The organism is Actinacidiphila acididurans, assembly GCF_016918855.1.
GTDB lineage: Bacteria > Actinomycetota > Actinomycetes > Streptomycetales > Streptomycetaceae > Actinacidiphila > Actinacidiphila acididurans.
This window is the reverse complement of the sequence record NZ_JADKYB010000014.1, coordinates 173,015-288,357: the sequence shown is the minus strand read 5'-3', so window position 1 is coordinate 288,357 and position 115,343 is coordinate 173,015. Positions and strand designations below refer to the sequence as shown.

98 protein-coding genes and 1 pseudogene (2 of these 99 running past the window's edge) are annotated in these 115,343 nt (G+C 71.6%); 44 read left to right on the top strand and 55 right to left on the bottom strand.

Features of this window, described 5'->3' with window-relative positions; translation table 11 throughout:
• Together ITX44_RS25710 and ITX44_RS25705 are read left to right on the top strand one after the other, a co-directional pair.
• Window positions 1–918: the end of a serine/threonine-protein kinase gene (locus tag ITX44_RS25710; protein WP_236061526.1), read on the top strand. The gene continues 1,035 nt to the left of window position 1, outside the view; only the last 918 of its 1,953 coding nucleotides appear in the window; the start codon falls outside the window, past its left edge; the stop codon is at window positions 916–918.
• A gap of 370 nt (window positions 919–1,288) precedes the next feature.
• A complete protein-coding gene (locus tag ITX44_RS25705) occupies window positions 1,289–2,233 on the top strand; it encodes a WD40 repeat domain-containing protein (protein WP_205359742.1) in 945 nt (314 codons plus the stop codon).
• A gap of 34 nt (window positions 2,234–2,267) precedes the next feature.
• Here ITX44_RS25705 and ITX44_RS25700 read toward each other — a convergent pair whose 3' ends face one another.
• Window positions 2,268–3,113, bottom strand: a complete 846-nt coding sequence (locus tag ITX44_RS25700) for a hypothetical protein (RefSeq protein ID WP_205359741.1) — start codon at window positions 3,111–3,113, stop codon at window positions 2,268–2,270.
• Window positions 3,114–3,190: 77 nt separating this feature from the next.
• Entirely contained in the window at window positions 3,191–3,838 is a 648-nt protein-coding gene (locus tag ITX44_RS25695; RefSeq protein WP_205359740.1) for an RNA polymerase sigma factor, read from the bottom strand.
• 305 nt (window positions 3,839–4,143) lie between these two features.
• Between ITX44_RS25695 and ITX44_RS25690 the strand changes: the two genes are divergently transcribed.
• Entirely contained in the window at window positions 4,144–4,764 is a 621-nt protein-coding gene (locus ITX44_RS25690; protein ID WP_205359739.1) for a hypothetical protein, read from the top strand.
• A gap of 92 nt (window positions 4,765–4,856) precedes the next feature.
• Here ITX44_RS25690 and ITX44_RS25685 read toward each other — a convergent pair whose 3' ends face one another.
• Window positions 4,857–5,504 carry an FMN-dependent NADH-azoreductase gene (locus ITX44_RS25685; protein ID WP_205359738.1) on the bottom strand — a complete coding sequence of 216 codons (648 nt, stop codon included), beginning with the start codon at window positions 5,502–5,504 and terminating at the stop codon, window positions 4,857–4,859.
• Between the two features lie 103 nt (window positions 5,505–5,607).
• Here ITX44_RS25685 and ITX44_RS25680 point away from each other — a divergent pair, with 103 nt between their 5' ends.
• The 4 genes from ITX44_RS25680 to ITX44_RS25665 all read left to right on the top strand — a co-directional run bounded on the left by ITX44_RS25680 (window position 5,608) and on the right by ITX44_RS25665 (window position 8,736).
• A complete protein-coding gene (locus ITX44_RS25680; protein ID WP_205359737.1) occupies window positions 5,608–5,997 on the top strand; it encodes a winged helix-turn-helix transcriptional regulator in 390 nt (129 codons plus the stop codon).
• Between the two features lie 318 nt (window positions 5,998–6,315).
• Entirely contained in the window at window positions 6,316–7,146 is an 831-nt protein-coding gene (locus ITX44_RS25675) for an alpha/beta fold hydrolase (RefSeq protein WP_205359736.1), read from the top strand.
• Between the two features lie 127 nt (window positions 7,147–7,273).
• Complete coding sequence (locus ITX44_RS25670; protein ID WP_205359735.1) at window positions 7,274–7,891, top strand: TetR/AcrR family transcriptional regulator; 618 nt, start codon at window positions 7,274–7,276, stop codon at window positions 7,889–7,891.
• Window positions 7,892–8,238: 347 nt separating this feature from the next.
• Window positions 8,239–8,736, top strand: coding sequence for a lamin tail domain-containing protein (locus tag ITX44_RS25665; protein ID WP_205359734.1), 498 nt, complete (start codon window positions 8,239–8,241; stop codon window positions 8,734–8,736).
• Between the two features lie 48 nt (window positions 8,737–8,784).
• On the opposite strand, the gene ITX44_RS25660 is transcribed toward ITX44_RS25665, so the two are convergent.
• Genes ITX44_RS25660 through gvpO form a run of 8 tightly spaced genes read right to left on the bottom strand, consistent with a single transcriptional unit; the run spans window position 8,785 to window position 12,433 of the window.
• Window positions 8,785–9,069, bottom strand: coding sequence for a gas vesicle protein K (locus ITX44_RS25660; protein ID WP_205359733.1), 285 nt, complete (start codon window positions 9,067–9,069; stop codon window positions 8,785–8,787).
• Window positions 9,066–9,311, bottom strand: coding sequence for a gas vesicle protein (locus ITX44_RS25655; RefSeq protein ID WP_205359732.1), 246 nt, complete (start codon window positions 9,309–9,311; stop codon window positions 9,066–9,068). The genes ITX44_RS25660 and ITX44_RS25655 overlap by 4 nt, the downstream gene beginning before the upstream one ends.
• The gene (locus ITX44_RS25650; RefSeq protein ID WP_205359731.1) at window positions 9,308–10,177 is read right to left on the bottom strand and encodes a GvpL/GvpF family gas vesicle protein; all 870 of its coding nucleotides are present in this window, start codon (window positions 10,175–10,177) and stop codon (window positions 9,308–9,310) included. The genes ITX44_RS25655 and ITX44_RS25650 overlap by 4 nt, the downstream gene beginning before the upstream one ends.
• The gene (locus ITX44_RS25645; RefSeq protein ID WP_205359768.1) at window positions 10,174–10,563 is read right to left on the bottom strand and encodes a gas vesicle protein; all 390 of its coding nucleotides are present in this window, start codon (window positions 10,561–10,563) and stop codon (window positions 10,174–10,176) included. The genes ITX44_RS25650 and ITX44_RS25645 overlap by 4 nt, the downstream gene beginning before the upstream one ends.
• A 20-nt stretch (window positions 10,564–10,583) precedes the next feature.
• On the bottom strand, window positions 10,584–10,847 hold the full coding sequence (locus ITX44_RS25640) for a gas vesicle protein GvpG (protein ID WP_205359730.1): 264 nt from the start codon (window positions 10,845–10,847) through the stop codon (window positions 10,584–10,586).
• Window positions 10,848–10,864: 17 nt separating this feature from the next.
• A complete protein-coding gene (locus tag ITX44_RS25635) occupies window positions 10,865–11,593 on the bottom strand; it encodes a GvpL/GvpF family gas vesicle protein (RefSeq protein ID WP_205359729.1) in 729 nt (242 codons plus the stop codon).
• A gap of 3 nt (window positions 11,594–11,596) precedes the next feature.
• Window positions 11,597–12,079 carry a gas vesicle protein GvpJ gene (gene gvpJ / locus ITX44_RS25630; protein WP_205359728.1) on the bottom strand — a complete coding sequence of 161 codons (483 nt, stop codon included), beginning with the start codon at window positions 12,077–12,079 and terminating at the stop codon, window positions 11,597–11,599.
• A gap of 39 nt (window positions 12,080–12,118) precedes the next feature.
• Window positions 12,119–12,433, bottom strand: coding sequence for a gas vesicle protein GvpO (gene gvpO / locus ITX44_RS25625; protein ID WP_205359727.1), 315 nt, complete (start codon window positions 12,431–12,433; stop codon window positions 12,119–12,121).
• Between the two features lie 119 nt (window positions 12,434–12,552).
• Here gvpO and ITX44_RS25620 point away from each other — a divergent pair, with 119 nt between their 5' ends.
• Together ITX44_RS25620 and ITX44_RS25615 are read left to right on the top strand one after the other, a co-directional pair.
• Window positions 12,553–13,134, top strand: a complete 582-nt coding sequence (locus ITX44_RS25620) for a TetR/AcrR family transcriptional regulator (protein ID WP_205359726.1) — start codon at window positions 12,553–12,555, stop codon at window positions 13,132–13,134.
• Window positions 13,135–13,217: 83 nt separating this feature from the next.
• Window positions 13,218–13,982 carry an SDR family NAD(P)-dependent oxidoreductase gene (locus ITX44_RS25615; protein WP_205359725.1) on the top strand — a complete coding sequence of 255 codons (765 nt, stop codon included), beginning with the start codon at window positions 13,218–13,220 and terminating at the stop codon, window positions 13,980–13,982.
• 128 nt (window positions 13,983–14,110) lie between these two features.
• On the opposite strand, the gene ITX44_RS25610 is transcribed toward ITX44_RS25615, so the two are convergent.
• Entirely contained in the window at window positions 14,111–14,404 is a 294-nt protein-coding gene (locus ITX44_RS25610; RefSeq protein WP_205359724.1) for a hypothetical protein, read from the bottom strand.
• A gap of 13 nt (window positions 14,405–14,417) precedes the next feature.
• Here ITX44_RS25610 and ITX44_RS25605 point away from each other — a divergent pair, with 13 nt between their 5' ends.
• Window positions 14,418–15,029, top strand: a complete 612-nt coding sequence (locus tag ITX44_RS25605; protein WP_205359723.1) for a hypothetical protein — start codon at window positions 14,418–14,420, stop codon at window positions 15,027–15,029.
• An 18-nt stretch (window positions 15,030–15,047) separates the two neighbouring features.
• Here ITX44_RS25605 and ITX44_RS25600 read toward each other — a convergent pair whose 3' ends face one another.
• Window positions 15,048–16,034 carry a L,D-transpeptidase gene (locus ITX44_RS25600; protein WP_205359722.1) on the bottom strand — a complete coding sequence of 329 codons (987 nt, stop codon included), beginning with the start codon at window positions 16,032–16,034 and terminating at the stop codon, window positions 15,048–15,050.
• 131 nt (window positions 16,035–16,165) lie between these two features.
• Window positions 16,166–16,921, bottom strand: coding sequence for a TetR/AcrR family transcriptional regulator (locus tag ITX44_RS25595; RefSeq protein WP_205359721.1), 756 nt, complete (start codon window positions 16,919–16,921; stop codon window positions 16,166–16,168).
• Window positions 16,922–17,160: 239 nt separating this feature from the next.
• On the opposite strand from ITX44_RS25595, the gene ITX44_RS25590 reads away from it, so the two are divergent.
• Entirely contained in the window at window positions 17,161–17,598 is a 438-nt protein-coding gene (locus ITX44_RS25590) for a peptidase associated/transthyretin-like domain-containing protein (protein WP_205359720.1), read from the top strand.
• A 64-nt stretch (window positions 17,599–17,662) separates the two neighbouring features.
• Here the strand turns inward: ITX44_RS25590 and ITX44_RS25585 are convergent, their stop codons facing one another.
• The 5 genes from ITX44_RS25585 to ITX44_RS25565 all read right to left on the bottom strand — a co-directional run bounded on the left by ITX44_RS25585 (window position 17,663) and on the right by ITX44_RS25565 (window position 29,125).
• Window positions 17,663–19,852, bottom strand: a complete 2,190-nt coding sequence (locus ITX44_RS25585) for a DEAD/DEAH box helicase (protein WP_205359719.1) — start codon at window positions 19,850–19,852, stop codon at window positions 17,663–17,665.
• The gene (gene brxD / locus ITX44_RS25580; RefSeq protein ID WP_205359718.1) at window positions 19,852–21,171 is read right to left on the bottom strand and encodes a BREX system ATP-binding protein BrxD; all 1,320 of its coding nucleotides are present in this window, start codon (window positions 21,169–21,171) and stop codon (window positions 19,852–19,854) included. Before brxD ends, ITX44_RS25585 begins: the two co-directional genes overlap by 1 nt.
• A gap of 26 nt (window positions 21,172–21,197) precedes the next feature.
• On the bottom strand, window positions 21,198–24,149 hold the full coding sequence (gene pglZ / locus ITX44_RS25575; RefSeq protein WP_205359717.1) for a BREX-2 system phosphatase PglZ: 2,952 nt from the start codon (window positions 24,147–24,149) through the stop codon (window positions 21,198–21,200).
• Window positions 24,146–28,054, bottom strand: a complete 3,909-nt coding sequence (gene pglY, locus ITX44_RS25570) for a BREX-2 system ATPase PglY (RefSeq protein ID WP_205359716.1) — start codon at window positions 28,052–28,054, stop codon at window positions 24,146–24,148. The genes pglZ and pglY overlap by 4 nt, the downstream gene beginning before the upstream one ends.
• Before the next feature lie 306 nt (window positions 28,055–28,360).
• Window positions 28,361–29,125 carry an FG-GAP repeat domain-containing protein gene (locus tag ITX44_RS25565; protein WP_205359715.1) on the bottom strand — a complete coding sequence of 255 codons (765 nt, stop codon included), beginning with the start codon at window positions 29,123–29,125 and terminating at the stop codon, window positions 28,361–28,363.
• A 358-nt stretch (window positions 29,126–29,483) separates the two neighbouring features.
• Between ITX44_RS25565 and ITX44_RS25560 the strand changes: the two genes are divergently transcribed.
• Complete coding sequence (locus ITX44_RS25560; RefSeq protein WP_205359714.1) at window positions 29,484–32,228, top strand: LuxR C-terminal-related transcriptional regulator; 2,745 nt, start codon at window positions 29,484–29,486, stop codon at window positions 32,226–32,228.
• Between the two features lie 499 nt (window positions 32,229–32,727).
• On the opposite strand, the gene ITX44_RS25555 is transcribed toward ITX44_RS25560, so the two are convergent.
• Complete coding sequence (locus ITX44_RS25555; protein ID WP_205359713.1) at window positions 32,728–32,982, bottom strand: hypothetical protein; 255 nt, start codon at window positions 32,980–32,982, stop codon at window positions 32,728–32,730.
• A gap of 285 nt (window positions 32,983–33,267) precedes the next feature.
• On the opposite strand from ITX44_RS25555, the gene ITX44_RS25550 reads away from it, so the two are divergent.
• From ITX44_RS25550 to ITX44_RS25535, 4 genes are all read left to right on the top strand, one after another.
• On the top strand, window positions 33,268–34,110 hold the full coding sequence (locus ITX44_RS25550; RefSeq protein WP_205359767.1) for a helix-turn-helix domain-containing protein: 843 nt from the start codon (window positions 33,268–33,270) through the stop codon (window positions 34,108–34,110).
• The gene (locus tag ITX44_RS25545) at window positions 34,092–34,301 is read left to right on the top strand and encodes a DUF397 domain-containing protein (protein ID WP_205359712.1); all 210 of its coding nucleotides are present in this window, start codon (window positions 34,092–34,094) and stop codon (window positions 34,299–34,301) included. Before ITX44_RS25550 ends, ITX44_RS25545 begins: the two co-directional genes overlap by 19 nt.
• Window positions 34,302–34,381: 80 nt before the next feature.
• Window positions 34,382–34,591: a DUF397 domain-containing protein gene (locus ITX44_RS25540; protein WP_205359711.1), complete on the top strand. Its 210-nt coding sequence runs from the start codon at window positions 34,382–34,384 to the stop codon at window positions 34,589–34,591.
• 434 nt (window positions 34,592–35,025) lie between these two features.
• Window positions 35,026–35,262, top strand: coding sequence for a hypothetical protein (locus tag ITX44_RS25535; protein WP_205359710.1), 237 nt, complete (start codon window positions 35,026–35,028; stop codon window positions 35,260–35,262).
• Between the two features lie 166 nt (window positions 35,263–35,428).
• Here ITX44_RS25535 and ITX44_RS25530 read toward each other — a convergent pair whose 3' ends face one another.
• The 4 genes from ITX44_RS25530 to ITX44_RS25515 all read right to left on the bottom strand — a co-directional run bounded on the left by ITX44_RS25530 (window position 35,429) and on the right by ITX44_RS25515 (window position 45,422).
• Window positions 35,429–35,797 carry a hypothetical protein gene (locus ITX44_RS25530; RefSeq protein ID WP_205359709.1) on the bottom strand — a complete coding sequence of 123 codons (369 nt, stop codon included), beginning with the start codon at window positions 35,795–35,797 and terminating at the stop codon, window positions 35,429–35,431.
• A gap of 171 nt (window positions 35,798–35,968) precedes the next feature.
• A complete protein-coding gene (gene pglX / locus ITX44_RS25525; protein ID WP_205359708.1) occupies window positions 35,969–39,631 on the bottom strand; it encodes a BREX-2 system adenine-specific DNA-methyltransferase PglX in 3,663 nt (1,220 codons plus the stop codon).
• Window positions 39,628–44,328, bottom strand: a complete 4,701-nt coding sequence (pglW, locus tag ITX44_RS25520) for a BREX system serine/threonine kinase PglW (RefSeq protein WP_205359707.1) — start codon at window positions 44,326–44,328, stop codon at window positions 39,628–39,630. Before pglW ends, pglX begins: the two co-directional genes overlap by 4 nt.
• A 113-nt stretch (window positions 44,329–44,441) precedes the next feature.
• Entirely contained in the window at window positions 44,442–45,422 is a 981-nt protein-coding gene (locus tag ITX44_RS25515) for a DUF3152 domain-containing protein (protein ID WP_205359706.1), read from the bottom strand.
• 164 nt (window positions 45,423–45,586) lie between these two features.
• Between ITX44_RS25515 and ITX44_RS25510 the strand changes: the two genes are divergently transcribed.
• The 3 genes from ITX44_RS25510 to ITX44_RS25500 all read left to right on the top strand — a co-directional run bounded on the left by ITX44_RS25510 (window position 45,587) and on the right by ITX44_RS25500 (window position 48,482).
• Window positions 45,587–46,273: a response regulator gene (locus tag ITX44_RS25510; RefSeq protein WP_205359705.1), complete on the top strand. Its 687-nt coding sequence runs from the start codon at window positions 45,587–45,589 to the stop codon at window positions 46,271–46,273.
• Window positions 46,274–46,365: 92 nt separating this feature from the next.
• Window positions 46,366–47,871 (top strand): sensor histidine kinase, encoded by a 1,506-nt coding sequence (locus ITX44_RS25505; RefSeq protein ID WP_205359766.1) that lies wholly within the window; start codon window positions 46,366–46,368, stop codon window positions 47,869–47,871.
• Window positions 47,868–48,482 (top strand): hypothetical protein, encoded by a 615-nt coding sequence (locus tag ITX44_RS25500; RefSeq protein WP_205359704.1) that lies wholly within the window; start codon window positions 47,868–47,870, stop codon window positions 48,480–48,482. The genes ITX44_RS25505 and ITX44_RS25500 overlap by 4 nt, the downstream gene beginning before the upstream one ends.
• Window positions 48,483–48,503: 21 nt before the next feature.
• On the opposite strand, the gene ITX44_RS25495 is transcribed toward ITX44_RS25500, so the two are convergent.
• The 3 genes from ITX44_RS25495 to ITX44_RS25485 form a co-directional block, all read right to left on the bottom strand.
• Window positions 48,504–49,469, bottom strand: a complete 966-nt coding sequence (locus tag ITX44_RS25495; protein ID WP_205359703.1) for a ThiF family adenylyltransferase — start codon at window positions 49,467–49,469, stop codon at window positions 48,504–48,506.
• 12 nt (window positions 49,470–49,481) lie between these two features.
• On the bottom strand, window positions 49,482–49,679 hold the full coding sequence (locus ITX44_RS25490) for a hypothetical protein (RefSeq protein ID WP_205359702.1): 198 nt from the start codon (window positions 49,677–49,679) through the stop codon (window positions 49,482–49,484).
• A 146-nt stretch (window positions 49,680–49,825) separates the two neighbouring features.
• Window positions 49,826–50,539 carry a TetR/AcrR family transcriptional regulator gene (locus ITX44_RS25485; protein ID WP_205359701.1) on the bottom strand — a complete coding sequence of 238 codons (714 nt, stop codon included), beginning with the start codon at window positions 50,537–50,539 and terminating at the stop codon, window positions 49,826–49,828.
• Between the two features lie 146 nt (window positions 50,540–50,685).
• On the opposite strand from ITX44_RS25485, the gene ITX44_RS25480 reads away from it, so the two are divergent.
• A complete protein-coding gene (locus ITX44_RS25480; RefSeq protein WP_205359700.1) occupies window positions 50,686–51,717 on the top strand; it encodes a medium chain dehydrogenase/reductase family protein in 1,032 nt (343 codons plus the stop codon).
• Between the two features lie 21 nt (window positions 51,718–51,738).
• On the opposite strand, the gene ITX44_RS25475 is transcribed toward ITX44_RS25480, so the two are convergent.
• Entirely contained in the window at window positions 51,739–52,314 is a 576-nt protein-coding gene (locus ITX44_RS25475) for a sugar O-acetyltransferase (protein ID WP_236061585.1), read from the bottom strand.
• A 230-nt stretch (window positions 52,315–52,544) separates the two neighbouring features.
• Between ITX44_RS25475 and ITX44_RS25470 the strand changes: the two genes are divergently transcribed.
• Window positions 52,545–53,237, top strand: a complete 693-nt coding sequence (locus ITX44_RS25470; protein WP_205359698.1) for a hypothetical protein — start codon at window positions 52,545–52,547, stop codon at window positions 53,235–53,237.
• Between the two features lie 53 nt (window positions 53,238–53,290).
• On the opposite strand, the gene ITX44_RS25465 is transcribed toward ITX44_RS25470, so the two are convergent.
• From ITX44_RS25465 to ITX44_RS25445, 5 genes are all read right to left on the bottom strand, one after another.
• Window positions 53,291–54,076, bottom strand: coding sequence for a VC0807 family protein (locus ITX44_RS25465; RefSeq protein WP_205359697.1), 786 nt, complete (start codon window positions 54,074–54,076; stop codon window positions 53,291–53,293).
• On the bottom strand, window positions 54,073–54,717 hold the full coding sequence (locus ITX44_RS25460) for a TetR/AcrR family transcriptional regulator (protein ID WP_205359696.1): 645 nt from the start codon (window positions 54,715–54,717) through the stop codon (window positions 54,073–54,075). Before ITX44_RS25460 ends, ITX44_RS25465 begins: the two co-directional genes overlap by 4 nt.
• Window positions 54,718–54,775: 58 nt before the next feature.
• A complete protein-coding gene (locus ITX44_RS25455; protein WP_205359695.1) occupies window positions 54,776–55,576 on the bottom strand; it encodes a maleylpyruvate isomerase family mycothiol-dependent enzyme in 801 nt (266 codons plus the stop codon).
• A 121-nt stretch (window positions 55,577–55,697) separates the two neighbouring features.
• Complete coding sequence (locus tag ITX44_RS25450) at window positions 55,698–56,642, bottom strand: hypothetical protein (protein WP_205359694.1); 945 nt, start codon at window positions 56,640–56,642, stop codon at window positions 55,698–55,700.
• A complete protein-coding gene (locus ITX44_RS25445; RefSeq protein WP_205359693.1) occupies window positions 56,633–57,112 on the bottom strand; it encodes a thioredoxin family protein in 480 nt (159 codons plus the stop codon). The genes ITX44_RS25450 and ITX44_RS25445 overlap by 10 nt, the downstream gene beginning before the upstream one ends.
• A gap of 285 nt (window positions 57,113–57,397) precedes the next feature.
• On the opposite strand from ITX44_RS25445, the gene ITX44_RS25440 reads away from it, so the two are divergent.
• Both ITX44_RS25440 and ITX44_RS25435 read left to right on the top strand, forming a co-directional pair.
• Window positions 57,398–59,416: a tetratricopeptide repeat protein gene (locus ITX44_RS25440; RefSeq protein ID WP_205359692.1), complete on the top strand. Its 2,019-nt coding sequence runs from the start codon at window positions 57,398–57,400 to the stop codon at window positions 59,414–59,416.
• Window positions 59,417–59,514: 98 nt separating this feature from the next.
• Window positions 59,515–59,703, top strand: coding sequence for a DUF4236 domain-containing protein (locus ITX44_RS25435; RefSeq protein WP_205359691.1), 189 nt, complete (start codon window positions 59,515–59,517; stop codon window positions 59,701–59,703).
• Window positions 59,704–59,784: 81 nt separating this feature from the next.
• Here the strand turns inward: ITX44_RS25435 and ITX44_RS25430 are convergent, their stop codons facing one another.
• Together ITX44_RS25430 and ITX44_RS25425 are read right to left on the bottom strand one after the other, a co-directional pair.
• Window positions 59,785–60,156: a VOC family protein gene (locus ITX44_RS25430; protein WP_205359690.1), complete on the bottom strand. Its 372-nt coding sequence runs from the start codon at window positions 60,154–60,156 to the stop codon at window positions 59,785–59,787.
• Window positions 60,153–60,614 (bottom strand): winged helix DNA-binding protein, encoded by a 462-nt coding sequence (locus tag ITX44_RS25425; protein ID WP_205359689.1) that lies wholly within the window; start codon window positions 60,612–60,614, stop codon window positions 60,153–60,155. Before ITX44_RS25425 ends, ITX44_RS25430 begins: the two co-directional genes overlap by 4 nt.
• Window positions 60,615–60,709: 95 nt before the next feature.
• On the opposite strand from ITX44_RS25425, the gene ITX44_RS25420 reads away from it, so the two are divergent.
• Together ITX44_RS25420 and ITX44_RS25415 are read left to right on the top strand one after the other, a co-directional pair.
• On the top strand, window positions 60,710–61,342 hold the full coding sequence (locus ITX44_RS25420) for a TetR family transcriptional regulator (RefSeq protein ID WP_205359688.1): 633 nt from the start codon (window positions 60,710–60,712) through the stop codon (window positions 61,340–61,342).
• A gap of 112 nt (window positions 61,343–61,454) precedes the next feature.
• Window positions 61,455–62,150, top strand: coding sequence for a type 1 glutamine amidotransferase domain-containing protein (locus ITX44_RS25415; RefSeq protein ID WP_205359687.1), 696 nt, complete (start codon window positions 61,455–61,457; stop codon window positions 62,148–62,150).
• An 86-nt stretch (window positions 62,151–62,236) separates the two neighbouring features.
• Here ITX44_RS25415 and ITX44_RS25410 read toward each other — a convergent pair whose 3' ends face one another.
• The 7 genes from ITX44_RS25410 to ITX44_RS25380 form a co-directional block, all read right to left on the bottom strand.
• Window positions 62,237–62,482, bottom strand: a complete 246-nt coding sequence (locus tag ITX44_RS25410; protein WP_205359686.1) for a DUF397 domain-containing protein — start codon at window positions 62,480–62,482, stop codon at window positions 62,237–62,239.
• On the bottom strand, window positions 62,479–63,309 hold the full coding sequence (locus ITX44_RS25405) for a helix-turn-helix domain-containing protein (protein ID WP_205359765.1): 831 nt from the start codon (window positions 63,307–63,309) through the stop codon (window positions 62,479–62,481). The genes ITX44_RS25410 and ITX44_RS25405 overlap by 4 nt, the downstream gene beginning before the upstream one ends.
• A gap of 238 nt (window positions 63,310–63,547) precedes the next feature.
• Complete coding sequence (locus ITX44_RS25400; RefSeq protein ID WP_205359685.1) at window positions 63,548–64,147, bottom strand: cation diffusion facilitator family transporter; 600 nt, start codon at window positions 64,145–64,147, stop codon at window positions 63,548–63,550.
• Window positions 64,148–64,184: 37 nt separating this feature from the next.
• On the bottom strand, window positions 64,185–64,670 hold the full coding sequence (locus tag ITX44_RS25395; protein ID WP_205359684.1) for a hypothetical protein: 486 nt from the start codon (window positions 64,668–64,670) through the stop codon (window positions 64,185–64,187).
• A 9-nt stretch (window positions 64,671–64,679) separates the two neighbouring features.
• Window positions 64,680–65,102 carry a hypothetical protein gene (locus ITX44_RS25390; protein ID WP_205359683.1) on the bottom strand — a complete coding sequence of 141 codons (423 nt, stop codon included), beginning with the start codon at window positions 65,100–65,102 and terminating at the stop codon, window positions 64,680–64,682.
• Window positions 65,103–65,126: 24 nt separating this feature from the next.
• Window positions 65,127–66,038 carry an ADP-ribosylglycohydrolase family protein gene (locus ITX44_RS25385; RefSeq protein ID WP_205359682.1) on the bottom strand — a complete coding sequence of 304 codons (912 nt, stop codon included), beginning with the start codon at window positions 66,036–66,038 and terminating at the stop codon, window positions 65,127–65,129.
• A gap of 144 nt (window positions 66,039–66,182) precedes the next feature.
• Window positions 66,183–66,605 carry a MerR family transcriptional regulator gene (locus ITX44_RS25380; protein ID WP_205359681.1) on the bottom strand — a complete coding sequence of 141 codons (423 nt, stop codon included), beginning with the start codon at window positions 66,603–66,605 and terminating at the stop codon, window positions 66,183–66,185.
• 514 nt (window positions 66,606–67,119) lie between these two features.
• Here ITX44_RS25380 and ITX44_RS25375 point away from each other — a divergent pair.
• The 8 genes from ITX44_RS25375 to ITX44_RS25340 all read left to right on the top strand — a co-directional run bounded on the left by ITX44_RS25375 (window position 67,120) and on the right by ITX44_RS25340 (window position 83,144).
• On the top strand, window positions 67,120–71,094 hold the full coding sequence (locus ITX44_RS25375) for a GTPase (protein ID WP_205359680.1): 3,975 nt from the start codon (window positions 67,120–67,122) through the stop codon (window positions 71,092–71,094).
• Window positions 71,091–73,022 (top strand): GTPase domain-containing protein, encoded by a 1,932-nt coding sequence (locus tag ITX44_RS25370; protein WP_205359679.1) that lies wholly within the window; start codon window positions 71,091–71,093, stop codon window positions 73,020–73,022. The genes ITX44_RS25375 and ITX44_RS25370 overlap by 4 nt, the downstream gene beginning before the upstream one ends.
• Window positions 73,023–73,057: 35 nt before the next feature.
• Window positions 73,058–73,456 carry a CATRA system-associated protein gene (locus ITX44_RS25365; protein WP_205359678.1) on the top strand — a complete coding sequence of 133 codons (399 nt, stop codon included), beginning with the start codon at window positions 73,058–73,060 and terminating at the stop codon, window positions 73,454–73,456.
• A gap of 196 nt (window positions 73,457–73,652) precedes the next feature.
• Window positions 73,653–75,203, top strand: coding sequence for a CATRA conflict system CASPASE/TPR repeat-associated protein (locus tag ITX44_RS42295; protein ID WP_205359677.1), 1,551 nt, complete (start codon window positions 73,653–73,655; stop codon window positions 75,201–75,203).
• 139 nt (window positions 75,204–75,342) lie between these two features.
• A complete protein-coding gene (locus ITX44_RS42760) occupies window positions 75,343–77,730 on the top strand; it encodes a CHAT domain-containing protein (protein WP_205359676.1) in 2,388 nt (795 codons plus the stop codon).
• A 186-nt stretch (window positions 77,731–77,916) separates the two neighbouring features.
• A complete protein-coding gene (locus tag ITX44_RS25350; protein ID WP_205359675.1) occupies window positions 77,917–78,345 on the top strand; it encodes a hypothetical protein in 429 nt (142 codons plus the stop codon).
• A 253-nt stretch (window positions 78,346–78,598) separates the two neighbouring features.
• On the top strand, window positions 78,599–79,306 hold the full coding sequence (locus ITX44_RS25345) for a FadR/GntR family transcriptional regulator (protein WP_205359674.1): 708 nt from the start codon (window positions 78,599–78,601) through the stop codon (window positions 79,304–79,306).
• A 214-nt stretch (window positions 79,307–79,520) separates the two neighbouring features.
• Window positions 79,521–83,144 (top strand): hypothetical protein, encoded by a 3,624-nt coding sequence (locus ITX44_RS25340; RefSeq protein WP_205359673.1) that lies wholly within the window; start codon window positions 79,521–79,523, stop codon window positions 83,142–83,144.
• A 77-nt stretch (window positions 83,145–83,221) separates the two neighbouring features.
• Here ITX44_RS25340 and ITX44_RS25335 read toward each other — a convergent pair whose 3' ends face one another.
• Together ITX44_RS25335 and ITX44_RS25330 are read right to left on the bottom strand one after the other, a co-directional pair.
• Window positions 83,222–84,421, bottom strand: a complete 1,200-nt coding sequence (locus ITX44_RS25335; protein ID WP_205359672.1) for a cysteine desulfurase-like protein — start codon at window positions 84,419–84,421, stop codon at window positions 83,222–83,224.
• Window positions 84,422–84,532: 111 nt separating this feature from the next.
• Window positions 84,533–85,030: a DUF2000 domain-containing protein gene (locus ITX44_RS25330; protein WP_307795478.1), complete on the bottom strand. Its 498-nt coding sequence runs from the start codon at window positions 85,028–85,030 to the stop codon at window positions 84,533–84,535.
• A gap of 153 nt (window positions 85,031–85,183) precedes the next feature.
• Between ITX44_RS25330 and ITX44_RS25325 the strand changes: the two genes are divergently transcribed.
• Window positions 85,184–85,645 carry an Lrp/AsnC family transcriptional regulator gene (locus ITX44_RS25325; RefSeq protein ID WP_205359671.1) on the top strand — a complete coding sequence of 154 codons (462 nt, stop codon included), beginning with the start codon at window positions 85,184–85,186 and terminating at the stop codon, window positions 85,643–85,645.
• Window positions 85,646–85,767: 122 nt separating this feature from the next.
• Here ITX44_RS25325 and ITX44_RS25320 read toward each other — a convergent pair whose 3' ends face one another.
• The 3 genes from ITX44_RS25320 to ITX44_RS25310 all read right to left on the bottom strand — a co-directional run bounded on the left by ITX44_RS25320 (window position 85,768) and on the right by ITX44_RS25310 (window position 92,289).
• Window positions 85,768–88,953 carry a lectin gene (locus ITX44_RS25320; RefSeq protein WP_236061519.1) on the bottom strand — a complete coding sequence of 1,062 codons (3,186 nt, stop codon included), beginning with the start codon at window positions 88,951–88,953 and terminating at the stop codon, window positions 85,768–85,770.
• Between the two features lie 157 nt (window positions 88,954–89,110).
• Window positions 89,111–90,328, bottom strand: a complete 1,218-nt coding sequence (locus ITX44_RS25315) for a ricin-type beta-trefoil lectin domain protein (RefSeq protein ID WP_205359670.1) — start codon at window positions 90,326–90,328, stop codon at window positions 89,111–89,113.
• A gap of 401 nt (window positions 90,329–90,729) precedes the next feature.
• Window positions 90,730–92,289, bottom strand: coding sequence for an NsdA family TPR-like regulatory protein (locus ITX44_RS25310; RefSeq protein ID WP_205359669.1), 1,560 nt, complete (start codon window positions 92,287–92,289; stop codon window positions 90,730–90,732).
• Window positions 92,290–92,487: 198 nt separating this feature from the next.
• Between ITX44_RS25310 and ITX44_RS25305 the strand changes: the two genes are divergently transcribed.
• The 4 genes from ITX44_RS25305 (at window position 92,488) to ITX44_RS25290 (ending at window position 96,634) form a co-directional block, all read left to right on the top strand.
• Window positions 92,488–92,916, top strand: coding sequence for a hypothetical protein (locus ITX44_RS25305; protein WP_205359668.1), 429 nt, complete (start codon window positions 92,488–92,490; stop codon window positions 92,914–92,916).
• Window positions 92,906–93,355 carry an ATP-binding protein gene (locus tag ITX44_RS25300; RefSeq protein ID WP_205359667.1) on the top strand — a complete coding sequence of 150 codons (450 nt, stop codon included), beginning with the start codon at window positions 92,906–92,908 and terminating at the stop codon, window positions 93,353–93,355. Before ITX44_RS25305 ends, ITX44_RS25300 begins: the two co-directional genes overlap by 11 nt.
• Entirely contained in the window at window positions 93,352–93,597 is a 246-nt protein-coding gene (locus tag ITX44_RS25295; RefSeq protein WP_307795477.1) for a helix-turn-helix domain-containing protein, read from the top strand. The genes ITX44_RS25300 and ITX44_RS25295 overlap by 4 nt, the downstream gene beginning before the upstream one ends.
• A gap of 199 nt (window positions 93,598–93,796) precedes the next feature.
• On the top strand, window positions 93,797–96,634 hold the full coding sequence (locus ITX44_RS25290) for a galactose-binding domain-containing protein (protein WP_236061517.1): 2,838 nt from the start codon (window positions 93,797–93,799) through the stop codon (window positions 96,632–96,634).
• A 162-nt stretch (window positions 96,635–96,796) separates the two neighbouring features.
• Here the strand turns inward: ITX44_RS25290 and ITX44_RS25285 are convergent, their stop codons facing one another.
• From ITX44_RS25285 to ITX44_RS25280, 3 genes and pseudogenes are all read right to left on the bottom strand, one after another.
• On the bottom strand, window positions 96,797–97,210 hold the full coding sequence (locus tag ITX44_RS25285; RefSeq protein WP_205359666.1) for a GlcG/HbpS family heme-binding protein: 414 nt from the start codon (window positions 97,208–97,210) through the stop codon (window positions 96,797–96,799).
• 129 nt (window positions 97,211–97,339) lie between these two features.
• Window positions 97,340–97,696, bottom strand: a complete 357-nt coding sequence (locus ITX44_RS41430; protein WP_307795483.1) for a peptidoglycan-binding domain-containing protein — start codon at window positions 97,694–97,696, stop codon at window positions 97,340–97,342.
• Window positions 97,697–97,765: 69 nt separating this feature from the next.
• Window positions 97,766–98,701, bottom strand: a pseudogene (locus ITX44_RS25280) (lysozyme); the annotation flags it as partial.
• 255 nt (window positions 98,702–98,956) lie between these two features.
• On the opposite strand from ITX44_RS25280, the gene ITX44_RS25275 reads away from it, so the two are divergent.
• The 5 genes from ITX44_RS25275 (at window position 98,957) to ITX44_RS25255 (ending at window position 106,346) form a co-directional block, all read left to right on the top strand.
• Window positions 98,957–99,907, top strand: coding sequence for an ABC transporter ATP-binding protein (locus ITX44_RS25275; protein ID WP_205359664.1), 951 nt, complete (start codon window positions 98,957–98,959; stop codon window positions 99,905–99,907).
• Window positions 99,904–101,280, top strand: coding sequence for an ABC transporter permease (locus ITX44_RS25270; RefSeq protein WP_205359663.1), 1,377 nt, complete (start codon window positions 99,904–99,906; stop codon window positions 101,278–101,280). The genes ITX44_RS25275 and ITX44_RS25270 overlap by 4 nt, the downstream gene beginning before the upstream one ends.
• A gap of 7 nt (window positions 101,281–101,287) precedes the next feature.
• Window positions 101,288–104,032, top strand: a complete 2,745-nt coding sequence (locus ITX44_RS25265; RefSeq protein WP_205359662.1) for a bifunctional YncE/alkaline phosphatase family protein — start codon at window positions 101,288–101,290, stop codon at window positions 104,030–104,032.
• 255 nt (window positions 104,033–104,287) lie between these two features.
• Window positions 104,288–105,910: an FG-GAP repeat domain-containing protein gene (locus tag ITX44_RS25260; RefSeq protein ID WP_205359661.1), complete on the top strand. Its 1,623-nt coding sequence runs from the start codon at window positions 104,288–104,290 to the stop codon at window positions 105,908–105,910.
• A 184-nt stretch (window positions 105,911–106,094) separates the two neighbouring features.
• Window positions 106,095–106,346, top strand: coding sequence for a DUF6480 family protein (locus tag ITX44_RS25255; protein ID WP_205359660.1), 252 nt, complete (start codon window positions 106,095–106,097; stop codon window positions 106,344–106,346).
• Between the two features lie 15 nt (window positions 106,347–106,361).
• Here ITX44_RS25255 and ITX44_RS25250 read toward each other — a convergent pair whose 3' ends face one another.
• The 3 genes from ITX44_RS25250 to ITX44_RS25240 form a co-directional block, all read right to left on the bottom strand.
• Window positions 106,362–107,399 (bottom strand): hypothetical protein, encoded by a 1,038-nt coding sequence (locus tag ITX44_RS25250; protein ID WP_205359659.1) that lies wholly within the window; start codon window positions 107,397–107,399, stop codon window positions 106,362–106,364.
• 647 nt (window positions 107,400–108,046) lie between these two features.
• Entirely contained in the window at window positions 108,047–108,352 is a 306-nt protein-coding gene (locus tag ITX44_RS25245; protein WP_205359658.1) for a MazG nucleotide pyrophosphohydrolase domain-containing protein, read from the bottom strand.
• 178 nt (window positions 108,353–108,530) lie between these two features.
• Window positions 108,531–110,585 (bottom strand): carbohydrate binding domain-containing protein, encoded by a 2,055-nt coding sequence (locus ITX44_RS25240; RefSeq protein WP_205359657.1) that lies wholly within the window; start codon window positions 110,583–110,585, stop codon window positions 108,531–108,533.
• Between the two features lie 400 nt (window positions 110,586–110,985).
• On the opposite strand from ITX44_RS25240, the gene ITX44_RS25235 reads away from it, so the two are divergent.
• On the top strand, window positions 110,986–113,142 hold the full coding sequence (locus ITX44_RS25235; RefSeq protein ID WP_205359656.1) for a glycosyl hydrolase family 18 protein: 2,157 nt from the start codon (window positions 110,986–110,988) through the stop codon (window positions 113,140–113,142).
• A gap of 156 nt (window positions 113,143–113,298) precedes the next feature.
• On the opposite strand, the gene ITX44_RS25230 is transcribed toward ITX44_RS25235, so the two are convergent.
• Together ITX44_RS25230 and ITX44_RS25225 are read right to left on the bottom strand one after the other, a co-directional pair.
• Complete coding sequence (locus ITX44_RS25230) at window positions 113,299–114,441, bottom strand: glycosyltransferase (protein WP_307795476.1); 1,143 nt, start codon at window positions 114,439–114,441, stop codon at window positions 113,299–113,301.
• Window positions 114,438–115,343: the 3' portion of a bifunctional glycosyltransferase/CDP-glycerol:glycerophosphate glycerophosphotransferase gene (locus ITX44_RS25225; protein WP_372440991.1), read on the bottom strand. Its footprint extends 1,971 nt past the window's final position; only the last 906 of its 2,877 coding nucleotides appear in the window; the start codon falls outside the window, past its right edge — the gene reads right to left on this strand; it ends in the stop codon at window positions 114,438–114,440. Before ITX44_RS25225 ends, ITX44_RS25230 begins: the two co-directional genes overlap by 4 nt.

Sequence of the window (115,343 nt, the reverse complement as noted above, 5' to 3'; positions counted from 1 at the left end):
CTCGGCCCGAGCAGTCCCGCCGGCTCGTCCACCGCGCACGCCCCGGCGCAGTGGGCGCCCCCGGCCGTCATGCTGGGGACCTGGACCAGCGCGGAGGGCGACGGCGGCTACTCCACCATCGCGGGACAGCGCCCGAACGTCGCCAGCACTTACCTGTTCTGGGGCAACAGCTTCCCCACCTCGTTCGCCGGCCAGGCGCAGTCCGCCGGCGCGATCCCCTTCGTGGAGATCGAGCCCTGGCAGGGCGGGGGCCCCAGCGACTGCCGCTACGCCTCCCACTTTCCGGCCATGACCACGATCGGCGCGAACGGCGTGGCGATCAGCCGCTACCTGGGCGCGTTCGGCTCGGCGATCGCCTCCTTCGGGCACCCGGTCATCATCACCTTCGCCCGCGAATTCAACGTCTCCGGCCAGTACCCCTGGGCCCAGGGCGACTGCGAAGGCACCACGGCCGCGCAGTGGATCAAGGCATGGGACACAGTGCGATCCGATATCGACGCCACGGCGGGCGGCCTGGCGCACTTCATGTGGGCCCCGGGCCCGGACACCGGCGGCACGACCATCGACCCCACCCCCTACTGGCCCGGCGCGTCCCAGGTCGACATGGTTGGCGTCGGGGGCTTCCCCAATACCCGCTGGGGATCCCAGCTCGGGACATTCTCCGGCGTGTTCGGCCCGGTGTTCCACGAGATCCACACCCTGACCAGGCTGCCGATCTTCGTCGCGGAGACCAACCTGGCACCGCTGGACGGGAGCGGATACCAGTCCCTTCCGGGGTTCATCTCCGACCTGTGCTCCAACGGCGGTGACGGTGTCCTGCAATTCCAGGACACTCAGGCCCTGTCCAGCAAGCAGTGGACTGAGCTCGACAAGGCCCTGGCCAGCGACTGCGGCGCCACCACCGCAGAAGGCGACTGACCGTGTACGTGCCGAACACAGCTCTGTCGCACTTTCGGGGTAGCGAGGGCGGTGCCATAGCCTCGGAGCAACAGTGCAGGAGAGGGGTTGCCCGTGGCGGTGGGGAGGCTGTTGAAACTCAAGGCGGCAGACGACACCGTGGGCCTGCCGGCATCACGCCCAGTTCCGCCAACCCCCCCTTGGGGAGCGCGTAGATCCAGGTGCGGTCGGCCTCGTGGGAGACGGTGGCCTTGCCGGCCGGGACGGGGGACAATCGACGGTTCCATTCGCGTAATGCGTATGTACTGAGCTTCGATCAACGGCCCCGGAGTGCCCGAGCGCAACGCTGAAGCCGGAACTCCCCGAGCCCCGAGAGGAATGCTGGTCCGCCGTGCGAGTGGTGGATGTCCTGTCCATTGACACCGGATACGCGCACGCCGTGCACCCTTTGATTGCTTCCGGCGCGGACGGGGAGCCTCTCCTGTTCACCATCTGGGGGAACGGGTCGGAGATCCGCCGGTGGGACGTCAGGAGCGGTGAGGTCGTCCGGCGTTATGCGGAGGAACTCCCGGGATGCAACGACAGTGTTCTCGCCTCGCTGCCGGACGGCCGGCGCGTTCTCGCTGTGGCCACCGAGGACGGTGTGGAGCGGTGGGACGCCTTGACCGGAGAACCGCTGGGCGGGGTGTATCCGATGGGGAAGACCATCTGGGGCCTGGCGGCGGGTGCGCTGCCGGACGGCCGGACGGTACTCGTCGGCGCCGGGCACGACGGTACCGTCCACCGCTGGGATCCCGCGACGGGTGAACCTCTTGGTCCCGTGCTGCGCGGTCACAGGCCGAGCGTGTTGTCCGTGGGCCTCGTGCGTCTGCCGACTTCGCAGGCCGTGATCGTGTCCGGGGACGATTCCGGGTTCCTTCGACGCTGGGACGCGGTGACCGGTGATCCGCTCTGCGAGCCGGTGCTGGGGCATGCGTCCCAGGTCGACATCATTGTTCCTCTTGCATCGGACGGTGCGCGCCGGCTCTTCGCTTCGTGCGACTCGGCGGGTGAGATGTGCCTGTGGGACGCGGCGACGGGGGAACAAGCAGGTGGGGCCCTGACGACCGTTGCGGACGTCTACGTCATGGCGACGGCGTGTCCGGCCCGTACACCGTTGCTGTTCGCCGCGGGGGCGGATGGGCGGATCGCCGCCTGGAATGTGACCACCCGTGAGCCGGTGGACGTTTCCCTGAGCGGCGTGTCCGTTGCCCTTCTGGATCGGCCGGACGGGACCGTCGTTGTGGCAACGGGCACATCGCGAGGCGGGATTACTCTCTGCTCCTTGTCAGGATGATGGGAGTGCCGACGATCCGGGCGGCGGGCCCGGCCTACTTGGGGTCGCCGGTGAACTGCGGGTCCTTTTGTTGGTTGTAGATCTCCTTGCCGGTGGCGTTGTAGGCGTGGACGTATGGGGGGGCCATCGCGGAGAAGGGGTTGGTGGTGGACGTGCCGGTGGTGAAGGCCGCCGTGTAGAAGAACGCACCGCCCGACATGGTCGCCGGATACTGCTTCGGGTTGTCGCCGTAGCTGATGGTGATCTTGGCGACGTCCGAGGTGTAGTGGCCGGCGCCCAGGGAGAGGTATCGCCCTGCGCCGGCCGGCTCGCCGGTGGAGTCGAAGTATTCGATGGTGTGGCCGGTGCCCCACAGGCGGTTGTTGATGAACGTCGGCGGGACGGCCTGGCTGGTGCCCCGGTCGCTCTTGGTCTCGCACTGCACGTACTGGTCCGCGGGGCCGACGGCGACGACCGCGCCGTCCCAGTCCTGCGAGGCGACGGGGGTGCGGACGGCGATCACCGCGTGGTAATTCGGGGCGTCCGATCCCAGGCAGGAGGCCAGGATCTTGGCGACGGTCCCGGCGGCGATCGGGGTCGTGGCCGTGCTGGTGACGGTGAACGCGGTGGAGGTGGGGGCCACGTGGGACGAGGCCGGCGTCGAGCCGCCCGCGGCCGACGGGGAGACCCGCGTCGGGCTAGGGCTAGGGCTCGGGCTCGGTGACGTGGCAGTGCTCGTCGGGGTTCCGCCGCCGGCGGCCAGGACCGGCTTGGCGGTCCCCTCCCCGCCGAAGACGGCCACGGCCGCGACGCTCACCGCCGCGACCCCGGCGGCGACGCCCAGCGGCAGTCCCCACCTGCGCGGCAGCGAAACACGCTTGTCGTCCGGATCGATCTTCATCAGTAGGTCCTCTCGGATCCGCCGGTGGTTCGGCAGATCACGATCGGGGGGAGGCGCTGGAATACCCTGCGTGTCATTCATCGTGCGACCTCCTCCGCGGTGCCGGGATTCTTCGAACTGGACGACGTCTGAACCGTGCCCGCGCCGGTGAGGTCGGCCCCCAGCCGGCGCCGTGCCCGGTGCAGTCTGGACTTCACGGTTCCGACCGCCACCCCCAGCGCCGCCGCGGCCGCCTGCTGATCCAGGCCCGACCAAATGCACAACTCGACGACCTCGCGCTCGTGGCGCGGGAGCCGGGCCAGCGCCCGGTGGATCTGCGACATCCGGCGCGCGTCGTCGACCAGGCCGGCGACGAGGTCCGCGTGGTCGCCCACCGGCTCGTCGTGCGAGACGAGCCGGTGCAGCAGCGCCTCGGCCCGCCGCAGCCGCCGCCTGGTGTTCGACAGCAGGCGGTCGGCGATGCCGAGCAGCCACGGGAGGGCCGATTCGCGGTCCAGCACGATCTCCGACCGCCGACGCCAGGCATGAAGGAACACGGTCGCCGTCAGATCCTCGGCCTCGGACCAGTCGGCCGTCCGCCGGAACAGGTAGTTGTAGACGGTCTTCGCATGACGGTCGAAGATCCGCCCGAACGCCTCCCGGTCGCCGTCGACTGCCCGTGCCCACAACTCCCGGTCGGATATCCCTCCAACAGGTGCGGTGGGACCAGCGTCGTTCAGTTCCATGCCCTGTACGTGTCCGGCACCCGGCCGAAGGTTCCCGCTGAACTCGCTCATTGTCGACGGACGCCCTCGGTGTGATGGTTGGCCCGCCTCTCAGCCCCGCCGCCGGCGGCCGGTGCCTCCTTCGCTGACAGGCCGACGCGAGACCGTAGCCGGGCTCAGCCCGAGCCGGATCGGCGACACGCCCGCGCCGATCGGGTGACGCCGCGCGCGAACGGGTGATTCAGGTGCCCTTCCCCTTTGCCAGGTGGAATGTACATGAGTGGCATTCGTCCGGTGAAAGTACGTATGACCACTTGGGAGAGAAGATGCCGATACAAGCGAGGGCGCTCGTGCGCGGTGGCACGGTGCTGGTCACCGCCGCCGCGGCTGTCGCCGTGCTGGTCGCTCCTGCCGCAACCACCGAAGCCGAAGCCCAATCCCAAGCCCAATCCCAAGCCCAAGTCCAAGCCCAAGTACGGGCTCACGGCGGGGGGACAACCGGAGGGCGGCCGGCCGAGAGCCGGCAGATCGCGTCCTCGGTTCTGGACGCGGACGAGAACGCCGAGTTCACCTTGACCGCGATCCGGTCCACCGTCGACCCGCTGGCCGCCTCCGTACGCCTGAAGGCCTTCGTCCGGCAGCACGGCCGCCTCGTGTTGTCGGACGAGGTACGGGTCGGCGCGGTGGACGGCTGGTTCTGGTTCCCGGTCACGGGACTGGGCGCGATCTGCGAGTTCTCGACGGCGAGTACCAACCCCGCGCCCATCACCGTGAGCCTGCTGATCACTCCGGCGGTCGGCTGCTCGCTGCCTGAGCACTTCGAGCTGCGGGACGGGAAGTTCGAGGCCGACGGCAGCAGCGCGCGGGCCCCGCACGGCGGAGTGAGTGCCGGCGGTGGCGGCATGGCCGGACGGGCTGCCGGTCTGGGAGCGCCGGCCGGCGGGTAGGGGCAGCGGCGCGAGAACCTCCGGGGTGCGGAGCGGTGACAGTGGACAGTCCCACTCCGCCCGGAGGTTCTCCTCGTATCACGATGTCCGGATCAGGCAGCGCCCCTGGGCGCTGCGACAAGTTCTTGCGCCAGTCGTCGGGCCTCGGCGTGCGAGTCGGCCAGTGACGCCGTGTGGAGATCGATGAGCTCGGCCATCGCGGGAACCACGGGCGCCAGCGTCAGCTGAGGCTTGATCGCGTGGATCGCCAGGCCGAGAGTCCTGGGGCCCAGCACCGTCTCAAGGGTCGGCAGTAGATGATCCATGCCGTAATTGGGGGATCCCTGCTCGTACGATCCGCCCCGCGCCGAGACGACAACGGCCGGACGACCGGCCGCAGGCGGACCGTCCGGGAAGGCAATGGTCCGGCCCACGACGACGACCTGGTCGAGCCACGCCTTGAAGGACGACGGCATCGTGTAGTTGTACATCGGAACAGTGAAGAGATACGCGCTCGCCCCGAGGAATTCCTCGATGAGCTCATCCTGGACGAGCAGTGCCTCGGCCTCTGCCGGGGTGTGCAGGGAAGCGTCGGTGAGCCGCGCGGAGACGCCGGCAGCGGTGAGGTGCGGCACCGGGGTGGCTGCCAGATCGCGATACACGACGTCGCCCTCCCACACGTCGCGGAAGGATCGCGCCACTTGGCGCGAGATCGACTTGACGTCGAAGGTGGTGGCGTCGATGTGCAGCAGGTAGAACATGCGTCTCACTCCGGGTGGTGGCGGATCACGGCACTGCGCATCCATGCTCACGCCCATCGTCCTGATCCCCTCATCGCCAGTAACCGAGTTACTATTGGTTACCATGGACGCTCAGCCCGAACCGGCCCGGCAGCCCGAGTCGGCCCGGCCTGCTACGTCACGCAACGACATCGAGATCACTGACGCCGACTGCGCGATGTTCCAGAACGCCGTGGAACTCGTGGGCGGCAAGTGGAACGGCGCGATCCTGCTCGCGATCGGGCGCGGCGCAACGCGGTTCTCCGAAATCGGGGCGCGGATCGACGGCATCTCCTCGCGCCTGCTGGCCGCCCGGCTGCGGCTGCTCGAGCACCACGGGCTGGTGGTCCGGGACGTCATCGCGTCTCACCCCGTGCAGATCAGGTACACCCTGAGCCAGAGCGGCAGGGAACTCGTGCGCGTGCTCATCCCGCTGGTCCCCTGGGGATCGCGCTGGGGCATCACCGTCGACTGACCCGGCGAATCGACCTCACCTGGCGGCCTCAGCCGGTTTCACCCGGCGGCCTCAGCCGGTTCGGCGTCGACGTGCTCGACGTCGTGGGCGCCGGCCGGCCCTTGTACACAGGTGCCCTCCAGGCCGACGAAACCGTCGACGGCGCCTCCTCGGCGGCCTGACGGATCGCCGTATCGGCTGGCAGCCCACCTCTTCCGCCTGCGGGCGAGTTGCGCCCAACTTATGAGTGCGCACCCTCTTCGTGAGAGTGGACTTGCATGAACGGGTGGGTCGGCGTACCTTCATGCAAGTCAACTCGCACGAAGGGGAATGACTCTCATGACTACGACTGCCACTGCCACGATCACCACCCGGACCCTCACGCTGGGCAACGGACTGGAGATCACCATCGAGGAGCACGGTGACGCGATCGCGTCGGAAGGCAGGGGCCTGCTGCTCCTGCACGGTGGCGGCGGGCCGCGCACGATGGCCGGGCTCGGGACGGCGCTCTCCGAGCACGGCTACGTGGTGATCCCGACCCACCCCGGGTTCGAGGGCACGCCGAGGGTGCCGTGGCTGGACTCGGTCGCCGACCTGGCCGACGCCTACCTGGACCTGCTCGAGGAACTCGGGCTGACGCACGTGATGGTGATCGGGAACTCCGTCGGCGGCTGGATCGCCTCGGAGATGGCGCTGCGCGACATCGACAGCAGGGTCATGTCCCTGGTGCTGCTCAACGGGACCGGCATCCGCCCCGACAACGCGACCCAGATCACCGACATCCGCACCCTGCCGCCGGCCGCGTTCGGCCGGCTGGCGTTCCACAACCCGGCCTTCCGCCCCGACCCGGCCGCGTTGAGCGACGAACAGCGCGCCACGATGGCCGCCAACCAGCAGGTCCTCGCGCTCTACGCGGGCGAGCACTTCCTCTTCGCGCCGAAGCTGCGCCGGCGCCTGCACCGCGTCACCGTGCCGGTGCTGGTGGCCTGGGGCGAGGAGGACTGCGTGGTCACCCCCGAGTACGGGCGCGTCTACGCGTCGGCCTTCTCCAACGGCCACTTCCGGTCCATCCCGGAGGCCGGGCACCTTCCGCAGATAGAGCAGCTGGGTTCGGTGCTGGGCGCCATCGGGAGCTTCGTCGACGACGTCATCAAGCCCGACGGTGAATGACGGCCGTCCGCCGCGGGCCCGCGTGCCTCGTACGCACGGCCCGCGGCGGAGCCCGTCGCGGACGGAACCCGCCAGGGCCGTCCTCCGGCACCCGCGCAGGGCCCGCGGCAGAAAAAGGGTGGGACCGGTGACAGCACACAGGACGGCGGGCCGTGCCAACCAGAAGCTGCGCACCCGCACCGCGATCGTCGAGGCCGCGGCCGAACTGAGCGGCACCGGCCGCGAGGTGACCATGCCCGAGATCGCCAGGGCGGCCCTGGTCTCGGAAGCCACGGCCTACCGTTACTTCCCCGACCTCGCCGGCTTGCTGCGTGAGGCCATCGCCGGGCAACTGCCCAGTGCCGCCACGGCACTCGAAGCGGTCGCCGACTCCGGCGACCCGGTGGCACGCGTCGCCGCCGCCACCGAGTTCCTGCTGCGGCACATCCTGAGCCGGCAGGGCGTGGTCCGGGCGCTGATCGCGGCGACGATCACCAGGCCCGGTGCGCCGCCGCACGCCCGGCCCGGCCTGCGTTTCGGCCTGATCGACAACGCGCTCGCCCCCCTGGAGCGCTCCCTCGGTGCCGCCGATCCCGCCGCCCTGGCCCAGCTCAAACGCGACCTGGCGGTCGTCGTCAGCGCCGAGGCCCTCTTCGGCCTCACCGACCTGCACGGGCTCGACCCCGAGCAGGCCATCGTCAGCATCGTCCACACCGCCACGACGCTCACCCGTACGGCCCTCCAAGACCTCCCGGACCGGCCGTAGCTCCGGCGGCGGCCCGGGTTCGTTACAGGGCGCGCCGGGGTGGCCGGGGTGGTGGGGCACAGGTGTTCCGGGGGGCTCTCGGGGGCTGGGCGGTGGGGACTTCGGGGCGGGGGGCGGGGGGTTGGGGGGCCGGCCTTGGGTGGGGGCGGGCGGTGGCGCGCCCGGGGGAGGGGACGGGTGCGGCGTGCAGGCGAGGGTCACACACATGTCTGCGGTCTGTAACAGGCAGTGTCTCCGTGATCGCTTTACGTGGACGCGCGTGATGGTGGTGGTCCCCGGCGGACCTGCCGGGGGTGAGTACCACTGGTGCGGCCCGACGGCCGTGCCCTGCACGAAAGGGGACACGAGTGTCCCGTTTTGCATCCCGTCTCACCGCGACCGCCCTGGCCGCCGGAGCCCTGCTGGCCGCCGCGGCGCTTCCGGCCACGGCCGCCGACCACAGCCGGCACCACCACCCGCGGGAGCGGTCCCAAGTGGTGCACCACCCGCGGGAGCGGTCCCAAGTGGTGCTGGGCGCCGTCCATCACGACAGGTCCGTACGCGGCATCCGCAGCAACGCCTCGCTCAACAAGGAGTGGGTGACCGTCGTCAACACCGGCCGCGGGGCCGTGAACCTGTCCGGCTGGACCCTGTCGGACGAGGCGCACCACACCTACCGCTTCACCAACCGGTGGCTGGCCGGCCACACGGCCGTCCGCGTCCACACCGGCATCGGATACGACACGGCGGCCAACGTCTACCAGGACCGCCGCAACTCCGTGTGGAACGACCACCGCACCGCGACCCTGCGCGACAGCCACGGCCGCATCGTCGACACCAAGTCCTGGGACCACCGCCACCACTGACCCGACCCGACCCGACCCGCCCCCGAGTGCCACGCATCGGGGGCGGGCTCACCAGTCGGCGTCCGCCAGGAGGGGGCCGAGGGGGCCCAGGTCGAGGCCCAGGTCGGTGCGGCGGAGGCCGTGCTGTTCGCAGAGCTGGGTCATCGTCCGGTCCAGCATCATCAGGGCGGTGCCGAGGGCGTCTTCCTGGGCCTCGGTGAGGGCGCCGTCGTCGATGCGGCGGATCGCCTGGCGCTCGATGAGCTGGCGGAGGAGTTCCACCAGGGTGAGGACGAGGGAGACCAGGTCGCGGGCCGCGTGGCGGGGGTCGATGTCAAGGCGGGCGTCCGTCACAGGGGGCCTCCGTCGGCCCAGGGGGCGGGGACGCGTTCGTTGACCGACGACAGGAGGGCTTGCAGGGAGAGCCGGATCAGCGGGACCTCGGCGATGGCGATCACCAGGTCGCCGGTGATGACCACCCCTGTGGCCAGGACCCGGTCGATCAGGTCCACCAGCGGCACGCCGAGGGGCGCCCCGGCGTCCGGTCCCGACCAGGGGACGACTCCGGCGCCCACCGTCACGTCGCCGACTGTCATGTCCGCTCCCCGGCGAGTTCGGCGTCCTCGGCGTCCTCGACGTCCTCGGCGAACGAGTACGGGACCCAGGGGCCGGACAGGTCGACGTCCACGCCGGAAAGCGCGACTTCCTCGCGCATGATCCGTACGAGCGCGGCCAGTTCGGGTCCTCTCGCCTCCTCCACGAGATAGGCGGCGTTCATCACCTGGAGGCGGTCGTTCCCGGTGACCCGGGGGCCGTGCGGGCGCCGCTGCACCGAACCGGCGGCGACGCCCCGTACGGCATCGTGCACCCGGGCGGCCGCCGCCCGCGCCGCGTCCTGGCGGGAGAGCCGGTCCTGCTCCCTGCCGCGCACCCGCGAGAGGTACGCGCGTCCCGCGCCGGGGCCTGCGGGGGCCGGCTCGGGGGGCGACGGCTCGGCGGCGGGCCGGCTGTCCCGCCGCAGATGGACCTTGACGGCCCATTCGACCCGCCCCTCCGTACGGTTCAGCACGCGGTGGAACCGCTCGAGGCTTTCGGCGAGTACGGACCGGGCCCGGTGACGGTCGGTGAACAGGGTCGCGAGGGGCAGCGGGACGACCGGGCCGAGCGCTGCGGCGGCGGACACGGCCGCGTGATGCGCGCGGGCGCAGGCTTCCAACGTGCTCTGATCCGCGAGGCGTTGCTGGAGGGCCTGCTCCGTGAACTCCTCCGCGGGCACCTCCTGCACCAAGGCCGCCAGCGAGTCTCCGATCGGCAGTACGGTGAGCGGTCCACCCCGGGCATGGCCGGTGCCGGCGGGCAGCCCGGTGGGCAGCTCAGCAGGTAGTCCCGCGGCCGTACGGCTCCGGCAGATCGCGAAGACGCACAGGAGGGACGTGCTGCGGGCGGCGGCTGTCGAGGTCACGTGCGCTCCTTCTCCTTCGCGCTCCCGCCACTGCGTGACGCACCGCTGCCCGACCCGCTCTGTTCCAGCTCTTTCAGGCGTTCGCGCAACTCCTCGTTCTCCCGGGCGAGCGCGTGTTCCGCCGCACGCGACGACAGCGCGGGATCGGTCGTCCACCAGTCGATGCCCGCCTTGCGGGCGGTTTCCACCGAGGAGACGAACAGGCGCAGGCGGATCGTGAGCAGCTCGATGTCGAGGAGATCGATCTTGATGTCGCCGGCGATCACGATGCCCTTGTCGAGGATCCGTTCCAGGATCTCCGCGAGACTGGTGGTGGCGGGACCCGGGGTGTACGCGGCGGGGTTCGTTTCCGGGACGTCGAGCTGTGCCGTCCCGGAAACCGCCATCCTGACCGACGTGTTGTCCATCAGCGCATACCTCCGAGCCCGGGGCGATGGGCGTCGAGGGGCCGCTGGTCGAGCAGGTCCAGCAGGCGTTCCTCCTCCGCCGCGAAGTGCTCGGCGTCGATCTCACCGTCGTCGAAGGCCCGGTTGAGCGCGGCGAGTCGAGCGTGGACGACCGCCGGGTCGTACAGCTCCCGTTCCGCCGCGTCCAGGACGACGTCCGCCACCCAGGAGACGCCCTGCACGGGCGCGAGCGGCAGCAGCAGCAATCCCTTGAGCAGTCCCATCTCAGGCCGGTCCCATGTCAGGCCGCCGCCGGCGCCGGCGCAACCGCGAAGCTGTAGCAGGGCAGCGGGCCGGTGACCTGAAGGGTGACCTGACCCGTGTGCAGGACGGCGAGCGCCGCGACCGCCGCGTGGAACCGCGCCACGTCGCCCTCCGCCACCAGGAAGGACGCGTTGAGCGCGCAGCCCGCGGGCTCCGTTCCCCGTACGGTTTCCGTGGCGAGGCCGGTGAGCGCGGTCAGCACCTCCACGCCCGCCTGCGCCGCGCGTCGCCCGACGGCCGCCGCCACCGCTTCGCCGAGGCGGATGTTCGCCGCGTACCCGGGCCGGCGGCGTGCCTCCTGGCGCAGCGACCGTACCCGCGGGTCCTGGCGCACGATGTCGGCCAGGCCGTCCTCCACGGCGTGTGCCTTGACGTTCATCTCCACATGGCCCTCGATACGGTCGAGCGCCGCGAGATAGTCCGCCCGTCCGGCCGTCAGCCGGGCGAGGACGGGCTCCTCGCCGTCCGTCACCACGCCGAAGCGCATCGGCAGTACGGGGCCACTGCGGGCGAGGGCGGTCAGGACGTCCTGGTGGGCCTGCAGGTCCCTGCGGTAGGCGCGGAGCCGGGCGGGAGCCGCGCTCACCGCCACCGCGAGGTCGTCGGCCGCCAGCGTCCTGACCTGCGCCGCGGGGGCGCCCACCCCGCGCAGGCCGGTGGGCGGGGGCACGGAGCCCCTGGTCACGCCGTAGACGTACAGGCTCACTGGTCAGTCCTCCTCACTGCGCCGCCGGGAGCGCGGGCGGCTGCCTTCGCCGGTACGGCGCCGGGGCGCCGGCTCCTCCTCGCCGATGTCGCCGCCGTTGTCGCTGTCGTCGTCGCCGTCCTCGTGGTGGCCGGGGACGGCGTCCTTCACCTTCTCGCCCACGGAGCGCACCGCCTTCTTCGCGCCCGCCTTTCCGGCGCTCTTGGCCGCGCCGGCACCCGCGCCGGCGCCGCCGAACAGCTCGGGCACCGTCCTGCTGGTCGCGTCGTGTTCCAGGTCCAGGCGGTTGCACACCTCCGCGAACCGCAGATACGTGTCGACGCTGGCCACGACTATTCGCGCGTCGATCTTGAGGATCTCGATGCCTACGAGGGAGACCCGGACGAACGCGTCGATGACGATGCCGCGGTCGAGGATGAGATCCAGAACGTCGTAAAGGGTGCCTGCGCGAGGGGCGCAGACGACTCCATCGGTGATGACCGTCACGGGGACACCGCTCCTTCGTTCGCTGCTGTCGGGAAGCGCTCAGTCGTCGGCGTCACCACGCCGGTAGCGGCGCACCCTGCGGTAGCCGCGCAGTGCGCCGTCGTCGCCCAGCTGTACTTCGTACGTGGCCATGAGGCTGATCGTGTCCGGGATACGGGGGACCTCCAGCACCTCGACGCCGACCAGCCAGCCGTGGTCGTCGGAGCGGCACACTTGCGAACTGCCCTCCACCCGGTGGTCGATGAGCTCGGCCAGGCTGTCCCGGGCCGCGCGGGCCGCTTCCGCCGCACTCGACACCTTCGCCGAGCGGTCGGTGTCCCTACGGGTTGCCGTGCGGGTGCGCTGTTCTGCCATGGGCTCAGTCTCCGAAGGGTGCGGCGGCGGCGCACGCCGTGCTGGGCCAACCGAAGTGCGGCCGGGACGGCGAGCCCTCTTTTTTGACCGATCGGTCTCGATGTCGTTAGGGTCACCGCATGGCGAGGAGCAAGGAGTTCGACCCGGGCGTGGCGTTGGACCGGGCGCTGGAGCTGTTCTGGGAGCGCGGGTACGAGGCGACGTCGATGGCGGATCTCGTCGAGCACCTGGGGGTGGCCAAGGCGAGCATCTACGCGACCTTCGGCGGCAAGCAGGAGTTCTTCGCGAAGGCGCTGCGGCGGTATCTGGACCGCACCGACCCGAGGATCATGGCGGACCTGTCGCGGCCCGGGCCGGTCGTACCGGCGGTGAAGGCGCTGATCGGCCGTTACGTCGACGAGGCCGCGGACGACGACCGGCACATGGGGTGCATGGTGGTCAACAGCGCGGTGGAGCTGGCGGCCCGGGACGTCGGCGTGGCCCGGCTGGTGGAGACCAGTTGGGCGCACCTGGAGACCACGCTGACGTCGGCTCTGCTGCGCGCGCGGGCGCAGGGCGAATTGGCGCCGGAGGCCGATCCGCGGGCGCTGGCGCGGTTCCTGCTGGTGTTCCTCCAGGGGGTGCGGGTGCTCGAACGCACGCCCGATGCCGCCGTACGGCTGCGCGACGCGGCCGCGGTGGCGGTGTCACTGCTCGGCTGAACCCCGGGATCGTCCCCCGCGGCCTGCGCCGGGGTTTCTTCCTGCCCTCATAGGATACCGATCGTTCTGGAATTGAGGCCGGCATGAGTGCGCGTTTCGACGGCAAGGTCGTACTGATCACCGGAGGCGGGGGAGTCATCGCGGTGAGCACCGCGCAGGCATTCGCCGACCAGGGGGCGACCGTGGTGCTGGCCGGCCGTACTCCCGCCAAGCTGGCCGAGGCGGCCGGCCGCATCCGTCCCACCGGCGGCGGCGAGGTCGACCGCGTCACGGTGGACGTCACCGATTCCGGGCAGGTGGCCGCGATGGTGGACGAGGTCGTACGCCGGCACGGCGGGCTCCACGTGGCCTTCAACAACGCGGGCGTCTTCGGCACCGGCGCCCCCGTCGCCGACCTGGACCCGGACGCGTGGACGGCGGTGCTGGAGGTGAACCTGACCGGCGTGTTCCTGACGATGAAGCACGAGATCCGTCACATGCGCGCCCACGGCGGCGGCGTCATCGTCAACATGGCGTCCAACATCGGGGCCCACGTCCGCCGCCCCGGCATGGCCGCCTACGCCGCGTCCAAGGCCGCGGTCAGCGCGCTCACCCGCACCGCCGCCCGCGACCACATCGGCGACGGGATCCGGATCAACGCCGTCAGCCCCGGCGCGAGCGACACCCCGATGTCGTACCGGCCCGGCGAGACCCGGGCCGACCGCGACGCCCGTATCGCCTCCGCGGTCCCCGCCGGCCGTGTCAGCGATCCCGCCGAGGTCGCCGCCGCCGTGCTCTGGCTGGCCTCCGACGATTCCCGGTTCGTGGTCGGCCACGACCTCGTCGTCGACGGCGGTGCCACGTCCTGAGACCTGACGGCTCCCGACCTCCTACGAGCCGGCGCCCGAAGATCGGTGGCGCGGACAGCGTGATCACGTGTTGAATGCAGCGTTCAAGCGTTCGCGGCCGATTGTGCCGCGGTGTGTTCGGCTCGGGCTCAGGGGTGGGGAATGGTCGGTGGGCGGGTGGGGCGTGCCCTGGTGGCGGTCTCGACGGTCGCGGTGATGGTGGGCGCGGTGTCCGGGTGCGGGGGCGGGGGCGGTACGAGCGCGGCCGGGAAGCCGGCGGCGCGCGGTTCCGGCACCGGATCCCCGACGCCCTCCGTATCGGCGGGGAGCGCGTCACCCGGCGCGGCGGAGGGGAAGTCGGGGACGTCGGGGAAGGCCACCGCCTCGCCGTACGCGGTCCCGAGCGATACGCCCGCCGTCCGCAGCGGGCCGCCCAGCCGCAACCGGGATCACCTGGTGAGCCAGCGGGAGATCGACTCGTACGTGCTGACGCCCAAGGACGTGCCGGGCGACGACATCTCGACGACGGCAGGCCGTACGTCGACGGGCACGGAGATGCCGGTCAGCCTGATGGTCGGCAGCAGGCTGCCGCGGGTGTCCCCGGCGGGGTGCCAGCTCGTGTACGAGAACAGCCAGCAGGCCGGCGAGTACCCGCAGCACGCCCGCGCCGACGACATGATCTCGGGGCCCGGCAACACGGTGGAGGTGTCCCTGATCGCGTACCGGCCGCAGGACGCGCACAAGGTGCTGGCCGAGCTGCGGGCGGCGCTGCCCGGGTGCACGTCGTACGCCGTGCCGATGGGCGACGGCATGAGCTTCGAGCACCCCCAGGTGCTGCCCGACCCGCGGCTGGGCGACGAGGCCGTCGAGTACGGGATCATGCAGAAGGTCCCCGCCGACGACGGCACCGGCCAAGGCACCGACGCGGGAACCCTCTACGCCCCCTTCCACTACCTCCTGGTCCGCAAAGGGTCGGTCCTCGCCTGGTTCCAGGTGATGGCCTTCCCCGGACGGACCGCGTCCCTGCCCATGGACGTGGTCAAGGCCCAGCTCGCGAAGCTGCCCTGAGAGACAGGACCGGCTCCGCTACACCTGCTGCGCGCCCGCCGCGCTCTTCGCCAGCCACTGGGACCAGGACAGGTTGAAGGAGGCGTAGCCGTTGTCCGCGTCCGCCTTGCCGCGCGGGGAGCCGGTGATGGTGATCGGGTCGCCCTGCTCGACGTAGTCGTAGAACCACTTGGCGTTGGCCATCGACAGGTGGACGCAGCCGTGCGAGCCGACGCTGTGGCCGGGGTACGGGTCGCCGGTGGAGTAGTGGACGTAGGTGCCCGAGTAGGTGAGGTGGACGTCCCAGGGCAGCGTCAGGTCGTAGTAGTTGGGGCTGTTCTTGTCGCAGCTGATGCCGACGCTGCAGGACTTCATCTCGACCGTGCGCTGCTTGTCGATCACGGCCATCGTGCCGTCCCAGGAGGGCCAGCTCGAGCTGCCGGCGTCGATGGGCAGCGTCTTCACCAGCGCGCCGGCCCGGTAGACCTTCATGGTGTGGCCGGGCACGTCCACCGTGGTCTCGGTGTCGGACCCGATGGTGAAGGCGTGCTTGTAGGCGTGGGTGCCGTAGTCGCCGTGGCCGTCGGGGACGCCGGCCAGCTCGGCGTCCAGGGTGACCTTGGTGCCGGGCTTCCAGTACGTCTGCGGCCGGAAGTCCACGCGGGTGCCGCTGAACCAGTGCCAGGCACCGGTGACCGGGGTCGAGGTCGTGACCTTCAGGTGCTGCTCGACGCCGCGCCGGGCGGAGGTCGCCACCGACTTGGTGAAGACGATCGAGATGGGCATCGCGACGCCGACGGTGCTGCCGTCGGCGGGGGCTATGGAGTTCAGCAGCATCGGGGGGCCGGACGGGGTGGGCGACGTGCTCGGCTTGGGGGTGGCGGCGGATGCCGTAGCGGTCGAGGTGCCGCCGGCCTTCGCCGCCGGGGTCCCCGTGGCCGAGGCGTTGCCGCCGCAGGCCGTGGCCCCCCACAGGACCGCACCCGTCAGCGCCGCCGCTCCGACCGTTCTGCTGATCCGACCCACCACACCGCTCCGATCATGTTCTTGCTTGCGTTCGTTCCCACCGGGTGCAACTCCGTTGTGCAGCCCGTCTGCTCCCGGCAACCGCCGTTCGAGGACAAAAGGTTGGCCAAGTCCGTCGGTGGCCGGGGCGGCTATGCCCTGGGTGGCCGGGAGGCCCGCATACGGCCCACCGGAGGCAGGTCCGGCCCGTCCGGGGCCTCCAGAGGGCCCGGGCCCGTCGAAGACTCCGACGCCTCCGAGGGGTCCGGCGGTTCCGCGGGCTCCGAGGGTTCCGGGGCGTCCGGCGCAAGGAGGTCGGCGGTGGGCTCCGGAAGACTGTACAGCTCGTACAGCCGGCGCCGGATCCGCTCGACCGGGTACTGGTCGGTGTAGACCGCGGTCTTGAAGACGACGCCCTCCAGCACGCTGCGCAGGAGCACTTCCTCGAGGGCCGGGTCCGCCGCGCCGCGGGCGGCGAAGAGGTCGCGCAGGCCGTCCTCCAGGGCGATCACCCGGTGTTCCTTACGGGCCTCCGCCGCGGCGAACCGCGGGTGGGTGGCCGGGTTGACCACCAGGCTGAGCGCCATCCGCTGCACCGGCACCGTGGTCGCCGCGGCGATCATGATCCGGTCGATGATCGCGGCCAGTCGCTCGTCCGGGCTGCCGGTCACGTCGATGATCGCGGCGACCTCGTCCAGGTAGCGGTCGAGGAGCTCGTCCACCAGGTTCTGCTTGCCGGGGAAGTAGTACGTGAGCAGGCCGCGCGAGACCCCCGCCCGTGCGGTGATGTCGGAGATCGTGGCGTCGTGGTAGCCCTTCTCGGCGAAGACCTCCAGGGCCGCCGCGAGGATCCGCTCGCGCGACTGGGCCCGCAATTCCTCGTTGGCCTCCGGCGACCGCGGCGACACCCCGTCTCCTCACTCCCGCCGACGTCCCGGCCGGTGCGTACGTCCCTGCCCGGCGCCCGGGCAGTCGGTCGGCTCCGGGCCCCACCATTGTCGCCCCACCCGTCCCGCCTTCCCCGGACCGGGTGGCCGCCTCCGCCAACTGCCCGTCCGAACACGTCAGTTGGGATTGGGATTTACGGCTGGCTGGCTGTACAGTCAACGCCGTTTCCCAGTCCGGAGCAGCACAAAGGGGATGCACAGTGGCGAGCAAGGAAGAACTCAAGGCGGCGATCCACGCGGCCTTCGACGCGGCCGTCCCGGGCGGCGCCGAGTACACCAAGGTCTATGCCTCGGACATGAAGCAGAAGAACTTCATCGTCTACCGCAGCACCACTATCCACAACTACGCCGTCGGCTTCCGCCCGGGCAGCACCGAACTGGTGATCCTCCCGGTCGACGAGAAGAACGGCCGGATCATCGCCGGTGCGCCCGTCGCGATCACCGACGCCAACCGCGGCACCGTGAAGAAGCGCGACCTCCAGGGCCGCTTCCACATCGCGACCAAGGACGGCCAGAACTTCCGCCTCACCGTCATCCCGTCCGTCCCCAAGATCGCCGCGGGCTTCTACCAGCTCCCGGTGGACCAGAAGGCGGAGTACGAGGCGTTCCAGGGCGTCAAGGAACTGATCTGCGCGTAGCCCGGCCGGACCTGCCCCTGGGAGCAGACGTCGCTCGGGGCCGGTCCGCGCAGAGCCGGTCGAGTCACGGCCGGCCGGACATGTGCAGCCGCACCGGCTCCGCCAGGGCCGCGCGGGCCCCCTCGAAATCGGCGAGGCGGGCGGCCAGGGTCGCCACCGCCAGGCGTTCGGGGAGGGCGGCGGAGAACTTCAGGCCGGCCACCGCCCGCCGGTCGACGTCCGGCAGCACAAGGGGCCCGTCCGGGGCGGCGGCCTCCCGGGCGGCCCGCCACATGGCCGGGTCGAGGTCCTCCCGCAGGCGTACGTAACAGTCCGTGGGCCGCTGTACGGGGTCGCCGATCGCGGTCAGCGTCGCGGTCAGCGTGGCGTTCGCGCGGTAGCCGGCCCAGGTCCACCAGCGGACATCGGTTCCCCGCCGGGTGATCAGCGTGCCGCCGGGGTGCACGACGTCCGGGGCGTCGAGCTGCCGCCACTCGGCCAGGCACGCCTCGGCCCGCCGGGTGAGGGACACCGGGGGAGCGGCGCCGAGCAGCACCTCGCGCATGGCCCGGGCCAGGGCGTAGGACAGGCCGGCCACGGCCCCGCCGGTCCATTTGGCCACGCCTCCGCCGTCCGCGGGCTCGACGAAGACCCGCTTGCGCGTCCAGTCGACGAAGGTCACCTGCCAGCTCCGCCCGGCCAGCAGCAGCCGGCGCGGCCCGGGCCGTTCCTCGGTGAGGACGGACGGATCGGTGCGGCCGATCTCCGTACGCCCCGACAGCACGGTGAACTGCGGGGGCGCGGTGAAGGAGGCGGTCAGCCCCATGAAGTGGCGGCGGCCGAAACGGCGTTCCGCCTCCGGGCCGATGAACAGCATCCCGGTGTCCGAGTCGAGGAACCCCTCGCCGACCAGATGGCTCAGCACGGGAGCGGCCGACCGGTCGAAGGGCGCGAGGCCGTTCCACTCTTCCGCCCACACCTGGTCGCCCAGCTTGTGCTGCTGGAGGCACACCGCGAGGATCTGCTGCGCCACCAGGTGCCGGGGCTCGGGCGGCGGCGTGACGGGCTCGACCCAGCCGCGGCCCCAGAGCAGCAGCAGGCCCGCCGCCTGGAGGAAGCTTTCCTTGCGGGTCGCCAGGAACAGGCAGTTGCGGCCGGAGCCCGGCCGCCGTCCGGTGCGGCCGATGCGCTGCAGGAACGAGGCGACGGTCCCCGGCGCGTCGATCTGGACGACGCGGTCCAGGTCCCCGACGTCGATGCCCAGTTCCAGGGTGGACGTGGCGACGATCACGCAGTCGCGGCCCTCGGCGAACGCCTCCTCCGACCTGGCCCGTTCCTCCGCCGACAGGGAGGCGTGGGACAGGAACACGGTGACGTCCCGGGCCCGCAGGGCCGCTCCGAGCTGTTCGACCTGACTGCGCGATTCGCAGAACACCAGGCGCTTCTCGCCCTTGTGCAGGGCGGCGATCAGCTTGGCGGCGTTGTCGAGCGAGCCCACGAAGTCCAGCTCGACATCGCCCGGGGGAGGCTGAGCGGGCGTACCGGGGGGCGGGCCGAGCGGCGTGGAGGTGCCCATGGCGACGCCCGGCGCCACGACCCGGCCCGGCCGGGCTCCCGCCCGGGCCCCCTGGAGCCAGGTGAGCAGCCGGTCCGGATTGCCCACGGTCGCCGACAGGCCGATCCGCTGGATGGGTCGCCCGGCGACGCGTTCGAGGCGTTCGAGTACGGCGAGCAGGTGCCAGCCGCGGTCGTCGCCGGCGAAGGCGTGCACCTCGTCCACCACGACCGCCCGGACGCCGCCCAGCAGGTGGGCGTGGTCGGTCTTCACCCCGATGAGCATGGCTTCGAGCGATTCGGGGGTGGTGAGCAGGATGTCCGGCGGGTCGGTCCGGATACGGCGCCGCTGCGACTCCTTGGTGTCCCCGTGCCACAGCTCGGCGCGGCGCCCGAGCCACTGGGCGTAGCCGTGGACGCGCGGCGCCAGGTTGTTGAGCAGGGCCTTGAGCGGGCACAGGTAGAGCACCGAGGCGCCGGTCCACCGCTGTTCGGCCATGGCGGACAGGATCGGCAGGCAGGCGGCCTCCGTCTTGCCGCCCGCGGTGGGCGCGAGCAGCACCGCGTCCTCGCCGTCCATCACCGGCCCGATCGCGGCCCGCTGGAGCGGGCGCAGGTCGCTCCAGCCCAGGGTGTTCACGACGTGATGCAGGACGACGGGGTCGAGCCTGGCGACCGGGTCGGCCGGGTCCGGGGAGCCGGTCTCCGGGGCGTCGGTCATCAGACGTCCAGGTCGATGTCGTCCGCCGACGCGGCAGCGGTCAGATTGCGTTCCACCTCGGTGAGTTCGCCGCCGGCCACCGTCAGCCGGTAGTGGCGCCGCGGATCGAAGTCCTCGAACTGGTCGATCCGGTCGAGGACGTCGCTGACCAGCTTCTTGAGGAACAGCCGCGGTGCCACCCCGACCTTGCCGCCCAGCGCGCCGCTGACGGCCCGCGCGAGGTCGGCGACGTAGGCGTCGTCGACCAGGGCCTCGATACGGCCGGGCGCCTGGGCCCCCTGGGCGTAAAGATCGCGAATGGTCGTGCCGAGGCGGGCCAGCGAGTCCTGGGTGAAGCCGGGCAGCCGCAGTTGTACGGCGCGGGGGTTGTCGAAGCGCGGGTCGGTGGTGAAGTCGGTGGCCAGGCGCTGGGCGAGCGGCGCGAGGCGCTGCACTCCCTGGGGGCCGTCGTAGAAGGCGGGGGTACCGGTGATCACCAGGTACAGCCCGGGGAAGCGGCCCGAGTGGACCTCGTCGATGAGCTGGCGCAGCGCGTTCAGGGCCTTGTCACGTGCGTCCGAGCGGACTCGCTGGAGTGTCTCCACCTCGTCGAGGACGACGAAAAGTCCCCGGTGACCGGAGTCCCGCAGCACGGTCAGCAGGCCCTGGAGGAATCCGAGGGCCCCGAAGTGGTCGAGGTCGCCGCGTACGCCGGCGGCACGGCGGGCCGCCGCGGCCACGTGCGGCTGGCCGCCCAGCCAGGCGAGGACGGCCGCCGCCGTGGCCTCGTCGCCCCGGGCGAGCGCGGACCGGTAGCCGCGCAGGGCCGCGGCGAAGGAGGGCGCGTGCCGGGAGACCTCGGTGAGCCGGGCGGCCAGCAGCCGGTCGACCTCTTCGGCCAGGTCGTCCTCGCCCGCCCCGGCGGCCAGCGAGTCCTCCTCGAGGGCGTAGAACCAGGCGTCCACCACGGGCCTGAGCGCGCTCGGCGGGAAGCTGGAGGTGGCCAGCCGCTCGGTGAGGCGCCGGTAGACGGTCTCCAGTCGGTGCAGTGGCGTCTCGGTCTCCGAGATCTGGATCTCGGAGACGGCGAAGTTGCGCTGCCGCGCGCGTTCGCCGAGCCAGCGGGTGAAGAAGGTCTTGCCCGAGCCGTATTCGCCGCGTACGGCCTTGAACACCGAGCCGCCGGCCGCCACCGAGTCCAGTTCGGCGTCCAAGGCGGGTTCGAACCGCTCCAGGCCGGTGGCCAGCAGATCCAGCCCGCTGTCGGGTACGGCGCCGCGCCGCAGGGCGTCGATGGCCGTACGGCGGCGAACGGCGGACACGGCAGGGCGGGACCCCATCACTCCTCCAGTCTCCATGTGCGGTGTCAGTCCAGGCCGAACTGACTGCGGAGCAGGGCCGGTTCAAGGCGCAGGGTGCGCCCGTCCGGCAGCGTTTCGAGGACCTGGACGCCGTCGTAGTTGAGGAGCTGGCGCAGGACGGCGGCGAAGCCGTCGGCGCGGGGCGGCGGATAGCCGATGCGCTGGGCGAGGGCCGTGACGGGCAGGGTGCCGCCCGCGTCGACCAGGGCGCTGATCGCCTGCTCGATCTTGTCCAGGTTCTTGGGCCTGCGGGCCAGGAGTTCCAGCTGGTCGTGGAAGACCTCCGACGCCAGGAGCCGGTCCACGAGGCCCTGGTCCGGGCCCACGGCGGCCGGGGTCGGCAGCGCCCCGCTGTCCTCCGGAGCCGGAGCCGGAGCCGGAGCCGGGGCCGGGGCCGCGGCCGGAGCGACCGGCGCCACCTCGAACAGGGAATCGTGGCTCCGGGCCAGCTCGGCCTGGGCCTTGGTGGGCTTCTGGCGGGCCGGCTTCTTCGGAGTGGCGGCGGGGGTGGCCTGGGCGGCAACCAGCGGGCTTGCGGCCTGCGCCCCGGACCGGTCGGTCAGCCACCAGCCCGGCCGCTGGTCGCCCAACTCCCGCCACCCGCCGGGCGGCTCGGCGCCGAAGGGCAGGAAGGCCAGCACCGGAATCGCGAACTCGGCGAGCGACGCGCCGCCGTGGTAGCCGGCCTTGCGCGCGGTGTACCGGGAGTCGGCGTCCCACAGGGCGACGATCGAGCCGCCGGGCTGGGGCCCGACCACGCGCGGACCGGACAGGGCGACCTCCGACTCGTGCAGCGCCCCGCCGGGGGCCCGGTGGCGGGCCGACTCCGGGGCGTCGGCGTCGACCTTCACGCCGTGCCGGTCCACCACGTGCCCGTGATCGCTGGTGAGGACGACGGCCATGCCCTCGGAGGCGGCGATGCGCAGCAGGCCGAGCAGCGCCGGGATGTGCTCGGCCTTCCAGGCGCCGTCGCCGAGCTTCTGCTCCTTGGCGAGCCGGTCGTCGATCGCGTTCAGGACGACGGCGACATGGCTCTCGCCGTCGGTCAGCGCCGCCAGCAACTCCGGGCCGAAGGGGTCCCCGGCGTCCTTGGTCTCCAGGTCGTCCTTGTGGAAGACGGCCGCCTTCTGCCGCCCCCACAGCGCCAGCGCGGGGAACAGCCGCTTCTCCTCTGCCTGCGACCCCTTCATGAGCCGACCGGTGAGCAGGGACGTACGGCTGACCGCGGTCACGGTGGGCAGCGCGGCGGCCACCGCCCGGCGGCGCGGCGCGCCCTCGTCCAGCGGGTCGTACTCCGCCCAGGACGCGCGCAGTTCCTCGCCCAGCTCGGCGGCGATGGCCGCGCTCATGCCGTCCAGGACGAGCAGCAGGACGCGGCGCCCTGTGCCGCCGCGCACGACCGGTCGCACGACGCGGTCGAGGAACGTCTCCACGGTGAGCATCGACCCGGGCGGTGTGCCGGACGCGGTCCAGACGGCGAGCCGCTGGGCGAAGTCGCGGTCGATCCCGTGCCGCCGCTCGCGCACGCGCGCGGCGAGGGCGCCGTACGCGGACCTCAGCAGTGGGTCGGGGTCGCCGCCGGCCTCGATGTACTCGAGGGCACGGTCCACCCAGCTCGTCCCGGCGATGTGCTGCTCGATCGCGTCTCCCACCGAGCCGGACTCGGCGGCCGGGTTGGACGCCAGCCACCCCGTGAGCCGCTGGGCCATGCGGGCGCGTTCGATACGTGCTCTGGGCTCGGCCCCCTGGGCGCGCGCGTGGGTGCCGAGCGCGGCGACGGCGTCCGCCAGCTCGGCGATCCCGCCCGCCGCCAAGGCCCGCGCCACGGCGGCGAACCGGGTGTCCAGCCCCGCGGGCAGCACCGGGCTCGCCGCGGCGGCCGCTTCCGCGCCGAACTGGCGGACCAGGTGGGAGGCCCGGTCCAGGACCGTCTCCCCGATCCGGCGCGCCTCGCGGGTCTCCTCCGCGTGGTCGTCGCCCTCGGCGACCCGTGCCGCGACCGCGAGCCGAGCCGTGACGTACTCCTCCGCCGCCTTGCCGAACGCGCCGGCCAGCGCGTCAAGTTCGGCTCCCGCAGCAGGCGGCTGCTCGCCGAACCAGCGCTCGGCCCGCCCGCGCGCCCGGTAGACGTCGGCGTCCGCGTCGGCGTGCCGCCACAGGGCCGAGCACACCAGGCCGAAGGCGACCGCGTCCGCGCCGTGCTCGGCCTCGACCAGCGCGAACAGCGCCCGGCCCGCGAGGCCCGCCTGGTCCTCCTCGCCGAGGAAGCCGGCCAGCGCCGCGCGTTCGGGACCGCGCAGCGCGAGGAACCGCTCGGGGCCGCCGGGGGTGAGGGACCAGCCGAAGACGGTGTGCGTGTCGATGCCGTCGCCCGCCGGTTCCGGCTGCGGGCGGTCGTACGTGTCGCCGTACGCCCCCAGCCGCAGCCGCCGCAGCGCCAGCCGGACCAGTGCCGTACGGCGGGACAGCAGGCCGCCGCCCAGTGGACGCCAGCCACCGGGCGGGGCGGCGTCGAGCAGCGCCTCGGCGGCCCAGTTGTCGTCCTTGAGGCGGGAATCGACGTGGCCGGCGCCGAACGCCTCGCGGACCACCTCCCAGTGGTCCACCGCCGACACGCGCTTCTTGTGGGCGCGCGCCAGGATCGCCGGGTCGAGTTCGCTCTCCTCCCGGTCGGTGAGGACCACGAGGACCGGTGGTCCGGTACGCATATCCGTGAGATGGCCGATGACCAGTTCGTGGACGGCGAGCGCCGAGGGGGCGGCCGCGATCCGGGCGGTCCTGCCCTCCGCCCACACCGGCTGCTCCGGGCCGTCCCACTGGGGGACGGACCGCAGGAGGACCACATGGGGCCGGCCGCCGCCGGTGAGCGGGTCGGCGAGCGACTTCTGCGACGACAGATACTGCGTGACGGTCGCCAGGTTCAGGCGTGCGGCGACCGCAGCGGCCGTCATGCTCATTCGCCGACGACCTTCCAGCTGATCTCGATGGTGGCGCCGGGCTCGCTGGCGGCGAGCTCGGCGAGTTCGGCCTGGAGCTCGGCCACCACGCAGGCGACCGTCGTGCGCCCGCCCCCGGAACGCTTGGGCCGCCCCTTGGCGGCCGGGCCGGCGGAGTCGGAAGCGGCCGGCGGTTCCTCCGATACGGCCGGGTGGCTGCTCACGGTGTCCAGCCGTACGTCGCCGGGCCGCTCCGGCATCGAGGGCGTCGAAGGCACCGAAGGCACAGGAGCAGGCCGAGCCGCCGCCTGAGCCGCCGCCCGGTTGCGCTTGAGGAGGGCCAGCACCTCCTGCTGGGTGCGGCTCAGGGCCTCGCGCAGATCGTGGGTGCGCTGGTCCCGCTGGGCAGTGGTGCGCAGCGCATCGAGCAGGGCCAGTCCCTCGGGGCCCTCGTTCAGGGCGAGTTCGAGGGTGGACCAGGAGGCGCGGTCCAGTGCCTCGGCCACCTTGCGGGCCTGCCGGATGGACGTGCCGTAGCGGTCCGCGCTGACCTCGCCCAGGTCGAACGCGGCGAGTGCCTTCACCGTCTTCTTCGCGCCGCCGGCCCCCTTGAGCGCCTTGAGCAGGTCCACGGCCTTGCGGGCGAGGACCAGCCGGGCGGTCTCGTCGGTCTCCTCGAGTGCGAGGAAGTCGGCGTGCTCCTCCAGCCGCCGTACCAGCTCGGCGGCCGCGTCCTCGTGCTCCCGGACCGCCTCGGCGATCTGGCGGGCGAGTTGGTTGACCATGCGGCTGCGGCGCAGCGTCGGGGCCTTGACGCCGAAGACGGTCTCGAAGCGCAGCCGCGCGGCCTCCCAGTCGCTTTCCGAGGGCAGCGGCTGGCTGCGCAGCGCGTCGTGGTCCGCGATCTGCGACAGCTCGGGCGCCGGGTCCAGGACCGTGCCGCCGCGCACCCACACCCGGTCGTCCATCTCGGCGAAGGACGCCACCACCAGCTTGGCCAGGAAGTCGGGCAGGCCGCGCGGTTCGGGCCGGTCGGTCCAGTCGGCCAGCCTGATCACCGACGGGTCGGTGACCCCCTCCTCCCGCGCGAGCTTGCGGAAGTGGTCGGCCCAGTACGGGGACAGCTCGAAGTACGCCTCCTTCTGCTGGCCCAGGCGCAGCGGCACCGCCACCCGTTCCATCAGCGCCCGGTCGCCGCTGGGCACTTCGGCCCGGCCGTCGCGGGCCTCGGCCGCCGCGCGGACGTGGGTGAACACGCGGCGCGCGTCGGCCGGCTTGACGACCGTGCCGTTGCCGGCCGGGTCGAGGTCGGGATGGGCCGGGTACTGGGCGGCCAGCAGCTTGCCCGCGATGTGCCGCAGCGCGTCGCTCAGCGACTGGGCGAAGGACAGCTTGAGGCCCTCGACGTCGCGCAGCGACGCCAGGTGGTCGTCGAAGCCCAGTTCCACGTCGTCGGGCTTCTTCTGGGCCAGTCCGTACGCCTGCTTGAAGGCCGCCTTGACGTTCCGCAGCAGCGACTCCCGCTGCGTCTCCAGCAGCCCCTTGGCCCGGGCGCGGTTGTCGGCGTTGAGATGGACCGCGTACTGCGTGCTGAAGCGCTGCTCGTCGGCGAGCGCCTTGTCGATGATCACCAGGCGCCGGAAGTCCTGGTAGCGCTGCTTGGACAGGTGGGCCGGCAGCCAGGCCACCGTGCGCCACCGCTCGCCCTGCTGCTTCTCCCGCAGGCCCTGGAGCCGGCTGACCCCGTCCCGCGGGCCGAACTCCCCTTCCGGCAGCGGCAGGCCGACGGCTATTCGCCAGCGGTCCCCGTCCAGCGGGCTGAGCTCGTGATCGGGCAGCTCGTCGGTGTCCGCGACGTTGCCGAAGGCCACCTCGACCGCGCGCTGGGTGCCGCGCCACACGAAGCCCAGCTCGTCCGACAGGCGCCCCTGGGACACCCCGAGTTCCTCGGCGAGCAGCCGCCTGGCGAGCGCGACGCGGTTGTTCGGGTTGTCGTTGACCGCCGCGTTGGCGATCACCGAGTCGACGTCGATGCCGGACAGTTCGAGCCGCACACCCGGGTTGGCGTCGGTGCCGGTCTGCTTGATCTCGGGGAACCGGGCCGCCCACTCGCCGATCTTGCTCTGCAGGATGCCGTACTCGCGGCCGGGGATCGGGGCGACGATCGAACCGTAATTGAGCGCGGACAGCCGCCGGATCGTCAGGTTGGACAGCGCGGGCACGCTCGGCACCAGCGCGGACAGCAGCAGGGTGCCGACGATGCGGTTGTCCCCGGTGAACGACTGGAGCCGGCTCAGCAGCCCGGGGTCCGTGATGGTCGCGCGGCGGTGCGCGTAGCGCTCGATGTCCTCCTCGGTCACCTGGTAGTGCTCCTGGAGGTACGGGCGCAGCTTGGTCTTGTACAGCTTGTCGGCGGCCTCGAAGACGACCTTCAGGCTGTCGGTGAACGGTTTGTCGCCGCCCGCGGTGATCAGCGGATACAGGTCGCCGACCGGCACCAGGTCGCCCAGCCGCAGGTCGGCGCGGTGGTCGGCGAGCAACTGGCCCATCAGCTTCATGCCGGTCCGGTTGCGCTGGAGCGCGGACGACACGTGCACCAGCGTGTCCATGAAGGCGGGCGAGAAGGGGTACGTGAGCCGGAAGCTGTCCTCGTCGGCGCCGACGCCGTCCGGGCCCCGGTCGGAGCCGAGCAGGGTGTCCCACACCTCCTGCCGCAGCTTCCGGGTCCGCTCGAACTGCTCCCGGATCGCGGCGGCGGCCTCGTCGTCCTTGGGCTGGAGGAGCCGGGCGTGCGCGACCTGGGGGAGGTTGCGGTCCTCCAGGGTGATCTTGTCGAACCGGCCGGAGGCCAGGTTGAGGGTGTCCTGGATGGCGGACTCGGCGGCGCCGGAGACCTCCTCGCCGACCAGGTCGCGCAGGTCGCGCTGGCGGGCGATGAACGACACGACGGGGATGGCGCGCCGCGCGTCGCCGCCCTCCACGAAGTTCGTGATCTTGCCGGCCTCGCGGGCCACGAACTTCTGGTCGTGGATGAGGGTGGCCAGCCACAGGATCAGCTCGTCCAGGAAGAGGATCAGACCGTCGTAGCCCAGCGACCTGGCGTGCTCGGCGATCACCGACAGGCCCGCGTCGAGCGAGACGAAGCCGTGCTCGTCCTCGGCGGCGTTCTTCATGAAGCCGGGCAGCAGATTGCTGCTCGCGTCCTGCACGAGCCGGGCCCGCAGCTCCGCCGGGGTGGACGGCGACACCAGATTGAGCGCCTGCCCCGACTCGTGGACCTCCTCGGCCTCGAGTGCCGTGTCCAGCAGTTCAGGGGTCCACGCGAACGACTCGCCCCACTCGTCGTCCTCCGCGCCGTCCCCGTCCGCCGGCGCGAGCCCGGCGATGACGTTCCGGTCGCCCATCCGGGCCCGCATCGCGCGGATGTCCTCGAACAGCGAGTCCGTCCGGTACACCTGCGGCACCGGCGCCTCGGGGTGCAGCTTCTTCACATGGCTGACGTAGCCGCCGAGGACCCGCTGCTCCAGCGCCTTGGCGCCGAGCATGTGATACGGCACCAGCAGGAACTTCCTGCCGTCCGTGAGCAGCCACTCGTGCTTGGTCAGCAGCGGGTCGAAGTCCCTGCGCTCCCGGGCGGCCGGACCGCCGCTGAGCAGCGCGTGCAGCACCGCCATGAAGTGCGACTTGCCGGAACCGAACGAGCCGTGCAGATATGACGCCTTCGACGCGTGCCCGTCCAGCGCGGCCTTGATCAGGCTCAGCGCCTCGTCGAAGTTCTCCAGCAGCCGCTCGGTGACCACGTAGTCCTTCAGCGCCCGCCCGGCGCCCTCGGGAGTCGTGGCTTCCGACAACTGGAGGACGAAGTCGGACGTGGACACCTTCTCCTTGATGTCGATGACATCCCGGAGCAGAGGCTGCTGGGCCATGCGCTACTCGCTCTCCTTCCGGCGGTGCCGCACGGCGATGCGTACGCCGTCGGCCACCGTCTGTGCTGCCCGGAGATCGCACCGGCACCGCCCGGCACACGCAAGAGTGACGGCGGACGATGATCCGATAAATCCCCCCGGTGGACAGCATGTCACGCACGACCCCAACGGCCCCTCGGTAGACGGGAATTCGGCCCGGTCGGCGCCGCCGGGCGGCGTCCCCGGACGACCGGAACGGCCCGCCGGAGAATCCGACGGGCCGTCGCGCAAGGCCGAGACCGCGAAGGGGCTGCCGCGACCGGGCGGTTACCAGCCGTTGCCGATCTTGACCGGCGCTTGCCATGAGTAGCCGCGGTGGCCTTCGCCGGGGTAGAGCCAGAGGTCGGCGGTGGTGTCGTTGCGGACGATGATGTCCTGGTGGCCGTCGCTGTCCCAGTCGGCGAGGCCGAAGGGGGTGTAGCCGCCCCACCCGTTGCCGATCTTGACCGGTGTTTGCCATGAGTAGCCGCGGACGCCTTCGCCGGGGTAGAGCCACAGGTCGTTGGTGGTGTCGTTGCGGACGACGATGTCCTGATGGCCGTCACCGTCCCAGTCGGCCACCCCGAAGGGGGTGTACCCGTTCCAGCCGTTGCCGATCTTCACGGGTGTTTGCCATGAGTAGGCGCGGTGGCCCTCTCCGGGGTAGAGCCAGAGGTCGGCGGTCGTGTCGTTGCGGACGATGATGTCCTTGTGACCGTCACCGTCCCAGTCGGCCACCCCGAACGGCGTGTACCCGCCCCAGCCGTTGCCGATCTTCACCGGCGCCTGCGCGGAATAGCCGCGGTGACCCTCTCCCGGGTAGAGCCACAGGTCACTCGTCCCGTTGTTCCGGGTGACGATGTCCTGGTGGCCGTCGGCGTCCCAGTCGGCCACCCCGAAGGAGGTGTAGGTGCCCGTTGCCGCCTGAGCCGCGCCCGAGGCGAACATCGGCACGGCGACGGCGAGGAGAGCTGTGCCCAGTGTCCCGATCAACCGCAGCCTGCGGCGGCGTGCGGCGCCACCTTCGGCGCGCGGGCGAATCCTGATTCTCACGGTGCCTCCATCGACAAGATCGACAAGATCGACAAGGTGGTGTGGTGTCAGCACAAGAGGGAGGTGCGACCGGTGTGCGGGTGACGTCGCGGACATGACGCGGAAGGCCGAGCCGGTCACCCCGGCGCAAAGGCCCAGCGGCCCGGTGGAACGCGGCCGGCCGGCACCGGCAGCCGAATCATGGGAACAGCGGAGAAAATTCGCACGAATTGGCGTGACAATCGCGCGCCCCCCACGCGCCGCGTGCTTCCCTCGAACCTATTGGTGAGGTTGTGACATGTCGTGAGTAGTGCGGTACTCCAATTCGTGGCCGAGCCCGCAGACGTGGGGCCCGGCCGGCCTGCCGGGGGCTGCCAGGATGACCGATCGGGGAATACGTCCGACGCCGTCGGCGGACGGTGGACGCCAGGCGCCCGCGCCGCTGCTCTCCTGGCCGTTCACGGGCCGGGAGGAGACGCTGACCGAGCTGACCGCGCTGCTGGCGGGGTCGGGCCGGCCCGGCCTGCTGATCGCGGGGCCCGCCGGGGTCGGCAAGACGCGGCTGGCCCGTGAGCTGCTGGCCGCGACCGCCGACCCGGAAGGGTCGCGGGTGCTGGCGGCAGCGGCCACCGAGAGCGCCGCGCGGATCCCCTTCGGCGCGCTGGCCCACCTGCTGCCCGCGACCCTGTCGGCCGTGGAAGGGCGTCCCAACCTGCTGCGCTTCCTGGCCGACGCGCTGCTCGCCGATCCCGGGAGCGCGGGGGGCGCAGGGAACGCGAAAAGCGCAGCGAACCCGGCACAGACCCTCTTCGTCGACGACGCGCACCTGCTCGACGACGGCTCGGCCGCCCTGGTGCTGCACATGGCCGTACGCGGCGGCACCCGCCTGATCCTCACCGCCTGCTCCGGCGTGCCGGTGCCCGACGCGATCGAGGCACTGGTCCGCGGCGGATACGCCGCCCGGGTCGACCTGCCGCCGCTCGGCCCGGATTCCGTCGGCCGCCTGCTGGAAAGCGTGCTGGGCGGGCAGGTGCAGACCGCGACCGTACGCCGCCTGTGGCAGTACAGCGGCGGCAACGTGCTGTGGCTGCAGCAGCTCGTCGACGCCGGACTCGCCTCCGGCACACTCGCCCCCGTCGCGGACGTGTGGTGCTGGCCGGGCCCCTTCCGGCTCGGCACGCACCTGTCCGACCTGGTCGGTCAGCGCATCGGCCGGCTCTCCCCGGCGGTGCGGCACGCCGCCGAACTCCTGGCGCTGGGCGAACCCCTCGGCGTGGCCGTCCTCGAACACCTCGCCGGCGCCGCGATCGTGGACGAGCTCGACCTACGCGGCCTCATCGTCAGCGAGGACGACGGCCGGCGCGTCCAAGTCCGGCTGGCCCATCCCCTCTACGGGGAGGTACTGCGCCAGCGGATGCCACCGCACCGGCGGCGCCGGTACTGCCGGGACCTGGCCGCGGCCATCCAGCGCACGGGCATGCGCCGCCGCGAGGACCTGGCACGGGTCGGCAACTGGCGGCTGGCGGCCGGCGATCTCACCGATCCGCGGTTCCTCGTCGCCGCGGCCGAACACGCCATCGCCATGACGGACTTCACCCTCGCCGCACGGCTGGCCGAAGCGGCCCGCGAGGCAGGCGGCGGCGCGGCGGCCCGCCGCACGCTGGCCCTCGCCCTCGGCCACAGCGGGGACGGCGCGCAGGCGGAACAGGTCCACCACAGCATCCAGCCGGCCCCCACCGCCGATGACGATCAGGTGATGTCGGTGGTGCTGCGGGCCGCCACCATGTACATCTCCCTCGACCGGCCCGCCGACGCCCTGGACCTGCTGCACCGCACCGAGGAGACCACGACCGACGAGGCCGCGCGGGCCGAAGTCGCCGCCTTCCAGGCCGTCCTGCTCGCCGCGCAGGCCGACTGGCCGGCGTACACACAGGCCGTCACCCGGGCCCGGCAGCACACGGCGCCGAACCCCCGGACGACCGTCAGGCTGCTCTACGCCGCGTGCATCGATCATTTCTGCCACGGGCGGACCGGCGCCGCGACGCAGGCGATCGAAACGGCGCTGACGATCGTGCCGGGTGCGGACGACCTGCCGATGATGCGGATCGGCCTGCTGGGCTGGCTCGCCAATGTCCAGGCGTTCTCGGGACCCCTGGACGCCGCCGAAGCCACCGCCGCCGCCCTCTACCAGCAGGGAGCCGATTCCGGGTGGGCGGCCAACGAGGGTTCCGCGCAGTTCTACCTCGGCAGGATCGCCGTCCGCCGCGGCCGTCTGCGGTCGGCCCGGCGGCACATGCGGGAAGCGGCCGCCACCCTGCGGGACGACACCACCTGGTTCCCGAAAGCGCTGATCCTCGGCGAATGGGCCACCGTCGAGGCCATGACCGGCAACGCCGCCGCGGCGCAGCGGCTGCTCGACCAGGCGCACCTCGCCCGCGTGGAGTCCTACCGCGTCTTCCACATCCCGGTCTTCCAGGCGGCCCGGCCGTGGATCCTGGCCGCCCGGGGCCGCGTCCGCGACGCCGCACGGCAGGCCATGCGCGCGGCCGACGACGCCCGCAGCGAGCAGGCCCTGCTCTGGGAGGCGGAGCTGCTGCACCTGCCGGTACGCCTCGGCCAGTCCGCCCCCGTCGCCCGCCGACTCGCCGAACTCGCCGCCGTCACCGACGCCCCGCACATCACCGTCTACGCCCGACACGCCGCCGCCCTCGCCGCCCGCGACGCCTCCGCCACGGAACAGGCCAGTGCCGCCTTCGACACCGCCGGGATGCGCCTGCACGCCGCCGAGGCCGCCGCGCACGCGGCACGGCTGTGGGTACGCGACGGCGCCGCCGCGGCCGCCCAGCAGGCCGCCGACCGCTGCCGCCAACTCGCCCGGCACTGCGAAGGCGTCATGACCCCCGCCGTCCTCGCCTGCTGGACCCCCGGCCTGACCGACCGCGAACGCGACATCGCCCGCCTCGCCGCCGCCGGAACGAGCAGCCGCCACATCGCGGACCAGCTCGGCATCACCGTGCGAACCGTGGACAACCACCTCTACCGGATCTACCGGAAAACGGGCGTGGCGAGCCGCAAGGAACTGGGCAAGGTGCTCGCGATCGACCTCACCGAAGCCGCGGATTGAGGACGAGGGCGGGCCGGGGCCGGGGGACAGGTGGGCGAGCGGGATGTACGGCCGGGCTGCGGGCCTGACGGCCCGTACGGCATCAGCTTCGGCGCATGCGGCTGAGCAGGTGCGTGTGCAGGTACGTGGAGGTCGTGGCGCCCCCGGAGATCGACAGGGCACCGCCCGAAGCGGGGAAGAGCGACGGTCGGTGCCCTGACGGATCCCCCCGGGTGGACAGCGGGTCACGCGTGACCTCGACAACCACTCGGCAGGGGGCGATTGGCCCGCTGCTAGCCGGAAGTTCCTTGGCAGTTATGGGAGTTGGCCCCGGCGAGGCGAGCCGGCGGCAACTCCCCGGGGCCGACCGGCTCCACGCGCTCCGGGACCGCGTCCCATTCCCGGCCGCCACCGAGCGGGCGGAGCTGGAAGTACGGCCCCTCCTGGCCCATGACCAGGCCAATCCGGTCACGGGCGGTGTCACGTACTGCCGTTCCCACGGGGATGGGCGGCCCGCCGGTCATCGCGCGGCCCCGCGCGCGATCACCTCGGCCAGTTCCTGCGCCACGGGCGCGGAGCACACCCCGAGGTGCACGAGGGCGTACCGCGCCGAGCTGCTCCCTTCTCCTTCCTCGGCCAGGTCTCCCAGCCAGGGGGTGCGGACGTCCATGGCGGGGAGCTGAATCCCCGCTCCGCTGAGGGCGGCGGCGAGGGCGTCGCGGGCCTGGACGGCCTCTTGGACCTTGCGCTGCGGCGACGGGGTGGAGGTGGCCATGTCCGTGCTCCTTCTCCTTTTTGCTGCTTTTTCGTCATCCACCTGCGGAGGGCGCACCCGGTGGATACGGTGCGTAGTACCGAGCTACTTCGAGGATGGATCCGGGCGCGAGGCACGGGCGGTTCCGAGGGGACGTGGTTCCCCTCGGTACGCCCTCCTTCCGTACCTGCCACTGGTGACCGCCGGCGCGGGTGCGGTTGCAGGCGTGGTGCGCGGGCGGAGCGGAGTGCGAGATGCGAAGTGAGGCGCGAAGTGCGGAGCGTGGAGTTCGAGGAGGAAGACGACATGGTGACGAGAAGGGTGATCACCGGACGGAGCCAGGAGCCGCGCAGGCGGTTCGCCGAGGAGGTGCGCAGGCTGCGCGCGCAGCAGGGGGTGACCCTGCGCCAGGTCGGCGAACGGCTCGGATGGGACCCGTCGTTGTTCGGCAAGCTGGAGAAGGGCGAGACGGTGGGCGGCCCCGAGGTCGTCCAAGCCCTCGACACCTACTACGGCACGCCTGGCCTGCTGCTCGCGCTCTGGGAGTTGGCGGTCGGCGACCAGACCCAGTTTCGCGAGCGGTACCGGCGCTATATGGCGTTGGAGGCGGAGGCGACGAGCCTGTGGCACTTCGCGGTGAGCGTCCTGCCAGGGCTGCTCCAGTCGCCGGACTATGCGATGGAGTTGCTGGTTGCGGGCGGCCTCGAAGGTGACGAACTGGACCAGCAGGCTGAGGCCCGGATGAGCCGCCGGGAACTGCTGGAGGGCGACAGCGCCCCACCGTTCCGCACGATCCTGTCGGAAGCGGTATTGCGGACGCCCATGCGGGAGGCAGGGGAGTGGCGGACGCAGTTGGAGTACCTGCTGGAGGTGGGGGAACGGCCGAAGGTGGCGATGCAGGTGCTGCCGTTCAGCGCCGGGATCCATGGCCTGACGAATGCGACGGTCATGTTCCTCCGTCTGCCGGGCGGAAATACGGTGGCCTACACCGAGAACGGCTACCGAGGTGAACTCATCGAGGAAAGCAGTGCTGTGGAGCACCTCCAGCGTGCTTACGATGCTATGCGCGACCTGGCCCTGTCTCCTGCCGAGTCGCGGAAGTTCATCCTGCGCATCTTGGAGGAAGTGCCGTGCGATCCATCGAGCTGAGCACCGCGACGTGGCGTAAGAGCAGCTACAGCAATCAGGACGGTGGCGAATGCGTCGAGGTCTGCGACGACTTCGCGAACATCCTCGCCGTCCGCGACAGCAAGGACCCGCAAGGACCGGCCCTTGTGTTCCCGGCGGAGAGCTGGACGGCCTTCGTGTCCGCCGTCAAGGACGGCCGGTTCGCGGCCTGAGCTGTTTCCGAGCCCTGGTGGCTCCCGCGATCGGCTGATCGCGGGAGCCACGTTCATCCTGCGCACCTTGGAGGAAGCTCGTGCGATTCATCAACCTGAGCACTGCGACCTGGCGCAAGAGCAGCTACAGCAACCCCGACGGCGGTGCGTGCGTCGAGGTCTGCGACGACTTCGCGGACATCCTCGCCGTCCGCGACAGCAAGGACCCGCAAGGGCCGGTCCTCGTGTTCCCGGCGGAGAGCTGGACGGCCTTCGTATCCGCGGTGGAGGACGGCCAGTTCCGCATGTGATCCGCTGAGCGTGGTGGCTCCGCGGCGGTGTGCTCTGATCGCGAGGGCTACCCCCTGGCCAGGCCACCGGGCCGAGACCGGCGGGACGGCTTCCGGCGCGGCCCGGGCGGCGGCACGGTGGAACGAGCCGGCTTCCGCGTAGTGCCCGAGGCCGCCGTGGAGTCGGCCACGAGGGCACCTGCCCGGGCACGACCAAGCTCGTCAGGTCCCTCCCGGGACCAGTTGGACCAGCCGTGGCCGGAACAGAAGCACCCGGGACCGCGTGACGCCAGCGTCCGGGTGTCGCAACAGGAGACGCATGGGCAAGGCCCGGGCACGCATTGTCAAGGCAGCCGTCGCCAGGCGGCCTAGTCTCCCATCACGAACGGTCGACCGCCCGCCACGGCGGGGGCGGCGCCGGCTCGTGATCGCAGGAGAACTGGGGAGGGGAACCCTTGAAGATCCGACACGCCCTTTCGGGGCTGGCCGCGGCGGCTGTTCTGGTGATGGGGGCAGTTGGGGCGCCGGCGGCGGTGGCAGCGTCGCCGGCCTCGGCTGTCCCGGACAACCTGCACAGCGAGGCCGTTCCGGACAACCTGCACAGTGAGGCCGTTCCGGACAACCTGCACAGTGAGGCCGTCCCGGACAATTTCCACAACGACGTACTGCCGGACAACTTCGACAGTCACTGACCGCCGGCTCCCGCCACGGCGAACCGCGGACAACGGCCCGGCGAGGTCGACGCTGACTGAGTCGCCCACCGCCGAGAGGCTCCACGCAATTCGCCGCCGCGGCGCATTCCGCAGGAAAACACGGCCACGGCCCACCGGGAATTCCCGGTGGGCCGCGGCCGTGGGCTTACGGTCGGACAAAGTCGTGCTCGTCGACACCATAGCCGGTGTGGAGGTCAATCACGAGAACGAGAACCTCGGTGATGCCCCCCGGCCACTGGGAGCCGTCAAGCGTGAAGTTGTAGGACGTGGTTCCGTCGACCGCGGTGCGCGTTTGGTGGGGGAGTTCGGTGTTGTTGGCCCACGGGTCGCATACGACCTGGGTTCCGGCGCCACCGATATCGGTCACTGATCCCTGGACGGTCACGGAGCGGTTGAGCCAGATCAAACCGCCGGAAGCGGTGTGATTGCCCGAGCCGAGGTCGTACGTGGAATCAGCCGCGAATGCCGGACTCGTGGCCAGTGCGGTGGCGATTGCGGGGCTCGCCACGGCCATACCGACGTGCTCTGCCCCGGCTGGAGGCGATCGCCGATGAGTGGACGCAGCTCAGCGGCGATCCGCCCCTCCAGCAGCACATCGCGGACGCCCGCCAGTTGGCGAGCATCCTGCGACTCCGCATCGAGAAGGGCGTCCCTCTGGTCTTCCTCTGAAGCACCGCCACGGAAGCTACTCACGGGACAGCCTTGAGGCAGGCGTCTTGCCTGCCCGGCGCCCACGGGTGGCGGCGACCGGACGCCACGCGCGCAGGTCGTCATCGGTCAGACCGTGCTTGCCCTGTTCCACCTGGCGTTCGCCCCGGAAGTACGCGGCCGGGGAGCCACCGAACACCGGGTCGAAGTCGTCATGCCACTGGTCCAGCCACGGCTGGAGTTCCAGCAGCCCGCCAAGGAACGGCGTCAACTCCTCCGGGCTCATCGACTCGTGCGACGCGATGTACGCGAGCAATGCGTACGCCTGTTCCTGGTGGTTCCACCCGGCCCAGCCGTACAGGGTGGGGGTGGCCGCGTTGGTCTGCCCGTACGAGAGGAACCGTTCCTTGGGCACGTCCAGCTTGCCGCGCGCCCGCCAGTAGGAGGGCCGCAGGAAGTCGGCCGAGGTGTACTTCGGCGGCACCGGTATGGAGTCCCGGATCTTCCGCTTGGCCGGCTCGTCCGGGGCGGTATCTTCCTGCCGCTGCAAGTCCCAGACGTGCTCCCAGTCCGCCCGCTTCTTCATCCCGGTCGGCTTGTAGCGCAGGGCTGAGAGGAACGGTACATGCTCGTCGGTCATCAACTCGGCGACGACGGTCAGCAGTTCCTTGCGGGGTGCGTAGATCTTGGCGACCGCTACAAAGTCCTCGTCGCGTGAGAGGGCGTCGGTGAGCCGGGAGAGCGTGACGATGGCCGGCATACCGTTCTCGTCGAACCAGTACTCGCGGTTCTCCATCCGGTCCAGCAGCCAGTTGCGGAGGGCCTTGTCTTGAAGGGCGTCCCACCCCTCGGTGGCCCAGCGCCGCTTGTACTCCGGCCGCTCGATCATCCCTATGGCCCGGCTCGACTCAATGACGTCGATCCGCTTCTGGACGACCTCGCGGTAGGCGTCCGGCCAGTGGGCGGGGATCTCCGTGATGGGCGTGGACCCGTGCCGCTTGAACCACTCGTCACTGGCTTCCCCTGCGGCGACCTTGCGTGCCAGCACGATCTCGAACGCCCGCTCTCCGAGGGCCAGCTCGGGAATGTTGGGGTCGTCCGGGTCCTCGGATATTCGCAGATCCTCGGTGTGAAGCCCGTAGAGCGAGTAGACCTGCCAGTCCAGCTCTTCCTGGAGGGCGATCATGCGGGCGCTGGTGGAGTGCCAGGAGGTCTGGGCTTCGCGAAGTGCGCTGATAGTGGGGGCACTTGTAGCGACAAGAGTGCAGGGGCTTGCGGCTGTGAGTCGTTGGGCGAGGGTGTCTAGGCCCGCGGCGAAAGCAGTGGGGTAAGCGGAAGGGAGAGGGAAATCTTCCAACTTGGTACCAGTGAACTCATAGAAGCTCTCCCACGCGTAACGTCCAGTGCCGCGCTCGCCACCACGGTTCCCTTTATCGTGGCAGACCATTCTGAGCCAGAATCCAGCGGTGGAGCTGTTGAGAAGTCCCAGCAGTTGCAGATGCTCCTCCTCGCTCGCCCCTTCCCGCAACTTGATCACAGGTGCGGTGCGATTGAATACCTTGCCGCCTCGATCGAGCGCGAAGTGATTATGTGTGGCCACGAATGGGAAAGAGATTCCGAGTTTTACCGAGTAGCGTTCGGGGTGCCAGCGGCTCCACTCGTACCAAGTGAGTCCAATCTCCTCATGGGTCCCTCCGGGCTCTCGTCGCTCGCGCAAGATCGAGCGGTGGCACCAGAGGAGATGGGAGAAGTCATCTGTCAACTCGGCTTGCAGTTCGCTGTTGTAGGGGAAGACGGCTTCCGTGTCGGGAGCGATCCCCCAGTCACGAACGGCATCTCCGCCGACCAGCGGAATAATGTGTGCGTTGCTGACCTGGTAACGCGACCATGTGCTGCTGGGTGCGAAGTACGCCTCATCACCTCCCGTGTGGGCGTACCGTCCGATGGTGCGCTGCGATTCGGACAGTTTACGGACGTGGATCGCTTCAATTCGCTGATTCATTTCCAAGCCGCCGTCAGCGAGAATCCATGGCTGCCTGCCAAAGTATTGCCGACGTTCCAGGTCGTCTACGGAGACCCACTGGCTGACCGATCCCGGCCTATCGATCTGGTCCACGATGGCTCGCCAGACCAGCCCCTCTTCGGCCTTCTCCGGGGCCCCGGGCTCGCCCTGGACGCTTCGCGCCGTACGAACAGTGGCCGCCCGGCCGCTGCCCTCTCGACGCTTGCCGACCAGAATGACAGTCGGCGTGCCGTGGCCGGGTATGTAGGCCCCCGACGTGTCGATGACCTCTGTCAGTTCAATCCGGTTACGGAAGTAGCTCTCGATCAGCTTGGTGCCGAACTCACGCTTCATGAAGGAATTCGCCGTGATCTGGCCGACCATGCCGTAGCCCCGGCCGTCCTGGTCGCCCTTCCTCGCCAGCTCGAAGAACCGCTGAGCGAACGGCACCGACAAGGCGTAGGTACCCGCGCAAGCGTCGTACAGCCCCCGGTACAGCTCGTTGAGCTTCTTGTCCTTCACCGTGATGTAAGGCGGATTCCCCACCACCACGTGGTACCGCCCGGCCTCCAGAATCCCCTTGTGCTCGTGGACGTCCTCCGTGGCGTAGGAGAACTCCGCCAGTTCATCCGTGTCATCCGCCGTGAACTCCAGGGCATTCTGCCCCTTCGTCCCCCTTATGCCTATCTCCATCTGGCGGGCCTTGATCAAGGAGTCGCCCACCGCCAGGTGAACCGGCCACTCGTACTGGTTGGCCTCCGCCAGCGTCCCGACCTGCGCCGCCGCCATCGCCGCCATCAGCAACCGGAACCTGGCAATAGCCACCGCGAACGGGTTGACGTCCACCCCGTGCACCGAGTCCAGCGCCTCCCGCACCCGCTCGTGCAGGTCCTTCCCGGGCTGACCCTCACTCCACAACCGCACCAGCCGCCGGAAAGCACCCAGCACGAAGTGCCCGGACCCGCACGTCGGGTCGATCATCCGCAAGCCCTCGTAGCCGAACTCCCGCACCGCCGGGTTCATCGTGCGGTCGAGGATGAACTCCTCCACGAACTCCGGGGTCTGGAGCAGCGCATATGTCTTCCGCGCGGCCTCGCTCAGATCCTGGTAGAGGTCGCCCAGGAAACGGGTGTCCCAGCCCTTCGTGCCGTCACCGTCAACGTCCAACGGATCCGTGAAGTCGTGGATCAGCGAACCCACTTCGTCCCGCTCGCGCCAGAACTCGATCAACCCCCGCGCGCCGTCGTGCGACAACGGAATCTGGTAGAGCGGGTTGTGCCGCTCGTCGAAGAGCAGGCGACCGGCCTGACCGGACCCCATCTCGGCGAAGGCGAGGAGGAGCCAGCCGCGATACGTGGGGTTGTCGTCGCGCTCGACGTAAGCCTCGTACCGGGCGAGGGCGAGATCGCGGCGGTCGTCCTCGGGGGCGGTGAGGTAGGGCTCGGGGATGAGGTGGTTGTCCTCGCAGAAGCGGACGAAGACCGTGCCCAGGACCCAGGCCGCCGCGACCTGGGTGATGCGTTCGTCGAGCCAGGAGTTCCAGGTGGCCGCCGTGCGGCCGAGTTCGCGCGCGCGGTCGTACTCGGCGCGCAGCCGCGTACCCACGTCCGTCACCGCACGGACCTGCTTGGCTAAGTCGGCCTCGACCGCCTTGACCTGCTTCTTCAGGTCGTCCAACAGTGCTGCGCGGTCGATCACTCGCCGTCTCCCTCGTTCTGTGCGGTCACGCCCGAACGGTGGGCGTTCTCGACCCACGAGTCGGGAATTTCGATCCATTCGCCAAGGCCGGCCTGGTAGGCGACGGCCACCGGGCCGAGCTTCGGTTCGCGGGCGGGATCGCCCTGCGGGACGAGCAGCCAGAGGCCGCGCCCGCCGTGCCGGGCGGCTTCGGCGAGGCGGTCGAGGACGCCCATCGCGTCGTAGCGGGCGAACACCGCGGCCTCGGTGAGCAGGACGGGCCCGGCGTCGGGGCCGGCCGTCAGCAGCTCGCGTACCTGCGGCTCGACCGTGCCCCAGGCGGTGCGCGCGTATTCGGTGAACTTCAGGGCGCCGCGTGAGCCGGGTTCGGCCGCGTCCGCCTTGAGCAGGGTCTCCCAGGTCGGCTTGGTGCCGGCCGGTACGAGGGCGTGCAGGGCCTGGAGGAAGAGCGCGGTGACCGAGATTTCCTGGGCGCCAATGCGGGGGGCGGCCAGTTCCCGTACGGCGTCGCGCGTCAGGGCGTGGCGCATGGTCAGGACGCGGTAGCCGTCGCGGCGGGCGGAGGCGGTGAGCAGTTCCTCGGCGCGGGCGGCGGAGGCGATGCGCGGGTCGTCGGCGTAGCGGGTGACAGCGCCCATTGTGGTGGAGTGGCGTACGGCTCCGGTGGTCAGATAGCTGGAGTCGCTGTCCATGTGCGCGGGCAAGTAGCGCAGGGTCCCGACGGGCTCGCGGGTGGCCAGTTTCAGCTCGAAGCCGGCGTCCTTGAGCGCCTTGGTGAGGCGGGTGCCGGTGGGCAGGTCGTGGGTGGTTCCGCCGCGGCCGTCGTCGACGACGAGTTCGGGGAAGCGGGCCCGTACCCGCTCGTGCACCTCCTGGGGCGGCAGGCCCGGCTGCTTCTCCTCGGGCATGCCCGGGATCAACGGCACCAGGCCGGCCTGGGTGAGGCGCAGCGCGCGGACCAGCGGGAGATTGCGTGGGTAGATCTCCAGGCGCGGGGTGGCCGCCGCGTTCTGCGAGGCCGCGGCGGCGAGTTCCACCAGGCGGCGCTCGTCCCATTCGAGGGTGCCGGGCGGGAGGGAGAGGGCGCCCAGCTCGGTGAGGACGGTGGCGGCGGTGGGCAGGGTCTCCAGGCGGCTGAGGCGGTCGGCGGTGTGGCCCAGGCGGGTCGCGTAGTCGAGCAGCGCGGGTGCGGACGGGGTGTCGGGCGCGTCGCTCTCCCGTACGTCCAGGGCGAGCAGGCCGGCGCCCAGGGACTCCTCGGTCGCCTTGCGATTGGCCTGGTGCCGGAACTCGGCGGTCTCCGGGTCGAGTTGCTCGACCTCCACCACCGCTCGTACCGCGGCCATCGCGAGGGCGCGGCGGTGCTCCCCGCGCAGCTGGGTGCCGCGGCGTACGACCAGCGCGTCGGCGATCTCGACGGCGGGGGCGACGCGGCCCAGGTCCACGAGCAGCTGCATGATCTCCGCCCGCAGGGCCTGCACGGCCGGGTGCTTCTTCCAGCGCTTGCGTTCTTCCTTGAGCATCTGCGGGATGCGGCCCGCGGACAGGCCGAGCTTGTCGGCGATGTCCTTCTGCTTGGGCCACACGCCGATGCCGGGCAGTTCGCCGCGGTCGTTCGGCAGCCGGAGCAGGAGCCGGACCATCTCCACCTTGTTGGCGTTGGCGCCGTTGTTGTTCGGCTCCGGGACCAGGAAGGTGGCCAGCGTGTCGAGGCTGATCGCGCGCAGCGAGGTGTCGGAGAGTTCGGCGCCGGCGGCGGTGGTGCCGAGGAGCGCCGATTCGGCGGCGCTGAGCTGGGCGATCTCCTCCTTGGCCTCGGCGCGGCCCTTCGGGGTGAGCGGCGAGACGGGCGCCTCGCGCAGGAGGTCGCCCCACTGCCGCAGGCGGCGCTGCACTTCGGTGCGGGTCTTGGCGCCCAGGCCGGGCGCGTTGAGGAGCTTGCGGCGGCTGTGGTCGAGGAGCTGGCCGACGGTGGTGATGCCGAGGCCGTACAGGAAGGACTCGGCGGCGGGGGTGAGGCCGGCGGCCGACACGTGCGTGTCGCGGGTGACCTGCCCGGCCAGCATCTCGCGCTGCTGCTCGGCGCTGAGCGGCTCGGCCTCGCCCAGTCCCGGCCGGTCGGTGTCCGGGGCGGTCTCGGGGTGGCGCGAGCGGTGGCTGGAGGGCGCGGCCTGCGCGGCGTCGAGGAAGATCCGCCGCCAGGCGTCCCGCATCGGCTTCAGCTCGGGGAAGCGCTGTGCGGCGTCCCGGTGCAGGGCCTTGCGGAAGAAACGGACCAGGCCGTCGCGGATCGCGGGTTCGAAGGCGTCGGCCGCGATGGTCGGGTAGGGGAATTCCTTCGGGTCGGTGCTGCGCGGCAGGACCGAGCCGTCGCCCCATTTGGGCAGCTCGCGGGACGCCATCTCGTGCAGGGTGACCGCGACCGCGTACCGCTCGGCGTGCGAGTCGTAGGCGGTGCGGGTGAGGGTGCCGATGAAGGGGTCGAGGTAGCCCTCCGTGCCCGCGTCGTGGTTCTTCGCCGGGTAGCCGGCCAGCGAGAAGTCGATGAGGACGAGCTCGCGGGTGCGGTTCGGGCGGATGCGTACGGCGATGTTGTCCGGCTTGATGTCGCGGTGCCAGACGCTCTCGCCCTCCAGGAAGTCCACGGCCCCGAAGAGGTAGTCGCCGTACGCCTCCAGCTGGTCCATCTTGAGCCGGCCGACCTCGCGGAGCTGGCGGGCCACCGTCTCCTGGCGGTGCCGCGTACGCCCCGCCGTACTCGCTTCCTCCGCTGACTCCTCGCGCTCGTCGCCCACGTACTCCAGGGCCAGGACCGTGCGGTCGCCGATGGTCAGCGGCTGCGGCTCGACCAGGCGGATGATCCGGGAGTCCGGGCGCAGGCGGCCCATCACCTCGGCCTCGCGCTGGAGGATCTCGCCCCTGCTGTCGGACAGCGCCATCTTCAGCACGGCCAGCGGGCGGGTCCCGCGGGCCTCCGCCTCCAGGTCGCGGACGAGGAAGGCGCGGCTGGTCGAGCCGGTGCCGAGCCGGCGGCGGACCTCCCAACGGCCGGCCAGGACGTCACCGGTGACCGCGTCCAGCGGGTCCTTCTCCGGGGTCTGCGGCGTCTGCGGCGCCTCGGAGGTCTCGAGGGCAGGGGCCGGGGCGCCGGCCGGGGCGGTGAGGACGTCCTCGACGGCCTCCAGCATCTCCAGGAACTCGGCGACCGAGGAGAGCCGTTGCCTCGGCCGGTAGGCGGTGGCGGCCTGGACGAGGAAGTCGATGTCCTCCGACAGGCCGTCCACCACGGCGCTGGGCCGCAGGCCCTCGCCCGCCTCCAGCCGCGCCCGCAGTTCGGCCTGGCTGGCGGCCGGGGGCTTTCCGGTGGCCAGGAGATAGGTGAGGACGCCGAGGCCGTAGACGTCCAGATACACCGGGTCGGGATTGAGCGCGGTCAGTTCCGGCGCGAGGTAGGGGTCGGCGCCCAGGGACAGGTGCTTCAGCGACAGCGACGTCGGGGCGAAACGGGTGGCTCCGGGGGTGGTGCCGCCCAGGGTGCCGCCGTGCTGGGTGCCGATCTGCCAGTCGGAGATCTGGAGGTGGGGGCTGAGCCAGGCCGCGTCCTCGCCGAGCGCCTGGGCCCGGCCGCCGTCGCCTCGGGGGCTGGCGTTTCGGGGGCTGCGGCTGCGGCTTCGGGGGAGGACGTGCACCGAGCGCGCGGCCAGCGCCCGGTGGTGGATGCGGCTGGAGTGCGCGGACCGCATCGTCTCGGCGAGCTGCCGGACCAGCGCCATCCGGGAGAGGATGTCGAGCTTCTCGCCGTGCTGGAGCAGGTAGTCGTCCAGGCGCAGGGTCTGCGGGTGGTGGTCGAAGACGAGGGCGGGGCCGGCGGAGTGCCCGGAGGCGTCGTACGACTTGAGCTGGACCACGCCGGGGTGCCGGAACCGCTGGAGTATCGAGGCCTCGCGGCGGGCCGCGCGCTCGACCGACTCGCGCAGGGAGGCGTCCGAGCCGCGCTCGCGCACGTAGACCCGGATCCGGGCCCGCTCCGGCAGCTCCTCGTGGCGGGCGAGGTAGTCCGCCCAGGTGGGACCGGTGTCGAACGCCTTCCGCTCCAGGAGGTACGGGCCGACTTTGTACTCGGCGTCGCTGCGGCGGATGCCGATGCGCTCCAGGGCGGCCTTGATCTGCCGGGAGCCGGTGGCGTCGATGCGGTGCCGCTCGTCGTGGGGCGGCTGATGCAGCATCTCGGTCAGCGCGGCGACGGTGTGGACGCCGTTCTGGTCGTTGGGCGGGAGCTGGACGCGCAGCGAGGCATCGGTGAAGCAGACGGCTTCGCCGACCCACACCTGCCGGCGGTACTGGTGCGCGGCCAGTTGCTGGCGGAGCAGTCCGGCCAGCTCCTTGGCCTTCTTGTTCACCAGGTGCAGCGGATTGCCGTGCGGGATGCGGCGGCCGCCGGGTGTGGTCTGCACCCAGGTGCCGTTCTCGCCGGACACGGAGCCGTGCCAGTCCTTGAGCTCGACCATGAAGACGCCGCTCGGGCCGACGACGAGCAGGTCGACCTCGCGGACGTGACCGGTGGGCGAGGTGAAGGTGAAGTTGGACCAGGCGCGCCACGGCTCGGCGTCGGGAAGCCGGGTACGGATGGCTTCCAGGCCGCGGCGCTCGTGGTCGAACTCGGATTCCGTGACCGTGGTCCACCGGCCGTCGCGCATGTGCTGACCCCCACCCCTAGGACCCGGAGGGGCAATCCTAACGGCGCGATTCGACCGTAGGTGGCACAAGTCCACTGCTGGCGGGGCGAGTTGGGCTTGCCATCCGGGACGTGTCAGGCGGGTGGGCCGGAGATGAAGTCGCCGTCCTCGTCGTAGGGCCAGGCGTTGGCGCGGCAGCCGTGGAGGCCCTTGATCTGCTGCATCATCACGGGGGCGAGCCGGCCGGGGCCGGGGCAGGTCATGTGGGACCAGCCGAGGAAGTGGCCCATCTCGTGGTTGATGATCAGGGCGCGGTAGTCGTGGATCGGGCCGTCGAAGGTGGGTGAGCCCTTCACCCAGCGCTTGAGGTTGACGATCACACCGTCGGGGACCTCGCAGTCGTACTCGCCTTCGGTGTCCTGGTGGATGCCCGCCCAGCACAGGGCGTCCGTCGTGCCCGGGGTCGCGATCCGTACGGTGAGGTCGTGCGGTGCTCCCGCGCTCACCAGCTGGAAGGCGTAGTCCGGGTCGTGGGTCCAGCCCCGCGGCGCGGCCAGGATGCCGGCGATCTCCTTCGCCGCGTCGGTCGGTGCGATGTCGATGCCGGTCTCGATCTCCACGACGTAGCGGAGGGGGTGCGGGCCCTGGCCGACCTTCGTGCCGCCGGCGTCCGCGGTCACGAAGGTGCCGCTGCCCGTTTCCGGGACGTCGATGTCGGCGGAGGTCTTGTCGGAGGTCTCGCCGGAGGTGGGGGTGGGCGTGGCAGTGGGCCTCCTGGCGCGGATGGTCGGTGCGGCGGCCGGGGCCGATGGCGGGGCCATGCCCGCCGGGAACCGCCGGTGCGGCGGCGCGCCGCTCGGTGGGGCGCTGCTCAAGGGGTCGTTGTGCGCACCGCCCATGACGTACGTGGTCAGCGAGCCGAACAGGCCCGCGGCCAGCACTGTGGCGATCAGCCAACCCCGGCCCCAGCGGCGGGGACGGCCCCGGTGGTGGGAGGACCGGTCGTGACGGCGGCCGCGGCGGGAGGACGTGGCGCTGCCGGTGGAGGGGGCGGTGCCGGCGGATGGGGCGCTGCCGGTGGATGATGCGGAATTCCGCTCTCGTGCCGAACGCATGACAACTCACGCTGGTCAGATCAGATGATCGCCATGAGCGCGGATAATCACGAAAGGGTAACGACCGGCGGCCTTCTGAGGCCGTTGTGATCGTTCTGTAACAGGAGCCCGGAGGGGGCTCTTCTCAGGGCGGTGTGCTTGTCCGATCTGCTTACACTGTCGCAGTGTCGCGAGTCCTGATTGTCGAAGACGACCCGGATGTCCGTCAGGCCGTCCAGTTGGCGCTGCGGCATCAGGGGCACGACGTTTTCGCCGCCGCAACGGGCGAAGAGGCATTGGAGCAGCTGCGCGCCTTCCGTCCGGACGTCATCGTGCTCGATCTCATGCTGCCCGGCATGTCCGGCCTCGACGTGTGCCGGCGGATCCGGGAACGCGACCAGGTGCCGATCATCATGGTGACGGCCAAGGGCGACGACATCGACGTGGTCGTCGGGCTGGAGGCCGGCGCGGACGACTACGTGGTCAAGCCCGTGCAGGCCCGGGTGCTCGACGCGCGCATACGGGCCGTACTGCGCCGACAGGACGCGTCGGTCTCGTACGGCGTGCGGCCCAGGGCCGAGACGCACGGCGAACTGGTCATCGACCGGGCCGGGCTCGTGGTGACCCACCGCGGCGAGGCCGTGCCGCTCGCCCCCTCCGAGCTGCGGCTGCTGCTGACCCTGTCGGCCTCGCCCGGCCAGGTGTTCAGCCGCCAGCAACTGCTCGAAGCGGTCTGGGAGCACAGCTACAACGGCGACATACGGCTGGTGGACGCGTGCGTGAAGCGGCTGCGCACCAAGCTCGGTGAGGGCAGGGAGCCGCGGTACGTGCAGACCGTACGCGGCTTCGGCTACCGCTTCGGCGTGCTGTGAGCGGCCGGGTGGTCAAGGCGGTCCTGGCCCGTATCCCGCTGCCGCTGCGGGGCCTGCGCTCCCGCCTGGTCGCCGCCTTCGTCCTGGTGGCCATGGTCAGCGCGCTGAGCACCGGGGCCCTCGCCTTCCGGGAGGCGCGCACGGGGGTGCTCCAGCAGAGCCAGGACTCGGTGATCCGGCAGTTCCGGGCGAGCGTCGACGCCGTGGCCGGCTACCTGCCCCCGGTGCCCGATCAGTCCGACCTCCAGGCCGCGGTGAACCAGGTGCTGCACGCCAACCAGACACAAGGATGGCGGGTCATGGCCACGTACCGCGGTGTCCGCGCGTCCGCGCCGAGCGCCGACTTCGACCGGCTGAGCCCGCAGCTGCTCCGGTCCGTGGCGACCGAACGCGCCGCGGTGTTCCAGCGGGTGAACGCCGACGGGCACCCCCTGCTCGTCGTCGGAATGCCGATCACGTACACCACCGGCACCGACACGGATGCCAAGCTCTCGGGGACGGTGATGTACCTGACGGTGGCGCAGGACGCCGAAGAGGGCTACGTCAAGGCGATCATCAGCGGCATCGAGCGGGCCACCCTGATGGCGCTGTGCCTCGCCGTCGGCCTCGCGCTGCTGGCCGCGAGCGGGGTGCTGCGTCCCGTACGGGCGCTGCGCCGGGCCACGCGCCGGATGGCCGAGGGGCACCTCGACGTGCGGCTGGCCGTCAACGGTTCCGACGAACTCGCCGATCTCTCGCAGTCGTTCAACGACACGGCGGCTGCACTGGAGCGGTCGGTCGCGGAGCTGCGCCGCATGGAGGCCCAGGCGCGCCGCTTCGTCGCGGACGTCTCCCACGAACTGCGCACGCCGCTGGCGGCGATGACCGCGGTCACCGATGTGCTCGACGAGAACGCGCTGCGCCTGGACCGGGAGACCGGCGACGCGCTGCGGCTGATCAGCGAGGGCACCGGCCGGCTGAGCGGGCTGGTGAACGACCTGATGGAGATATCCCGCTTCGACGCGGGCGCGGTCGAACTCAACCTGGACGAGATCGACCTGGCCGAGTCGGTGCGGCGCACCCTCGCCTCCCGGGGGTGGCAGGGCCAGGTCGAGACCCACCTGCCCGGACCGGGCGTGCTCAGGGCGCGGGTGGACCCGCGCCGGCTGGACGTGGTGACCGCCAATCTGGTCGGCAACGCGCTGCGGCACGGGACGCCGCCGGTGCGGGTGACCATGGGCGTGCGGGAAGAAGAGGGGCGGGCGGACATGGCGTGGGCCGTCATCGAGGTGGCCGACAGCGGACCGGGGATCGCGCAGGAAGCGCTGCCGCACATCTTCGAGCGCTTCTACAAGGCGGCCACCTCACGGACCAGGAGCGAGAGCAGCGGGCTGGGCCTGGCCATCACGGCGGAGAACGTGCGGCTGCACGGCGGCCGCATCAGCGCGGCGAACCGGCCCGCGGGCGGCGCGGTGTTCACGGTCGAGCTGCCGCTGCACCGCGATTCGGCTGCCGGGGACCTGACCGATGACGTAACCGATGACGTGACCGATGACGTAACCCTGGACGCGCCCGCTCATCCGCCCGCCCGTCCGTCCTCCGGCGCGGGTGCCCGGTGAAGGCCGCGCGCGCGGTGGCGCCGCTGGTCGGGCTGGTGTCCGCGCTCACCCTGGCCGCCTGCGGAGTCCCGCCGTCCGGCGTCATCCAGGCCGGCACACCGGCGAGCGGCATGTACGTCCCCCGCCCGACGCCCGCGACGCCCACCCCCGTCCTCATCTACTTCGTGCACGACGGAGTCCTGCGGCCCTTCCCCCGCAAGATCGTCGACCCCGGTGACTTCGGTGCCGTCGTCCGCTTCCTCTTCTACGGCCCGATCGCGGGCGAGGCCCGCACGGCCACCACCGAACTGCCCCGCCTGAAGGCCACCCCCGAGGTGGAGATCAGCGGCGACGCCAACGGCAACACCCTCTCCGTGAAGCTCCCCCAGGACGTCCCTCCCCTCACCCACCTGGCCATGCTCCAACTGGTCTGCACAGTGGCCCACATGACCCCCCCGACCTCCCCGGCACTGCCCACCCCGGGAACCTCGGGCGCCGCCCTCGCGGCCCCCGCCTTTCCCACCCCCCAGGGCCAACGCCCCTTGTCCCTCACGGGCGTCCAGGTGACCGGCAACGGCTGGACCATCACCCAATCCGACACCTCCTGCCCGGACCCGCCTTCCCGGCCGTAGCGGGAGCCCGGGGCCGCGACGTCATCTGGGCGACGCGTGGATGAGGGAGGCGATGAAGAAGGCCATCACGGTCAGGGCGATGAGGGCGAAGACGCCGAGTCGTGGGCGGGCGGGTTCGGCGCCGTCGGGGGGTGGGGGGAGGTAGTCCGGGGGAAGGGGGGCGAGGGTGTGGGGGGAGAGGGGTGAGCGGCGGCCGTGGCAGGCGGGGCAGGGGTGGGCGGGGAAGGGGACGCGGACGTTGCGGCTGCTCAGGCCCGGGGAGGGGAAGGCGGCGCGGACCCCGGGGGAGGTGGGGGTGAGGCCGTGGAGGTAGAGGGCGCTGCGGCCGGGGTCGAGGATCGCCGAGCGGGTGTCGTCGGGGTGGGCCAGGGCCGCGACGACCTGGGCCGTGGCCAGGACGACGAGTTGGATGTCCACCCGGGCGCCGCGCGCGGCCTGCGCGTCGGAGGCCGTGCGCCGGAAGGCCGACGCGCACTCGTAGCAGGGTGTCCGCCGGCCCGGGAGCACCCAAAGGATCTCGCCGACCTCGGCGTCACGGATCCGCGGGTCGACCCAGATCGCCGGGAACACCGCGGGCCTGCCGGCCGCCAGGGCGACGCGGTTGATGTGGCGCTGGCACGCGATCGAGTCGGTCGCGGCCACCACCACATCGGCCTGCGCGGCCAGCAACCGCTGCTCGGCCGCGGGCAGTTCGAGGAAATCGGCGTCAAAGCCCCTGGCGTCGCAGGGCGGGAAGTCCCGCCGGATCCGCTCGGCCAGTGCCGGCGCCTTGGGCTGCCCCAACGACGGCGCGCCCAGCGGGTGCCGGACCAGGTTCTCCACCGCGAGCGTGTCGGGATCGACCAGCCGCAGCGGGCTGAACCCCATCCGCGCCAGCTCTTCCGCGAGGAAACCGCCGACCGCCCCCGAGCCGACGATCAGCACCGCGCCCGTACGGCGGCGGTGCCGTGCCCAGACGCGGTCCTCGGCCGCCTGCTGCTCGGTCAATCCGGCAACCCGTCAATCCAGCAGCCAGCGCGCCACGCGGACCGCCTTCGACCCCGACTCCGGCCCCTGGGACCCCGGCCCCTGACCGGAGTGGCCGCCGTCCGGCTTCAGCTCCCCGGTCCTGGCGTCGAGGAACCACTGGCGCTCGCTCTCCCGCGCCTCCTCCGGGGTCAGTTCCGCTTTCTGCACGGTCTCCGGCGCTGCACCCATGAGGCCACCTCTCCTTCCGACCTGTCGTGCCTTCCGTGCCTTCCGTCCTTCCGTGCGGGCGTGAACCACCGCACGCGGGGTTTTGTCCCTGCTTTCCAGGTTACGCAGCGGTACGGGTGCCGCATCCGGGAACGCTTCGCCGCCGATCAGCGGCCCATGACCGCCTCGGCCTCGGCGGTGTAGAGCTGCGCCGGGTCGAATCCCATGCCCGCGAAGTGCCCGGCGAGTTCGAGGGAGAGCACGCCGTGCAGGCGGGTCCAGAAGAGGAGGGCGCGATGCAGCGCCGAGGACGGGGCCGGGTGCGGGCCGGCCCAGGCCCGGTGGGCGTCCAGATGCGCGTCGAACGGTGAGGGGTGCGTGGTGGGGAGCTTTTCGGCGGGGGAGGCGGGGGAGCCGGGGGAGCCGGCGGGGGCTGCCGCGCAGGCGTCGAGGATGACGGCCATGATCTCCGAGGCGGTCCGGGTGGTGTCCTCGGGAGCCCGGTAACCGGGCACGGGGGTGCCGTAGATGAGAAAATAGCGCTGCGGGTCGTCGAGGGCCCAGCCGCGCAGGGCGTGCGCGAGGTCGCCGAGATCGGCACCGGCACCGGCCTTGGAACCGGCGTCGGCGCGGGCGCGGGCCCGGAACGTGTCGGCCAGGCTCCGGTACGCGTCCCGGATGAGCTCGGTGATCAGCTCGTCGCGGCTGGCGAAGTACCGGTAGAGGGCCGGCCCGCTCATCCCCATCTGCTTGGCGATGGCGTTCAGGGACAGGGCGGACGCCCCGGCCGCGGCGATCTGCTCCCAGGCGTGCCGCTTGACCTCCTCCCGTACCTGGGCGCGGTAGCGGCCCCGGGGAGTCTGCGTATCCGGCTTGCTCACGACCCGTTCTCCCGTCCTCGCGCTCTCCCGGCAAGCTCTGCCGTTCCGCTTCGTTAGAAGGTATCACGAACGCGATTGACCCTCACGCGAAGTTCTGTTACACCTTATAACGAACGCAAGATCCCCTAGGAAAGAAAGGGTCAGCCATGAGCAGCCAGCCCCTCGTCCAGGTCGTCCTGCCGGGCATCGTGGACCCGGAAGACCTGCAGATACGCCACGCGACCGTGCCCGACCCCGGCCCGGGACAGATCGTGATCGCCATGGAGGCGACCGGTGTCTCCTTCGCCGAGCAGCAGATGCGCCGCGGGCGCTACTACGACCAGCCGCCGTTCCCGTTCGTGCCCGGCTACGACCTGGTGGGCCGGGTGGTGTCGACCGGCCCCGGCGTCGACCCGGGCCTGGCCGGCCGGCGGGTGGCCGCGCTGGTCAAGGTCGGCGGCTGGGCCAGCCACGTGGTCATCGACGCCAAGGACGCGGTCGAGGTCCCCGACGGCCCGACCGCCGCACAGGCCGAGACCGTGGTGGTCAACGGCATCACCGCCTGGCAGATGCTGCACCGCATCGCCCGGGTACGCCGCGGGCAGACCGTCCTGGTGCACGGCGCCGGCGGCGGCGTGGGCCAGATCCTGGTCCAGCTCGCCCGCGCGGCCGGCGTGAAGGTGATCGGCACGGCCTCCGCCCGCCACCACGACGCCCTGCGGGCACTCGGCGTCACCCCGGTCGACTACCGCACGGAAAACGTGCCGGACCGGGTCCGCGAGCTGGCCCCCGGCGGAGTGGACGCCGTCTTCGACCACATCGGCGGCCGCAGCGTCGTCGACTCATGGCACCTGCTCGCCCGCGGCGGCACCCTCGTGTCGTACGGCAGCGCCTCCACCCGCGACGCCACCGGCTCCAAGCAGTGGCCCGTGCTGAAGATCCTCGCCCGCACCTGGCTCTGGAACGCCCTGCCCAACGGCCGCCGCGCCCACTTCTTCAACATCTGGGCCGGCCGGGCGCTCGCCAAGGACCGCTTCCGTACCCGGCTGCGCACCGACCTCACCGAGGTCTTCACCGCCCTGCGCCGCGGCGACATCGCAGCCCCCGTCGCCGCCGAACTTCCGCTCACCAGCGCCGCCGAGGCCCTGCGCCTGGCGGAATCCGGCACCGTCACCGGCAAGGTCGTCCTGACCCCGTGACCTCGCGGTTCGCGACTTCCGTCACGCCCCGGCCGTACGCGTCCTGAGGTCCTCGTCCGTGATGGGCCGCACGACGCGGCAAGGGGTGCCGACCGCCACGGACATGGGCGGAATGTCGCGGCTGACGACGCTCCCCGCGCCGATGACCGAGCCGTAGCCGATCCGGACCCCGGGCAGGACGACCGCGTTGCTGCCGATCCAGACCTTGTCCTCGATCACGATCGGCTCCGAGAACCGCCCGAAGTCCACCCGCCGGGCGGGGTGCACCGGGTGGCCGGTGGTCGTCAGGGTCACGCTGGGCGCGATCATGACGCCGTTGCCTATGCGGATGTCGACGTCGTCGACGAACGTGAGGTTCACGTTGCCGAAGAAGTCGTCACCGATGTGCACGTTGCTGCCGAAGGCGGCGTGGAAGGGCGACGCCAATATCGCGCGCTCACCGACCGATCCGAGGATCGAGACCAGCAGCGTACGGAGCTTCTCGGTTTCGTTGGGCGGGGTGTGGTTGTACGCGAAGATCTGCTCGGTCCGGCGTCGAGGGGCCTGGAAGGCGGCTTCGGTCTCGGTGTAGACGAGCCCCTTGCGGATCTTGGCCAGGACTTCTTCCTGCTGTTCCTGCTGTTCCTGCTGTTCCTGCTGTTCCTGCTGTTCCTGCTGTTCCTCGTGCGCCTGCGACACAGCGGGACACTCCGTTCGTCGAACCGTTCGTCGGACTCGTCGACCGCGACGCGCTCCCCGTCGACCGCGCGCGTCCAGAGCCTACGTTGGGCCCGCTCGGCGCCCGTGACGCGGATCATGGGAACCGGTCACGGGCGGCCGGACAACTCATGGGTGTGGAGAGGGAAGAGGCCGCCCGGACCCGGGCCGGGACCCGACTGATCGAGGACCAGCTGATGAACGAGATCCACCGCTCGCCCGGAGCGTCCGCCGCTGCCCGCGCCCGTCCCCGGCGCCGCCTCGCCCTCCTGGCCGTCCCGCTGATCGTCGCGGCCGCGGCCGGGGCCGTCCTCGCCACCACCGCGGCCACCGGCCACCACCACTCCGCCGCCGCGCACGCCCCCGCGTACACCGTGCGGCGCGGGGCCCACGGCGTGGTCCGGCTCGCCATCACCGACCCGGACGCCAAGCGGCTCGACCTGAACGCCGTACAGCGCGACCTCAACCGCCTCGGCGTCCCGGCCCTCGTCCACGCCGGCGAGCCCGGCTGCTCCACCCCGCCGACCGCCGGCGCGCCCGATGTCGAAGCGCCCGCGGCGACCGGTGCCCCCGCGGCCGAGTCCGCCCCCTTCGTCCAAGGGGTGTGGCGTATCGAAACGGCCAAGGGCGGCAAGCCGCTTCTCGACGTCCGGCCCGAGGCGATTCCCGCCGGCGCGCACCTGCTCGTCGTGTTCCCCCTGGCCCGTACCGACCCCGCACACGCCGGGTACGTCATCACCGCCCACGTACAGCGCGGAGCCGCACCCGCGTGCGTTCCCCCCTTCCCCGGGACCGGCACCTCCTTCGCTCCCGCCACTCCCTGACCCCGGCCATCGCGCCGGCCGCCCCCCCCCGTGGGCGGCCGGCGCGGAGGGGATCACAGCTTCAGCCCGTTCCGGGTGATGTACCAGTTGTGGAAGCCGATCAGCCCGCCGAGCAGCACCAGCCAGAGCAGCGTGCTGGTGAGCGGGAAGGCGTCCACCGGGATCGTGTACGCCAGCGCCACGCGCAGCACGGCGTCGAGGAGGAAGCCCGAGCCCCACACGGCGGTGAGCAGCCGCAGGTGGTGACGGAACGTCGGGTCCGTGTCCCACTGCGCCTCCCACGCGGCCAGCCCGGGCTCGCCGATCTTGGCGATGACGATGCCGCGCGCGGCCGTCATCATGAACGGGCGCCGGGTGGGCAGCGTGCCCAGCACCCAGATCCCGAGCGTCGCCGTCAGCCAGCTGTCCCGGATCATCAGCACCCGCGGGCTGCCGGTGATCAGCGACAGCAGGGTGCCGAGCACCACCAGGCTCAGCGTGAACACCGCCGTCGCCTCGACGCGCCGCTGCCGCACGATGCCGTACACGATCCAGGGCAGGAGCAGCACGCTGCCGACGGCCATCGAGACGTACTGGCCGGCGCCGGCCGCGCGCAGCCCGTAGTAGGAGCCGAGGGGGAGGACGAGCTCGAAGAGGAGCTGGGCGACCAGGCGCCGGCGCAGCGCCCTGGTTCTGCGCTCACGGTTCACCGCGGCGGCCTCGTCGACATCCCGGGCCGGGTCGGTGGCGTGGTGGGCCGGGTCGGCCGGTTCCGTGTCGGGCCGTGGTGCGGGCCCCGCTGCCGCCCCTGCCGCCGGATGCGTTGCCATGATCGGCGCCCCCGTGTCCGCTGTGGTCATGACGTCCTCCTGGTGGCGCGGTCGAACAGGTCCGCCAACTCCCGGCCGGCGGCCCGTACGTCGAGATCCGGCTCGTGGGTGGCGCGCCGCACCACGTCGTCGATGGCGGCCCGGATCGCCCGCACCATCACCCAGGGATCGAAGTCGCCGAACTCACCCGCGCGTTGCGCCTTGCGGATCTGCTCCACCTGGGTGGCGAGGATCGCCTCGTTCATGTCGACGAAGGCGACCATGGTGGGGTCGCCGCCGCGGAGGTTGGTGAGGACCTCGGTGATCGCGGCGAGGTGGTTCGGGAAGGCCGCGCACAGGTCGAGGTTGCCCTCGATGAAGGCCCGCAGGCGCGCCGTGTAGTTCTCGTGGGCCTCGATACGGGGCCGCACGTACCCGTCCGCGAGCCGCATCACCTCGGCGACGACCTCGCGCATGAGGTCGTCCCGCCCGTCGAAGTGGTACGAGATCATGCCCGTGCTGCTCAGCCCGGCCCGCTCCGCGATCTTCGCGAACGAGGCCCGGTGGTAGCCGACTTCGGCAATCACGTCGATCGCCGCCGCGACGATCTGCGCGCGGCGCCCCGTCTCCGTGAAGGACGCCCTGCTCCTGCGCCCCGCCCTTTGCTCGGTCGAGCTATCTTTGGCTTGCATGAGCAAGAAAGTACGCGGATTTGCTCACCCGAGCAAGAGGTTGACGCCCCGTCACGTACTACTGCTCCGGGTCCCAGGCTACGAGCTGGTCGAAGACCCCCCGGTTGTCGTCGAGCTTCAGGGAGTCCAGCGGAATGCGGCCGTAGAAAGAGAGGACCAGCTCATTGGCCGAACCCTCGATGGAGGCATCAGTCGCCTCCGGCTCCTCGTCGGTGGCGGAGGCCGGAGTCGTGCCGGGTGTGGACAGACGGGCGGCCCGTGCGCCGTCGTCGGAGAGCCAGTGGCGCCAGGAGCGGCCCTCGGTGGCGTGGTAGTCGACGACCGCAGGCTCGTGCGGCCAGGCCTCCGTCGTGGTGCATATGGTGGAGAGGAACTCCTCAGCGCCGTCGAGCGCCACTTCCTCCGGCAGCGGCTGCGGGGCACCTACGGTGAGCTGGGCGTCGTAGGTGTGCACCGCGATCTCGTGGAGCTGGTGCCGGGCGACGGCGCCGCAGGTCTGCGGCGACTGGGACTTGCCCCACCACGTCCAGCAACCGCGATCCGGGCCGGCCTCCCCCAGCGCGTCCAGCAGCAGCTGCGTCGATGCGGCCAACCAGGCCAGCAGGGCCTCGCGCTCCCGAGGTGCGGTCGCGTCGCCCTTGGGTGAGGCCTTGGCCGTGGCGTCAGGTCCCGCGGAGATGGTGGCGGCCCACGCACGGCGCCCCTCACCAAGGTGCTGCACCAGGTCGAACAGCGTCCACTCGGGGCACGTCGGCACCTGCACGTCGAGGCTGGGCGCGGCGGCGACCGCGGCGCGGAAAGCAGCCGACCGATCGTCGATCAGCCGCAGTAGGTCAGGGAACTCCAGAGTCTCTTGCACGCCGGATGCCTATCACCGTGCTCCGGCGAACGGACAGCGATTTTCACAGCCGCCGCGGCGTGCGCACGGCACGGGCCGCGCGCACCCCGATGATGCGGTGTCCTCATTCCGAAACGATCGGTTATGCCCCGGGCAGGGCTACCGTCAGCGCCCGCCCCCGCACCGGCGCCCGGCACCCTTCGGTCGCACTGCACGCCCCGTACGTGAACGTCACCTCGGCGGCACGCGCGCCCTTGCCGGTGATCCTGGCGGGCAACCTCAGCGTGACGGGCCCGTCCGGGTACACCGGCAGCTTTACGTCCAGCCCGGCCATGCTCAGCTCATACGGCCTGACCCCCGCCGTCACCGCCCCCGCCGCCTCCAACGGCGCCCCCACGCCCAGCCGGGTCGGAATCCCCAGCGCCTCCACACCCCCGTCCGGCATTTCCAGGCTGTACACGTGAAACCCCTCCCCCTCGGGCCGCAGCGTGGCCGTCACCAACACGCCGCCCCCGCCATGCCCGGCCTCCCGGTGCAACGTCACGCTGACGGCCACCCCACCCGCCCGGAACGATCCGTGCGTGTCCGGTACGCCCCCGGAGGAGCCGCCCCCGCACCCGGCCAGAGCCACAGCCGCGGTGACGGCACCCAATGCCGAGGCCAACCCCTTCCGAAAGGCGCCCGCCCGCCGCGGGGAAACGACTGTGGCGCCGGCTTCGCCCGGATCACCCAGGGGCGCGGGGAACTGCGCGACAAGCCACGATGCATCCGCACTCGGCAGCGCACCGGAACTGCCCGAGCCGGCTTCCGCAGCGCCGGCACCCGGCAAGGCTGCGGATGCGTCGCCGGGTTCGCCCGGATCACCCAGGGGCGCGGGGAACTGCGCGACAAGCCACGATGCATCCGCACTCGGCAGCGCACCGGAACTGCCCGAGCCGGCTTCCGCAGCGCCGGCACCCGGCAAGGCTGCGGTTACGTCGCCGGGTTCGCCCGGATCACCCAGGGGCGCGGGGAACTGCGCGACAAGCCACAACGCGCCGGCACCCGAGAACGTACCGAACCCCCGCGGCGCCCCCTTCACGCCCACCGACTGAGGAAGGCGTTCACCTGCGCCGCCGGCATACTCCTCGCATTGGCGAACTCCCCCCGATTCGTCGCCACTTCCGTACGCCCCCGGGAGTCGACCACCGCAAGCGCCGGAATCCCGCTGGTGTTGAGATTGACGTAGCGCCTGACGACGGCCAGGTTGTGGTCGAACTGCCCGACGTCCACCTTCACCACGTGGTACTTCGAAAGCAGCTCAGCCGTGCCGGGCTGAGTGAACGTACGCCCGAGCACGACGCAGTCCGGGCACCAGTCCGCCCCGAAATCAATGAGCACGGGCCGGCCGTCCTTCGCGGCAGCCCGCTGAGCCGCGGCGATATCGGCGGCGGCGTCCCGCGTGGGGTCGTACCCGTCGGGCCGAACGCTCGCCGTCGCGCTGGGCTCGGGCAGCGGGAGCCCGACCACGGGCGAGCTGTGCGTGCCGGCCGCGGGCGCGGTGACCCGCACCTCCACGTTCCGGCCCCCCGACCCCCCGGACGACCCGCACCCTACGAGCACCCCGGCTCCCACAAGCGCCAGCGCCACCAACCGTATCCGTACCGCTCCCACGCAACCCCCCATATCCGCTGCTCAACCCCCTCACGGCCAGCGCACTTTAACAGCCACAACCGAAATCCGCCCGGGCCGCCCGAGCGGCGGTCGGCGCCGGAACGGGGACCCGCCCGCCCCACGGGAATTGGCGGTCGAATTGGGCGAAACCGGTGGCGGCCCGTGGACGGCAGCCACGACGATGCGGTCGTGGGGAAACGCTGGAAGTCGTCGTGGGTGTTCGCCGGTCTGGTCGGGGCGATGGCGGTGTTCAGCGCGGTGCCTGGCGTCGTCAAGGTCGTGCATGTGCCCGGACCGAGCTGGGTTGCGCCAGCGGTGCTGGCTGCGGCGGCGGTGCTGCTGGCGGCCGTCAAGCCTCTGTACGCGGTGGTGAGCGAGTCCACGGTCGCCCGTGCGAAGGACAGCCTGGAGCAGGACACGCGTGTCCATCGTGCTTGGCAGGGCCTGCCCACTCCAAGGACCGTGGCCGAGACCGATCCCGCTCTTCTCGGCATCCATCCGTCCATCCCGCTGCCCGCCGACGCCCCGCAGAGCCTGTCGCCGGACCTGCCGGAGTACGTCGAGCGCGACGTGGACGCCAACTTGCGCAACTACCTGCGCGCGCGCTCCGCGAAGGGCGGCTTCGTACTGCTCGTCGGGCCCGCCGCGGCCGGCAAGACCCGCACCGCCTGGGAAGCGATCTCCAGCACGCTCCCCGACTGGAGCCTGATACGGCCGTACCCGGGCGGCGACATGGCGTGGGCGCAGCGCCGGAACCTGGGCCGCAGCGTCATCTGGCTCAACGAGATCCAGGACTTCCTTACCGGCGCCACCCCGCTGGAGGCCGCCACCGTGCGCCGCCTGCTGGCCGACACCACCCAGCCGGTCATACTCGTCGGCACGATCTGGCCCGACCGCTACGAGCAGCTTCGCAGCACCTCTTCCGCACCGGCCCCGCCCCCGCCCCCGCGTCCTGCGGACAGCACCGAGGCCTCACAGAACGGCGCCGGCGATTCCGCGGCAGGCGCCTTGGCCGAGCGGCAGGTGGACGCGCCGAACCGCAACGACAAGGACGTCCTGGAGCAGGCTCGGGTGTTCTCCCTGCCCGCTTTCACCGAGCCGGAGTGGGAACGCGCCCGGGAACTGGCCGGCCGCGACCCCCGCCTCGCGCACGCCGCCGCCAACAGCAGGACCGGCCTGGGCCTGACCCAGATTCTGTCGGCCGCCCCCGAACTGCTCCTGCGCTGGGAACAGGCCGACGACCCCTACGGCAAGGCCCTCCTGAGCGCCGCCGTGACCGCCCGCCGCTGCGGCCACCCCCCAACCATCCCGGCCCCCGTACTCAAAGCCCTGGCCAACCACTACCTGACCGGACAACAGCGCGCCGACGCCCCCATCAACTGGTTCGAAAACGGCCTGACCTGGGCCTGCCGGCCCGTCCAGCACACCCACCGCATCTCCCCCCTCTCCCCCTACGGCAGCGCCCCCGGCCGGACCGACGGACACCGCGTCACCGACATCCTCACCAACCACGTCCACCCGACATCCCCCGTCCCCAAGGCGAGCGACATCCCGGACGCGGTGTGGGACACCCTGATCGAGGCGGCGGACCCGCAAGCCTGCCTTGGGATCGGCGGTTCCGCCTTCGCCGCAGACCGGCGCCCGCAGGCCACGGTCGCCTGGACACGCGCCGCTGAAGCCGGCAACACACGCGCGATGCTCAGCCTCGGACTTGTCGCCAGGGACAACGGGGACACCGACGCCGCCCGCACCTGGCACACTCGCGCGGCCGACGCCAACGACATTCACGCCATGGCCATGCTCGGCGTCCTTGCAAATGAGGACGGGGACACCGATGCCGCCCGCACCTGGTGGACACGCGCCGCCGAAGCCGGCAACACCAACGCCATGGGCATGCTCGGTGCCCTCGCACATGAGGATGGCGACCGCGACGCTGCCCGCACCTGGTATATCCGTGCCGCCGACGCCGGCAACACACGCGCCATGCTCAGCGTCGGCATGCTCGCCCATGAGGACCGTGACCTTGACACCGCCCGCATCTGGTGGACACGGGCCGCCGAAGCCGGCAACGCCAACGGCATGTTCGACCTCGGCGTCTTGCTGCACAACCAGGGCGATGTCGACGGCGCCCGCATCTGGTGGACCCGCGCGACCGAAGCAGGCAACGCCGACGCGGCGTCTGCGCTGGCCCGGCTGTCCGAGGGCTGACGCCCACCACCCCTGCCCCGCCCGCCGGTTGAGCCACCACGGCGGGTGAGCGGAGCAAAGGCGGGCACACGGAAAAAGGAGAGAGCAAGGAGGCCGTGATGCCCGTGACGTTCCGCAAGTCGTTCCGGATCCTGCCCGGAGTGCGGGTCAACGTGAACCGTAAGTCGCTGTCGCTGACCATTGGGCGCAAGGGTGCGCATCGGACGTGGTCGACGACGGGGCGGCGGACCACCTCGGCGGATCTGCCGGGGCCTTTCGGGTATCGGCACACCGAACGGCGCGGGTGAGGCAGGGCGGCCCGCACCCGTATGCAGCGGGGCCGCCACTGGGCCGGCGGGCCTGGGCGCGGCGCCGAATTCCGGGACCGGCTAGCCCCTGAGCAGGCAGAACGGATGCCCCGCCGGGTCCGCGAGGACCCGCCAGCCGCGGGGGTCGGCGCGCAGCAGCGTCGCACCGAGCGCGAGGACTTCACCCTGGGCCCGGTCGAGGTCGGGGACGTCGAGGTCCAGGTGAAACTGCTGCGGGTGCGCGGCGTCCGGCCATTGCGGCGCCCGGTAGTCCTCGACCCGCTGGAAGGCGAACACGAGCCCGGCGTCGGTGTGCAGGGTCGCGAAGCCGTCGCCGACCGCCCAGCGGGGATCGGGCCGGTTGACCTCACCGCCCAGGACCGCCTGGTAGAAGCGGGCAAGCGTCCGTACGTCCGGGCAGTCCAGCACCACGCACTGCAGCTTGGCGATCACCGGACCTCCCGCGCGCGGGTCAGGACGGTGGTCAGGACACGGGCCGCGACCGCCAGATCCTGCGCGGGGAGATCGCCCCACAGGCCGGCGGTCGTCTCGCCGAGGGTGGCGCGTAGCCCTTCCCAGACCGACCTGCCGTGTTCCGTGAGTTCGGGCCGGCCGTCCTCGGTGGTACGGAGGAAGCCCAGGTCGGCGAGGTCGGCCAGGTGGGCGCGGGCGGTTTCGATGCCGGTCTGCTGGGCGTCGGCCACCCGGGCCTCCAGGGCGGCGGCCTCCAGCGGGCCCTGGCTGGTCGCGGTCAGGGTGAGGGCCACCCACAACGGCTCGGTCAGGCCGGTGCCGTCGATCCGCCGGCGGAGGATCGCGTTCAGCGCCTTCTCGGTGCGGCCGATCAGGGCTGTGCCGAAGGGGAGGGCGGCGGGCGGGCCGGGGTTCGGGGTCGTCTCTGCCGTGGTCATCTCTGCCTCCTAGGGTTCTTCGCCGCCGATAGTGACACTCGGTCTCGTTTGGTATCAAGTGATTAACGTGACTCAGTATCGGTATGCTGTACGGCATGACCTCGCCCGCCGACGACCGCTCCCTGCCCCTGCGCGACCGCAAACGCCTGCGCACGCGGCGCACCCTCGCCGAGACCGCGCTGCGCCTGTTCACGGCCCACGGCTTCGACGCGGTGACCCTGGACCGCCTCGTCGACGAGGTCGAGGTCTCCAAGAGCACGTTCTTCCGCGCCTTCCCGGCAAAGGAAGCCGTCGCCGTCGAGGCGGAGACCGAGCTGTGGCGGGCGTACCTGGACCAGCTGCGCGGGCGGGACCTGTCCGGCAACGTCCTCGACGCCCTGCACACCCGGCTGACCGGCGCCGTCGAAGCGCTCGACCCCGGCTGGGACGAGCGTTACCGCGCGACGCGCCGCCTGGTGCTGACCGCGCCGGCGCTGCTCGCGTACGTCGACCACCACCGCACGGGCGTCGAGGACGAGGCCGCCGCCCACCTCGCCGACCGGCTCGGCCTGGACGCCGACGACCTGCGCCCCCGCGTGCTCGCCCGGATCACGACCACCTGCTGGAGCGTCGCCGCGCGCGCGTGGGTACGGGACGACGGCCGCGGTGGCCGCGCCGCCCTGCTCAATGCCCTGGCCGACGCCCACCGGTCCGTCCCGGCGAGCCTCGCCCTCACCGCCGGGCGGTGACCCTCCGCGTGCGCCCTTGCGAACCCGCGCCTACGGTGGAATTCGGTCGTTTTACGGCCACTTGATCGATTCCTCCGCACGTACAAGGTGGGGCCGAGGAGGCGCACGGCCAATGGCGAAGCTGCTTTTCATCGTGAGCGGGGCGACGTACTGGGTACTCAAGGACGGCACCCGATACGCCACGGGCTACTGGGCCGAGGAGTTCGCGAACCCCTACAAGGCCGTCACGGACGCAGGTCACGAGGTCGTGGTGGCGACACCGGGCGGCGTGACCCCCAACGTCGACATGATGAGCCTGCGCCCCTCGATGGCGGGCGGCGAACAGGGCGCCCTCGACCTGGAGGCCATCATCCGCGACGCCGAGGTGATGCGGCGGCCGATCAAACTCTCCGACGTCCGCCTCGAGGACTACGACGCGGTCTATCTGCCCGGCGGCCACGGCCCCATGGCGGACCTGGCCTTCGACGCGGACGCCGGCCGGCTGCTCACGGAACAGCTCGCCTCGGGCCGCCCGCTCGCCATCGTCTGCCACGCCCCGGCCTCGATGCTGGCCACCCGGATCCACGGGGTCTCCCCCTTCAAGGGCCGCAAGGTGACCGGCTTCACCAACGAGGAGGAAGAGGCGGTGGGTCTCGCCCCCCGCGCGACCTGGTTGTTGGAGGACGAACTCAAGGACGCGGTCGGCGTCGACTACAGCCGCGGCGAGATATGGCAGCCCTACATGGTCGAGGACGACAACCTCATCACCGGCCAGAACCCCCACTCGGCCGCCATCTTGGCGGACCGGTTGCTGAAGATCCTCGCGTAGGGGGACCCTTGGCCCCCCGGGCAACGGGTGGTCGTGCCCCGCTTCCCCAACTGACGGACGCGGGGCACCCACTCGCTGCGCGCGGCTCAGATGGCCGAGGCGAACTCCACGAAGGACGCCCACTGGGCGGGGGAGAAGGCGAGCTGCGGGCCCTCCTTGTCCTTGGAGTCCCGGACGTGGATGGTGCCGGGGGTGCTGGCGACCTCGACGCAGTTGTCGCCCTGACCGCTGCTGTAGCTCGACTTGTGCCAGGAGACGGCCACCTCGATGCAGTTGTCACCGGAACTGCCGCTGTAGCTGCTCTTGAACCAGGCCAGTTCGGGGTTGGTCATAGCTCTCCTCGCAGTTGCTTCAACAGGCGCACGGAGTCCTCGGAGCTGAGGGACTGCGAGCGCAGTTTTGCATACCGCATCTGGAGGATGTTGACCACTTTCAAGGCAGAGATAAGTTGGCCGGACTCCTGCCCCTCGTTGTAGGCGAACCACCGGTTGTCCGGTGTCTCCAGCAGCACGATGGGGCCGTCCAACCCGGGGTGGACCCCGGTGTTTTGGGGCAACACCTGAATCTCGATGTTCCGGCGTTGGGACAGGTCCAGCACGTGATCGATAAGTTCGCGGGTGACTCCTGCCCCGCCTGTCTGGCGCCGCAACAGAGGCTCGTCGAGGACAAAGCTAAAGGCTGTGTTCGGGCGGTTGTACAGCAGCCTTTGGCGTTCGGCGCGCGCCTCCCACTGGGACTCGATCTCTTCGTCACTTAGTGGCGGCAACCGCTCCTCGAACAGGGCGCGAGCGTACGCCTCGGTCTGCAACAGCCCTGGCACGACGCGGCAGTCGTAGGTGTACAAGGTGATCGCATGCGCCTCCAAGCGGGCCCACTGACGGAACCACGCCGCCAATCCCGGTTGCCGCGCCAGGTACCCGACCGCCTTCGGCAAGGCGCCCGTACCCCCGAGAACTGCGTCGGCCCGTTCGGCGAACCCCACATCCGGCATGCGGCGGCCGTACTCAATGGAGGCGATCGTGTGCTTGGACAGCCGTACGTGTAGGCCGAGTTCTTCGCGGCTCATGCCGTGGAACTCCCGCAGGGCTTGGACGACGGCGCCGAAGGTCTTGAGGCTGTCCGATGTCTCGGGTTCGCCGTTGCCCAGCCAGGCCGGCATACCCCCGGACTTTGCCGCCCCCTCGGATTCCGGCCCCCCGGTCCCCTCCACTGCCTCGGCCATGGTCTTGCCACCTCCCACCGTCCCGACCCGCCTTTGCCTGTGTAACGCAGCACCCCTGCGCGTAGTCACGGGCTACTCCCTACTTTCTGCGCGCGAACTGTCGCGCAGTGTACGCGGCTTCGCCGCTGTTTGTGCGCGTACGTTCACCAGGAGTACGCAGGGCGAACCCTGTGGGTCAGTGGTCGCCGCGGAAGATCTCGTCGACCTCGCGGACGGCGTAATAGACGAGGACGTACCCCGCGAGCGGATCGGCCCACCACCAGCCGGCCACGGCGTTGAGTACGAGGCCGAGCAGGACGGCCGCCGCGAGTACGCCGTCGATCAGGGTGACCCGGCCCTCGGTCCTGAGCACCGGGTTGTCGAGTGCGGCTCCGGTACGGGCCTTTCCCGCGGCAAGGGCGAACATCGCGGTGGCGGTCACGGCGGTCCAGGCGATGCCCAGCGGCGAGTGGTGCGGGCGGAAGCCGGCGACCAGCACCCAGGTGGACTGCACCAGCAGATACGCGGCCAGCAGGGCGAAGCCGGCGCCGATCAGCCGCAGCGCCCGTTTCTGCCGCTCCTCGCCGGTGCCCGACAGCTCCCAGACGACCACTGTGGAAGCGCCGATCTCGATCAGGGAGTCCAGCCCGAACCCGGCCAATGCGACCGACCTCGCGGAGACCGCCGCGAACCCGAGGATCACGATGCCGACGACGTTCCACCCGAGCGTGGTGTACTCCAGGGCGAATCCGCGGCGCAGCAGCCTTTGGCGTTCCGTACTGTCGGTGCTGGTCACGGCCCGATCCTCCCAGGTCTCCCCGGGGTGCTACCCGTCACCGCCCGCCCAGATTCCGCTGCGCCCAATCCGCGACACCGCCCAGCCGGGCCGCGGCCTTCGCCGGATCCCCGGTCCGGGTCGGCTGGTCCACCTCGAAGTCGTGACCGGTGAGGCCGCTCTCCTCCTCGACGATACGGGCCACGCGGTACGCCAGCTCCATCACCGCCAACGCCGCCGGTCCCGAGTAGCGGTACGGGATCTCGATGTCCCCCATGTCTCCGCGGTAATCGAACTTCACCCGTCCCGGCGGACCAACCGTCCAGAAGGTCAGGCTGTACAGATATTCCTCGGCCTCCACGGGCCCGACCTCCCGCGACACCCGGCCCAGAACGCGGTCCCACTCGCCCCGCTCGGCCTCGGTGAGCCGGAGCAGGGGAGGGTCGGCGTCGACATCGAACTCGAAGTCGGCGTTCAGGCGGTCCAGCGTCCCCTGAAGCGTCAGCCCCGGCTGCACCCGTACGAACGTGATTTCGTAGGTCACGGGCCGAACTTACGGAACTTGCGGTGCCTCGGCGACAGGGTTGTCCTTCGCGTGCGGGCGATCCGTATGCACGGCCGGGTGTTCCTCGTCGGCGCCGGCTGCCACCCGTACATCGTCCGGTACGTCGCCGGGAACCCACGTGACGGCCGAACGCCCGAACGGTGTCTGCGCCAGGAAGATATCCAGCGCCTCCTCCCAGCCCATACCGTCCGGGTCGCCGCACAGCAGAGCGAAGCCCGCGTAGGGCGGGGTGGCCACGAGACAGAACACCAACCCCGCGTTCGAAACTCGCAGCACCGCGGTGTGCTCGCCGTGCACCTCGTCGAACTCGACCGTCAGGGACCGCTCCTCCAACGCCCGTACCGTGAGGTCGAGTTGCGCCACGACCAGGAACTCCGCAGGCTGCCAGCCGTCCAGCGTCAAGGACTCCACCACGCCATCCTGCCGTGCGGGTTCCTACTCCGGCACGACCGGAGGCAGCGGTTCGCGGGCCGCGTGCCAGGCCGCGGGGAGGGCGGCGACGCCCGTACGCGCGGCGATCACCCCGCCCGCGATGGCGCAGGTGGTGTCGATGTCGCCCTGGCCGGCGACCGTGAGCCACAGGCCCTCGTGCAGGTCGTCGAGGTGCCCGGCCGCGCACCACAGGGCGAAGGGGACCGTGTCGGGCCCGGACATGTGGTAGCCGGAGCCCAGGACTTCCGCGGCGTGCCGAACCGAGGCCCGGTCCGACATGCGGGCCGCTGTCCGTATGCCCGACCGGACGTCGCTGTCGGGGAGTTGTTCGGCGACCGCCCGGAGGAAGTCCGGCCGCGCGGGGGCAGGCCCGCCCCGGCTGCGCGTTGCCAGGGCCGCGGCGAGGGCGACCGCCACCGCGCCGGTGACCGCCTCCGGGTGGTGGTGCGACACCGCGCCCTGGAGCGCGGCCTGCTCGGCGGCCACGTCGAGGTCGGCGGCGTGCCACGCGCCGAGCGGGGCGGCCCGCATGGCCGCGCCGTTCCCCCAGGAGCCCTGGCCGCCGAACTGCCCGGCCACCACGTCCCGCCAGGGCTCGCCCGCACCGATCCGCCGGAGCACGTCATGCATCGAGGCCCCGTAACCCCGGTGCGTGTCCTCGGCGTACGCCGCCGCGAACCGCAGGGCGAGCCGGTCCTGGTCGACGGCGCCGCCGCCCTCCGCGAGTTCCCGGACCAGTACGAGCGCCTGCGCCGTGTCGTCGCTCCACCGCCACAACGGCTCCGGCGGCACCGTCCGCGCCTCCAACGCCGCCGTACCCTCCCGGCGCAGGATGCCGAACCAACGGTCACCGAAGGCGTCCCCGAAGGCGAGCCCGTACAACGAGTCCAGCGCGGGGGCAGGCACGTTGATCATCCCGGCAGTATCGCTCCGGGACGGTTGGTCGGCACGCCGTTTTTGGGCGGATGTGCTTCTGGCCGGGACGTGGCGGGGCCGCGCATTCGACCTGACCAGCACCTGACCAGCACCGCCCTTGGCAGTGGCTGTTCGCAGTACCACTCAAGGGCGTATCGAGGGAACCGCTCGGCCCGATTTCCTCGGCCTGTCGGGCGTGGTGTCCACGTCCGGCGGGCACTGCGCCGGTGACGACGCCGTGTACTGGGCGGCGAGGCCGATCAGCTCGTCGAGGCGTTCGCGTGCCCGGGTCAAGTCGTGGATCCGAGCTTGGATGCGGTCGCGCTCGTCCGTGAGCTGTTGCGTCATTTCCGGCGTTGCGACCAGGGTGTCCATGAACGGCAGGATGGGCAGGATCGCCTTGCTGGGCAGCCCGGCCGAGTAGAGGAGCTGGATGAACTTCACCCGCTCGACGTCGGACTCGGAATACTGCCGCTGGTCCCCGGGGCCGCGGGCGGCGACGAGGAGTCCCTGCTCTTCGTAGTAGCGCAGGGCGCGAACGCTGACCCCCGCGCGCGCGGCGACCATGCGGTGGCGTCCGGGACCCGGCCCGGATGAGGCGGGGGCACAAGGCGGCCGGGGCAGAGGGCGTGGAGGCGCGCCAGGGAGCGCGAGGCCGTTTCGGCCCCCTCCCGTGGCTACGGCTCGACTCCCTCCCGTGTCTAGGGCGGCCTCGGCGGATTGCCGTGCCGGGGGGACGCACCAGCCGCGGCAGCGCGTACGCGTCCTTTGTCCGCTATCGCATCTCGGCACCGTTTTCGGGGTGCATGGGGCGTGTGGGGCGGAACGGGTGTGGGGGCGGCGGGCGTTCTGTCACCCTGATGCCCGCGGATCGCGTCGGCGACCGGGCGGGCCGAGGGGGGCCCGCGCGGCGCACGGCCGGGGGGCGAACAGCGGTCCCGCTGGGGGAAACACGGCATCGCATCGTCCGTCACCACAGGCAGTTCGCCGGGTGGTGCGGGTGCGATGCGCGCTCGGGTGCGGGTGCGGCAGGGCAATGGGGAGAACTCTGGTGGGGGCGGGTATGGCGGAACATCCTCCGGTGGGGTCGGGGGACCTGGAGCGGGCCATCGCGGAGGCGGTCGAGCGCAGTCGGCCGGTCGCCGAGGGGTTACGGAAGGACGTACGCCGGCTGCTGCGGGCGCTGTCGGACTGCGCGGGCACACCGGCACTTGGCGCCGCGGCAGGTGAGGAAAGCAGTGAACTGCGGTCGTTCGCCGACGACTTGGTGCGCCAGGTCACGGCGGGACTTCAGGAAGTGACGGACCGCCGGCTCGGCGCCCTCGACACGTTCAACGTGGTCCTGTTCGGCCGGACCGGTGCCGGGAAGAGCAGCCTGCGGGAGGCGCTGACGCAGGGGCACGGCACGTCGATCTCGCCGCACGGCGCGGCCGACTGGACCACCGAGGTGACGCCCGGCGAGTGGCAGGGGTGCCGGGTCATCGACACGCCGGGCATCGCGGGGTGGGGCCGGACGATGGCGCGCTCTGAGCTGGAGGAGCGGGCCCGCGAGGCCCTGGTGATCGCCGACGTGGTGATCCTCTGCTTCGACAGCCAGAACCAGCAGGCCGCGGAGTTCGCCAAGGTGGCGGACTGGATCGCGGCCTACGGCAAGCCCGTGGTCGCCGTGCTGAACAACCGCAGCCCGGTGTGGCGCAGGCCGACCAGGGTGCGGAACGAGGCGGTCCGCCGTCATCTGTCCCGGGCCGTCGCCGAGCACGCCCAGAACATCCACGACGAACTCGCAAGGGTCGGCCTGCACGACGTGCCGATCGTGGCGCTGAACACGAAGTCGGCCGTGTTCGCCCGGGTCACCCTGCCGTACGAGGGCCCCGACGCCGATACGCTGCCGGTCCTGCGTGCCGAGGCCGGCTCCACCGGCGTCCTCCTCGACTGGTCGAATCTGCCGGCCTTGGAAGGGCTGATGGGCGCGGCCCTCGGCAAGGACGCGGTCGGGCTGCGGCTGGGCACGCTGGTGCGCCAGATCGAGGGCGCGTGCCTGCGGGCGGACGACGATCTCCGGATCCACGTCGAGGAACCCGCCCTCCGGCTGGCCGAGCAGGCGGAGATCGGCATCGAGCGGATGCTCACGGTCCTCGGCGCACCCGAGTCCGCCTTCGCGGAGACCTCGCCGGACGGCATCCCGGACGACATCGCGGACGCCTCGCCGGACGGCTCGCGGGGCGGCTCCCCGAAAGCCTCCCCGAAAGCCTCCCCGGAAGGGGACGCCGGCCGGAAGCTGCTTGCCGCCCTGGCCGAACTGGAACGGCTGCGCGGCGGCCGCTTCGAGGCCCCGCCGGTCGGCGAGATCGGGCGGTACGCCGACCACCTGATCCGTGCCGCGCTGGCCCCGCAGCGCGAGGCGGCCCAGCGCCGGGCGGACACCGTCGTCGACCAGGCCATGGCCCACGGCGAGGTCGTCGGGCCCGAGGCGTTCGCCGCGCAGGTCTTCGACACCCCGGCGATCGAGTTCGCCCTGAAGATCGCCCTGGAGGCGGTCGTCGCCCAGTTGCAGCGCCGGGTCAGCCTCGTGGTGGAGGACGTCGGAGCGGACCTGAGGGCCGTCGCGACCGAGCGGGCCCAGGTGCAGGGGAACGCCGGCCGGTTCCTGCGCGGCGTGAGCATCGCCACGGGCGTCGGCGGTGTGGCGGCGGGCGCCGGCACCGGGGTCATGGCCGGGCTCATCATCTTCAACGCGTGGAACCCGGTCGGCTGGACCGCCGGCGGCATTCTGCTGGTCGGCGCGATCGCCGGCATGATCGGCCGCGGGATCAGCAAGTGGAGCCGGCGCCGGGCCCGCCACCGCAAGGAGGAGGCGCTCGCCCAGGCCCGCGCCGACGCCCGCCGCGCGGTGACCGACACCTTCGAGCGGGCCCGTACGGCCACCGTCGCACAGGTGAACGCGCTGGTCCGCCGGGGCATGAGCGAACGGGTGGGCGTCGCGGTGGTCCAGGCCGTCGAACTGCGCGGTCTCGCCGAGGGCGTGGCGCACTGCCGGTCCCTGATACGGGAGACCGCCGAGGGGCTGCCGGCCGCCGGGGACCCGGCGCAGGTGCTGCGCGAGGCCGCCCGGGAGCGCGAGTCGGCGACCGGCCTGCCCGGACAGGCCGCGGCCGCCCACCTGTGGCTCGGCGAATCCTGGTGCACCGAGGACGGCATCGCCGCCGGAGCGGGCCGGCACCGTACCGTCACCGCCGAGCCGTTCGAGCAGCCGGAGTTCCTGGCGTGGGTACGGCAGGCCGCCGACGGGCCGTTCGCCGAGCCGGCCCCCGGTGCCGGCCGCGACTGGCTGCTCGACGCCCAGGACCGGCTGCGCGAGGACGCGGCCGCCGCCGAGGCCCTCGCCCAACTCGACGAGCTCGCGGCCGACGGCCGGCCGCGGGTACTGGTGTGCGGGGACTACAACACCGGCAAGTCCTCCTTCATCCGGCGGCTGCTGCTCGACGCGGGCGAGGAGCCGCCGCAGTCCCTGGCCGTCGCGGCGGCCCCGAAGACCGCGAAAGCGGAGCCGTACACCTGGAAGGGCGTGACCCTCGTGGACAGCCCCGGCTTCCAGAGCGGCCGCGACGCGCACACCGAGGCGGCGCGGCTGGCGGTGCCGGACGCCGCCGCCGTCATCTACCTGTTCTCGCCCAACCTGGTGATGGGTGAGCGTGCGGACCTGGCCTTCGTCCTCGATGGGGATCCGGACGCGCACCGGCCGGCCAAGTTCGACCGGACCATGGTGATCCTCAACCGCACCGACCAGATCGGGCCGGACCCCTTCGACGCGCCGCGGGAGTTCCGGCGGCTGTGCGGGCGCAAGCGCGTCGAACTCGCGCAGGCGCTCAACGCGACGGCCGGTCCGCTGCGCGAGGGCGAGGCCGTCCCCGAGCGGGTCCTGTGCGTGTCGGGCGATCCCTACGGCTTCCATGGCGGCGACCGCGAGCACTTCGACCCGTACCGGCACTGGGACGGGATGGCGGCCTTTTACGAAGCCTTCGCCGTGCTGCGGCGGCGTCTGTTCGTGAACGGCCTGGACGTATCGCTCCTGCACGGCGGACTGGCCCGGTTCGGCGCGCTGGTCCGCGACGCCCGGGCCGGGGAACAGGCCGCGCGGGAGCGGGCCGACCAGCTCGGCCGGCTGCGCGCGGACGTGGCGGACCGGCTCCGGGAAGGGCTGGCGCTCCGGGAAGCGCGCGCCGAGCGGCTGGCCGTCCTGGTCGGGGACTTCCTCGACCGGGAGGTGGCCAGGGCGCTGCGCACCACCGACCCGGAGGAGCGCAAGGCACTCGCCGAGCGCCTTGAGGAGTGGACGCAGAACGAGGACCTGCGTGGCGTCGTCACCCAGTGGCGGGAGGAGTCGGCGCGCGAGATCGAGGCGTGGCGGCGTGCCACGGCCCGCGCACTACGGCGCCGCCTGGAGTCCAAGGCTTTCGACCGGGCGTTTCCGGACGCCGACACGGCGGTGGACCTGCGTTTCCTCAGCGGCCATCCCGGCCGCGAGCGCCGGAAGAAGGCCGCCAAGGGCACGGGCGGGGTGGGGGCGGCGGTCGCGAAGGCAGCCGACGCGAAGGTGATCGCCAAGGTCTTCACCTGGCTCAACCGCACGCCCAACCCGGCCGCGCTGGCCCGCGGAGCGGTGGTACTGAGCAGGCTGGGGGTCGGCCTCCAGATGGTCGGCACTGCCGTCGACCTCGTCGGCCTGATCCGCGACGAGCGGGAGAGCCGGGAACTGGTCCGGGCCCGCCGGGCCGCCATCACCGACCTGCACAAGGCCGGCACGCAATGGGGCCGGCTGGTCGCGGACGGGACCGACGAGACACCCGGCCTGCTGGCCGAACTGGCCGACGAGTGCGCGCAGTTGGCCGGCCGGATCGAGGAGATCGACAAGCGTGCGGAAGCGTACGAGCGGGAGACCGCCGAGCTCCGGGACCGTATCGCCGCCTACCGGGGCGTGATCGACGACGCACTCGTCCGCCTGGGCCGGGCGCCCGGCGGTCACCCGGAACCACAGCCCACTGGGGGGATGTCATGACCGAGACCCACACACGTACCGTGCCGGACACCCGGGACGCCCCGGACGCCCCGGACGCCCCGGACACCCCGGACACCCCGGACGCCCCGGACACCCCGGACACCCCGGACCCACGGGAGTGGACCAGCCGGGTCCGCGCCGCGGTCCGCACCATCGCCGGGGACGGCTTCACCGAGGAGATCAGCGGTCTGTGGCACGACTTCCGGCGCAGCCCCGACGTCCGGGTCACCGTGTACGGCCCGTACGACGCCGGCAAGTCGAGCCTGATCAAGCGGCTGCTTTCCGAGGACGCCACCGAGCCGCCGCCGTGGCTGACGGTGAGCGCCCGCCGCGAGACGTTCACGGTCGACCATGTGCTCAGCGGCGGCCTCGAATACGCCGACACCCCCGGGATCGCCGGCGGCAACGCCCAGCACGAGGCCGTGGCCGACAACGCGCTGAGCATCACCGACGCCCTGCTCGTCGTCCTGCCGCCCCAACTGGCCACCACCGACGCCGAGCACATCCGTGCCGTGGCCACCGGCACCCTGTTCGGTCCGCCGGCGGCCCGGTTGTTCCCCGCGGGCTCGCTGCGCGTGGTCGTGGGGCGGATGGACGAGGCGGGCATCGACCCGCAGGACAACCCCGAGGGGTACCGTTCGCTGTCCGCCCACAAGCGGAAGGAGCTGGCGGAGCTGCTGACCCGCGGCGCCGCCGGCAGCCGGCCGCAGGACGACGCCCCCGTACTCGACGTACTCGACGTCCCCGTGCATCTCGTGGCGGCCGACCCGTACGGCTTCGGGCTGTTCACGGCGGCGGAGGCGGCGGACGGCGGCAGCAGCCGGGACTGGGACGGCATCGCGGAACTGCGGGCCGCGCTCGGCTCCCTCGTGGACCGGCGCCAGGAGCTGCGCGCGGCCGCCGAAGTACGCCTGTGGAGCCGGATCGCGATGCGGGCGCTCGGCGCGGCGGAGCACGAACGGGCCCAGGCCGGCCAGGCGGTGGACGAGGCACGCCGCGAGCTGGCCCAGCTCGCCGCGGTGGGCACGGAACTCGACGGGGTCGTCGGCGCCGCGACCGCCGCACTGCGCACCGCCGTCCACGAACTGCTCAGCACAGCGGTCGAGACTCTGCACGGCGCGGACCTCGACCACATCCGTGCCGAGGCGGAACGCGGCCTGGGGGACGTACTCACCAGGTGGTCCCTGCATTGGGGCGCCGAACTCGACCGGCTGGTGCAGCAGACGGACAGCGAACTGGCGGCACGTGCGCGGCGCGCTTCGGCGACGGCCTTCCGGGGGTTCGTCGGCACGGTCGCCACGCCGCCCGCCACGCTGGCGGTGCGGTCGGAGAAGGCGGGGGAGCGGTCGCTGGACACCGTCCTGCGCGACCTGAAGGGACAGGTGCGCTGGGCGGTCCGCGGCCTTTACCGGACCCACGTGGAGAAGGACCTGGGCATGTCGCTGGAGCGAGCCGTGCTGGAACTCGCCCGGGTGGATTCGCTCGGCGGCAACCGCCGCAGGCTGAAGCACTACTTCCGCAGCGGCATCGGGTTCGCGAACGCCGAGCAGGCCGCCGCCGCGCGGTCGGCGCTCCAGCGGATGAAGATCTTCGACGCCGTGCTCCCGTCCGTGGTGGAACTCGGGACCCTCCTGTTCCGGGAGATCCAGGGCGCGCGGCTGGAACGCCAGGAGATGGAGCGGCGCACGGAACTGCGCGGCAAGCTCGACGGGACCGCCGATGCCATCGTGTCCCGGATCCTGACGGCCGGCGAGGACCGGCCCGACTTCGGGTGGAACACGGCGGTGAGCGAGGTCCGCAACGGCCTCGACGCCTTGGCGCAGCCGCTGCGATCTTTGGTGGGTGTGCTGGAGGCACGTCAGGAGGAGCTGGCGGCGGGGGCGGTGGCGCTGACCGCGCTGCTGGAGCAGGCGCCGGTGGGGGCGTAGCCCCTCCGGGGCGGCGCGGGAGCGAAGGGGGAGCTGTGGCAGCACAGGTGCCGGGGGCGCCGGGCGGGCCGGGCTGGCCGCGGGGTCCGGGGGGTCCGCGGGGGGACGACGTCGCGTGGCGCGCGCTGGCCTCGCTGCGCCGCGTGCCCGGCTGGCGGCTGACGGGACGGCAGTGGACGGCGGTCACCACCGCGGTGGCGGAGGTGGCCGCGGCCTGGCAGGCCCGGGACCCGCGCAGGCTGCGGATCGCGGTGGCCCGGCTCGAACTGGCCGGCCCCCGCCTGGTGGTCACCCGGCACGAGGACGAGCCGCTGCTACCGGCGCCCGCCGAGCTCCCGGAACGGCTGAACGTCCTGGTGACCAGCATCGTGGCGGAAGCCGGCGAGCCGCCTGCCGCTCCGCCGGGGGAGGGCGCGGAGGGGGCCGACCGGTGAGCGGGGAGGTCGGGGTTCGGGGTACGTGGTCGCAGGTGGCTGTTGTGCGGGAGGGGTGGGTTGCCGTGCGGGGGGACGTTGCGGAGGGGGCCGGGTCGGTGAGCGGGGTGGTCGGGGCCGGGGGTACGCCATCGCAGGATGCCCTTGTGCGGGAGGCGGGGGTCGCCCTGCGGGGCGGTACGGAAGGAGCCCGACGGTGAGCGGGGTGGTGCTGCGGCAGGCTCTTCTTGAGCAGCTGTTCTTTCATGCCGGGGCCGGGGGCACGCCGTCGCAGGCGGCCCTGGTGCAGGAGGCGTGGGAGGAGTGCGGGCGGGCGGGGATGGACCGGGCGGTGCCGGGGGAGCCGTTGACGGAGCGGGTGCCGTTTCCCGGCGGGCCGTACGCCGGTTACCGGGTGCTGGCCGCGCGGCAGCGGGTGGGTGGGGGCATTCATCAGGCGGTGCTGTTCGGGAGCCACGACGTGCTGGGCCTGTCCGTACTGCTCGCGCCGGACGGGACAGCCGGCGGCGAGCCCGCCTGGCCGGAGCTGGAACGCGGCCGGCCGGCGCCCGGGTCCGGCGGTCTCGGCACGGTCCGGGTCCTGCTCGGCGTGACCGGGAACAGCCTGTCCACGCCGGAGGGTGTCGCCGAGGTGGCCGCCGCGCTGCCGGACCTGCTGCCCGGGGCGGCGCCGGGGCGCTGGCAGAACGAAGGGCAGCGCACTGGACAAGGGTTCGCCGTGTGGGAGGTGCCGCCGGCCGATCCCGTAACCCCGTCCGGCCCCGTACCCCGCCGCCTGGTCGTGCTCGCCCCCGAGGCGCTGGAGCGCGAACTCGACGCCTGGGCCTGGCACAGCCGGGACCGGCTCGCCCCGCTGACCCGCTATCTGCTGCACGCGGCGAAACTCCGGTACGAGGCGGCGGTGTACGACGCGAGCACCCACCGGGACCTGCGCGAACGCGTCGAGGAGGCCACCGACCGGGCCCGGGCCGCCGGGCAGCGGCTGCGCGGACGCACCTCGACCGCGCTCGCGGAAGCCCTCGACGCCCGCGCCGTCCTGGTCGCGCTGCGCACCGACGCCGAGGGCCTGATCACGGCGGCCGGGCGGCTGCGGGTGATGCGCCGTACGGTGCAGATCGCCCGTGCCAACCTGGCCGCCGCCGTGGCCGGCGAGGCGGCCGTCTCCCTGCCGGCCGCGGAGGGTTCGGACAACCCGTTCGGCCACGACCAGCGGCTCGGCCAGTGGCTGGAGCAGCAGCTCGACGACGACCTCGAATACGTGAGCGCGACCCTGGAGTCCTCGGCGGAGGTGGTACGGGACGCCGCCGCGCTGGCCGACTCCCATCTGGCCGACCACCGGGCGCAGTTGACGCTCCTGGAGACCTCCCTGATCGGCGCGCTGGTGATGAGCCTGACGGTGGTGCAGGCGTTCGGCTACCGGGTGCCGCTGCCGGGCCCGCTCCAGGCCCCGGTGATCGCCCTGCTCGCCGCGGTGGCGCTGATCCTGCCGGTGGCCGTGGCCGGCTGGTCGCGCAGCACCGTACGGCAGGGTCCGTTCCGGGCGCTGGTGCAGGCCCTGCCGGCCGCGGGAGGCGCGGCGGGCGGATGGTTCCTGGCGACGCTGGCGGCCGAGTGGGCGTCGGGCGGCGCCCAGCGGGCCGGATGGTCGGTGGCGGCGGCTGCCGCGGGAGCGGTCGCGGCGGTGGCGGCCGGCCTGCTGGTCCAGCGCCGCCTGCGTCGTGTGCGTGATCTGCGGCAGGGCCCATGACCGCGTACATGACGGTGTCCGTGACGGCCCCCACGACAGGACACACCATCCCCGGGCCCGGTGGCCCCCGACGCATCATCTGGAGGCCGGTATGGGCGCGGTCCGTTATCTGAGAGCCGTCAGGAAGTACCAGGAGGGTGTGACAGCCGGCCTGGCGGGCCAGTGGGAGGAGGCGCGGGCCGCGCTCACCGCCTCGCTCGACCTCTACACCGCCGAAGGCATGCACCACCGCACCCCCAAGGTGCTGGACTCGCTGGTCACCGCCTGCATGTTCGCCGGCCGGCTCGACGAGGCGCTGCGGCACGCCGAGACGCTGCGCGGCTGGGCGGAGCGGAGCACCGACGCCATCGACCGGGCCACGTACGTCGCCAAGCACGGGGAGGTGCTGACCCAGATCGGCCGGTACCCGGAAGCGGCCGAGGCGCTGCGCCAGGCGTTGCTCGCGCTGGAGGACGTGGTCGTCCGCGAGGGACAGGAGCTGCGCTGGTCGCTGCTCAGCGACCTCGGCAGCGCTCTCGCGTACGCCGGGTGGTTCGGCGAGGCGGAAAGGGTGCAGGGTCAGGCGTACCGGCTGGCCGACGACCTGGGCAGCCGGACCAGGATGGCGCAGTCCGCGAGCCAGTTGCTGCTCGCGATCAACGGCGTCGGCCACCGGGAGCGGGCCCTGGAGTGGGCCGAGATCGCGCTGGGATGCCTGGACCCCGGCGAGGACGACGCGGTGGTGGCCGAGGTGCAGGGCAACCGGGCCCTCGCGCTGAGCTTCGCCGGGGACCACGACGCGGCGGCGGAGGCCATGGCACGCGCCGTGGCCGCGGCCGGCGACACCCCGCTGCTGTGGTTCCAGGCCCAGCAGGTGCTGATGGAGACGATCCGCAGGGCCGGGCGCTTCGAGGAGTCCGCGGCCATCGCCGACGCGCTGCTGGCCCGGCTCCCCGAGGACCAGGCCCGGCCACGCGCCCTGGTCCTCAACCACCGCGCGTTGCTCCGCCTCCAGCAAGGCCGGCCCGCCGCGGCCGTCGCCGATCTCGAAGCCGGGCTCGTCCTCAAGCAGCAGGTGTCCGACCACCGGGGACTGGCCACCGGCCACCTCAATCTGGCCCGCGCCCACCTCGGCGTCGGTGACGTCGCCGCCGCCCGCCGGCACGCTGAGCAGGGCGAACACCTGTGGGAGCCGCTGCGGCGTGCGGGCGGCGACGAATCCGGCGCCCTCGGGCTGTTCGAGCAGCACTCCGCCGCGATCTTCCAGACCAAGCAGGAACTGGCCCTGGCCGCCGGTGATCCGGCCGGTGCCCTGGCAGCCGCCGAGCAGGGACGTTCCGGCCCGCTGAGCGAACGTATCCGGGCCGCCCGTCCCGCACGCGCGAGCGTCCCCGGCACCGCGCCGGACCCGGACCGTATCCGCCGGCTCGCGGCGCGCACCGGCGCCACCCTGCTGATCTACGCCACTCACTTCGACCTGATCGGCGCGGGGCTCGGCGGGGCGGCGCCCGAGCCGGAGACCCTCCACATGTGGGTGGTGCTCCCGGACGGACGGCTGCACCACACTGTGGCGCCGGACGTCGAGGACGAGCCGGTCGGCGGACCGGAGCCACGGGATGCCGCCGAGGCCATCCGCCTGCTGGGGCAACTGGCGGGCGACGAGCGGATGCTGGCCACCTGGTCCCGGGTGCTGCTGGAACCCGTCGCCGAGTTCCTGCCCCGGGGCCCGGGGGCCCGGCTGGTCGTCGTGCCGCAGCGCGCGCTGTGGGCGATTCCCTTCGGCGCGCTGCCGATGGCCGACGGGGAACCGCTGATCAGCCACTGCGCGGTGACCCTCGTGCCGTCGCTGCACGCCCTGGAACTGCTCACCGAGGAGGACGTCTGGGCGGCCGGCCCGCCCGGCGCACGCCCCGCGGAGGTCGTGGTGGTGGGCGGGGTCGACAGCGCGGTGGCCGCCTCGATCGACGGCCGGTTCCAGCCGCTGCCCACCGTCGCCGGGCCGACCGCCGAAGCCGTCGCCGCTTTCTACGGCACGCCCGCGATGACCGGCACCGTGACCGTGCCCGCCGTGCTGGACCGGCTGGGCACCGCCGACCTGCTGCACTTCTCCTGCCACGCCCTGGTGGACACCCGGCTGCGGCTGGACCAGCCGCCCGGCGCCATCGCGCTCACCCCGGGGCCGGACGCCGGCGACCACGGCCAGCTCACCACCCCGGTCATCGCCGCGAGCCCCACCCGGGCGCGTCTCGCCGTACTCGGCTGCTGCGCCACCGGGCAGGGCCTGATCACCATGGACGGCGTCCTCGGACCGGTCCGCGCCTTCCTCGCGGCCGGCGTGTCCACCGTGGTCGGCACCCTCTGGGAGGTCCCCGACGCACCCACCGGCGAGGTGATGCTCCGCTTCCACGCCGAACTGCGCGCCACCGGGGACCCGGCCGAAGCGCTGCGCCGCGCCGTCCTGCGCGCCCGGGAGGACTACGTGCTGCCGGAGATCTGGGCCGCGTTCACCCTCCTCGGCGCCCCCGGTCCGGTTCGCACGGCAGTCTGACGGTCGTACTCCGGAGCGAGGGGCGCGGACCGCATCAGGGCCCAACGGCCCACCCCGCGGCCCCCAACGCCCCTGCCGGCACGCGCGGATCCGGGCTGAACTGGAGGAGCCGGCAAGGAAGTGCCGGAGCGGCCGGATCAGCGGGAACAGCCCGGGTCGGCCGGACTCGTCAACGGGAGGCACGTCATGAACAGCACCGCTGGTACCGCCGTCATCGACAGCCCGGAGACCGGGAAGGCGATCCCGCAGGAGACCGCGAACGGGACCGCGAAGGACTACCGGATGACCGTCACGCCCCGGTCGGTGGGGGCCTGCACCGTGGCCGTAAGCGGTCAGGAGGCGGGGGCGGGCCGGGCCCTGGGCCACGAGGACGGCGCGCCGACCGAAGCCGATCTGTTCGCCGCCGCGCTGGCCGCCTGCCTCGCCGCGTACGCCGGCGCCGAGTCGCGAGAACGCGGCCTCGACCCGAGCCGGCTGCGCATCGACGCGGCCTTCACCGTGCCGGATACGGGGCCGGCCGACCTGTCCGCCCTTCGGGTACGGATCCTGCCGCACGAGGCGTTCGGCCCGGAGCAGCGGGAGCAGCGGGAGCAGCTCGCGCGCTGCGTGTGCTGAGCGGGTCAGGAAGCCGGCGCGGCTCACCGGCGCTGTGGCGCCGGACGACGGGTGACGGGAAACATCTGACGTCCGATGTCAGGTGATCCCGCTAGGCTTGGCACATCCCAGGAGCTCAGGGGCCCCAGACGCCCGGGAGTTCTGGACGCGGAAGCCGGGAGGGGCGACGGTGCAGGCTGATCCCGCGACGACCCAGACTGATCCCGCGACGACGCAGACGACACCGATGACGTCGGCGACACCGGTGACGCCCATGACGCCGAGGGCGCGGCTGGCCAACCGCCCGGTGCGGCTGAGCCGTGAGGTCGCCGTCGCCGTCACCCGAGAGATCATCACCGGCGCCTTCCTGCCCGGCACCAATCTGCCGCCGGAGCAGGCGCTGTGCGCGGCCTTCGGGGTGAGCCGGCCGGTCGTCAGGGAAGCGATCAAGCTCGTGGAGCGCAACGGGCTGGTACGGGTGCGCGCGGGGGAGGGCACCCGGGTGCTGCCGCGCGAGGGGTGGAACCTGCTCGACCCGGATGTGCTGCGGATCGCCATGGAGACGGAGCGGTCGTCCGTGCTGCGCGACGACGTGGTCGCCATGCGGGCGGACCTCGAGGTCGGCATGCTCCGCAGAGCGGCGCCGAAGCTCACCGAGGACGATTTCGCCGCGCTGGAACGGCAGTTGGACGTCATCGACACGCTGGGCGACAGCGACGCGTTGCACAACGCCGACCGCGAGTTCCACGCGATCCTCTACCGGGCCTCCGGCAACGAGATCGCCCGCACCATTGTGCTGCTGCTGATCGCGGAGACCCGCTCGGTGAGCTACCTGGGTGTGCCCGCGCCCGAGGAGTTCCGCGTGGCCAACCGGGCGCACCGGCGCATCGTCGCGCTCCTGAGGCAGGGCGACCTCGACGAGGCCGCGGACGTGCTGCGCCGGCACATCACCACGCAGTGGATGGTCGACCGCACCCGCTGAACGTGCCCGCTGATGCCTCGGCCCGCCCCCTGACGCCCTTGACCCCGCCCCCGGCCGACCCCCTGGCGCCCTGACCTGCTGACGCCCCCTCCGGCCCCGCCTCCCTCCACCCACCCCGCCCTGTGCCATCCCGCCCAAACACTTGACGTCAAACGTAAGACGTTTTACGTTCCCCCCGGTTTCTGGCGCCTTCCCGTCCACTTGAGGAGAGTTGATGGTGCAACGACGCACGATCCGGCGGGGCCGCCTCGCGGCGGTCACAGCGCTCGGCATGATCCTCACCCTCGGCGCAGCCGCCGGCACCCTGGTGCCGGCCGCGACCGCCGAAGCGGCGACCCCCACCACGCTCTACGCGGCACCGGCCGGCTCCGGCACCGCCTGCACCAGCGCCGCGCCCTGCTCGCTCGACCAGGCGCAGGCACAAGTCCGGTTCCTCGACGCCAACATGAGCGGCGACATCGACGTGCAGCTGGCCGGCGGCACCTACCGCCGCACTTCCACCTGGGCGTTCACCGGCGCCGACTCGGCGAGCAACGGGCACCGCGTCGTGTGGGAGGCGGCCCCCGGCCAGACCCCGGTCGTCACCGGCGGCGCGCAGCCCACCGGCTGGACCCGTACCGACGCGGCCAAGAACATCTGGACCGCGCGGCTCCCGGCCGGCGTGACCACCCGCGACCTGTGGATCGACGGCCGCCGGGTGCCCTTGGCCCAGGACGGCGCCCTGCCCGCCGGCACCACCCAGACCTCGACCGGCTACGTCGTGCCCGGCACCGCGCTGCAGTCGCTGACCGACCCGGGCGACCTCCAGTTCGAGTACTACCCGGGCAACTGGGTGCACGACGTGTGCGGCGTCTCCTCCATCGGCGGCGACGCGTCCAGCACCACCATCACGATGGACCAGCCCTGTTACGACATCGCCCGGTCCTCCGGCTACATCAACCTCCAGCTGCCGCGCACCGTCGAGAACAACCCGAGCTTCCTGAGCGGGCCCGACCAGTGGGCGTTCAACAGCGCCACCGGCACGATCTGGCTGATCCCGCCCGCCGGGGTCGACCCCACCAGCGCCGACGTGGAGGCCGGCTCGCTCGCCACCCTCGTATCGCTCGACGGCACCGAATCGGCACCGGTCACCGGGGTCACCTTCTCCGGCATCACCTTCGCCGACACCACCTGGCCCGCGGTCGACACCTCGTACGGCTTCCCCGAGATCCAGGCCGACGTGATGTTCCCCGACGCCTCGTGCGCCACCGAGTTCAGCCCGGCCAGCTTCGTCGGCGACACCGGCGGCTCCAGCCACGACGGCCTGCCCTTCGGCGCGTGCAACGTCACCATGCCGGCCTCGGTGGAGGTGCACGCCGGGCACGGGATCCAGCTGCTCGGCGACACCTTCACCGACCTCGGCACCGCGGGCGTCACGTACGACGGCGGCACCCAGGGCTCGCAGATCACCGGCAACAAGCTGACCGACGTCGGCGGCAACGGCATCCAGATCGGCAGCGTCGCGCACCCGAACCAGTCCGACGCGGCCCTGGTCGACAGCAACGACACCGTCAGCGACAACTACGTCAACGCGGCCGCCGCCGAGTACCAGGGCGGCGTGGGCATCTGGTCGGGCTACGCGGCCGGCCTGACGATCGCGCACAACAGCATCGAGAACCTGAACTACACCGGTATCTCCACCGGTTGGGGCTGGGGCTCGCTGGACACCCTGCCCACCGTCGACTCGGGCCTCCAGGTCGTCGACAACTACGTCAGCGACACCAACCACGCCCGCTCGGACGGCGGCGCCCTCTACAACCTCGGACCGCAGCCGGGCGGGGTGATGTCCGGCAACCACCTGACCGACCCGGGCAGCACCTCGACCTTCGCCATGTACCTGGACCAGGGCAGCAGCGGCTGGGCGCTGAGCGACAACGTCGCGGACAACTTCTCCATCCCGACCTTCGACAACCGCAACACCTGGGACCCCTGCCACACGATGACGATCACCGACACGTACATCAGCGGCGGCCTGATGAACGGCGGCAGTTGCGTCACGACCACCGGCACCGTCACCGACCTCACCGGCGTCCCCGCGCTGCGGATCGAGAACAACGCCGGCCTGGAGGCGGCCTACCGCGACCTGGCCGGTGTCTCGGCGCCCTTCAGGACGTACGCCACCGGTGACGCCGACTTCGGCCAGGACACCGGCGGTTACACCGTCGACGCCGCCGGGGCCGACGTCTGGCAGGGCACCGATCAGTACGGCGCGGTCTACCTGCCGGCCGCGCTCGGCACCGGCAGCACCGCCACCGTGAAGGTCTCGGCTCTGGACGCGACCTCAACCGGCGCGCAGGCCGGCCTGATGGTGCGCGACTCGATTCCCGGGGCGGGCACCGCACTCGGCTACGCCGCGCTGGCCGTCACCGGCAGCGGGGTCAGCCTGCGCTGGGACGGCGACAGTTCCGGCGGGCTCGACCAGCACATCGACGCGGCCACCGCGGGCGCGCCGCAATGGCTGCGCATCACCCGTGCCGGGAACCAGATCACCGGCGCCTGGTCCGCCGACGGCGCGACCTGGCACACGGTCGGCACCGCGACCCCGAGCGGGGCCCAGGCGGACGAGGACATCGGCATGTACGCCGCCTCCGGTCAGGCGGGCGTGCGCGGGCACGCCGCGTTCACCGGATTCTCGGTCACCGGCCCGCGGCTGCGGTCCTTCACCGACACCCAGGCCACCATCGCCGACAACACCGACACCAACACCGCCCGGAATCCGGCGCCTTACCTCATCGACGCGGCCGGCGCGGGGCCGTGGAAGTCCTGCTGCCAGCAGAGCGACGAATACGGCGCGCTGTACGAGCAGGGCGCCGCGGCGGCGCAGAGCACCATGACCGTGCAGGTCACCGCCGAGTCGGACACCAACGAGTGGGCGATGGCCGGACTGATGATCCGCGACGACATCACGGCTGCCCCCGGGTCCAAGGGGTACGCGGCACTGGCCGTCACCCCCGGGCACGGGGTCGCGCTGCTCACCGACAGCGACGGCGACGGATACCTGGACCAGGTGCAGACCGGCCCCGCCACGGTCACGGCCCCGGTCTGGCTTCGGCTCACCCGTAACGGCAACACGGTGACCGGCGCCTATTCCGAGGACGAGACCACCTGGACCACCGTGGGCTCGTCGACCCTGGTCGGCGCCAACGCCACTGAGGACGCGGGCATGTTCGGCACGTCCTTCGCGCCGGGGGTGTCGGGCCACGCGGCGTTCGCCGACTTCAGCGTGGTCGGCGCCCCGCTTCAGGCGTTCGCGTCGACCACCGCGTCGGTCTTCCAGAGCGCAGGCACCGACGAGATCGACGCCTCGGGCGCGGGCCCCTGGCACTCGTGCTGCCAGAGCACCGACCAGTACGCCGCCCTCTACCAGCCCAAGGCGGCCGGTACGGCGAACACGACCACCGTGCGGGTGGAGAGCCAGAGCAACACCAACGAGTGGGCGATGGCCGGACTGATGATGCGCAACGACATGACCGGGGCGCCCGGCTCCCTCGGCTACGCCGCGCTGGCCCTCACCCCCGGCCACGGCGTCTCGATGTTCTGGGACGGCGACAGCTCCGGGTACCTGGACACCGTCCAGTCCTCCGCCGCCCAGGTGACCGCCCCGGTCTGGCTCCGACTGGTCCGCAACGGATCGAGCCTGACCGGTTCGTACTCGACCGACGACCAGAACTGGACCGCGGTGGCCACCGTGACCCTGACCGGTGCGCAGAGCACCGAGGACGTCGGGATGTACGCCTCGGCCTTCCAGACCGGGCGGACCACGCAGGCCACGTTCTCCGGGTTCGGCACGGTCAATTGACGGCCCGTCAGTTGTCCTAAGAGTGCACGCCGGACGCCGGACGCCGGACAATCGGCTCCGGCGTGCACCCGTACGCCCTACCCGGCCAGCTGCGCCACTCCCTCGACCAGCCGCCGTACGTCCTCGTCGGTCACATACGGCGCGAGGCCGGCCCGTACGGCTCCGGTGTCGCCCAGGCCCAGCAGGCGGGAGGCCTCCAGGGCGTAGAAGCTGCCCGCGGGGGCGTTCACGCCGAGCCCGGCCAGGTGCTCGTAGACCGTGCGGTCCGGGACGCCGGTCACGGAGAAGAGGACGGTCGGGGTGCGGTGGGCGGGCGCCCCGTGCAGGCGTACGCCGGTGATGCCGGACAGGCCCTCCAGCAGGCGGGCGAACAACCGGTCCTCGTACGCCTCTATGGCGCGTAGCGACTCCAGCAGGCGGGCGCGCCGGCCGGCCGCGGGCGGGGCCAGGGCGGCGATCCAGTCGACGGCCGCGGTGGTGCCGGCCAGGATCTCGTACGGCAGGGTGCCCAGCTCGAAGCGCTCGGGCACCGCTTCGGTGGCGGGCAGCAGCTTGTCCGGGTGCAGCTCCTCCCACCGGGCCGGGTCGGCGACGACCACGCCGTGGTGGGGGCCGAAGAACTTGTAGGGCGAGCACGAGTAGAAGTCGGCGCCCAGCGCGGCGACGTCGACCGGGGTGTGCGGGGTCAGGTGCACCCCGTCCACGTACAGCAGGGCGCCCGCCGCGTGGACGGCCGCGGCGATCGCCGGGATGTCGGGGCGGGTGCCCAGGATGTTCGACGCGCCCGTGACCGCCACGAGCCGGGTGCGGCCGGAGAGCTGTTTCCGGACCGCCTCGACCGGCAATTCCCCGCTCTCCGGGTCGAAGCCGGCCCACCGCACCACCGCGCCGGCCGACTCGGCGGCCTGGATCCACGGCCGGATGTTGGCGTCGTGGTCGAGCCGGGTGACCACGACCTCGTCCCCGGCGGTCCACTGCCGGGCCAGCGCGCGCGACACGTCGTACGCCGCTTGCGTCGCCGAGCGGGTGAAGACCACGCCGCGCGACTCGCAGCCCAGCAGGTCCGCCATCGCCTGCCGCGCGTCCTGTACGACCTGCTCGGCGCGGCGCTCGGCGGCCGTCACCGTGCCCCGGTTGGAAATGCCCGAGCACATCACCGCGGCCATCGCGTCGGCGACCTGGCGCGGCACCTGCGAGCCGCCCGGGCCGTCGAACCAGGCCACGCCGTCCCGCAGGGCGGGGAAGTCGCGCCGGAGGCTGATCACGTCGAGATCCATGCGCCTATCGTGACGGGCGGCCCGACCGGTGGGAACAGGGCGCTCACCAGGGGCGGGGCCCGCCGGACGGGTCAGGGCACCCGGTGGGGGCACCCGGTCGGGGCAGTTCGGTCACGGCAGCAGGGGCAGCTTTCCGACGATCTTGTCGACGCGGTTGCGGGGGCCGACGATGCTGACCGCGCAGTAGTCCATGTCGTCCGCCGCGGTGCCGGCCATGGAGGCGGCGTAGTCGGTGTAGACGAGGGTGCGCTGGGCGACGGCGGGCATGTCGGCCACATAGGTGTCCGGGCGGGCCGCCGCCTTGGCGCGGATGGCGCGCAGCGTGGCGGAGTCGGCGGTGAGCACCGAGCAGCCGAGCCAGGGCAGTCCCGGGTGCAGGGCGCCGTCGGCGTCGGGGACGTCGGTGCCCAGCAGTCCGGCGACCTGGACCGCGGTGGGGGCCGCCGCGCAGATCGCCGCGTTGGCCGCGCGGCCCGGCGGCAGGTCGCTGTTGACCACCACCACCCACTTCAGCCGGGCCGCGCGGGTGGGCATGCTCAGGTCCACCTCGTCCGGCGCGAAGCCGACCGCCGCGGAGGGGGCGTCGGGCGCCACAGTCGTTCCAGTCACCGGTGTGTCTCCCTGATCTCGTCCGGTCTCGTCCGATCCCGGTCTGATGTCGGTCTGATGTCGTACGGAAAGATACGGCCGATGCTAGGCGGACGTACGGAGGTGATTCAATCGACCCGTACATGTATCGGAAAGGGAGGCGTTTTCGTGGCCATGGACGAACTTGATACGGCGATCCTGCGGGAACTCCAGTCGGATGCACGGAAGACCAACCGGGAGGTCGCGGCGGCGGTCGGCGTCTCGCCCACCACGGCGCTGGACCGCACCCGGGCCCTGCGCAAACGGGGCGTCATCCGGGGCGCGGTCCTCGACGTGGACCTCGCGGCCATCGGGCGCCCGGTCCAGGCCCTGGTCTCCGTCCGGGTCCGCCCGCCGTCCCGCCAGGTCATCGAGAACTTCCGCACCTGGGTGGCGACCCTGCCGGAGATCCTCGGCGTCTTCGTGACCAGCGGCAACCAGGACTTCATCCTCCACGTCGCCGTCCCGGACAACACCGGCCTCTACAGCTTCGTGATCGACCGCCTCACCGAACGCCCCGAGCTCGCCGACGTCCAGACCTCGATCGTCTACGAGCACATCGCGAACCCCGCGATCACTCCCGTGCCGGGCGCCTGAAGGCGGCTGCGGCGCGGCTGACCGGGCGGCCGTCCGTATGCGCGAACCCGCCCGTACACCGGCGATCGGCGTACGGGCGGGTTCATCGAGCAGGGTGCAAGCAGGATCAGGTGATCACGTGATCAGGCGGGCAGGCTCCACTGCTGCGCGCCCGTGCCGTTGCAGGCGTAGATCTGGAGCTGGGTGCCCGCGGTGGTGGAGGAGTTGGGGTCGTCCAGGCACAGCCCGGACTGCGGGTTGACGAGCTGGCCGGAGGCGGTGGCCTTCCACTGCTGGGAGCCGGTGCCGTTGCAGGCCCAGAGCTGGACGAGGGTGCCGTTGGTGGTCCCGCCGTTGGACACGTCCAGGCAGCCGCCCACGGCACGCAGCGTGCCGTCCGTGACCAGGCTCCAGTTCTGCGCGGTGGAGCCGTTGCAGCCCCAGATCTCCACCGGCGTGCCGTTCGCGGTGCCGGCGGACTTGTCGTCCAGGCACAGGCCGGCGGCCACCCCGGCGGTCACCGCGCCCGAGCGGGCGGCCGGGGCGAGCGGCAGCCCCCAGTTCTGCGCGGCCGAGCCGTTGCAGGTGTAGAGCTGGAGCTGCGTGCCGTTGGAGGTCGAGGCGCTCGGGTCGTCCAGGCACAGCCCGGAGTTCGGGTTGACCAGGGAACCGTTCGCGCCCGGGGTCCACTGCTGGGCGACGCTGGCGTTGCAGGTCCACAGCTGGATCAGGGTGCCGTTGGTGGTCCCGCTGTGGTTGGCGTCCAGGCACTTGCCCATCGTGCGCAGGGTGCCGTCCGAGGCGATCGTGAAGTCCTGCGCGTAGGTGCCATCGCAGCCCCAGATCTGGATGTGCGTGCCGTCGGCGGTGCCGGACGTGGCGTCGTCCAGGCAGATGTTGCTGCCCGCCGCCGAGGTGACCGGGCCGACCCGGGGCGATGGCGGCGCCACGGTGTCACCGCCGTAGGAGGGCGGCGCGGCCGAGGACGCGGCCGCCCAGGAGGTGTTCGCGCTCGTGCCCAGCGTGAAGTTCAGCGTGCCGCCGGAGGCCAGGGCGGCGGTCGGCGCGTAGGCGTTGTTCCAGGCCGCGCCGTTCCAGGTGGCCGACTGCACGTACGGGGCGTTGTCGGCGGCGCCGTTGCCGTTGACCGTCAGCGTGCCGCCCGAGGGCAGCGTGACGACCGCCTGGGTGAACACCGGGCTGCCCAGGGCGAGATCGGACGTGCCCGGCGTCTCGGGGTACATGCCGAGCGCGGACCAGACGTACCAGGCGCTCATCGCGCCGAGGTCGTCGTTGCCGTCCGCCAGGCCGCCGGGCGTGTTCGCCCAGATCGAGTCCTGGATCTGCCGGACGGTGCTCTGCGTCTGCCACGGCCGGCCGGTGTAGTCGTACTCCCAGGGCAGCTCGATGCTGGGCTCGTTGCCGACCCAGGCGTAGCCGTTGTCACCGGTGAAGCTGCGCAGCACGGTGTCCAGGTAGTGGTTCATGGCCGTGTTGCCGCCCTTGGCCCGGGCCAGGCCGGCCACGTCGAACGGGATCATGCCGGTGTAGATCCACGAGTCGGCCTCGACCATGTCGGTGCCGCTGGTCGGGTCGAAGCCGCCGGTCCAGGAGCCGTCGGCGTTGCGCGGCTCGACGAAGCCGGAGGCGGGGTTCAGCGTGTTGTTCCAGTCCTGCGCGCGGTTGGCGTACGTGCGCTGGTCCGCGGTGTCGCCCAGCGCGCCGGCGAACGCGGACACCGCGAAGTCGGCGGTGGCGTACTCCAGCGTGGTGGCCACCGGGCCGTAGAAGTTGCAGCAGCCGTAACTGCCGTTGTGCGGCATGTAGCCCGGTGCGTTGAGGTAGTTCAGGCCGGGCCGGTTGTTGTTCGCCTTGGACGCCTCGGCGACCATGTCCGTCAGCGCCGTCGAGGTGTCGAAGTTGCGCGCGCCGAAGGCGTAGTAGTCGGCGATGATCGGGTCGGCTGGGTCGCCCACCATCACGTACGACTCGCCGTTGTTCTCCGACCACTTGGGGAACTGCCCGGTCTGCGCGTAGTCGTCCACCATGGACTGCGCGGTGTCCGAGGCCGCCTGCGGGTCGACCAGCGCCTCCAACTGCGCCTGGGAACGGTAGATGTCCCAGCCGGAGTAGTTCGCGTAGGCCGCGGAGTGACCGGAGTCCACGGTGTGCGTGTGGCCGTCGAAGCCGTAGTACTGGCCGTTGGTGTCGCTGATCACGTTGGGGTGCAGCAGCGAGTGGTAGAGCGCGGTGTAGAACTGCGTCTGCTGGGATGCCGTCCCGCCGCTGATCTGCATCCGGCCCAGCAGGGAGTTCCAGGCGCCCTGCGCGGCGTCACGGGTCGAGTCGAAGTTCCACCCGGTGTTCTCCGCCGTCCGGTTGGCCGTCGCGTTGGCGATCGACACGTACGAGACGCCGACCTTGGCCTGCACGACCGGGTTGGAGGTCGCATCGAAGGTGACGTAGCCGTTGTTCGCGGCGACGGCCGGCGTGGCCGAGGAGGTGGCCGACGAGCCGGCGCCGCTCTTCGTGGCCGGGGCCGCCGTACCGTGCAGCACGGGCTTGTTGGGCGTCTCGGCGGTGTTCTTGGCCGCCCGCTTCCCCGAGGTGGTGAAGGGCACGGCGGCCGTGGTGGCCATGGTGCCCTGCGTCGCGAACGGCCGGTCGAAGACCATGTCGAAGTAGACGGTGTACGTGTTCCCCGCGCCGCAGAAGTGGCCGCTGGTGACCTGGCCGCTGACCTCGGTGGACGACACCACGTTGAACTGCGTGTTGCTGTCGCCGTTCTGGCTGCCCGTCAGCTTGAACAGCAGGTTGGCCTGGCTGGTCGACGGGAAGGTGAAGCGCGCCATGCCGCTGCGGGTCGTGGCGGTCAGCTCGGTGGTGACGTTGTTGTTGAGCTTGACCTTGTACGAGCCCGCCGACGCCGACTCGTTGCTGTGCGAGAAGGCGTCCGTCGCGTTCGTGCTGACCGCGCCCACGGTGGGCAGCACCGGTACGTCGCCCGCGGCGCCGCAGCCCGGTCCCGCGATGTGGGTGAGGCTGAAGCCGGTGATCGACGAGTCGCTGTACTCGTAGCCGCCGCCGTCCGGACGCGAGGGCGTGTCCGGACTCCACTGGACCATCCCGAACGGCGCGTCGGCACCCGGGAAGTCGTCCGCGGCGTTCGACGTGCCGATGAACGGGTTCACCACGGTGGCCGGGGAGGCGACCAGCGCGGCCCTGCCGGCCGCGTGCGCCGGCGCGGACAGCCCCGCCACGGCCATCGCAGCGGCGGCGAACACGCCCAGGACGGCCGGTGCCGGCGGTCTCGACACTTTTCTTCTCATGGCGGCTTGTCTCCTTGTGGGAGGTGGGTGGGGTGAGGTGGAGCGGGACAGAGGGTTCGAGGGGCCCGGAAGGAGGGGGGACAACGTTGTCGCGGCCACCGGGGACGGGCCGGACGATTTCGGGCGGCGGGCCCCGTACCCGCCGCTCCACCGCCGGCTAGACCGCCGTCAGCGTCGTCCACTTCTGGGCGTTCGTGCCGTTGCAGTCGTAGAGCTGGAGCTGGGTGCCGTCGGCCGTGCTGGAGCCGGGATCGTCGAGGCAGCGGCCGGAGTTCGGGTTGCGGTAGCCGCCGTTGTAGGGTTGCCAGACCTGCGCCACGGTGCCGTTGCAGTCGTAGAGCTGGACCTTCGTCCCGTTGGCGGTGCCGGCCGCGGCCGCGTCCACGCACTTGCCGAACACGCGCAGGGTGCCGTCGGTGTGCAGGGTCCACCACTGGGCGTCGGTGTTGTCGCAGCCCCAGAGCTGCACCGGGTTGCCGTTGGCGGTCGAACTCAAGGCGTCGTCGAGGCACTTGCCGGCGATGCCGGAGTAGACGTAGCCGCCGGTCGGTACGGGCGGCTTGATCCAGCCGGCGCTGTCCGCGGCCTGGACCCCGGCGTTGAAGGCGGCGGCCATCTTGGCGTAGCCGGTGTCGTTGGGGTGCAGCTGGTCGGCCAGGTCGGCGGTGGTCAGCGCGCCCATGTCGACGTAGGCCACGTGCCGGCCCGCGGCCTGCTCGGCCTGCACGATGCCGGGCACGGCCTGGTTGAAGGCGGGGCGGTTGGGCTCCTCCACCGGGTTCGTGGAGACGATCAGCGAGGCGAGCAGCACGGTGGCGTCGGGAGCGTCGGCGGTGATCTGGTCGACCAGCGCGTGCAGCCGGTCGGTCGCGGTCGGCACCTGGTAGTTCTGGTTGAGATCGTTGGTGCCGATCTCCAGCGTGATGACGTTGGGGCGGTAGTGCGCCAGCACCGCGTCCGCGATGCCGGCGATCTGGTCGATCCGCCACCCCGAGTGGCCCTCGTTGTCCGGGTCGGCCATCGAGCCGTTGCGCCCGGAGCCGACGAAGTCCAGCGAGGAGTGGCCCTCGGCGGCCAGGTCGTTCCACAGGACGGACCGGTAGCTGTCGCCCGTACTGCTGCCGACTCCCCAGGTGATGGAGTCGCCGAGCGGCATCAGCCGCAGGGGCGCGGGCGCGGCTGCGGAGGCGGCTGCGGTACGGGAAGGGCCGGCCGCGGCCGCCGGTAAGGCGGTGGCGACCGAGACGGCGAGCGCCGCGGCCAGGGCGGTGGCACCGGCGGCCGCGAATCCGCCCAGGGCACGGGGCCGGGACCGCCCGATGACATCGTTATCAGCCCGACCGTGGGCGCCGCGTAACGCAAAAGGTGATCGCATGGGAACACTCCGTGCACTCGAGGACGTGTGGGGCGTCGACTGGAGAGCGCTCTCGGATACGTAAGCGGATTTCCATGAGCACGTCAATGCCTCGGGGTTGCCCTGTGAAGAGGCTCGGCCTGGCGTGGGCCTGGCACCGCCCGGCGAAGGGTGCGGGCGGTGCGTTGTGCGGGGTTCGCCTTGGCGTGGCGTCGGGTGAGCGTCGGGTGCGGGCGCTGATTCGGCGAGGCTCGCCCTGGTGCGTCGCTGGCCGAGTTGCGCCCGTTGCGTGGGCGGAGCCGGCTGCTCCGGGGTGCCCGATGGACGGGGTTCGCCGTGCCGCGGCGGTACGGGCTGAACTCGGAGAGGCTTAGCGCGGCGGGTGCACCCTGGGCGGGTGACGCAACGACCACATGGCTTCGCTAGACCTCGATGCTGCCGACCCCATGGGCGCGCAGCGCCTCATCGAGTTGCCGAACGGACTTTGTCCGCTGCCACGGCGTGAGGCTGGTGCGTACGTCGCGGATGGTCTGTTCCAGGCGCGGCGACCGGTTGACCGCGGTGAGGCGCGCGGCCTCCCCGATGATCTGCGTCGCCTCGTGTACGTCGCCTTGCAGGACATGCGCCTTCGCCTGGCGCGTGAGGGTGTGCGTGTAGTCGCGGACATTGGCGATGTCACGCAGCGGCAGAGCCGTTTGGGCGGCGTACAGTGCGTCGGCCGGGTCGTTCAGTTGCAGGCTGACCTCGTTGCGGATCGACCAGTAAAAGGACTCGTCGTAGAAGTACCACCACGATGCCAATGGCTCGTCGCTGCTCCAGACTTCCGCCGCCGCTGTGCGCTCGGCTTCGAGCGCTGCCCGCGCCTTGTTCGCTTCTCCGGCGCCGGCGAATGCTCGGGCTGCTACGTCCGCCGAGTACGCCCGCGCCATTTCGCTGCCGGATTGGGCGGCCCACGCCTGGGCGGCAATCGCATGGTCGATGCCGACGCGCGGTTTGCCCTGCCAGGTCGCAAGCTGGCTCATGGTGCACAGAATGTACGTCACCAGTTCGACGTTTTCGGCGTCGTGAGCAGCGGTGCGGGCGTCGTCGTAGTAATAGGCGGCGGCGCGATAGTCCCCGATGTCGTACAGCTCCCATCCGACGAGCTGACTCAGCTCGGCATACAGCGAAAACACTCGGGGCCGCAGGTGGCTCGGCGCGTTGGCCGCGAACTCCCCGATCACCTTGCGCTGTGCGAGGGCCGTCTGCAAGGCCACGTGCGGGCCCAGGACATCGCCTTGCATACGGAAGCCCTTGAGTCCGCTCTCGGCCTGAGCGATCGTCACGGCATCAATGCGGCGCGGGTCCTCAAGCGCCGCCGCTGCTCGGTCACGTGCATCTGCGTCGGCCATATCGAGGAGGGGCGCGGCAGCGGCGACGGTGAGCGTCGTACTGATCTTCTGCAACAGCTCCCGGCGGCTCATGTCGCCGGGTACACCCTGCACCCACATGACAATCTCCTCGGCCAGTTCCACGTAGTTTATGTCGGAAGCGAAGTGCGCCAGTGTGTCGGCAAGCGCCGGAACGAGTGCGGGTGGCGCGGTGGCGCCGGCAATCCCGGCTGAGATCTTGGTTTGCGCCGGCGCATTCAGCTTCGCGCCGTAACTCGGCATGTCCGTCAGCAGATCGCTCACCGCGCACTCATAGAGCTGGGCGAGACGATCAAGGGTGGCAAGTGATGGCGCGTGGCCGGTTGGTCCGGGCCACAGCTCCCACGTCGAGAAGTTCTTGAATGTCTTGCCGTCGTCGGGCCACCGTCCGTTCCAGGCATCGGCGGCTTCGCGCTGGCTCCAGCCCCGGGCCATTCGGTGAGCCACGCGCGGGTTGACGCGGTACCGACCGCAGAACTCGGCTGCGACTTGCGCCCAGTTCCAGCCCCGGGCGCGTAACTCCTGGGCGGCTTGGATCTGCTCCTGCCGACGGCTACGAGGCTTGACGGCCAACGGTCCTCCCGGGTCTGCTACGCGCGCATTCCTGATTGAACGGTAACGCCGAAAACCGGAGCCACAAGACCAATGCAAATCTTGTCGGTTGAACCGGGAAGATCTGCGCCAAAGCTGTTCGTCACGCTGGGTGTGCCGTCGATCACATGAGGTTGACAGTGGGTAACCCGCAAGATCCGCGTCAACAGGAAGCACCCAATGGAACAGCCACCGGACCGTCACGCCGCCCCTTCCCGCGTCTTCGACCCCTGCTCGTCCAGCGATCCGATCGCCGCGGTTGCCTACCTGCGAAGGCTGCCCGGCATGGACAAGGAAACGGTCCAGCGGGCGATCGAGGAGTTAGGGGCACTCGCCACTCGGCGCGGCTTCGGTCTGGCCGGCGTGCACTTCGAGCGCCGACCCAGCGAACGGCTGGACACCTGGGCCGAACTCATCGTCGGCTGCTGTTCGGAAGGAGTCGTCAACGTGCTGGTGCCGAACGCCGCTCACTTCCACCAGGACCCCGCGGTGGCGGCCTTCATGCGGGAAGAGCTGGCGGAGAAGGTCCGGGGCACCGTGTGGTACGCGAGCGAACTTGTTCGCACCAGTGCCTCGTCATCCGGGGAGGCAGGCCGCCATGACCACTGAGCCGAATGCCGTGCCTTGCGTGGAGCGGATCAAGGTGGGGGCGGTACCGAGTGCGGCGGCCATGGCGCGGATCTTCGTCCGTCAAGCCCTGCGCACCTGGAACCTCGACCGGCTGGGTGACGACGCCGAACTCGTCGTGAGTGAGCTGGTCACCAATGCGGTGAAGGCGACGGAAGCCGCCAGTTCGGCATTGGGCATGTACGGCATGGCCGCAGACATGGTGGTGATCGAGATCGCGGCGCACGACGACACCCTGCGTATCGCCGTGGAGGACAGCAGCCGGCAGCGGCCCGCGCTTCAGGTGGTCGACGGAGACGCGGAAGGTGGCCGCGGCCTGTTCCTCGTCGAAGCGCTCTGCATTCGATGGGATGCCCTCCTGCTCGACAACGGCAAAGTGACATGGGCCGAGCTGCCGCTCACTCCCGGACCGGGCGCGTGACCGCCGCCCGCAAGCGCGCCCGGCCCCGGAAGCTGCACCACGAGCCCGAAGCCGTCACCTGGGCCAGGAAGAAGGCCGGGCTGACAAAACGGGCACTCGCCCAAGCTGTCGGCATCTCGGAGCAGTTGATGGGCGAGATCGAGTCGGGGTGGCGGAGCGCCACCCCGGCCAACCTCCGGAAGATCGCCGAAGCGCTGAACTGTCCGCTCGTGGCGTTGGAACGCAAGCACTGGTCGGCTTGATCCTGCGAGGCCGCCAGCCGCTCCCGGCCCCGACCCCGCACCCCCGGCACCCCGCCTGCGCAAGGCACCGCCCAGGCACCCCACTTCCAACATTCCGTGAAATTTTTTCTTTGTCCGGTCGGAAGCTTGCTGGGGTTCGCGGGCGGTCTGTACGGTCGGGGCGCCGCCGCCAGGCACCGAATACCTGAAGGAGCGTCAGATGCGGGAGTTCCCGATACCTCGACGTGGCGCGGGTCACGTCGGACGCCGGTTGGCGGCGGTCGCCGTTGCCGTCACCGGCATGGTGGGGGTGTCCGTCCTACCGGCGAGCGCCGCCTCGCACGCCGTCCCCGCGCCCCGTACCCAGGCCGCCGTGTCCCCGTCGGCCGCCGCGGCGGTGGGTGCCACCGAGCCCTTCACCACCTACGAGGCCGAGGCCGGCACCCTGTCCGGCGGCGCCGCCGCGGTGTCGCTGACCGCCGCGCCCACCACGCAGTATTCCAGCGCCGCGCTGGAGGCGTCCGGCCACGCGTACGTCCACCTGGCCGGCACGGGCCAGGGCGTGCAGTGGACGAACACCACCGGTCAGCCGATCAGCTTCCTGAACGTACGCGCCAGCATTCCCGATTCGGCGTCCGGCGGCGGCACCACCGCCACCCTCGACCTCTACGTCGACGGCGTCTTCCGGCAGGCGCTGAACCTCAACTCGAAGCAGACCTGGGTCTACGAGGGCAACAACAACTACAACACCAGCGACAACCAGAACCCCGGCGACGGGGACCCGCGGGTGTTCTTCGACGAGTCGCACACCTTCGTCACGGGCGCCGCGATCGCTCCCGGCAGCACCTTCTCGCTGCGCAAGGACTCGGCCAACTCCGCCTCCTTCTACGACGTCGACGCCGTGGACGCGGAGAACCCGCCGGCCCCGCTGGCCCAGCCGGCCAACTCGATCTCGATCACGAGTTGCGGCGCGGTCGCGGACAACAACCCGACCAACGGCGCGGCGGACAGCCAGTCGGTGGACAGCGGCGCGGCCATCCAGAACTGCATCGACCAGGCGCAGTCGCAGGGCAAGATCCTCTGGATCCCGCAGGGCACCTTCTACGTCAAGGGCACCCGGGGCCTGAACGCACAGGGCATCACGATCGCCGGCGCCGGAATGTGGTACAGCACCGTTTACCGTGACGTGCCGGTGCCGAACAGCACTCCGCTGGGGGCGCTGTTCTCGGTGACCTCGTGCACGGTGCAGAACTTCCACATCGACGCGAACGCGGTCAGCCGCAGCACCATCGGCGGCGACGGCGGCGCGATGGACACCACCGGCACCAACTGGGTGGCCAACGGCATCTGGACGCAGCACACGATGTCCGGCTTCTGGGCGTCGGGCACCGGCGGCACCGTCGAGAACAGCCGGCTGACCGCGATCTGGGCCGACGGGATCAACGTCAACAACGTCTCCCTGAACGCCAGCAGCGGCAACAACCTGACCGTCACCAACAACTTCGTGCGCGGCACCGGTGACGACGCGATCGCCATCAACTCGGTGAACTACAACACCAACGGCGACGGCTCCAAGACGTACTACAACCCCATGACCAACATCACGGTGAGCAACAACACCTCGATCGCGCCGTGGGGCGGCAAGGGCGTGGCCGTCTACGGCGGCAGCGGCCACCACATCACGAACAACTACGTCAGCGACACCGCCCGCTACATCGGCCTGGGCGCCGGCCGGTTCGGCGTGAACGGCAGCGACCTGCTGTCCGCCACCATCACCGGCAACACGGTGGTGCGCTCCGGCGGGAACGCGTACAGCCAGGGCCAGCCCGCCTTCCACATCGGCAACGGCGGCGACGGCCAGAACACCGGGATCGTCGACCACGTCACCGCCACCGGCAACACCGTGATCAACTCCCTCTACGACGCGATCGCGTTCTCCACCTCGACCAACAGCGTGGTGCAGAACAACACGATCACCTCGCCCTGGCGCAACGGCGTGGTGATCTCCCCGCCGTTCTACCCGGCCCCGACCGGCTCGGCCACCATCACCGGGAACACGCTGACCGGGCTGCGCAGCGGACAGGTCGCGTACGCGAACAACTCCAGCGGCTTCACCGCGTCGGTCAGTGGCAACAGCTGGCAGGGCACCACCACGCCGGAGGGCCCGTACGGCGGCACGCCCGCCGCGGTGCCCGGCACCGTACAGGCGGAGAACTACGACACCGGCGGCCAGGGCGTCGCCTACAACGTCACCTCGGTCAACGGCACCGGCAACGGCTACCGCGGCGACGGCGTCGACCTGGAGGCCACGTCCGACACCGGCGGCGGCTACGACCTGGGCTGGACCGGAAGCGGGCAGTGGTTCCGCTACACCGTGAACGTGGCCACCGCCGGCACCTACACGGTGACCCTGCGGGTGGCCGCGCCCTCGGCGGTGGCCGGCGCGCTGCACCTGTCGAACGCCTCGGGCAGCAACCTCAGCGGCGCGGTGGCGATTCCGGCCACCGGCGACTGGCAGAAGTGGGGCACCGCGACCGCCACGGTCAGCCTCCCGGCCGGGCAGCAGACTCTGACCGTCAACCAGGACAACGGCGGCTGGAACCTCAACTCGCTCGCCTTCGCCACCGGGGGCGGCGGCCCCGTCAGCACCAACCTGGCGGCCGGCAGGTCCACCGCCGAGTCCAGCCACACCGACGTGTACGCGTCGTCGAACGTGACGGACGGCAACCAGTCGTCCTACTGGGAGAGCGCCAACAACGCCTTCCCGCAGTGGGTGCAGGTGGACCTGGGCTCCGCCCAGAGCGCGAGCCGGGTCGTGCTGCAACTGCCGGCCGGCTGGGGCGCCCGTACCCAGACCCTGTCCGTGTCGGGCAGCACCGACGGCTCCTCCTTCACCACGCTGAAGTCGTCAGCGGACTACACCTTTGACCCGTCCGCCAACAACACGGTCACCATCACCTTCCCGGCCAGCACCCAGCGCTGGTTCCGGGTGAACATCACCGCGAACACGGGCTGGCCGGCCGGTCAGGTCGCGGAGTTCCAGGTCTGGAACTCGTGACCTGCCGCTGACCGACCTGTTCCTGACCTGCCGCTGTCCGACCTGCTGCTGACCTGCTGCAGTCGAACCGCTTGATCCCGATGTGCCGCCGGGCCGATCCCCGCCCGGCGGCACACGGCGTTCAACGAGGCCGGGCCCACCCCGTACACCCGGCCGATCCGGTCACCGGAAGCCGGCCGCGGCCGCCTCCGCCACGGTCTGGTCCTGGTCCCCGGAGCCGCCGCTGACGCCGACACCGCCGATGATCCTGCCGTCCTCGCGCAGGGGTATGCCGCCCGCGAAGATCATCACCCGGCCCTGGTTGGAGCCGCTGATCCCGAAGAACTGGTCGCCGGGGCCCGCGTTTTCCGCGAGGTCGGCGGTCGCGATGTCGAAGGCCCGCGCGGTGAACGCCTTGTTGATGGCGATGTCGACGCTGCCGATCCAGGCGCCGTCCATGCGGACGTGCGCCACCAGATTGCCGCCGGCGTCCACGACGGCGATGTTGCTCGGCTGCCCGATCTGCTGGGCTCGGTCCTCGCCCGCCGCGATGATCCGGCGTGCGTCGTCCAGGGAAATGGTGTCGATGCTCCGCATACTCGGTCCCTTCCGGTGGAGTGGACGCATTGCGCTCGGGGATCCCGCCGCGGCCGGATCCCGTACTTAATGTGCCCACCCCCCGGATGCCCGAATCACCATAATTGGTGCAAAGGCTGAAAAAGCAGGTCAGGCGACCAGCGTCTCCCAGGTCTGGGGGCCGACGATGCCGTCGACGGACAGGCCGTGGGCGGACTGGAAGGAGCGTACGGCGGTGTCGGTGGCGGGTCCGAAGGAGCCGTCGACGGTCAGGGCCGAGCCGTGCGCGTTGAGCTGGCTCTGCACGGCCTGGACGGCCGGGCCGCTGCTGCCCTGCTGCACGGTGACGACCAGCGCCTGCCAGGTCTGGGGGCCGACGACGCCGTCGACGGACAGGCCGTGGGCGGACTGGAAGGAGCGTACGGCGGTGTCGGTGGCGGGTCCGAAGGAGCCGTCCACGGTCAGCGCGGAACCGTGCGCGTTGAGCAGGTACTGCACGGTCTTCACACGCTCACCGCTCTGCCCCTGCTGCACGGTGGGCCAGCTCGCGGTGGGCGGCGGCGGAGTGCCGCCGGTGCCGTGGGCGAGGGCCTGCAGCGCGGCGTAGGAGCCGTTGAAGGTGTCCTGGTCGCCGGGGAAGGTGCCGGAGTCGGCGTACTGCCAGATGCTCTGGGCGGACCAGCCGGCCGGCAGGGTACCGACGCTCGTGCTGTACCGGGCGATCCACAGCGGGTTGGTCGTCCCGAAGCCGCTGTTGTTGCCGGTGCAGGTGGTCCACCAGTCGGTGGTGGTGTAAATCGTCGGGTAGCGTCCGGTCTTGGTGTGCACCTCGTTGCTGAACGCCCGGATCCAGGACACCATCGCGGACTGGCTCAGGCCGTAGCAGGTGGCGCCGTACGGGTTGTACTCGATGTCGAGCGCGGGCGGCAGCGTCCAGCCGTCGTTGCTCCAGCCGCCGCCGTTCGCGACGAAGAAGTCGGCCTGGGCGGTGCCGGAGGAGTTGCTCGGCAGGGCGAAGTGGTACGCGCCGCGGATCAGGCCGACGTTCCGCGAACCGGTGTACTGCTGCGAGAAGTTCGGGCTGGTGTAGGTGGTGCCCTCGGTCGCCTTCACGTACGCGAAGGACGCGCCGTTGTTCTTGACCGTCGTCCAGTCCACGTTGCCCTGGTAGCCGCTGACGTCGAGGCCGGCCGGGCCGGTGGAGACGAGCGGGGCGAGCGCGGTGCCGTTGCGCTGGGCGGTGGTCGCGGTGGTCGTGGTCGTCGCGGTCGCGCGGCTCAGGCGGGCGAGCCCGGCGCCCGCGTAGTCGTCCTGCGGGTGGGTCATCGCCACGGGCTTGACGCCCGCGCCCGCCGGGTGGGCGGAGGACCGGCCCGCCGTGCCGGCGGAGGCGGTCGCCGGCACGGCGAAGAGCAGGGCGAAGGCGGCGGCGAGCAGCGCGACGGCGGCGGAGCTCGGGCGGCGCAGGGCCGCGCGGGATCTCGGTCGGGGGGTGCGGCGGTTCATGGGCATGTACTCCCTCAGTGGGGGGCATGGACATGACGATGGCAGACTACGCGCGTTGACCGCCGTGCGGGAGCGGCTGCGCCCCTGTCGTGCCAAGCGCCCGTGTCGCGCCCGCCGTTCCCGTGACCTGGGCGGACACTGAGGTCCGGTCCTTTGAAAGTGCTGCCGGTCGTTCCCTGTTCCTGGAACGTTCAATGTGTGGTCCCTGTATGGGCCGTGTGTCCTCCCTAGTGTCCTTGGAGGTTTTGAAAGAAGGGACTCATGGGCACATACCTCGCAATCCGGGCTCGCGGGATCTCCAAGTACTTCGGTGACGTGGTCGCGCTCGACGGCATCGACCTCGATGTGGCGCAGGGTCAGATCCACGGCCTGGTCGGCCCGAACGGCGCCGGCAAGACGACACTGCTCGGCCTTCTGCTGGGCCTGTCGGTCGCCGACGGCGGCAGCCTGGAGATCCTGGGTACGCCGGTCGGACGGGCGCTCGCCGCTCCCGACGGCGTCGCCGGGTTCGTGGACGGGCCCGGTCTCTATCCCTCGCTGACCGCGAGCCAGAACCTCGCGGCGCTGGCCGCCCTGCGCGGCATCGACAAGCGGACGGCCGGGATCGGCGACGTCCTCGACCAGGTCGGGCTCACCGACGTCGCCGACGACCGGGTGCGCGGCTTCTCCCTCGGCATGCGCCAGCGGCTCGGACTCGCCGCCGCCCTGCTGACCAAGCCGCGGCTGCTGGTCCTCGACGAGCCGGCCAACGGCCTGGACCCGGCGGGCAAGAAGCACGTACACCGCGTCCTCACCCGGCTCGCGGCGGACGGCACCAGCGTCGTGCTGTCCAGCCACCGTATGGACGACGTCGAGGCGCTGTGTTCCGAGGTCACCATCGTCGCCACCGGACGCGTCGTCTTCTCCGGCCCGCTGGGCAAGCTGGCCGCCGAGAACAGCGAACTCGACTACCGGCTGCTCACCTCCGACCCGCGCGCCGCCCGCGCGACCGCCGTCGAGACGGCCGGCCTGCGCCTGGTGGACGCGGTCGAGGCCGGGACGCGGCAGGACGAGGACCTCCTCGTGGTGCGCGCCAAGGTGCCGGCCCTGGACGACCTGGTCTCGCGGCTCGTGCACGCCGGCATCGCGGTGCGCGAACTGGCCCCCGTGGTCTCGCCGCTGGAAGCCGCGTTCCTCGCCCTGACCGAGCAGCAGCAGGAGGCCGACCGATGAGCGCGACGATTGCCGCCGACGACAACGTTGCCGCCGAGCATGTCGTCCCGGCCGCCCGCGTCCCCGTCTCGCGCGGCTACCGCTTCGAAGTGGTCAAGCTGGTCTCGCAATGGCGGATCCGGCTGCTGGTGCTCGCCTGCTGGATCGCGCCGGCGCTGTTCGTCGCGGCGGTGAGCCAGCAGAGCACGCTTCCCACCGACACCCTCTTCGGCCGCTGGATGCACGCCACCGGCTGGGCGGGACCGCTGGTGGTGCTCGGCTTCGCGGGCACCTGGGCGCTGCCGCTGCTGACCTCGGTGGTCGCCGGCGACGTGTTCGCCGCCGAGGACCGGCTGGGCACCTGGCGGCACCTGCTGGTGGCGGTCCGCTCGCCCCGGCGGATCTTCGTGGCCAAGGCGCTGGCCAGCCTCACCGTCATCGTGGTGATGGTGGTCGGGCTGACCGCCTCCGGCGTGGTCGGCGGGCTCCTCGCGGTCGGCAACCACCCGCTGGTGGGCCTGGACGGCCACCTGCTGTCGTCCGGCGACGCGGCCGGCAAGGTGCTGCTCGCCTGGGCCTGCGCGCTCGCCCCGACCCTGGCCCTGGCCGGGATCGGACTGCTCGGCTCGGTCGCGCTGGGCCGCTCCCCGATGGGGCTGCTGCTGCCCGCACTTGTCGCGATCGCCATGCAGCTCGCCCAGATGCTGCCGCTGCCCGTAGCCCTGCGCGCCGCGCTGCCCGGCTACGCCTTCATCTCCTGGAACGGCCTGTTCGCCAGCCCCGAGCAGCTGCGCCCGCTGGTGATCGGCATCGTGGTCAGCCTGGTGTGGGCGGTCCTCGCGACGGTGCTGGCGTACCTGATCTTCATGCGGCGCGACTTCACCAACCTCAGCTACGACGGCTCCGGACGCCGGGCGCTCGTCGTCGGAGCCCTGCCGCTGGCCGGCCTCCTGGCCGCCACGTTCGCGGTCGTCGCCGTGGCGACCCCGTCCATGGGCTCCGGAATCGACCAGGCGAAGGTGCAGCGGTCGGTCGCCACAGCCTTCGCCCACCTCTACCGCATGCAGACCGACGAGCTGAACCGCCCCGCGGTCACGGAGGCCCAGCTCAAGGTCTCGGCTGCGTGCGACAAGGGTGACGGCCGGTCCGACCCGCACGGTGCGGGCAACGACTGGCACTGCATCGTCACCTGGCATCTCCCCGGCGTCGAGACCACCGGTCAGGCGATCTACCAACTCGACGTCTCCTCGAACGGGCGGTACGTCGCCGACGGCGACGGACCGAAGGAAGTGAACGGCTACTTCCTGGTGCACACCTCCACCGGGGACGCACCGAACCCGATGTGGCAGTTCGACGGCAATGTCGACCTGCTGTCCGCAACCCCGAAGGGATAACCCCGAAATGCACGTGACACGCCGTCGGCGGCGTCTCGAGAAGGACCGTTCCACCCTTCTCGGCAACCGCATCGGCCGTCGGACCCTGGTGACGACAGGTACTACCACTGCCGCTCTCCTGGTCGCCGGCACCGCCTTCGCCTCGACCCACCAGTTCGGCTTCGACCAGGTGGGCCAGACCACCGCCAAGGGCGAGGTCATCTCCAGCGACCAGATCATCAAGCCGTACGGTGCCCGCCTGGTCATCAACGACGGCAAGATCATGTCGTCCACGGTCAGCCCGGACGGCGGCTTCATGGCCGCGTCCGTGACGGACGGCGACGCGGACCTGGTCATCGTGGACCTGAAGTCCTCGAAGATCGTCCAGCGCATCGGCAGCAACGCGGCCGACGACCTGCGCATCTCGGGCAGCGACGTGGGCCAGGAAGGCCCGGTGTACTCGCCCGACGGCAAGCAGCTGTGGCTGGGCCGCGCCAACGGCTACACCAAGTTCACGGTGAACGCCGACGGCACCCTGTCCAGCCCGGTCAACGTCAACATCGCGGCGGCCGGCTCGGCGCAGGCGCTCTCGGCCGGGGCCGTCTTCTCGGCCGACGGCTCGACGGTGTACGCCGCGGTCAACGGCCAGAACCGCGTGGTGGCCATCGACACCGCGACCGGCACCATCAAGCAGAGCTGGACCACCGGTACCGCCCCGCGCGGCCTGGTCCAGGTCGGCAGCAAGCTGTACGTCAGCAACGAGGGTGGCCGCGCCGCGAAGGCCGGCGAGACCACGATGAACTCGTACGGCACCAACGTGCCGGCCAACCCGGACACGGGCGCCGCCACCACGGGTACCGTCAGCGTCATCGACCTGTCGAACTCGGCCGCCGCCGTCGGCAGCATCGACGTCGGTCTGCACCCGACCGCCGTCTACGCGAAGAACGGCGTGGTGTTCGTCACCAACACCGCCGACAACAGCGTGTCGGTCATCGACACCGCCAAGGACAAGGTCGTCCAGACCATCGCCACCCAGCCGTGGCCGGTGGCGTCGGTCGGCTACGACCCCAACTCGGTGGCGCTGACCGACGACGGTCACCTGCTGGTGACGCTCGGCCGGGCCAACGCGGTCGCCGTCTACAAGTACACCTCGGCGCAGCAGCCGGCCCGCTACATCGGCCTGATCCCGACGGACTACTACCCGTCCGGGATCACCGTCGCCGGCAACCAGGTGACGGTCGCCAACACCCGTGGTATCGACGCCCTGCGGAACACCTCCAAGCACGGCACCCACGACACCACCTCCAGCGTGACGTCGTTCAAGCTGCCGTCCGACGACGGCGTCAAGGGCCTGACCCCCCAGGTCTTCCAGCAGAACGGCTGGACCGCGGGCTCGGTCAAGAAGGCCACGAACAACGGCCACGTGCAGCCGGTCGCCGTCCCCGTCCGGCTCGGCGACCCGTCGACGATCAAGCACGTCTTCCTGATCGTCAAGGAGAACCGGACCTACGACCAGGTCTTCGGTGACCTGCCGCAGGGCAACGGCGACCCGTCGCTGACCCAGTTCGGCGCGAACGTGACGCCGAACCAGCACGCGCTGGCGCAGCAGTTCGGCCTGTACGACAACACGTACGACACGGGCACGAACTCCGCCGAGGGCCACAACTGGGTGACGCAGGGCGACAACCCGGAGTACACCGAGTCCTCGGCCGGTGAGTACACCCGCAGCTACGACACCGAGAACGACGTCCTGGGCCACCAGAAGACCGGCTTCATCTGGACCGGTGCCGAGGCGGCCGGCAAGACCGTCAAGGACTTCGGCGAGTTCCAGTCCTCGGAGACCAAGCCGGCCGGCGCGTCGTGGCAGAACCTGTACTGCGACACCAAGAACATGCAGGCCACCGGTGCGCAGACCGCCTACCCGATCAAGGACGGCTCGGCGATCCCGTCCCTGAACAAGGTGACGGTCCAGGGCTTCCCGCAGTTCGACACCAGCGTGCCGGACGTGTACAAGGAGCAGATCTGGCAGCAGGACTTCGAGAAGAACGGTCCTGCGAACCTGAACATGTTCTGGCTGTCCAACGACCACACCGGTGGTTCGGCGAGCCCGGCGGCCCAGGTCGCCGACAACGACCTCGCGGTCGGCCGCATGGTGGACACGATCTCGCACAGCAAGTACTGGAAGGACTCGGCGATCTTCGTCCTCGAGGACGACTCGCAGGCGGGTACCGACCACGTCGACGGTCACCGGGCGCCGATCCAGATCATCAGCCCGTATGCCCAGCACGGCACGGTCGACAGCCACTACTACTCCCAGATCACGATGGTCCGCACCATCGAGCAGATCCTGGGGATCGACCCGATGAACCAGATGGACTCGGCGGCCACCCCGATGACCACCGCGTTCACCAACAAGCCCGACTACACCCCGTTCACCGCGGTCCCCAACCGGACCTCGCTGACCGACGGTGTGTCGCCCGCCCCGTCCTGCGGTGTGGACACCCCGGCCCCGGCCGACCCGGCCGCGGCCCCCGTCCCCTCCAGCAAGGTCCCGGCGGCCGAGGCCTCGGTCGCGGCGCAGTGGAACTCCTGGAAGTCGCAGCAGCGGCTGACCGGCCCCACCGCCGTCCCGGACTACGCCAACCCGGAGCAGATGAACCGCCTCACCTGGTACGAGACCCACGCCTGGAGCAAGCCGTACCCCGGCGACTCCAAGATCTACACCCCCAGCCAGGTCCCGGGCGCCTACATCCCGTCCTCCGACACGGAGTGACCTCGGCTGAACCCGTAAAAAGCGCCTAGGCGCACAGCGAGGGGCCCCCGCCCGGCGGTGACGTCGGGCGGGGGCCCCTCCGCGCGTCAGGGCTCAGCGGGTGGCGGCGTTGGCGGCGGGTGGCGGGTGGCGGGCGTTGGTGGCGGGCGGCAGGCGGCAGGCGGCAGGCGGCCGAAATCTCGTCGCCGATGTCAGAGCCGGGATCTACATTCGATCAGGGATTCGCCGGGTGCCCGACAAGGGGCATCCGGCCCTGTGACGTGGGGGGTTGACGCGCTGATGCGCAGGAAACGGACGATGGGCCGGGACGCGGCGGTGGCCGCGGCCGGCATGCTGGCGGTCGTCGCGGCGGGGGCCGCGCAGACCACGGCAAGGGCGGCGGACACCGTACCGGAGGTGCCCACCGGGCTGGTCACGTCGCCGGTGCCGCAGGGGGGCGCGGCCGGGGACGCGTGCGGCGCACAGGAGCCGTACGGGTACATCGGGCTGGGCAGTGTCACCTTCGACGCGAATGTGGCGACCAGCGACCACTCGTCGGTGGGGGCCGAGTTCGCGGTGACGCCGAGCGACGGATCGGCGTCGTACGACTACACGAGCGCGCTGATCAGCAGCGGGTCGCAGGCGCGGCTCACGCTGCCGGCGACGGATTTCGGCGACGGGGTGACGTACACCTGGCAGGCGCGGGCGGTGACCGCTACGGGGGCGGTCTCGGACTGGTCGGCGCCGTGCCACTTCCTGACCGACCACACCCCGCCCGCGACGCCCCAGGTGTCCTCGACGGACTTCCCGGCGCTGGGTTCGGGGCTGCCGGCGCCGGTCGCACGTACCACCGGGACCGTGCACGTCGCGGTGAGCGGCCCGGGCTCGTCGGACGTCGTCGCGGTCCGCTACCGGCTGGGCGACGTGATCCCGGTCAGCGGCGGCACCTCGGTGCCGCTCGGCCCGGACGGCACGGCGAGCATCACCATCACGCCGACCGCCTGGGGCCTGAACACCCTCTACGTGCAGACGCAGGACCGCGCGGGCAACCTGTCCGGGCAGGTCACGTACCAGTTCTTCGTCGCCTCGGCGACGACCGTCGACGCGCGGGGCGACCTCAACGGTGACGGCACGGCCGACCTGATCGCCACCGGCACCGACGGCACGCTGCACACCCTGCTCGGCAAGGGCGACGGCACGCTCGCGCCGGCCGCGACGTACCCCGACTCGCCCGCCGACTTCTCCACCGGGCTGATCGCGCAGAACGGTGACCTGGACAACGACGGCTACCAGGATCTGCTGCGGATCACCTCCACGGGCGTCATGGAACGCGTGAGCAACAACGGTCTCGGCGACTTCCGGAAGGTGGTGCTCTCCTTCTGGCGCTCGGACGGCTCCACCTGGGCGGCCGCCACCCAGCTCGTCCTGCCCGGATCGCTCGACGGCTCCGCCAACGGCGACATCCTGACCGTCGAGAACGGCCACCTGCTGCTGTGGCCCCGTACGTCGATCGGCATCACGGGCACCAGCACGGACCTGGGCGGGGGCTACGAGCACACCACCGTCCTTGCGCCGGGCGACCTCACCCACGACGGCATCCCGGACCTGCTGATGCGGGACGACGTCACCGGCAGGCTGTGGATCGCCCCGGGGACCGGCACGGGCACCCTGGCGCCCACCGAGCAGTGGATCAGCGCCGGCAAGGGCTTCACGGCGGCGGACTTCCCGCTGCTCACGGTGGTCGGCGACGCCAACGGGGACGGGCAGGTCGACCTGTACGGGGTGACCTCCGGCGGCGTGCTGGACTTCGTGCCCGGGACGAACAGCGGGCACTTCGGCGCGGCGGTCGAGGTGTCGGGGACGGGCCTGGACTGGTCCGCGGTGAGCGGGCTGGCCTGATCCGGGTGAGGGTGATCCGGTAGCCGTGATCCGGTGATCCGGTGGGTGCGGCCGGGCCGGTGCCCGGCCGCACCTGTCTGTTCGGCGGCAGGTGATATCACCCGAAAGTGGTGCTTTGGTGGAGGTGGGGTGGGTAGAAACCGGGTGCGGGATTCGCACGGATGTACGGGATCGGAGGTCGGAGATGGGTGCTGTGGGTCATGTCAGGGCGGGGAGCAGCCCGCATCTGCCGGACGAGGGGCTGAGCGTGCCGGAGGACTCGGTGCAGTGGGCCGGGCATACGTCGCCGGCCGATTCGGGGGTGTCGGGGCTGGACGCTCCGGAGCGGGAGCCGCTGAGTCATGGGTGGGGGGCGGCGCCCATAGTGGTGATCATGGTGTTCGTCGCGATATTCGCGGCCGGGGCGCTGGGGATGGCGATAGAGCTGATGGTGTGAGCCCCGGGGCGGGGGTCAGCGGGTGACGCGGGAGCGCCAGGCGAGGAAGGGGACGACGGGGGAGCGGGGGTCGAGGTAGCGCCAGGGGGTCTCGGTGGGGCGGTCGCCGAGGACCCGGAAGAGGTGGCGGGCCGTGGGCCGGTCGCCGGCCAGGGAGAAGGCCATGGCGAAGGCGTTGACGGTGAGGGGCCAGTCGCGGAGCTGGGCGAAGTCCGGGTGGAGGACGGAGCGGGCGGCGGCCTCGTGGAGGGAGTCCAGGACGGAGGTGCTGGTCAGGTAGACGGAATCGGGGTCGCCGCCGAGGCCGAGCCAGTGGTCGAGGTGGGCGAGGACGACGAGCTCGCCGAGGGGGCTGCCCGCGGGGGCGGCGAGCAGGGCGTCACGGGCGAAGGCGTGGGCCGTCTCGTACGGGCCGTCGGCCGCGGGGGAGAGCTGGCGCAGTCGCTGGCGGTGGGCGGCGAGGTGGCCCGGGGCACGCTCGGTCACGGCCGCGAACCGGCGCTCGGCGATCTCCGGCCCGAGGTCAAGGCCGTGGCCGCTGGCCTGGAGGAAGTACCAGGGGGCCGGTGAGGCGGGGACCAGCTCGGCGGCACGGGCGAGGTGGCGCTCGGCGGTCTCCAACCGGGTCCGGAACACGGTGCGCAGGCTCGCCGGAAGCTGCTCCTCGGAACCGGCGGCCTCGGCGGGGGTCGGGGTGTCGGAGCCGGTGCGGGCGTGCCAGGCCCAGCCAACGTGCCGGGCACCCGAGACCAGCAGGGCGAACGGGTCCTCCGGGTGGGCGTCAAGAACCAGGGGCGTCCAGCGTTCGACACCGGCCAGGTTCCGCAGCCCGTCCAGGAGGAAGGTCAGGTCCTCCCCGTCCTCGGCCGCGGCCAGGTGCTCCCGGACGGCGGGCCAGTGTGCGGCGCCGTCCTCCCGAGCCGCCGCCCGGATCGCTGCGAGCCGCGCGTCCCCGTACGACCAGTCCACCGCCGGGACCGAACGGCGCCGGAACAGAAACCGCTCGCCCTCCGGCAACCGGGCCCGCAACAGCCGCTCCGTCCACCACGCCATCCCACTCTCCTCCTCGCACCCGGCCCCACACCCGATCCCGCACCCTGCCCCGCGTCCACCTGCCGCCCGGACCCGCGCCCGACCCACCAGCCCCCATCGCACACCCGGCGACCCGCCACCGCCAAACCGGGCGCCGGATCCGCCGCCGCGGTGTGCCTTCGCCCGGCCGAGCCGGGGCTCGAGCGCACCCACCTCGGCCAACCGGGGCAGCGGGTTGGTCGGCCCGCCGCGCCGGCCCCGGGCGACCCCGCACGCACTCCACGCCGGAAGCGGCCCCGCCCGCCGCCTCGGGCCGGGGACCCTGCCCACGCCTCCTCCGAAGAGGGCCGCTCCCACTCCCGCACCCCCCAAGACCGGGTTGGTGAGGGCGGCCATGGGGCCCCATTGGAGGGCGGGGCCCATGGTGTTGCCGTGGCCGGGGGTGCCGCCGGGGAGGGGGTGGCGGACTTCGGCGCGGACGTAGGCGGGAAGGGAGGAGGCGGTGCGCCAGGTCACGGAGCCCTCGCCGGAGGCCGGGAGGGACTCCTGGTGCCTCTGGCCCTCGTCGGTGGTTACCCGCTCCCGGTGAACTCCGGGTGATGAGGTGCCCGACCGCGAGCGGAATTCCCGCCCCACCCGGCTCCCCGGGCATCTCCGGTCGCCCCCGGTCACTCCTCGCTCGTGCGGATCAGCACCCCGTCGGCGTTGCGCTCGTACGTGCGCCGTTCGTTCTTGGCGATCTTCCGGGCCACTTCCTCGCCCAGGTCGAGCCCGTTCATCTCGGCCAGGGCGGCGAGGTAGAGGAAGACGTCGGCGAGTTCCTCGCCCAGGTCGGGCAGGTGCTTGCGCCAGGCGGTGAACGCCTCGCCGACCTCCGCCGTCAGAAGGCCGAACTCCAGGGCCACGTCGGTGGTGTTGAAGCCCTTGGCGAGCTTGTTCTGCCAGGCCAGGCGCTGGGCGCTCGCGATGTCCACGGGTCGGTCCTCCGGCGGTCCGTCTCTGCCGCCCCATGATCCGCCGCCGCACCGCGAGTTGTCGAACCGCACGTTGTCGAGCCGGGCCCCGTACAACGAACCGCGGCTCTACGACGCACCGCGGCGGAGGCCCGTACGGCGCACCGTACGGACCCCCGCCGCAGAGGGGAAAGGCACGCTACGGCAGCGCCGCCGGACTGCGCAGGTACGACTGCGTCCGGGTCACCCAGTAGCCGAAGTCCCCCGGCCCGGTCTGGTTCGTGCCGACCATCTCCGGCACCCCGTACGTCCCGGTGCCGGTGCCCGCGCCGAAGAGGATGGCGACGACACCCGCCGCCGCGGCGTCCGGAATGTGCGAGCCCCAGGTGACCGTGGACCCGCTCACGGACACCTTCGGGTCACCCCCGGGATTGCTGCTGTAGAACGACAGGTTGTTCCCGCTCGAGGTGAAGGAGTCGCCGTAGAAGAAGGTGGACGCGGAGTCCTCGTTCTGCTCGGCGGTCACGTTGTCCAGGTCGGGGAAGACCCCGGACGCGTTCCAGTACGTGGGGCTGGGTGTCCGCGTGGAGTTCAGGTGACCGACCGGGATCTGCCACAGCACCGCGGGCAGGCCCACCGACTGGCGGATCGTCTGCACGTAGAGCAGGTAGTTGCTCCAGTGCGCGGCATTCAGATAGCGGATGTCGGCGGCCGGGTTCGGGTCGCGCAGGATCCCGAAGTCCTGGCCCCACTGGTCGAAGGCCACGAAGTCCGCGTGGTAGCCGATGTCGGCGCTCTTGGCGAAGTCGGCCACCTGCGTGGCGTTGTTCACCACCGACTGGCGCCCCGCCGTCCAGCCCATCGAGTCCGTGTCCTTGAGCGCGTCGCGCACGCCCCAGGTGTTGACCTGCCAGCCCACGAAGGCCGCCGGGTCGTACTTCTTGATGGTGTACGTGATCGCCTCGGTCAGCCCGCGCAGGTTGTCGCCGAAGGCCGGGTCGGTGCCCGAGGCCAGCACCCCGGCGGAATAGGCGGCGTGCGTGGCGGCCGGCATCCGCGAGGCGTCATTGCCGTACGAGGCCGCGTAGTTCTGCTGGAGGTAGCCGAGCATGTCGGGCTCGATCACCCAGCCGACCGGCTTGCCGGGCGCGGCGGAGGCGGCGGCCGAGGCGGCGTTCTTCAGCGCGCCGAAGTACGTGGTCAGCCAGCTCGCGTTCTGCATGTTGGTGAAGTCCACGCTCGTGCCGTCCACGTTGCCGTTCATCCCGTAGTCGACCAGCACCGGGGTCATGCCGAACTGCTCTGAGTGGTTGACCATCGTGGTCGTGGTGGCCGCCCAGTTGGAGAAGTCGCCGCCGATCAGGTACTCGTAGCCGTAATTCGGCAGCGGCCCGTGCGACTTGAGGGTGGAGAAGTAGGAGTCGACCGTGCTGCCGGGGGTGTAGACGGTGCCGATCGACAGGTACGAGGGGTGCCAGGCAGCCGGTCCGCCGCCGCTGCCCGTCGGCTGCGTGGTCGCGCCGACCGCGGCCGAACGCGCCGACTCGCCCGCGCTGTTGGTGGCGGTCACCGAGAAGGAGTACGCGGTGTTCGCCGCGAGCCCGCCGATCGTCGCGGTGGTGGCGGTCACCGAGGCCGCCTTCGCCGAGCCCTGGTAGACGGTGTAACCGGTGGCGCCGGACGAGGCGTTCCAGGACAGGGTGACCGAACTGCTGGTCGTCCCGGTCACGGCGAGGCCGCCGGGAGTGGCCGGCGGCTGCGGGGTGGTGCCGCCGCCCGGGCCGGTCAGCGAGACGTCGTCGGCGTGGTACGTGCCCTGCGCGTACCAGCCGTGCAGGTAGAGCGTGACCGATGTGGTGGTCGCGCCGGTGGTGAAGCTCGTGCTCAACTGCTGCCAGCTCGTGGCGGACGGCGTCCACGTGGAGCTGTAGCCGTCGGCGCCCAGGTAGACGTAGGCACCCTCGACGTACGCCGAGAGCGTGTACGCCGCGTTCGGCTGCACCGCCACGGTCTGGGCGCACTGGGCGGTGTCGGATCCGGTGGGAGAAGCGGCCAGGGCGTAACTGCCGCTGTGCACGGGGCTGGTGACCACGCTCGCGGTGGGCGCGCAGCTCCAGCCGGTCAGATCGTGGGTCTCGAAGCCGGGATTGGCGGCCAGGTTCGCGCCGTCGGCCCGGGCCGGACCGGCCAGGCAAAGCGAACCGGCCAGGAGGAGGACGACCGCGACGAACGCGGCATAGGCGCTGCGGACCATGGGTTCCCTCGTCTCGCACTCGCACAGTGGGGGATGGCGGGCAGAACACGGGCGGGGCAGAACACGGGCGGGGCAGAACACGGGCGGGGCGGAACAGCGAACGGCAGAACGCAAGAGCAGGAGAGCGGCAACGGCACTACGGCGGAACGGCAGAGCAGTCGGAACGGCCGGTCGGCGCACCTCACGCGGCACGGCCGAACCGTACGCACCGGAAGAATGGTCTGGACCTGTCATTCCCGTCAAGCCCTCGGTGCCCGGATATGGTCTAGTCCAAAGCCTTGACCTGCCCCGCCCCGCCGCGTTACATCTGACGAAGACCGGAACTCTGTCGTGTCTATGTCACGCCTGGTCGGGCCGTGGGCGGCCTGCCTGGCCGGCGTCCCTGTCCCGGGAGGATGCCATGCGCTCAGCGTTTCCATCGGTCAGACCAGTCGCGGTCTCCATCCTCGCGACGCTCGCGCTGCTGATCGGGGCCCTTGTGGCGGTGTTCAACGGGCCCAGCGCCCATGCCGCACTGCGGGCCGAGAACACCGCGGCCCAGGCCGCCACCACCGGCGGCAAGAAGGTCGCCTACTTCGACCAGTGGAGCATCTACCAGAACGCCTTCTACCTGAAGAACCTCGACACCGAGGGCATCGCCGGCAAGCTCGACTACCTCATCTACGACTTCGAGAACATCGACCCGGCGAACCTGACCTGCTTCGAGACCACCAAGGCCACCGACCCCGACCCGGCCGGCGAGAACGACCCCAACGCCGGTGACGGCGCCGGCGACCAGTTCGCCGACTACCAGAAGTCCTTCGACAGCAGCATCAGCGTCGACGGCACCTCCGACGTGTACAACCAGCCGATCGCGGGCAACTTCCACCAGCTCCAGGAGCTGAAGAAGAAGTACCCGAACCTGAAGATCCTGCTCTCGCTCGGCGGCTGGACCTACTCCAAGTACTTCTCCGACGTGGCGGCCACCTCCGCCTCCCGGCAGAAGTTCGTGAGCTCCTGCGTCGACATGTTCCTCAAGGGCAACATCCCGGCGTCCGGCGGCTACGGCGGCGCGGGCACCGCGGCGAACATCTTCGACGGCTTCGACATCGACTGGGAGTACCCGGCCTCCTCCGGCGGGCACCTCGGCAACCACTACAGCGCCGCCGACACCGCCAACTACACGTCCCTGCTCGGCGAGTTCCGCAGCGAGCTGGACGCCTACGGCTCGGCCAACGGCGGCAAGCACTACGCGCTGGCCGCCGCGCTCCCGGGCGGCCAGGACAAGATCGCCAAGGTCCAGACCGACAAGATCGGCCAGTACCTCGACTTCGGCGACCTGATGACGTACGACATGCACGGCGCCTGGGACGCGACCGGCCCGACCAACTTCCAGGACCCGCTGTACCCGTCGGCGAGCGACCCGTCCGGCACGATCCCGCCGGGCACCGAGAAGTACACCATCGACAATGTCGTCAAGGCGTACACCCAGGGCGACTCCGCCTACGGCATCCCCGGCGGCTTCCCCGCGAGCAAGGTCAACCTCGGTGTCCCGTTCTACTACCGCGGCTGGACCGGCGTGCCGGCCGGCAGCAACCACGGGCTCTACCAGAGCGCGACCGGGCCGTCCGCCGGGCACACGCTCAGCGGCAACGTGCCGGGCGTGGCCATGTACAAGGAGCTGACCGGCGTCGTCGACAACCCGTCGGACACCTTCTGGGACCCGGTCTCCCAGTCCGCCTGGTTCTACGACGGCACCAACTTCTACGGCGGTGAGTCCACCCAGTCCATCCAGGCCCGGGCCGACTACATCCACTGCAACGCCCTCGGCGGCGTGATGATGTTCTCCCTGTACGACCTCGACCCGCAGGCCAAGCTGTTCAACGCCACGGTCAACGACGTGAACGGTTCCGCGTCGAGCTGCTCCGGCGGCGGCGGTACGGTCGGCGGCACGTCGTCGGGCACCTCGTCCGGTACGTCCTCGGGTACGTCGACCGGTACCTCGTCCGGCACGACCACCGGTACGACGTCCGGCACGACCTCGGGCACCACCACCGGTACGACCTCCGGCACCAGCACGGGCACCAGCTCGGGCACGACCACGGGTACGACCTCGGGCACCACCTCGGGCACGAGCTCGGGCACCACCACCGGGACCACCGGCGGCACCGGAGGCGGCGGCATCGTCACCAACGGCGGCTTCGAGAGCGGCAGCCTGTCGCCCTGGACCTGCACCGGCGGCACCGGCAGCGTGGTCTCCTCGCCGGTGCACAGCGGCAGCCACGCCCTGGCCGGCGCGGCGAGCAGCAGCGACGACGCCCAGTGCTCGCAGACCGTCACGGTGCAGCCCGGACACACGTACACCCTGTCCGGCTACGTCGACGGCAACTACGTCTACATCGGCGTGACCGGCACCGGCACCAGCGACACCAGCACCTGGACGCCGGGCACCAACGGCTCGTACGCCAAGCTCCAGACCAGCTTCACCACCGGGGCGAGCACCACCTCGGTGACGATCTGGACGCACGGCTGGTACGCGCAGGGCACGTACTACGCGGACGACATCACGGTCGCCTGACCGCAAGGACCCGCGTGAAGACCCCGCGAACCGCGGGAACACCCCGGCCCCCGGACGCGTGGCGCGCGTCCGGGGGCCGGGTCATGAGCGGGGTCATGAGCCACGTCATGAGTCGGGCCGTGAGCCGAAGAGCAGCAGCCGGGGCCGGCGCGCCCCTCACAGCTCCAGGAAGTCGAACAGCTCCTCCCACCGGGCGACGATCTTCTCGGTGGTGTAGCGCTGTATGGCGACCGCGGCGCGCTCGCCCATCGTGTCCCGCAGGTGCGCGTCGCCCATCAGAATGCCCAGCTTCTCGGCGAAGGCCCAGATGTTGCCCGGGGCGGCCAGGAACCCGTCCTCCTCGTCGGCGATGATCTCCCGCACGCCCGGCGCCACGTCGAAGGCCACGCAGGGCAGCGCGCTGACCATGGCCTCCAGCAGGGTCAGCGGGAAGCCCTCGGCGCGCGAGGGCAGCGCGAAGACGGACGCGGACCGCAGGGCGCCGGGCACGTCGTCGGTGCGGCCCATCCACTCCACCGAGCCGTCCAGTTCCAGCCGCGCGGCCTGCTGCTTGAGCACCTGCTCGTCCTCGCCGGCCCCGTAGATCCGCAGCGTCCAGCCCGGGTGCTCGGCCACCGCGACCGCCCAGGCGTCCAGCAGCATGTCGATGCCCTTCTCCTGGGAGAGCCGGGCCACCGTCGCCACCGCCTTCTCCGACCGCGGCGAGGTCGTCCCGGGCACCCAGGGCAGGGCGTTGGGCATGAAGCCCACGTTGTTCATGCCCTGCCGGGCCCACAGGTCCGCGTCCTCCCGGGTGAGGGTCAGGAAGCGGTCCACGTCCTTGTAGTGCCGCTTCACCCGGGCGAACCGTGAGGAGGCCCGCGCCGCGGCGAAGGACTCGTGGCTCATCCCGATCACCGTCAGGTCCCCGGTGTCGGCCAGGTTCACCCACTCCATCGCCCACACCTGGGTGACGATCAGCACCCCGCCGGGCCGCGCGGCCCGGAACAGCGCGGTGAGCTTCGCGGCCTGCTCCCGCATCCCCGCCCGGCGCCGCGCCTGCCGCATCCGCGCGGACATGTTCGCCAGGTCGCCCAGCGTCTTCGGCGACCACGCCTGCGGCGGGTGGGTGTCGTACAAAGTCGTGGTCTCGTACGGCAGTTCGCCGGCCGAGCGGTGGGAGACCGTGGACGGGGTGATGCCGATCATGTGCACCCGGTGGCCGCGCTCGGTGAACAGCCGGGCCATCTGGTGCGACCAAGTGGTCACGCCGCCCAGTTCGTCGACGCTGTTGGAGACGATGAAGATGTCGCGGCTCACTTGCTGCCCCCGGGCCGGAAGAACCTCGAAACGATCTGGCGGGCGGCGTCGCCCTTGTCGTACTCGCCGAACTCCGCGACGAACTGCTTGCGCCGCACCGCCCATTCGCTCTCCGAGCGGGGCAGGTCGTCCAGTACCGAGTACAGCCCCTCGACGTCCCGCACCACCGGGCCCGGCGCGTGCTTGGTCAGGTCGAAGTACGTGCCGCGGTCGTCCTTGACGTACTCGTCGTAGTCGTAGGCGAAGAACACCATCGGCCGGTCCAGCAGCGCGTAGTCGAACATCACCGAGGAGTAGTCGGTGATCATCGCGTCGGCCGCCAGGAACAGCGGGGTGACGTCGTGCACCGAGGTCACGTCGATCACCCGGCCGCGCACCGACGGCGGCAGCACCACGGTGTTGAGGTAGTGCGAGCGCACCAGCAGCGTGTAGCGGTCGCCGAACCGGTCGGCGAACTCGTCGAAGTCCAGCGGCGGTTCGAACTTGCGCACCCCGCCGGCCGCGGTGTTCCGGAAGGTCGGCGCGTACAGCAGGATCGTGCGGTCCTCGGGGATGCCGAGTTCGCGCACGATGTCCGGGCGCACCCGCCCGCCGCCCTTGCGTTCGGCGTCCAGGGCCGCGACCAGCGCGTCGTTGCGCGGGTAGCCCGAGCGCAGCACCACCTCGTCCTTGAGACGGAAGGCCGGCACCAGGGTGCGCGCGTCGTGCTCGGAGCGGATCAGGAAGTGGTCGAACCGGTCCAGCACCCGCTGGTAGTCGGCCTGCTGGTCCTTGGTGCGCACCCGCAGCTGCGGGCTGTCGAAGCCCATCTTCTTCAGCGCCGAGCCGTGCCAGGTCTGGATGTACGTGGTCTCGGGACGTTTGGTGAGCTTCAGCGGGAAGCCCTGGTTGTCGATCCAGAA

What these genes read in the sequence shown, in the direction of transcription:
- ITX44_RS25700 (WP_205359741.1), bottom strand. Translation starts at nt 3,113, where the DNA reads ATGAAGATCGATCCGGACGACAAGCGTGTTTCGCTGCCGCGCAGGTGG.
- ITX44_RS25695 (WP_205359740.1), bottom strand. Translation starts at nt 3,838, where the DNA reads ATGGAACTGAACGACGCTGGTCCCACCGCACCTGTTGGAGGGATATCC.
- ITX44_RS25690 (WP_205359739.1), top strand. Translation starts at nt 4,144, where the DNA reads ATGCCGATACAAGCGAGGGCGCTCGTGCGCGGTGGCACGGTGCTGGTC.
- ITX44_RS25685 (WP_205359738.1), bottom strand. Translation starts at nt 5,504, where the DNA reads ATGTTCTACCTGCTGCACATCGACGCCACCACCTTCGACGTCAAGTCG.
- ITX44_RS25680 (WP_205359737.1), top strand. Translation starts at nt 5,608, where the DNA reads ATGGACGCTCAGCCCGAACCGGCCCGGCAGCCCGAGTCGGCCCGGCCT.
- ITX44_RS25675 (WP_205359736.1), top strand. Translation starts at nt 6,316, where the DNA reads ATGACTACGACTGCCACTGCCACGATCACCACCCGGACCCTCACGCTG.
- ITX44_RS25655 (WP_205359732.1), bottom strand. Translation starts at nt 9,311, where the DNA reads ATGACAGTCGGCGACGTGACGGTGGGCGCCGGAGTCGTCCCCTGGTCG.
- ITX44_RS25645 (WP_205359768.1), bottom strand. Translation starts at nt 10,563, where the DNA reads ATGGCGGTTTCCGGGACGGCACAGCTCGACGTCCCGGAAACGAACCCC.
- ITX44_RS25640 (WP_205359730.1), bottom strand. Translation starts at nt 10,847, where the DNA reads ATGGGACTGCTCAAGGGATTGCTGCTGCTGCCGCTCGCGCCCGTGCAG.
- gvpO (WP_205359727.1), bottom strand. Translation starts at nt 12,433, where the DNA reads ATGGCAGAACAGCGCACCCGCACGGCAACCCGTAGGGACACCGACCGC.
- ITX44_RS25620 (WP_205359726.1), top strand. Translation starts at nt 12,553, where the DNA reads ATGGCGAGGAGCAAGGAGTTCGACCCGGGCGTGGCGTTGGACCGGGCG.
- ITX44_RS25615 (WP_205359725.1), top strand. Translation starts at nt 13,218, where the DNA reads ATGAGTGCGCGTTTCGACGGCAAGGTCGTACTGATCACCGGAGGCGGG.
- ITX44_RS25585 (WP_205359719.1), bottom strand. Translation starts at nt 19,852, where the DNA reads ATGACCGACGCCCCGGAGACCGGCTCCCCGGACCCGGCCGACCCGGTC.
- brxD (WP_205359718.1), bottom strand. Translation starts at nt 21,171, where the DNA reads ATGGGGTCCCGCCCTGCCGTGTCCGCCGTTCGCCGCCGTACGGCCATC.
- pglZ (WP_205359717.1), bottom strand. Translation starts at nt 24,149, where the DNA reads ATGAGCATGACGGCCGCTGCGGTCGCCGCACGCCTGAACCTGGCGACC.
- pglY (WP_205359716.1), bottom strand. Translation starts at nt 28,054, where the DNA reads ATGGCCCAGCAGCCTCTGCTCCGGGATGTCATCGACATCAAGGAGAAG.
- ITX44_RS25560 (WP_205359714.1), top strand. Translation starts at nt 29,484, where the DNA reads ATGACCGATCGGGGAATACGTCCGACGCCGTCGGCGGACGGTGGACGC.
- ITX44_RS25555 (WP_205359713.1), bottom strand. Translation starts at nt 32,982, where the DNA reads ATGGCCACCTCCACCCCGTCGCCGCAGCGCAAGGTCCAAGAGGCCGTC.
- ITX44_RS25550 (WP_205359767.1), top strand. Translation starts at nt 33,268, where the DNA reads ATGGTGACGAGAAGGGTGATCACCGGACGGAGCCAGGAGCCGCGCAGG.
- ITX44_RS25530 (WP_205359709.1), bottom strand. Translation starts at nt 35,797, where the DNA reads ATGGCCGTGGCGAGCCCCGCAATCGCCACCGCACTGGCCACGAGTCCG.
- pglW (WP_205359707.1), bottom strand. Translation starts at nt 44,328, where the DNA reads ATGCGCGACGGCCGGTGGACCACGGTCACGGAATCCGAGTTCGACCAC.
- ITX44_RS25515 (WP_205359706.1), bottom strand. Translation starts at nt 45,422, where the DNA reads ATGCGTTCGGCACGAGAGCGGAATTCCGCATCATCCACCGGCAGCGCC.
- ITX44_RS25505 (WP_205359766.1), top strand. Translation starts at nt 46,366, where the DNA reads ATGGTCAGCGCGCTGAGCACCGGGGCCCTCGCCTTCCGGGAGGCGCGC.
- ITX44_RS25490 (WP_205359702.1), bottom strand. Translation starts at nt 49,679, where the DNA reads ATGGGTGCAGCGCCGGAGACCGTGCAGAAAGCGGAACTGACCCCGGAG.
- ITX44_RS25480 (WP_205359700.1), top strand. Translation starts at nt 50,686, where the DNA reads ATGAGCAGCCAGCCCCTCGTCCAGGTCGTCCTGCCGGGCATCGTGGAC.
- ITX44_RS25470 (WP_205359698.1), top strand. Translation starts at nt 52,545, where the DNA reads ATGGGTGTGGAGAGGGAAGAGGCCGCCCGGACCCGGGCCGGGACCCGA.
- ITX44_RS25465 (WP_205359697.1), bottom strand. Translation starts at nt 54,076, where the DNA reads ATGACCACAGCGGACACGGGGGCGCCGATCATGGCAACGCATCCGGCG.
- ITX44_RS25460 (WP_205359696.1), bottom strand. Translation starts at nt 54,717, where the DNA reads ATGCAAGCCAAAGATAGCTCGACCGAGCAAAGGGCGGGGCGCAGGAGC.
- ITX44_RS25435 (WP_205359691.1), top strand. Translation starts at nt 59,515, where the DNA reads ATGCCCGTGACGTTCCGCAAGTCGTTCCGGATCCTGCCCGGAGTGCGG.
- ITX44_RS25425 (WP_205359689.1), bottom strand. Translation starts at nt 60,614, where the DNA reads ATGACCACGGCAGAGACGACCCCGAACCCCGGCCCGCCCGCCGCCCTC.
- ITX44_RS25420 (WP_205359688.1), top strand. Translation starts at nt 60,710, where the DNA reads ATGACCTCGCCCGCCGACGACCGCTCCCTGCCCCTGCGCGACCGCAAA.
- ITX44_RS25415 (WP_205359687.1), top strand. Translation starts at nt 61,455, where the DNA reads ATGGCGAAGCTGCTTTTCATCGTGAGCGGGGCGACGTACTGGGTACTC.
- ITX44_RS25410 (WP_205359686.1), bottom strand. Translation starts at nt 62,482, where the DNA reads ATGACCAACCCCGAACTGGCCTGGTTCAAGAGCAGCTACAGCGGCAGT.
- ITX44_RS25405 (WP_205359765.1), bottom strand. Translation starts at nt 63,309, where the DNA reads ATGCCGGCCTGGCTGGGCAACGGCGAACCCGAGACATCGGACAGCCTC.
- ITX44_RS25385 (WP_205359682.1), bottom strand. Translation starts at nt 66,038, where the DNA reads ATGATCAACGTGCCTGCCCCCGCGCTGGACTCGTTGTACGGGCTCGCC.
- ITX44_RS25380 (WP_205359681.1), bottom strand. Translation starts at nt 66,605, where the DNA reads ATGGTCGCCGCGCGCGCGGGGGTCAGCGTTCGCGCCCTGCGCTACTAC.
- ITX44_RS25370 (WP_205359679.1), top strand. Translation starts at nt 71,091, where the DNA reads ATGACCGAGACCCACACACGTACCGTGCCGGACACCCGGGACGCCCCG.
- ITX44_RS25350 (WP_205359675.1), top strand. Translation starts at nt 77,917, where the DNA reads ATGAACAGCACCGCTGGTACCGCCGTCATCGACAGCCCGGAGACCGGG.
- ITX44_RS25345 (WP_205359674.1), top strand. Translation starts at nt 78,599, where the DNA reads ATGACGCCGAGGGCGCGGCTGGCCAACCGCCCGGTGCGGCTGAGCCGT.
- ITX44_RS25340 (WP_205359673.1), top strand. Translation starts at nt 79,521, where the DNA reads ATGGTGCAACGACGCACGATCCGGCGGGGCCGCCTCGCGGCGGTCACA.
- ITX44_RS25335 (WP_205359672.1), bottom strand. Translation starts at nt 84,421, where the DNA reads ATGGATCTCGACGTGATCAGCCTCCGGCGCGACTTCCCCGCCCTGCGG.
- ITX44_RS25325 (WP_205359671.1), top strand. Translation starts at nt 85,184, where the DNA reads ATGGACGAACTTGATACGGCGATCCTGCGGGAACTCCAGTCGGATGCA.
- ITX44_RS25320 (WP_236061519.1), bottom strand. Translation starts at nt 88,953, where the DNA reads ATGAGAAGAAAAGTGTCGAGACCGCCGGCACCGGCCGTCCTGGGCGTG.
- ITX44_RS25315 (WP_205359670.1), bottom strand. Translation starts at nt 90,328, where the DNA reads ATGCGATCACCTTTTGCGTTACGCGGCGCCCACGGTCGGGCTGATAAC.
- ITX44_RS25305 (WP_205359668.1), top strand. Translation starts at nt 92,488, where the DNA reads ATGGAACAGCCACCGGACCGTCACGCCGCCCCTTCCCGCGTCTTCGAC.
- ITX44_RS25300 (WP_205359667.1), top strand. Translation starts at nt 92,906, where the DNA reads ATGACCACTGAGCCGAATGCCGTGCCTTGCGTGGAGCGGATCAAGGTG.
- ITX44_RS25290 (WP_236061517.1), top strand. Translation starts at nt 93,797, where the DNA reads ATGCGGGAGTTCCCGATACCTCGACGTGGCGCGGGTCACGTCGGACGC.
- ITX44_RS25285 (WP_205359666.1), bottom strand. Translation starts at nt 97,210, where the DNA reads ATGCGGAGCATCGACACCATTTCCCTGGACGACGCACGCCGGATCATC.
- ITX44_RS25275 (WP_205359664.1), top strand. Translation starts at nt 98,957, where the DNA reads ATGGGCACATACCTCGCAATCCGGGCTCGCGGGATCTCCAAGTACTTC.
- ITX44_RS25270 (WP_205359663.1), top strand. Translation starts at nt 99,904, where the DNA reads ATGAGCGCGACGATTGCCGCCGACGACAACGTTGCCGCCGAGCATGTC.
- ITX44_RS25265 (WP_205359662.1), top strand. Translation starts at nt 101,288, where the DNA reads ATGCACGTGACACGCCGTCGGCGGCGTCTCGAGAAGGACCGTTCCACC.
- ITX44_RS25255 (WP_205359660.1), top strand. Translation starts at nt 106,095, where the DNA reads ATGGGTGCTGTGGGTCATGTCAGGGCGGGGAGCAGCCCGCATCTGCCG.
- ITX44_RS25250 (WP_205359659.1), bottom strand. Translation starts at nt 107,399, where the DNA reads ATGGCGTGGTGGACGGAGCGGCTGTTGCGGGCCCGGTTGCCGGAGGGC.
- ITX44_RS25240 (WP_205359657.1), bottom strand. Translation starts at nt 110,585, where the DNA reads ATGGTCCGCAGCGCCTATGCCGCGTTCGTCGCGGTCGTCCTCCTCCTG.
- ITX44_RS25235 (WP_205359656.1), top strand. Translation starts at nt 110,986, where the DNA reads ATGCGCTCAGCGTTTCCATCGGTCAGACCAGTCGCGGTCTCCATCCTC.